General features: G+C 63.2%; 108 protein-coding genes and 1 tRNA gene (1 of these 109 running past the window's edge). 43 read left to right on the top strand and 66 right to left on the bottom strand.

The features are described from left to right. Positions 1-233 carry the 3' portion of a DUF6064 family protein gene (locus tag LMTR21_RS02380; RefSeq protein ID WP_065751726.1) on the top strand. The gene continues 451 nt to the left of window position 1, outside the view, so 233 of the gene's 684 nt are visible here — the last part of the coding sequence; its start codon lies beyond the left edge, outside the window; its stop codon occupies positions 231-233. A 240-nt stretch (positions 234-473) separates the two neighbouring features. After that, complete coding sequence (locus LMTR21_RS02375; protein ID WP_065751725.1) at positions 474-785, top strand: putative quinol monooxygenase; 312 nt, start codon at positions 474-476, stop codon at positions 783-785. A gap of 80 nt (positions 786-865) precedes the next feature. On the opposite strand, the gene LMTR21_RS02370 is transcribed toward LMTR21_RS02375, so the two are convergent. The 10 genes from LMTR21_RS02370 to LMTR21_RS02320 all read right to left on the bottom strand — a co-directional run bounded on the left by LMTR21_RS02370 (position 866) and on the right by LMTR21_RS02320 (position 11,525). Next, on the bottom strand, positions 866-2,524 hold the full coding sequence (locus LMTR21_RS02370; RefSeq protein WP_065751724.1) for a methyl-accepting chemotaxis protein: 1,659 nt from the start codon (positions 2,522-2,524) through the stop codon (positions 866-868). Positions 2,525-2,553: 29 nt separating this feature from the next. Next, positions 2,554-2,874 (bottom strand): cupredoxin domain-containing protein, encoded by a 321-nt coding sequence (locus LMTR21_RS02365; protein WP_065751723.1) that lies wholly within the window; start codon positions 2,872-2,874, stop codon positions 2,554-2,556. Between the two features lie 29 nt (positions 2,875-2,903). After that, complete coding sequence (locus tag LMTR21_RS02360; RefSeq protein WP_084030492.1) at positions 2,904-3,989, bottom strand: cytochrome-c peroxidase; 1,086 nt, start codon at positions 3,987-3,989, stop codon at positions 2,904-2,906. 222 nt (positions 3,990-4,211) lie between these two features. Continuing rightward, positions 4,212-5,489, bottom strand: a complete 1,278-nt coding sequence (locus LMTR21_RS02355; RefSeq protein WP_065751722.1) for an RNA polymerase sigma factor — start codon at positions 5,487-5,489, stop codon at positions 4,212-4,214. 31 nt (positions 5,490-5,520) lie between these two features. Continuing rightward, entirely contained in the window at positions 5,521-5,919 is a 399-nt protein-coding gene (locus LMTR21_RS02350) for a YciI family protein (RefSeq protein ID WP_065751721.1), read from the bottom strand. Between the two features lie 1,295 nt (positions 5,920-7,214). Beyond that, positions 7,215-7,865 carry a protease inhibitor Inh/omp19 family protein gene (locus LMTR21_RS02340; RefSeq protein ID WP_141688194.1) on the bottom strand — a complete coding sequence of 217 codons (651 nt, stop codon included), beginning with the start codon at positions 7,863-7,865 and terminating at the stop codon, positions 7,215-7,217. 47 nt (positions 7,866-7,912) lie between these two features. Next, the gene (locus tag LMTR21_RS02335; RefSeq protein WP_065751719.1) at positions 7,913-8,902 is read right to left on the bottom strand and encodes a 2-hydroxyacid dehydrogenase; all 990 of its coding nucleotides are present in this window, start codon (positions 8,900-8,902) and stop codon (positions 7,913-7,915) included. Then, positions 8,902-9,690: an ABC transporter permease gene (locus tag LMTR21_RS02330; protein ID WP_065751718.1), complete on the bottom strand. Its 789-nt coding sequence runs from the start codon at positions 9,688-9,690 to the stop codon at positions 8,902-8,904. Before LMTR21_RS02330 ends, LMTR21_RS02335 begins: the two co-directional genes overlap by 1 nt. After that, on the bottom strand, positions 9,687-10,484 hold the full coding sequence (locus LMTR21_RS02325; RefSeq protein WP_246175009.1) for an ABC transporter ATP-binding protein: 798 nt from the start codon (positions 10,482-10,484) through the stop codon (positions 9,687-9,689). The genes LMTR21_RS02330 and LMTR21_RS02325 overlap by 4 nt, the downstream gene beginning before the upstream one ends. A gap of 21 nt (positions 10,485-10,505) precedes the next feature. After that, positions 10,506-11,525 carry an ABC transporter substrate-binding protein gene (locus LMTR21_RS02320; RefSeq protein ID WP_065751716.1) on the bottom strand — a complete coding sequence of 340 codons (1,020 nt, stop codon included), beginning with the start codon at positions 11,523-11,525 and terminating at the stop codon, positions 10,506-10,508. A gap of 143 nt (positions 11,526-11,668) precedes the next feature. On the opposite strand from LMTR21_RS02320, the gene LMTR21_RS02315 reads away from it, so the two are divergent. The 3 genes from LMTR21_RS02315 (at position 11,669) to LMTR21_RS02305 (ending at position 15,428) form a co-directional block, all read left to right on the top strand. Next, complete coding sequence (locus LMTR21_RS02315) at positions 11,669-12,484, top strand: creatininase family protein (protein ID WP_065751715.1); 816 nt, start codon at positions 11,669-11,671, stop codon at positions 12,482-12,484. A 146-nt stretch (positions 12,485-12,630) separates the two neighbouring features. Then, entirely contained in the window at positions 12,631-12,888 is a 258-nt protein-coding gene (locus LMTR21_RS02310) for a hypothetical protein (RefSeq protein ID WP_065751714.1), read from the top strand. Positions 12,889-13,352: 464 nt separating this feature from the next. After that, the gene (locus tag LMTR21_RS02305) at positions 13,353-15,428 is read left to right on the top strand and encodes a carbohydrate porin (protein ID WP_246175008.1); all 2,076 of its coding nucleotides are present in this window, start codon (positions 13,353-13,355) and stop codon (positions 15,426-15,428) included. 881 nt (positions 15,429-16,309) lie between these two features. Here LMTR21_RS02305 and LMTR21_RS02300 read toward each other — a convergent pair. After that, entirely contained in the window at positions 16,310-16,888 is a 579-nt protein-coding gene (locus tag LMTR21_RS02300) for a hypothetical protein (protein WP_141688184.1), read from the bottom strand. A 280-nt stretch (positions 16,889-17,168) separates the two neighbouring features. Here LMTR21_RS02300 and LMTR21_RS02295 point away from each other — a divergent pair, with 280 nt between their 5' ends. Next, positions 17,169-17,348 carry a DUF2934 domain-containing protein gene (locus LMTR21_RS02295; protein ID WP_084030503.1) on the top strand — a complete coding sequence of 60 codons (180 nt, stop codon included), beginning with the start codon at positions 17,169-17,171 and terminating at the stop codon, positions 17,346-17,348. Between the two features lie 24 nt (positions 17,349-17,372). Here LMTR21_RS02295 and LMTR21_RS02290 read toward each other — a convergent pair whose 3' ends face one another. From LMTR21_RS02290 to LMTR21_RS02275, 4 genes are all read right to left on the bottom strand, one after another. Continuing rightward, complete coding sequence (locus tag LMTR21_RS02290; protein ID WP_065751711.1) at positions 17,373-18,680, bottom strand: hemolysin family protein; 1,308 nt, start codon at positions 18,678-18,680, stop codon at positions 17,373-17,375. A gap of 112 nt (positions 18,681-18,792) precedes the next feature. Continuing rightward, positions 18,793-20,424: an FMN-binding glutamate synthase family protein gene (locus tag LMTR21_RS02285; RefSeq protein ID WP_065751710.1), complete on the bottom strand. Its 1,632-nt coding sequence runs from the start codon at positions 20,422-20,424 to the stop codon at positions 18,793-18,795. 192 nt (positions 20,425-20,616) lie between these two features. Continuing rightward, positions 20,617-21,489: a patatin-like phospholipase family protein gene (locus tag LMTR21_RS02280; protein ID WP_065751709.1), complete on the bottom strand. Its 873-nt coding sequence runs from the start codon at positions 21,487-21,489 to the stop codon at positions 20,617-20,619. 206 nt (positions 21,490-21,695) lie between these two features. Further along, complete coding sequence (locus LMTR21_RS02275) at positions 21,696-22,469, bottom strand: ferredoxin--NADP reductase (protein ID WP_065751708.1); 774 nt, start codon at positions 22,467-22,469, stop codon at positions 21,696-21,698. A gap of 290 nt (positions 22,470-22,759) precedes the next feature. Between LMTR21_RS02275 and LMTR21_RS02270 the strand changes: the two genes are divergently transcribed. The 3 genes from LMTR21_RS02270 (at position 22,760) to LMTR21_RS02260 (ending at position 26,163) form a co-directional block, all read left to right on the top strand. Then, the gene (locus LMTR21_RS02270) at positions 22,760-23,758 is read left to right on the top strand and encodes a hypothetical protein (RefSeq protein ID WP_065751707.1); all 999 of its coding nucleotides are present in this window, start codon (positions 22,760-22,762) and stop codon (positions 23,756-23,758) included. Continuing rightward, positions 23,758-25,071, top strand: coding sequence for a bifunctional folylpolyglutamate synthase/dihydrofolate synthase (locus LMTR21_RS02265; RefSeq protein WP_065751706.1), 1,314 nt, complete (start codon positions 23,758-23,760; stop codon positions 25,069-25,071). Before LMTR21_RS02270 ends, LMTR21_RS02265 begins: the two co-directional genes overlap by 1 nt. Positions 25,072-25,161: 90 nt before the next feature. Further along, the gene (locus LMTR21_RS02260) at positions 25,162-26,163 is read left to right on the top strand and encodes an NADP-dependent oxidoreductase (protein ID WP_065751705.1); all 1,002 of its coding nucleotides are present in this window, start codon (positions 25,162-25,164) and stop codon (positions 26,161-26,163) included. Between the two features lie 442 nt (positions 26,164-26,605). Here LMTR21_RS02260 and LMTR21_RS02255 read toward each other — a convergent pair whose 3' ends face one another. The 3 genes from LMTR21_RS02255 to LMTR21_RS02245 all read right to left on the bottom strand — a co-directional run bounded on the left by LMTR21_RS02255 (position 26,606) and on the right by LMTR21_RS02245 (position 32,233). Continuing rightward, positions 26,606-27,766 (bottom strand): IS110 family RNA-guided transposase, encoded by a 1,161-nt coding sequence (locus tag LMTR21_RS02255; protein WP_148635926.1) that lies wholly within the window; start codon positions 27,764-27,766, stop codon positions 26,606-26,608. Positions 27,767-27,846: 80 nt separating this feature from the next. Continuing rightward, complete coding sequence (locus LMTR21_RS02250) at positions 27,847-31,017, bottom strand: efflux RND transporter permease subunit (RefSeq protein WP_065754630.1); 3,171 nt, start codon at positions 31,015-31,017, stop codon at positions 27,847-27,849. Positions 31,018-31,027: 10 nt separating this feature from the next. After that, positions 31,028-32,233 (bottom strand): efflux RND transporter periplasmic adaptor subunit, encoded by a 1,206-nt coding sequence (locus LMTR21_RS02245; protein ID WP_084030793.1) that lies wholly within the window; start codon positions 32,231-32,233, stop codon positions 31,028-31,030. Between the two features lie 203 nt (positions 32,234-32,436). On the opposite strand from LMTR21_RS02245, the gene LMTR21_RS02240 reads away from it, so the two are divergent. Beyond that, positions 32,437-33,279: a hypothetical protein gene (locus tag LMTR21_RS02240; RefSeq protein ID WP_065754629.1), complete on the top strand. Its 843-nt coding sequence runs from the start codon at positions 32,437-32,439 to the stop codon at positions 33,277-33,279. A 27-nt stretch (positions 33,280-33,306) separates the two neighbouring features. Here LMTR21_RS02240 and LMTR21_RS02235 read toward each other — a convergent pair whose 3' ends face one another. Beyond that, positions 33,307-33,666: a hypothetical protein gene (locus LMTR21_RS02235; RefSeq protein WP_065754628.1), complete on the bottom strand. Its 360-nt coding sequence runs from the start codon at positions 33,664-33,666 to the stop codon at positions 33,307-33,309. A 350-nt stretch (positions 33,667-34,016) separates the two neighbouring features. Between LMTR21_RS02235 and LMTR21_RS02230 the strand changes: the two genes are divergently transcribed. The 3 genes from LMTR21_RS02230 to LMTR21_RS02220 all read left to right on the top strand — a co-directional run bounded on the left by LMTR21_RS02230 (position 34,017) and on the right by LMTR21_RS02220 (position 37,186). Continuing rightward, positions 34,017-34,226 (top strand): hypothetical protein, encoded by a 210-nt coding sequence (locus LMTR21_RS02230; RefSeq protein ID WP_065754627.1) that lies wholly within the window; start codon positions 34,017-34,019, stop codon positions 34,224-34,226. 213 nt (positions 34,227-34,439) lie between these two features. Next, positions 34,440-35,579, top strand: a complete 1,140-nt coding sequence (locus tag LMTR21_RS02225; RefSeq protein ID WP_065754626.1) for an FAD-dependent monooxygenase — start codon at positions 34,440-34,442, stop codon at positions 35,577-35,579. Next, positions 35,576-37,186: a benzoate-CoA ligase family protein gene (locus LMTR21_RS02220; protein ID WP_065754625.1), complete on the top strand. Its 1,611-nt coding sequence runs from the start codon at positions 35,576-35,578 to the stop codon at positions 37,184-37,186. The genes LMTR21_RS02225 and LMTR21_RS02220 overlap by 4 nt, the downstream gene beginning before the upstream one ends. A 180-nt stretch (positions 37,187-37,366) precedes the next feature. Here the strand turns inward: LMTR21_RS02220 and LMTR21_RS02215 are convergent, their stop codons facing one another. From LMTR21_RS02215 to maiA, 3 genes are read right to left on the bottom strand one after another with little or no spacing between them, the layout of a single operon-like run. Continuing rightward, complete coding sequence (locus tag LMTR21_RS02215; protein ID WP_065754624.1) at positions 37,367-38,548, bottom strand: 3-hydroxybenzoate 6-monooxygenase; 1,182 nt, start codon at positions 38,546-38,548, stop codon at positions 37,367-37,369. Beyond that, a complete protein-coding gene (locus tag LMTR21_RS02210; RefSeq protein ID WP_065754637.1) occupies positions 38,548-39,057 on the bottom strand; it encodes a MarR family winged helix-turn-helix transcriptional regulator in 510 nt (169 codons plus the stop codon). Before LMTR21_RS02210 ends, LMTR21_RS02215 begins: the two co-directional genes overlap by 1 nt. Further along, the gene (gene maiA, locus LMTR21_RS02205; RefSeq protein WP_065754623.1) at positions 39,047-39,679 is read right to left on the bottom strand and encodes a maleylacetoacetate isomerase; all 633 of its coding nucleotides are present in this window, start codon (positions 39,677-39,679) and stop codon (positions 39,047-39,049) included. Before maiA ends, LMTR21_RS02210 begins: the two co-directional genes overlap by 11 nt. Before the next feature lie 112 nt (positions 39,680-39,791). Here maiA and gtdA point away from each other — a divergent pair, with 112 nt between their 5' ends. Next, positions 39,792-40,832, top strand: a complete 1,041-nt coding sequence (gene gtdA, locus LMTR21_RS02200) for a gentisate 1,2-dioxygenase (RefSeq protein ID WP_065754622.1) — start codon at positions 39,792-39,794, stop codon at positions 40,830-40,832. 118 nt (positions 40,833-40,950) lie between these two features. On the opposite strand, the gene LMTR21_RS02195 is transcribed toward gtdA, so the two are convergent. The 9 genes from LMTR21_RS02195 to LMTR21_RS02155 all read right to left on the bottom strand — a co-directional run bounded on the left by LMTR21_RS02195 (position 40,951) and on the right by LMTR21_RS02155 (position 48,507). Next, a complete protein-coding gene (locus LMTR21_RS02195) occupies positions 40,951-41,778 on the bottom strand; it encodes an ABC transporter permease (RefSeq protein ID WP_065754621.1) in 828 nt (275 codons plus the stop codon). Further along, positions 41,771-42,544, bottom strand: a complete 774-nt coding sequence (locus LMTR21_RS02190) for an ABC transporter ATP-binding protein (RefSeq protein WP_065754620.1) — start codon at positions 42,542-42,544, stop codon at positions 41,771-41,773. Before LMTR21_RS02190 ends, LMTR21_RS02195 begins: the two co-directional genes overlap by 8 nt. A gap of 109 nt (positions 42,545-42,653) precedes the next feature. Further along, positions 42,654-43,658, bottom strand: a complete 1,005-nt coding sequence (locus tag LMTR21_RS02185) for an ABC transporter substrate-binding protein (RefSeq protein WP_065754619.1) — start codon at positions 43,656-43,658, stop codon at positions 42,654-42,656. 21 nt (positions 43,659-43,679) lie between these two features. Next, positions 43,680-45,044 (bottom strand): FAD-dependent oxidoreductase, encoded by a 1,365-nt coding sequence (locus tag LMTR21_RS02180; RefSeq protein WP_065754618.1) that lies wholly within the window; start codon positions 45,042-45,044, stop codon positions 43,680-43,682. A 69-nt stretch (positions 45,045-45,113) separates the two neighbouring features. Beyond that, a complete protein-coding gene (locus LMTR21_RS02175) occupies positions 45,114-45,950 on the bottom strand; it encodes an aspartate dehydrogenase (RefSeq protein WP_065754617.1) in 837 nt (278 codons plus the stop codon). Beyond that, entirely contained in the window at positions 45,947-46,231 is a 285-nt protein-coding gene (locus LMTR21_RS02170; RefSeq protein ID WP_246175007.1) for a type II toxin-antitoxin system RelE/ParE family toxin, read from the bottom strand. Before LMTR21_RS02170 ends, LMTR21_RS02175 begins: the two co-directional genes overlap by 4 nt. A 2-nt stretch (positions 46,232-46,233) precedes the next feature. After that, positions 46,234-46,470 (bottom strand): hypothetical protein, encoded by a 237-nt coding sequence (locus LMTR21_RS02165; RefSeq protein WP_065754615.1) that lies wholly within the window; start codon positions 46,468-46,470, stop codon positions 46,234-46,236. 59 nt (positions 46,471-46,529) lie between these two features. Beyond that, positions 46,530-47,333: an enoyl-CoA hydratase-related protein gene (locus LMTR21_RS02160; RefSeq protein ID WP_065754614.1), complete on the bottom strand. Its 804-nt coding sequence runs from the start codon at positions 47,331-47,333 to the stop codon at positions 46,530-46,532. A gap of 76 nt (positions 47,334-47,409) precedes the next feature. Continuing rightward, positions 47,410-48,507 carry a Spy/CpxP family protein refolding chaperone gene (locus LMTR21_RS02155; RefSeq protein ID WP_246175006.1) on the bottom strand — a complete coding sequence of 366 codons (1,098 nt, stop codon included), beginning with the start codon at positions 48,505-48,507 and terminating at the stop codon, positions 47,410-47,412. 69 nt (positions 48,508-48,576) lie between these two features. Between LMTR21_RS02155 and LMTR21_RS40645 the strand changes: the two genes are divergently transcribed. The 3 genes from LMTR21_RS40645 (at position 48,577) to LMTR21_RS02145 (ending at position 50,860) form a co-directional block, all read left to right on the top strand. Further along, positions 48,577-48,771, top strand: coding sequence for a hypothetical protein (locus LMTR21_RS40645; protein ID WP_246175005.1), 195 nt, complete (start codon positions 48,577-48,579; stop codon positions 48,769-48,771). 206 nt (positions 48,772-48,977) lie between these two features. Then, on the top strand, positions 48,978-49,952 hold the full coding sequence (locus LMTR21_RS02150; RefSeq protein ID WP_065754612.1) for a ketopantoate reductase family protein: 975 nt from the start codon (positions 48,978-48,980) through the stop codon (positions 49,950-49,952). A 131-nt stretch (positions 49,953-50,083) separates the two neighbouring features. Beyond that, complete coding sequence (locus LMTR21_RS02145) at positions 50,084-50,860, top strand: SDR family oxidoreductase (protein ID WP_065754611.1); 777 nt, start codon at positions 50,084-50,086, stop codon at positions 50,858-50,860. Between the two features lie 56 nt (positions 50,861-50,916). Here LMTR21_RS02145 and LMTR21_RS02140 read toward each other — a convergent pair whose 3' ends face one another. From LMTR21_RS02140 to LMTR21_RS02120, 5 genes are all read right to left on the bottom strand, one after another. Next, entirely contained in the window at positions 50,917-51,675 is a 759-nt protein-coding gene (locus LMTR21_RS02140; protein ID WP_065754610.1) for an aspartate/glutamate racemase family protein, read from the bottom strand. A gap of 173 nt (positions 51,676-51,848) precedes the next feature. Further along, positions 51,849-52,532 carry an alpha/beta hydrolase family protein gene (locus LMTR21_RS02135; RefSeq protein ID WP_065754609.1) on the bottom strand — a complete coding sequence of 228 codons (684 nt, stop codon included), beginning with the start codon at positions 52,530-52,532 and terminating at the stop codon, positions 51,849-51,851. A gap of 110 nt (positions 52,533-52,642) precedes the next feature. After that, the gene (locus tag LMTR21_RS02130) at positions 52,643-53,326 is read right to left on the bottom strand and encodes a glutathione S-transferase family protein (protein ID WP_065754608.1); all 684 of its coding nucleotides are present in this window, start codon (positions 53,324-53,326) and stop codon (positions 52,643-52,645) included. A 107-nt stretch (positions 53,327-53,433) separates the two neighbouring features. Next, positions 53,434-54,270, bottom strand: coding sequence for a MerR family transcriptional regulator (locus tag LMTR21_RS02125; RefSeq protein WP_065754607.1), 837 nt, complete (start codon positions 54,268-54,270; stop codon positions 53,434-53,436). A 38-nt stretch (positions 54,271-54,308) separates the two neighbouring features. Then, positions 54,309-55,247 (bottom strand): alpha/beta fold hydrolase, encoded by a 939-nt coding sequence (locus LMTR21_RS02120; protein WP_084030792.1) that lies wholly within the window; start codon positions 55,245-55,247, stop codon positions 54,309-54,311. Positions 55,248-55,586: 339 nt separating this feature from the next. On the opposite strand from LMTR21_RS02120, the gene LMTR21_RS02115 reads away from it, so the two are divergent. Beyond that, on the top strand, positions 55,587-57,431 hold the full coding sequence (locus tag LMTR21_RS02115) for a di-heme-cytochrome C peroxidase (protein ID WP_065754606.1): 1,845 nt from the start codon (positions 55,587-55,589) through the stop codon (positions 57,429-57,431). Between the two features lie 79 nt (positions 57,432-57,510). Here the strand turns inward: LMTR21_RS02115 and LMTR21_RS02110 are convergent, their stop codons facing one another. Next, positions 57,511-57,753: a hypothetical protein gene (locus LMTR21_RS02110; RefSeq protein WP_065754605.1), complete on the bottom strand. Its 243-nt coding sequence runs from the start codon at positions 57,751-57,753 to the stop codon at positions 57,511-57,513. A gap of 238 nt (positions 57,754-57,991) precedes the next feature. On the opposite strand from LMTR21_RS02110, the gene LMTR21_RS02105 reads away from it, so the two are divergent. Next, a complete protein-coding gene (locus LMTR21_RS02105) occupies positions 57,992-58,960 on the top strand; it encodes an alpha/beta hydrolase (protein WP_065754604.1) in 969 nt (322 codons plus the stop codon). 72 nt (positions 58,961-59,032) lie between these two features. On the opposite strand, the gene LMTR21_RS02100 is transcribed toward LMTR21_RS02105, so the two are convergent. Then, positions 59,033-59,698, bottom strand: a complete 666-nt coding sequence (locus LMTR21_RS02100; RefSeq protein WP_065754603.1) for a DUF2569 family protein — start codon at positions 59,696-59,698, stop codon at positions 59,033-59,035. Positions 59,699-59,814: 116 nt separating this feature from the next. Beyond that, positions 59,815-59,891: transfer RNA gene (locus LMTR21_RS02095), tRNA-Arg, on the bottom strand. A gap of 427 nt (positions 59,892-60,318) precedes the next feature. On the opposite strand from LMTR21_RS02095, the gene LMTR21_RS02090 reads away from it, so the two are divergent. After that, on the top strand, positions 60,319-60,852 hold the full coding sequence (locus LMTR21_RS02090) for a PRC-barrel domain-containing protein (protein ID WP_065754602.1): 534 nt from the start codon (positions 60,319-60,321) through the stop codon (positions 60,850-60,852). A gap of 69 nt (positions 60,853-60,921) precedes the next feature. Here the strand turns inward: LMTR21_RS02090 and LMTR21_RS02085 are convergent, their stop codons facing one another. From LMTR21_RS02085 to LMTR21_RS02075, 3 genes are read right to left on the bottom strand one after another with little or no spacing between them, the layout of a single operon-like run. Next, the gene (locus tag LMTR21_RS02085; RefSeq protein ID WP_065754601.1) at positions 60,922-61,881 is read right to left on the bottom strand and encodes a Bug family tripartite tricarboxylate transporter substrate binding protein; all 960 of its coding nucleotides are present in this window, start codon (positions 61,879-61,881) and stop codon (positions 60,922-60,924) included. Between the two features lie 55 nt (positions 61,882-61,936). Further along, complete coding sequence (locus tag LMTR21_RS02080; RefSeq protein ID WP_065754600.1) at positions 61,937-62,305, bottom strand: cupin domain-containing protein; 369 nt, start codon at positions 62,303-62,305, stop codon at positions 61,937-61,939. A gap of 15 nt (positions 62,306-62,320) precedes the next feature. Beyond that, the gene (locus LMTR21_RS02075) at positions 62,321-62,959 is read right to left on the bottom strand and encodes an RraA family protein (RefSeq protein WP_065754599.1); all 639 of its coding nucleotides are present in this window, start codon (positions 62,957-62,959) and stop codon (positions 62,321-62,323) included. 333 nt (positions 62,960-63,292) lie between these two features. Here LMTR21_RS02075 and LMTR21_RS02070 point away from each other — a divergent pair, with 333 nt between their 5' ends. Then, positions 63,293-64,249: a helix-turn-helix domain-containing protein gene (locus tag LMTR21_RS02070; protein ID WP_065754598.1), complete on the top strand. Its 957-nt coding sequence runs from the start codon at positions 63,293-63,295 to the stop codon at positions 64,247-64,249. Between the two features lie 202 nt (positions 64,250-64,451). Further along, entirely contained in the window at positions 64,452-65,138 is a 687-nt protein-coding gene (locus tag LMTR21_RS02065; protein WP_065754635.1) for a hypothetical protein, read from the top strand. 140 nt (positions 65,139-65,278) lie between these two features. On the opposite strand, the gene LMTR21_RS02060 is transcribed toward LMTR21_RS02065, so the two are convergent. Together LMTR21_RS02060 and LMTR21_RS02055 are read right to left on the bottom strand one after the other, a co-directional pair. Beyond that, positions 65,279-65,479 (bottom strand): hypothetical protein, encoded by a 201-nt coding sequence (locus tag LMTR21_RS02060; protein ID WP_065754597.1) that lies wholly within the window; start codon positions 65,477-65,479, stop codon positions 65,279-65,281. Beyond that, entirely contained in the window at positions 65,476-66,510 is a 1,035-nt protein-coding gene (locus tag LMTR21_RS02055) for a 2-dehydropantoate 2-reductase (protein ID WP_065754596.1), read from the bottom strand. Before LMTR21_RS02055 ends, LMTR21_RS02060 begins: the two co-directional genes overlap by 4 nt. A gap of 135 nt (positions 66,511-66,645) precedes the next feature. On the opposite strand from LMTR21_RS02055, the gene LMTR21_RS02050 reads away from it, so the two are divergent. Continuing rightward, positions 66,646-67,239 carry a YidB family protein gene (locus LMTR21_RS02050; RefSeq protein ID WP_065754595.1) on the top strand — a complete coding sequence of 198 codons (594 nt, stop codon included), beginning with the start codon at positions 66,646-66,648 and terminating at the stop codon, positions 67,237-67,239. Between the two features lie 70 nt (positions 67,240-67,309). Beyond that, on the top strand, positions 67,310-67,588 hold the full coding sequence (locus LMTR21_RS02045; RefSeq protein ID WP_057833929.1) for a GlsB/YeaQ/YmgE family stress response membrane protein: 279 nt from the start codon (positions 67,310-67,312) through the stop codon (positions 67,586-67,588). Positions 67,589-67,733: 145 nt separating this feature from the next. On the opposite strand, the gene LMTR21_RS02040 is transcribed toward LMTR21_RS02045, so the two are convergent. Then, positions 67,734-68,516 carry an SDR family NAD(P)-dependent oxidoreductase gene (locus LMTR21_RS02040; RefSeq protein WP_065754594.1) on the bottom strand — a complete coding sequence of 261 codons (783 nt, stop codon included), beginning with the start codon at positions 68,514-68,516 and terminating at the stop codon, positions 67,734-67,736. Between the two features lie 280 nt (positions 68,517-68,796). On the opposite strand from LMTR21_RS02040, the gene LMTR21_RS02035 reads away from it, so the two are divergent. Genes LMTR21_RS02035 through LMTR21_RS02025 form a run of 3 tightly spaced genes read left to right on the top strand, consistent with a single transcriptional unit; the run spans position 68,797 to position 71,900 of the window. Continuing rightward, the gene (locus LMTR21_RS02035) at positions 68,797-69,864 is read left to right on the top strand and encodes an acyl-CoA dehydrogenase family protein (RefSeq protein ID WP_065754593.1); all 1,068 of its coding nucleotides are present in this window, start codon (positions 68,797-68,799) and stop codon (positions 69,862-69,864) included. A 34-nt stretch (positions 69,865-69,898) separates the two neighbouring features. Continuing rightward, positions 69,899-71,059, top strand: a complete 1,161-nt coding sequence (locus LMTR21_RS02030; protein ID WP_057833926.1) for an acyl-CoA dehydrogenase family protein — start codon at positions 69,899-69,901, stop codon at positions 71,057-71,059. 40 nt (positions 71,060-71,099) lie between these two features. After that, entirely contained in the window at positions 71,100-71,900 is an 801-nt protein-coding gene (locus LMTR21_RS02025; RefSeq protein ID WP_065754592.1) for an enoyl-CoA hydratase/isomerase family protein, read from the top strand. Positions 71,901-72,023: 123 nt separating this feature from the next. On the opposite strand, the gene LMTR21_RS02020 is transcribed toward LMTR21_RS02025, so the two are convergent. The 5 genes from LMTR21_RS02020 to LMTR21_RS02000 form a co-directional block, all read right to left on the bottom strand. After that, positions 72,024-72,788, bottom strand: coding sequence for a VOC family protein (locus LMTR21_RS02020; RefSeq protein ID WP_065754591.1), 765 nt, complete (start codon positions 72,786-72,788; stop codon positions 72,024-72,026). A gap of 1 nt (position 72,789) precedes the next feature. Beyond that, positions 72,790-73,584: an enoyl-CoA hydratase gene (locus tag LMTR21_RS02015; protein ID WP_065754590.1), complete on the bottom strand. Its 795-nt coding sequence runs from the start codon at positions 73,582-73,584 to the stop codon at positions 72,790-72,792. A 129-nt stretch (positions 73,585-73,713) separates the two neighbouring features. Continuing rightward, the gene (locus LMTR21_RS02010; protein ID WP_065754589.1) at positions 73,714-74,922 is read right to left on the bottom strand and encodes an ABC transporter substrate-binding protein; all 1,209 of its coding nucleotides are present in this window, start codon (positions 74,920-74,922) and stop codon (positions 73,714-73,716) included. Between the two features lie 139 nt (positions 74,923-75,061). Beyond that, positions 75,062-78,415: an adenylate/guanylate cyclase domain-containing protein gene (locus LMTR21_RS02005; RefSeq protein ID WP_065754634.1), complete on the bottom strand. Its 3,354-nt coding sequence runs from the start codon at positions 78,413-78,415 to the stop codon at positions 75,062-75,064. A gap of 344 nt (positions 78,416-78,759) precedes the next feature. Next, complete coding sequence (locus tag LMTR21_RS02000) at positions 78,760-79,173, bottom strand: VOC family protein (RefSeq protein WP_065754633.1); 414 nt, start codon at positions 79,171-79,173, stop codon at positions 78,760-78,762. A 153-nt stretch (positions 79,174-79,326) separates the two neighbouring features. Between LMTR21_RS02000 and LMTR21_RS01995 the strand changes: the two genes are divergently transcribed. The 5 genes from LMTR21_RS01995 (at position 79,327) to LMTR21_RS41710 (ending at position 83,268) form a co-directional block, all read left to right on the top strand. After that, positions 79,327-80,046, top strand: coding sequence for a thermonuclease family protein (locus LMTR21_RS01995; RefSeq protein ID WP_347339161.1), 720 nt, complete (start codon positions 79,327-79,329; stop codon positions 80,044-80,046). Positions 80,047-80,149: 103 nt separating this feature from the next. Beyond that, complete coding sequence (locus LMTR21_RS01990; RefSeq protein ID WP_084030794.1) at positions 80,150-81,637, top strand: M48 family metalloprotease; 1,488 nt, start codon at positions 80,150-80,152, stop codon at positions 81,635-81,637. 225 nt (positions 81,638-81,862) lie between these two features. Next, positions 81,863-82,009, top strand: a complete 147-nt coding sequence (locus LMTR21_RS39865) for a hypothetical protein (RefSeq protein ID WP_187399295.1) — start codon at positions 81,863-81,865, stop codon at positions 82,007-82,009. Positions 82,010-82,033: 24 nt separating this feature from the next. Beyond that, positions 82,034-82,921, top strand: coding sequence for an SDR family NAD(P)-dependent oxidoreductase (locus LMTR21_RS01985; protein WP_210250550.1), 888 nt, complete (start codon positions 82,034-82,036; stop codon positions 82,919-82,921). Between the two features lie 74 nt (positions 82,922-82,995). Further along, a complete protein-coding gene (locus LMTR21_RS41710) occupies positions 82,996-83,268 on the top strand; it encodes a transposase (RefSeq protein ID WP_084030383.1) in 273 nt (90 codons plus the stop codon). Between the two features lie 157 nt (positions 83,269-83,425). On the opposite strand, the gene LMTR21_RS41425 is transcribed toward LMTR21_RS41710, so the two are convergent. Next, positions 83,426-83,557 (bottom strand): hypothetical protein, encoded by a 132-nt coding sequence (locus tag LMTR21_RS41425; protein ID WP_283807210.1) that lies wholly within the window; start codon positions 83,555-83,557, stop codon positions 83,426-83,428. A gap of 239 nt (positions 83,558-83,796) precedes the next feature. Further along, on the bottom strand, positions 83,797-84,177 hold the full coding sequence (locus LMTR21_RS01970; protein WP_065750554.1) for a hypothetical protein: 381 nt from the start codon (positions 84,175-84,177) through the stop codon (positions 83,797-83,799). A 309-nt stretch (positions 84,178-84,486) separates the two neighbouring features. Between LMTR21_RS01970 and LMTR21_RS01965 the strand changes: the two genes are divergently transcribed. Next, a complete protein-coding gene (locus LMTR21_RS01965) occupies positions 84,487-84,675 on the top strand; it encodes a hypothetical protein (protein ID WP_141688066.1) in 189 nt (62 codons plus the stop codon). 386 nt (positions 84,676-85,061) lie between these two features. Here the strand turns inward: LMTR21_RS01965 and LMTR21_RS01960 are convergent, their stop codons facing one another. The 5 genes from LMTR21_RS01960 to LMTR21_RS01940 form a co-directional block, all read right to left on the bottom strand. Then, positions 85,062-85,853 (bottom strand): CarD family transcriptional regulator, encoded by a 792-nt coding sequence (locus LMTR21_RS01960; protein ID WP_084030382.1) that lies wholly within the window; start codon positions 85,851-85,853, stop codon positions 85,062-85,064. 413 nt (positions 85,854-86,266) lie between these two features. Continuing rightward, positions 86,267-86,605, bottom strand: a complete 339-nt coding sequence (gene fdxA, locus LMTR21_RS01955) for a ferredoxin FdxA (RefSeq protein ID WP_065750553.1) — start codon at positions 86,603-86,605, stop codon at positions 86,267-86,269. A 124-nt stretch (positions 86,606-86,729) separates the two neighbouring features. Beyond that, the gene (locus tag LMTR21_RS01950; protein ID WP_065750552.1) at positions 86,730-86,999 is read right to left on the bottom strand and encodes an RNA-binding S4 domain-containing protein; all 270 of its coding nucleotides are present in this window, start codon (positions 86,997-86,999) and stop codon (positions 86,730-86,732) included. 77 nt (positions 87,000-87,076) lie between these two features. Next, positions 87,077-90,520, bottom strand: coding sequence for a helicase-related protein (locus LMTR21_RS01945; RefSeq protein ID WP_148635925.1), 3,444 nt, complete (start codon positions 90,518-90,520; stop codon positions 87,077-87,079). 572 nt (positions 90,521-91,092) lie between these two features. Beyond that, positions 91,093-91,983, bottom strand: coding sequence for a DUF3108 domain-containing protein (locus tag LMTR21_RS01940; protein ID WP_065750550.1), 891 nt, complete (start codon positions 91,981-91,983; stop codon positions 91,093-91,095). Between the two features lie 333 nt (positions 91,984-92,316). Between LMTR21_RS01940 and rpmB the strand changes: the two genes are divergently transcribed. Further along, positions 92,317-92,625 (top strand): 50S ribosomal protein L28, encoded by a 309-nt coding sequence (gene rpmB / locus LMTR21_RS01935; RefSeq protein WP_065750549.1) that lies wholly within the window; start codon positions 92,317-92,319, stop codon positions 92,623-92,625. A gap of 141 nt (positions 92,626-92,766) precedes the next feature. Here the strand turns inward: rpmB and LMTR21_RS01930 are convergent, their stop codons facing one another. Next, a complete protein-coding gene (locus LMTR21_RS01930) occupies positions 92,767-93,006 on the bottom strand; it encodes a DUF1902 domain-containing protein (RefSeq protein ID WP_065750548.1) in 240 nt (79 codons plus the stop codon). Positions 93,007-93,199: 193 nt separating this feature from the next. On the opposite strand from LMTR21_RS01930, the gene LMTR21_RS01925 reads away from it, so the two are divergent. The 4 genes from LMTR21_RS01925 to LMTR21_RS01910 all read left to right on the top strand — a co-directional run bounded on the left by LMTR21_RS01925 (position 93,200) and on the right by LMTR21_RS01910 (position 99,786). Further along, entirely contained in the window at positions 93,200-93,937 is a 738-nt protein-coding gene (locus tag LMTR21_RS01925; protein WP_148635924.1) for a hypothetical protein, read from the top strand. 264 nt (positions 93,938-94,201) lie between these two features. Continuing rightward, complete coding sequence (locus LMTR21_RS01920) at positions 94,202-95,875, top strand: ATP-dependent nuclease (RefSeq protein WP_065750546.1); 1,674 nt, start codon at positions 94,202-94,204, stop codon at positions 95,873-95,875. 301 nt (positions 95,876-96,176) lie between these two features. Further along, complete coding sequence (locus LMTR21_RS01915) at positions 96,177-97,463, top strand: T6SS phospholipase effector Tle1-like catalytic domain-containing protein (RefSeq protein WP_065750545.1); 1,287 nt, start codon at positions 96,177-96,179, stop codon at positions 97,461-97,463. A 1,204-nt stretch (positions 97,464-98,667) separates the two neighbouring features. Next, entirely contained in the window at positions 98,668-99,786 is a 1,119-nt protein-coding gene (locus LMTR21_RS01910) for a DUF2336 domain-containing protein (protein WP_065750543.1), read from the top strand. A 167-nt stretch (positions 99,787-99,953) separates the two neighbouring features. Here LMTR21_RS01910 and LMTR21_RS01905 read toward each other — a convergent pair whose 3' ends face one another. The 6 genes from LMTR21_RS01905 to cobS all read right to left on the bottom strand — a co-directional run bounded on the left by LMTR21_RS01905 (position 99,954) and on the right by cobS (position 107,011). Beyond that, entirely contained in the window at positions 99,954-101,054 is a 1,101-nt protein-coding gene (locus LMTR21_RS01905; RefSeq protein ID WP_065750542.1) for an LLM class flavin-dependent oxidoreductase, read from the bottom strand. 369 nt (positions 101,055-101,423) lie between these two features. Beyond that, complete coding sequence (locus LMTR21_RS01900) at positions 101,424-102,536, bottom strand: NADH:flavin oxidoreductase/NADH oxidase (protein WP_065750541.1); 1,113 nt, start codon at positions 102,534-102,536, stop codon at positions 101,424-101,426. 83 nt (positions 102,537-102,619) lie between these two features. Beyond that, positions 102,620-103,690 carry an esterase-like activity of phytase family protein gene (locus LMTR21_RS01895; RefSeq protein WP_065750540.1) on the bottom strand — a complete coding sequence of 357 codons (1,071 nt, stop codon included), beginning with the start codon at positions 103,688-103,690 and terminating at the stop codon, positions 102,620-102,622. 4 nt (positions 103,691-103,694) lie between these two features. After that, on the bottom strand, positions 103,695-105,602 hold the full coding sequence (gene cobT / locus LMTR21_RS01890; protein ID WP_065750539.1) for a cobaltochelatase subunit CobT: 1,908 nt from the start codon (positions 105,600-105,602) through the stop codon (positions 103,695-103,697). Beyond that, complete coding sequence (locus LMTR21_RS01885) at positions 105,599-106,009, bottom strand: GNAT family N-acetyltransferase (RefSeq protein ID WP_065750538.1); 411 nt, start codon at positions 106,007-106,009, stop codon at positions 105,599-105,601. Before LMTR21_RS01885 ends, cobT begins: the two co-directional genes overlap by 4 nt. Positions 106,010-106,012: 3 nt before the next feature. After that, on the bottom strand, positions 106,013-107,011 hold the full coding sequence (gene cobS, locus LMTR21_RS01880) for a cobaltochelatase subunit CobS (RefSeq protein WP_057860572.1): 999 nt from the start codon (positions 107,009-107,011) through the stop codon (positions 106,013-106,015). A gap of 305 nt (positions 107,012-107,316) precedes the next feature. Between cobS and LMTR21_RS01875 the strand changes: the two genes are divergently transcribed. Further along, positions 107,317-107,976, top strand: coding sequence for a DedA family protein (locus LMTR21_RS01875; RefSeq protein ID WP_065750573.1), 660 nt, complete (start codon positions 107,317-107,319; stop codon positions 107,974-107,976). Here the strand turns inward: LMTR21_RS01875 and LMTR21_RS01870 are convergent. Further along, entirely contained in the window at positions 107,934-109,151 is a 1,218-nt protein-coding gene (locus LMTR21_RS01870) for a citrate synthase family protein (RefSeq protein ID WP_065750537.1), read from the bottom strand. The two genes, LMTR21_RS01875 and LMTR21_RS01870, sit on opposite strands and share 43 nt — an antisense overlap. 73 nt (positions 109,152-109,224) lie before the next feature. Here LMTR21_RS01870 and LMTR21_RS01865 point away from each other — a divergent pair, with 73 nt between their 5' ends. After that, entirely contained in the window at positions 109,225-110,316 is a 1,092-nt protein-coding gene (locus LMTR21_RS01865; RefSeq protein ID WP_065750572.1) for a citrate synthase/methylcitrate synthase, read from the top strand. 170 nt (positions 110,317-110,486) lie between these two features. Here the strand turns inward: LMTR21_RS01865 and LMTR21_RS01860 are convergent, their stop codons facing one another. Next, positions 110,487-111,134: a J domain-containing protein gene (locus tag LMTR21_RS01860; RefSeq protein ID WP_065750536.1), complete on the bottom strand. Its 648-nt coding sequence runs from the start codon at positions 111,132-111,134 to the stop codon at positions 110,487-110,489. Between the two features lie 109 nt (positions 111,135-111,243). Between LMTR21_RS01860 and LMTR21_RS01855 the strand changes: the two genes are divergently transcribed. The 3 genes from LMTR21_RS01855 to LMTR21_RS01845 all read left to right on the top strand — a co-directional run bounded on the left by LMTR21_RS01855 (position 111,244) and on the right by LMTR21_RS01845 (position 112,662). Continuing rightward, positions 111,244-111,519 carry a BolA family protein gene (locus tag LMTR21_RS01855; RefSeq protein WP_065750535.1) on the top strand — a complete coding sequence of 92 codons (276 nt, stop codon included), beginning with the start codon at positions 111,244-111,246 and terminating at the stop codon, positions 111,517-111,519. A 34-nt stretch (positions 111,520-111,553) separates the two neighbouring features. Further along, on the top strand, positions 111,554-112,069 hold the full coding sequence (locus LMTR21_RS01850; RefSeq protein ID WP_065750534.1) for a P-loop nucleotide/nucleoside kinase family protein: 516 nt from the start codon (positions 111,554-111,556) through the stop codon (positions 112,067-112,069). A 149-nt stretch (positions 112,070-112,218) separates the two neighbouring features. Further along, a complete protein-coding gene (locus LMTR21_RS01845; protein WP_065750533.1) occupies positions 112,219-112,662 on the top strand; it encodes a hypothetical protein in 444 nt (147 codons plus the stop codon). The last annotated feature ends 1 nt before the right edge of the window (position 112,663 follow it).

Raw genomic sequence — 112,663 nt, 5'->3', positions numbered from 1 at the left:
GCATCGCACCGGATCCAACGGTGATTGCGACGCTCGGCGTTCTGCTCCTCGCCCGCGGCAGGCTTTTGCCGTTGCTGCTGCCGATCCCCATACTCTGGTGTCTCCTGAGCGGCCTGACCCTCCAGACGATGGGAGAGCCGCAAGCCTGGGCGACGTATGCGGCGCTCGCGCTTGCCGCCATAGGCTGGATCTGGAGGATCGTTCGTCAGCGCGGACCGCTTCCAGTTGCGTGAATCGGGCCTGCTCGGCTCCTTCCGCACGACTTGAGCGCAGCCGCGCTCATGGCGAGATCCATCGCTGCACGGCGTCCGCCGTGTCGGCCGGCGTGGTGTTGAAGCAGATCCTGCTTTGCGGCGCAGCGAGCCGTAGATATCATAGTTCGTCTGATGTCGAAGCATCGTTGTCAGGAAATAGGTCATGATGATCTGGCGCGCCGGTTCAGAACCGAGCCGGCCGTTTCACAGGAGAACGCCATGGCTGCTACCAACAACGCAAACCAGAACCTGGTCGTCACCGCATTCTGGGAAGTCAATTCGGGCGAGGAAGCTGTCGTCGCCGGGCTTCTCAAGGATTTTCTGCCGCAGGCGCAACGCGAGCCCGGTGTCAGAGAGTTTCAAATTCATCAGAACATCGCAAAGCCGCAGGAATTCTTCTTCTACGAGGTGTTCGCTGGTGAAGCGGCCTTCGCCGAGCATCAGCAGACCGACCACTTCAAGAACATCATCCTGGGGCAGGCGATTCCGAAACTCGCCAAACGCGAGCGGTCGCAGTTCCGCTTCATCTGAAGTCGGGGCTCAACCCGAGTGCCGGCTCTGCGACGCGTCATTTCATGCCGCGCCGCGTCCGGGACGCGGATATAGGGGCACTACGCGGCCACGTTCGAGAGGAAACGATCGACGGACGCGCGCAGATCGGCCGCCTGGTCCGACAAATCACGCGCAGTCGCCAGCACGAGGTCGGCGGAACGATTGGTGTTCTCGGTCGCGGTGGCTGTTCCCGCAATGCTTCGGGCAACGCTTTCCGTTCCGGCGGCGGCGTGCCCGATGCTCCGCGATATTTCATTTGTCGCGGCATTCTGCTGGCTGACGGCGTCGGCAATCGCCGCGGTGAAGCGATCGATCTCGTCCATGATCGAAGCAATGGCGCCGACATTGTCGACCGCCTGCTTGGTCGCCGACTGCACCTCGGCGATCTGTGAGGAAATATCCTCGGTCGCCTTGGCGGTCTGGGTGGCGAGCGCCTTGACTTCCGAGGCGACCACGGCGAACCCGCGGCCTGCTTCGCCGGCGCGCGCGGCTTCGATCGTGGCGTTGAGCGCCAGCAGATTGGTCTGGCCGGCGATATTGCGGATGAAGCCCACGACCTCATCGATATGTTGCGTGGAGCTGGCCAGCGCCCGGATCGTATCGTTGGCCGTCCCGGCCATGCCGGAGGCGCGCTGCACGATCATGGTGGCGTCGTTGACCTGCGTCTTGATCGCCTGCACGGAATCGCCGAGTTGGCTCGCGGCCGTTGCCACCGTCTGAACGTTCGCCGAAGTCTGGCCGGCGGTTGAAGCCGTCTCGACCGATTGCTTGCCGGCGGCATGCGCGATCGAGGAAAGGGTTTGCGCGGTGTTCGTCAATTCGCCCGTCATCCGGTCGGTGTTGGCGAGAGCCGCGGTGAAGGTGGAGCGGAAGGCGTCGATCTCGGCCTCGATGCGCTGACGGCGGCTGACCTGCTGCGCATGCGTCTCGTCCTTCGATGACATCAGCGCGAGATCCTGATCGGCCCGGGCCTTCAGGCTCGCCTGCATCAGGGCAAGCGATTTCAGAAGCCGGCCCAGCTCGTCCCGCCGCCGGACCGCGATATCGTCGGCGAAATTGCCGGCTGCCACGCGTTCGGCAACGCGCACCGCAGCCGAGATCGGCTTGCTGAGCGAATAGGCAAAGGCCATGGCGATCAAGAATCCGACCAGCGCGGTCCCGACCGCGATGCCCAGCATGGCGCTGCGTGCCGCAGTGACCGACGCTTCCGCCTCGGTCCGGTAGTCGAAGCCATACGCTGCCACCAGTTCCACGAGGTCGTCGAGCGCGGCAACAGCCTCGTCACCCTGCTGCGTCAGCACGAAGATCGTGGGGATCTCGGTCAGACCGCCCGGCGCCGGCTTGAGGATCTTCAGTCCGGCATCCGACCAGCCGCGGAGGCTGGCTTCGGCCTTCTCGCGGGCAGCCCTGGCGTTTGCGCTGTGGACCCGGTCGCGGACCACATTGAGATCTTCGGAGATGTTGCGAACCAGCTTTTCGAAGCGGGCCACGGCTTCGCTCGTCGCCCCGTCGGTCAGGCTGCGCTGCATGATGAGACGCGCCTCGTTCAACCCTGCATGCGCCGAGCGCGCGTGGTTGATCCCCATCAGCGGGCCGTCATAAAGCCGCACCACCAGATCGCCCGCGGTGGAGATGCCTTGAATGCCGTAGAACGCGAGCCCGCAGGCGAGCAGGATGACAACGCTGAAGGCGCCGAAAATCTTGTAGCGGATCGACATCAAAAATCTCCGGCGCAGCGTTGGTGCGACTAATCCGTAACCTTCACCATCATCTTCATCCGCGGATGGATCGCGCAGATCACCTGAATGTCGCCAGCTTCCTTGAAGGTCACGTCCGTCGACGTGCCGGGCGCCTGCGAGCCGAGATTGAATTCGCTGCCCTTGGTGGCCGACATCAGGTTGTGGGGAATGCTGTCGTCGTTGACGAAGGTCAGCGCATCGCCCTTCTTGATAGAGACGCTCTCGGAAGAGAACACCCTTCCCTTCTGGTAGATCATCTGGTTGGCGGCGAGTGCGCCAGCCGAGAAGCCGGTGAGGACGACGAGAGCGAACGCGATGGTCTTGTGCATGGAAGATTCCTTGGAGCGGGTGACTGGGATCAGCGGGGCAGGACCGGCACGGCGGTCGGACTGAGGTTACTGGTGAGCGTCTTCATGAAGGCGACCAGATCGGCCTTTTCCTGAGCGGAGAGGCCCAGCGGTTTCATCAGGTCGGAGCGGCTGGGACGATCGACGCCGCCCTGGTCGTAATGCTCGACCACGGCTTCCAGCGTGTCGAGCGATCCGTCGTGCATATAGGGGCTGCGGCGCTCGATCTCGCGCAGGCCCGGCGTCTTGAAAGCATGCTGCATCTTGACCACGCCGGGCACAAACTCGCCGCGGCCGATATCCTTGCTCGGAAGGCCGATGTCCTGAAAGCCGTCGTTGGTGAAGTTCCAGCCTTCATGACACGCGGAGCACATCGCCTTGCCGTTGAAGACGGCGAAGCCGCGCTTGGCCTCTTCGGAAATCGCCTTCTCGTTGCCTTCGATCCAGGCGTCGAATGGCGCGCGTTCGGAAACGACCGTGCGTTCATAGGTCGCGATCGCCTTGGCAAGCGTCCTGGCGTTCATGCCTTCGCCGGGAAAGGCGGCGGCGAACAGCGGCTTGTACTCGTTGATCGACCCGAGCCGGCCCATCAACTTGTCGAGCGGCATGTTCATTTCACCGGCGGCCTCGATCGGGCCGAGCGCCTGCTCTTCGAGGGTGGCGAGCCTGCCGTCCCACATGAAGATGGCGCCCCATGCGGCGTTGACGATGGTCGGCGAGTGACGGCCGAGTTTCGCCATGCCGTGGCCGACACCGACGGCCAGACCGTCGCCCCAACCGAAACCCGGGCTGTGACAGCTCGCGCAGGATTGCGCCATCGAGACTGAGAGCCGCGTGTCGAAATACAGCTTCTTGCCGAGCGCAGCCTTTTCCGGCGTGTAGGGATTTTCCTTCGGGAACGGGATCGTTGCCGGCCGCTTGTACTGCGTCTTGATCGAATCGATCCCGGGCGCAGCCTTCGAGCCGAGATCGATGCGGCGCGTCTCGCCGACAACGACGGCGCCGAGGCCGATGCTGGCAAAGCCGACGGCACCGAGACTGGCGGCAACCACGACGGTCCCGAACAGGTTTGATCGACGAGGGAAAAGTCCCGGCATGCCGCGTCCTCGAAAGTACCGCCAAAGACCGCTCGAAGCGCGCGACCGAAAGGCGAATCCGAAAATCTAACAATGAGTCGCAGTGACGATAGTGCCGATTGGTTAATCACTGTGTTCGGAATCAGAACTCCGAAGCCCGTAGTACTACGAGCAGCGGGAGGGCTTTGTTTGCAGTGGATTCGACAATTCTAGCGTGCGCGAGATTCTTCGCTCATTCAGAAATCAGCGAATGATTGTCATCGCATCGCGCGCTTCATCTGCGCGCCGCATCAACAATTCCCGCTCGCGCTTGTTGCCGGCGAGTTTCACGGCAACCTCGAATGCTGCGTGCGCTTCGGCAAAGCGACCAAGCTTGTAGAGCAGATCGCCGCGGACACTGCCCAGCAGATGATAGTTCTTCAGCGCAGGCTCGTGCGCCAACTGATCGACGATGACAAGCGCGGTAGCCGGCCCCTCGGCCATGCCGATCGCCACCGCGCGGTTGAGCTCAATGACGGGCGAACGCACCAATGCGGCAAGTTCGGCATAGAGCTTTGCAACGCGCGGCCAGTCGGTATCGGCAGGCGTCTTGGCACGCGCGTGACAGGCGACGATCGCCGCCTGCAGCGTGTAGAAGCCCTGCCCACCACCGAGGTCATGCGCCCGGGCCAATGCCAGCAACCCGCGGCGAATCTGAAGTCGGTCCCACCGCGCGCGGTTCTGGTCCATCAACAGGATCGGATCGCCAGCTGCGTCCGTGCGTGCTGCGAGGCGCGAAGCATTCAGTTCCATCAGCGCGAGCAGGCCATGGGCTTCGGCTTCCTGCGGCGCGACCAGCGTCAGCACGCGGCCCATGCGCAGCGCGTCGTTGCAGAGCTGCGGCCGCAACCACTCGTCGCCGCGCGCGGCCGTATAGCCCTCGTTGAAGATGAGATAGACGACCTCCAGAACCGAGGCGAGCCGCTCAGAAAGCTCGGCGCCGCGTGGGGCTTCGTAAGTAAGCCCGGATTCCGACAGCGTGCGCTTGGCGCGCACGATCCGCTGGGCAATCGTCGCCTCCGGCTGCAGGAAGGCCCGCGCGATCTCTTCCGTCGTCAGACCGCAGATCATCCTGAGCGCCAGCGCCGCGCGGGCTTCGCGCGACAGTTTCGGATGGCAGGCGGTGAAGATCAGCCGCAGCAGCTCGTCGCCGATATCATCGTCGAGGGCGGCGTCCGGATCGGGCATCGCCTGTTGCTCCTGCTCCTGCTCGCGCGTCAGCATCTCGTGCTTGCGCGCGAGCATGCGGCGGCGGCGCAGATCGTCGAGCGCGCGGCGTTTGGCGGTCGCCATCAGCCACGCGCCGGGCTTGTCTGGAACGCCGGTGACGGGCCAATGCTCGAGCGCCGCCACCAGCGCTTCCTGCGTCAGGTCCTCGGCCAACGTGACGTCGCGCAACATCCGGGACAGGCCCGTAATCAGGCACGGCTGCTCGATGCGCCAGACCGCGAGGATGGTGCGGTTGACGTCGGCGGCCGTCATCGCCGCCGACTATGTCTGCCGATCTTCCCCATCACGCGTGTGCACGCGCGCCGACATCGCAGGCACCATCCACGCCCGGTGTCGCCATTACACGAACCTCGCAGGTGCCTTCCCAGCCCGGCATGTGTTCGAGGTGCAACTGCATGAACTCCCTTGCGCCCGCCATTGCCTCTTCCATGTCCCGGTGTTCGAAGATGGCGTAGCCGCCGATCAGTTCCTTGGTCTCGACGAACGGTCCGTCGATCACGCCGAGCTTGCCATCCGTTATCCGGACCTGTGCGCCGGCCATGGCAATCGGCATCAACCCGCCGGTGTCGAGCATGCGGCCGGCCTTGATTTCCCGGTCGGCGAGCTTGCCCATTGCCTCCATCAGGGCCGGGGTCGGCCCCCTGTCGGACTGCGGGGACGTGACGATGTACATGATGCGCATGAGGAACTCCCGTTGAGGCGAGTTGCGGCGGTGATCGCCCGCAAAACTGGCTCGCTATGGGAGACGACGAACGGGAAGGCGCCGGATCGACAGGGGGTTTGATAAAATTTGCCCGGCTCCCCGGAGTGCCCGCCCATATGATTGCAATGGAAGATATTCGCGCTGTAGGGTTCCCGGGATCGATGCATATCGGGGGTAACGTGAAATTGCGCGCCTTTCGGCCTGGATTTCTGGGTTCTTTGGCGATCACGGCCATATTCGCGCTCGCATCGGCGCCGGCCAGCGCCGCGACGGTCTGGCAAGAGCGAGAAAGGCGATCCACTGGAGCTAAACGTAATTTGGACGTCTGTTGAAGTTCGTGAGAATGGGCAATGGAAAATTCGTATGCTGACGTCGGTTCCTAAGCCGCCGCCCCCGCAACCGCAACAAGCAGCAAAGTAAACTTCAAGAAGACCAACGAATCGGCCGATGATAGCGGCGGTGCCAATAGCACCGCCGTTTTGCAACGAGACCTTGTGGAAACAGAGCGCGCGGGCCGGACGATGTCCGCCTTCGGGAGCAGAGCAGAAGTGCGCGCAAGTCTAGGCGATGTCGCATTTTGACCCGAAGCGAAAGTCTGCTTACGGGATGGTCGAATCCCCCATGGGTGCCTCCAACTCGACTGCCTTCGCGATTAGCTCGGTCAGGGTCCAGTTGCGAGTGAGCCATATCGTCAGCGCCGCACCGGACAAATGCCACATCCGTATTTTTTGATCTCCCAAGTGGTTTAGATTGTAGGATCTAGCGATACTCCACGCGAGCCGACCGCTGGATGTCGGGCGTGCTCCTTGAAGCACATACGTGTAGGGCGAAAGTATCTCGAGATGAACCGGTGGGGCTATCTTTAGCTTTTTAAACAGGCGGTCCGATTGTTCAGCTGTAGCGATATGAGTAGCTGCGGTCGGACGACCATCTATTTGTCGAAGTCCATACCAGTAGAGCAGCCATGGACCGGCCGCGGCAGCGCACAGCGCGGTCACTGTCAGTGCGACGATAATAAAGACTAGCCTGCGCAACATTGGGATGACCAAGGTCTAGTTCTCGTAACCCACCAACTACCTTATGAAAGACCGCATATGAAGGGGGTTACGGCCCTTTGCGACGTTCCCGCCTTTGAGCCGCTGGACCGCTTGTGGCCCTTCGGCGACGTCCGCTTTTGCGTTGCTGTCGAGCTATGAGCCGACATCAGGCGCGACCAAGAATAAGCACCTGATTTATGAGTAGACGTCCTGGTTCACGATCCGAGCCACTGGACGCTACTGTCCCCGCAGCATGATCAGGGGATCGGCGGTATCGGGCACGCGCCGCCACTGCGCATTGTCGTCTGCCTCAAATTGCCAGCTCTCGCCGGACTTCGACGTCAGGATCATCTGCCCACGATCCAGCCGCCACTCCGTCGGCGCGAAGGCCGCGACCGCGGGATCGCATTTCGGCTTCAAGAACACCTGGAAATTATCGCCGGTCGCTTCGGTGTTGGTCAGCGTCAGGCCGCAGATCGGACGGCCGTTGCCGCGGACCATCGACCAGTCGCCGATCATCTGGTCCATCGACTTGGCAAGCGAGCGCGCGGCGGCGAGGTTCTGCAGGATGTAGACGCCCTCGCCGGTCCGCAAGCCTTCGAAGATACCGCTTTCGACTTCGGTGAAATCGATCACCGGCTGGCCCGCAGCATCCTGCAGCCGTACGATATCCAGCCCCTTGATGTTCCAGGCGGTGATGTCCTTGGTGAACGGCAACGCCTTGGGACAGCCGGGCTCAAGCTCGAGCTTGAGCCCTTGCGCCGTCGTATCGCTCTTCAGCGTGACGACGCAGGTCTTGCTGCGCTCGGTGGTGGCAAGCTCCCACTGCCCGATCATTTCCTTCTTCAGGGTCGAGGCATCCTGCGCCGCTGCCTGCGACGCAAGCATAAGCAGCGCCGTCAGCGCAGCCGCGATGCCTGAACACCTGCGCGACATCAGCGTCCCTTTACAGGGGTTTCCGGAACTGGCGTCAACGGCGCCTTGCCGGCGAACCAGTTCTTCAGATTGTCGACGACGAGCTGATCCATGGCGTTACGCGTTACCACGGAAGCCGAGCCGATATGTGGCAGCAGCACGACATTTTGCATGGCCTTCAGCTCGTCCGGCACGTTCGGCTCATTGGCGAACACGTCGAGGCCGGCCGCGAGGATGGTGCCGGATTTCAGCGCAGCGACCAGCGCCGGCTCGTCGACGACGGAGCCACGCGCGACGTTGATCAGGACGCCATGCGGACCGAGCGCCTTGAGCACATCGGCATTGATCATCTTCGCGGTGGAGGCGCCGCCGGGCACGATCACGACCAGCGTGTCCACGTCCTTCGCCATTTCCAGGAGGTCAGGGTAATGCTTGTAGGAGACGGCCGAGGACGGATTGCGCGAGTGATAGCACACCGGCACCAGCGAGGCATCCAGCCGGCGTCCGATCGCCTGCCCGATACGACCCATGCCGACGATGCCGACCTTGCGGTCGCGCAGCGAGCCGGCGCTCAAGGGATAGTTCTGCGCCTGCCACAGGCCGGAGCGCAGATAGCGGTCAGCCTTGACGAACTCGCGCAAGGTCGAGATCAGGAGCCCCATCGCGACGTCGGCGACTTCTTCCGTCAGCACGTCGGGCGTGTTGGTGACGACGATATTGTGCTCGCGCGCATAAGCGGAGTCGACGTGGTCGTAGCCGACGCCGAAGCTCGCGACGATCTCGAGCTTGGGGAAATGCGACAGCGCCTTACCATCGGCCGGCACCATGTGATAGGTCACCGCCATGCCGCGGATCTTCGCGACCGCATCCGGCGTCAATCGCTCGAGGTCGGCACGGCTCTCCGCCATATGCAGGACGTACTGATCCGAAAAGCCGTTTTCCAGGATCGGCCTGATAGGGCCATAGATCAGGAGATCGATCTTCTCGGACGAAATATCAGCGGCAGCCATCAATTTTCCTTTCCAAGCGCGCTTTCATGCCAGCGCCGTAATACCAGGTGCGAAACTAGCGCCAGCAGCCCATAGATGACAATCCCGGCCACCGACAGCAACAGCAACGCCGCGAACATTCGGGGAATGTTGAGGCGATAGCCTGACTCGGCGATCCGGAACGCCAGGCCCGAGCCCGAGCCCGCGGAGCCCGCCGCGATTTCGGCGACCACTGCGCCGATCAGCGACAGGCCGCCCGCGATCCGCAAGCCGCCGAGGATATAGGGCAACGCCGCCGGCAGCTTCAGAAACCGCAGCGTCTGCAGCCGTGACGCGCCATAGAGATGAAACAGCCCCGCCAGATTGCGATCCACCGAATTCAGCCCGAGCGTGGTGTTGGACAGAACGGGGAAGAATCCCACGATCCAGGCGCAGACGATGACCGCGGTCTGCTGCGGCAGATAGATCAGCAATAGCGGCGCAATGGCGATCACGGGCGTGACCTGCAGGATGACAGCATAGGGAAACAGCGAATATTCCAGCCATTTCGACTGGTTGAACAAGAGCGCCAGCGCGATGCCGCCGACGGCGGCCGCGATAAAACCTTGCAGCGTGGTGAGCAGGGTTACGCCGAGCGATTCCGACAGCACCGGCCAGTCGCTGACCAGCGTCTGAAACACGACATAAGGGCTCGGCAGCACGTAGGGCTGGATGCCGTTGACGCGGACCACGAGCTCCCACAGCACGAGGCCCGCCGCTGATACGGCGATGGGCAGCAGCATGCGGCCGATGTTCTGCAGGGAACTCATGCGCTACGCTGCCCGGAATAGGAAGGCGCGAGCGCGCCTGAGACCTCGCGGCAGTGGGCAGCATACTCCGCCGAGGTGCGAAACTCCTCGCTGCGCGGCTCCGATGTCATGACGCGAAATTCGCGGGCAAGCCGGCCCGGCCGCGCCGTCATCACGATCACGCGCTGCGACAGATAGACCGACTCGAACACCGAATGGGTGACGAAGATGACGGTCTTGTGCAGCTTGCGCCACAGATCAAGCAGATCGTTGTTGAGGCGGAAGCGCGTGATCTCGTCGAGCGCCGCGAACGGCTCGTCCAGCAGCAGAATATCCGGGTCGGTCACGAGCGCGCGCGCCAGCGATACCCGCATCTTCATGCCGCCGGACAATTCGCGGGGATAGGCATCGGCAAATTCGGCCAGTCCCACCTGCGCCAGCGCTTCCTCGATCCGCCGGTCGGCCTCAGTCGCCGTCACGTGCGCCAGCTTCAGCGGCAGGCGCACGTTGTCGTGCACGTTCGCCCACGGCATCAAGGTGGGCTCCTGAAACACAAAGCCGATGGGATGCCGCCCATCGGCCTTGCTCGCGCGATGGGAAACGTCCACCGTGCCCGCGCTCGGCGCAGCGAGCCCCGCGATCAGCCGCAACGCGGTGGACTTTCCGCAGCCGGAAGGCCCGAGCAGAGAGACGAATTCGCCTTTTGCGATGTCGAGATCGAGCGGCCCCAGCGCGGTCACGCCGGTGTCATAGGTCTTGGTAACGGCACGCAGACGCACGGCAAGGCCCGCCGCGTCGATATCCGTCTCGGACAAAGCGGGCTCCGCCATCTCGCGTCAGTTCTTCGGCCGCAGGTCGAGACCGACGCCCTTGTTGACGAAGCGCAGCGTGTAGGCCTGGCGGTAGTCGATGTCGCGGCGAACCACGCCGGCCCGCACCATCTTGTCGAAGAAGCTCGCCACCCGCGCGTCGGTCATGGCGCCGATACCGTCGCGCAAGGTATCGCCGGAATCGACGATGCCGTACTCCTTCATCTTGTCGACGGAATAGCCGAGCAGTTCGTCGGTCATCTCTGGGTTCATCTGCTTGATCATCGCATTGCCGGCCGAATTGTCCCCGTAGAGATAATTGTACCAGCCGATCACGGAGGCATCGACAAAGCGCTGCACGAGGTCCGGCTTCCTGTCGACGATCTCGCGGCGGGTTTCGATCAGCGTCGAATAGGCGTTGAAGCCGTGATCGGCCAACAGGATCACGCCGGGCTTGAAGCCCGCCGTCTTCTCCACGGCATAGGGCTCCGAGGTGACATAGCCCTGCATCGCGCTCTGCTTGTTCACGATAAAGGGCTGCGGATTGAAGGTGTAGGGCTTTACCTTGCTCTCGTTGAATCCGTATTCGGACTTCAGCCACTGGAAGTAGCTCGCCACGCCTTCCTTGGACACCAGGAGCGTCAGCGGCTTGAGGTCTTCGAGTTTGGTGATCTTGGTTTCCGGATGGGTCAGGAAAACCTGCGGATCTTTCTGGAAGACCGCGGCGACCGCAATCAGCGGCACGTTGTTGGAGACGGCATCGAAGGATTGCAGCGTGTTCGCGCTCATGAAGAAGTCGAGCTTGCCGGCGGTCAGCAGGATGCGGTTGTTGGTGTTGGGCCCGCCGGGAACGATGGTGACGTCGAGGCCGTATTTCTTGTAGGTGCCGTCGGCGACCGCCTGGAAGAAGCCGCCATGCTCGGCCTCCGCGACCCAGTTGGTTCCAAATGACACCTTGTCGAGGTTTTGGGCGCGCGCGGGCATCAGGGCGGAAACCAGCGCCAGAAGACCTGCGGTTAACGCTCGCGGCAAAAAGGCCGGGTTCATGGTTGGACTCCGTCGATCGTTCTGGCCCATGATGGAGGCAGTGGACGTGGATATCGTCCCACGGCTGTATCCAGGGATTGGATCAATTCCCTGACTATCTAACAAACTACCCTGCAAATTCATCCAAAGAAACGCTTCGCTCGATGGCCACAACCGTTCCGCCCCATGACTGGACCGAGATCCACTGGCCTGAGGTCGCCAGGGCCGAGGCCGCGCGCTGGATCGCGGTGCTGCCGCTGGCGGCAACCGAGCAGCACGGCCCGCATCTGCCGCTGGAAACCGATGTCCTGATTGGGGAAGCCTATCTGACGCGGGTGCGCGAACTGGTGCCTGTGGCGCTTCCCGTCACCTTTCTGCCGCTGCAGCCGGTCGGCATTTCCACCGAGCATATCGACTATCCGGGAACGCAGACGCTGCCGACCGATGCCGCATTGAAGGCGTGGATGGCGATCGGCGAGCGCGTCGCGCAAGCTGGCATCCGCAAGCTGGTGATCGTCACCAGCCATGGCGGCAACAGCGCGGCGATGTCGCTGGTCGCGCAGGATCTGCGCGCGCATCACGGCCTGCTGGTGGTGACGACAAGCTGGTCGCGCTTCGGCGCGCCGGATGGATTGTTTTCCGCCGAAGAAATCCGTCACGGCATTCATGGCGGCGCGGTCGAGACCTCGATCATGCTGGCGCGCTATCCGCACACCGTGCGGAAAGAAGCGATCGCCAATTTTCAATCCTCCAGCATCGCGATGGAGAAAAAATTTCGCTGGCTCTCCGCGCATCGGCCGGTCCCGTTTGCATGGCAGGCGCAGGACCTTAACGAAAGCGGCGCGGTCGGCGACGCCACCAAGGCTTCCGCGGAGAAGGGTGAACAACTGCTCGATCACGGCGCGCGCGCATTCTGCGAATTGCTCGAGGATGTCGACACATTCGATCCGGAATTGTTTCTTCGGAAAATACGAAGCTGAGATCTCTTCAGCTAACTATCTGTAATTTCTAGGAAATAATTGACGAAACCATATTTCCGGCGGTCTTTTCGAACCGCTTTCGGGGGCGCTCCGTCCAACTGGGCATGCGGACCACACTGGCCGCTCAACACAGGATGGAGACTTCCATGTCGATCAAGACCAAGTTCGCCGCTATCGCTCTCGCTACCCTTGCCGTCACTGGCGCCATGGCTTCTTCGCAGGCGCAGGCCAAGCCGCTGCACTGGGGTGTTGGCGCCGGCCTCGTTGGCGCCGCCATCGTCGGCACCGCGATCGCCGCTTCCGGCCCCGGCTATTACTACGACGGCTATCGCCGCTGCGGCTGGGTTCGCCAGTACGACGCCTTCGGCAATTACATCGGCCGCGTCCGTACCTGCAGTTACTGATTTCTTCGGCTGACTTGGTTGCTGCTGAGAAGCGTCTTCTTTCGCAAGCGAACCACATCAGCCGCTGAACACGCTTCTCTTGTCTGACGCGTTTTCTTCACGCGAACCGGAAGGCCCACTTCGCTCGAAAACGCTTTGTCGTGGATTTGCGTCCGGCACGGGCGCCTCATCCACCCCCGTGCCGAACACGACCCGCCCGGCGTCCCACCGGGCGGGTCAACCTTTTGCGCGGACCGGCCGGCAACCAGCGACGGCGCGTCAGCCATGTGTCCGAACGGACGCCGCCTTCCCACCCGCGATATCGCAAGGCTGTTGCAGCAGCGTCACATAACGGTGCCATCGAACCGAAGCGGTCGCCTTCTTCTTGCTGTTGCGAATTGTTCGCAATAAGGATTGGGCGTGAACGGCGGTATTCCGGTCCGGCGCTGGCCGGGAGAACCGTAGGCATTGGGGCTGCAGGTTTGATGACTTCATTTGTTGGGTGGCGGCAGGCGTTCGAATCTGCGGTGATGGTGCGCGACAGCAAACGTCGCGCCTGGAACATCAGCATCGTGAACCGCAACCGCCGACCCCTGGAACATGCGCTGGCCGGCGCCGCGTTTGGTGCGCTGGCGCTCGGCAGCCCGGCGATCGCGGCCGACCTGCCGCTGAAGGCGTCCTATCTTCGCCCGGCATTCGACTGGAGCGGCTTCTATATCGGCGCGCACACCGGCTACAGCCGCGGGTCTTCGACCGCGGCGCTGTCAGATCCGCTGGCGGTCTCGACCAACAGCGTCTTCAGCGGCGCGACCGGCGGTGTCCAGGGCGGCTACAATGTTCAGCTGCCGTCCGGCGTGCTGCTCGGCGTCGAAGCCGACCTGACGTTTCCGAACTACTTCACCTCGAACAAGATCGTCTCCACGCTGACCGGCGCGCGTTCCGAGGTCGTCGAGGCGTTCGACTATGCCGGCACCGTGCGCGGCCGCATCGGCTACGCCAGCGGCCACTGGCTGTTTTACGCCACCGGGGGCTTCACCTTTGCCGGCGAGCGCTTCATCAATACGCCCGATGTCGGCACCGACCAGAAGATCATCAATGTCCGCCCCGGCTGGGCCGCCGGCGCCGGCGTGGAATACGCCTTCGCGCCGCACTGGAGCGTCAAGCTCGAATATCTCTACAGCCAGCTCGATCGCGCCAACATTCGTTTCCCCTCGGGCGCAGAGCACACTTCCACGCTCGATTTCCAGCAGATCCGTATCGGCCTCAACCGCAAGGTCGACTGGCCGGGATCGAACAGCCGCACGCCGAAGTCAGACCTCACCGATCCGGAATCCGATCGCTGGGAAATCCACGGCCAGACCACCTATCTCGGCCAGGGCTATCCGGCATTCCGCGCGCCCTATACCGGCACCAACAGCCTGACGCCGGCGCGACAGGCGCAGGCGACCTGGAGCAACAGCCTCTACCTCAACGCCCGGCTCTGGGAAGGCGGCGAGGTCTATTACAATCCCGAACTGCTGCAGGGCTTTGGCCTCAGCGACACCGTCGGCGTCGCCGGCTTTACCAGCGGCGAGGCGCAGAAGTCGAACTTCCCCTACCCGCACTACAACACCTCGCGGCTCTATGTGCGCCAGACCTTTGGATTTGGCGGCGAGCAGGAAGAGCTTGCCAGCGGGCAGCAGCAGCTTGCCGGCAAGGTCGACGTCAACCGCCTGACGCTGCAGGCCGGCAAGTTCTCGGTCGGCGATGTCTTTGACGGCAATTCCTACGCCAAGGACACCCGGCGCGACTTCATGAACTGGTCGATCTGGGCGCCCGGCGCCTTCGACTATGCCGCCGACAAGCTTGGATTGACCTACGGCTTCACCGCCGAGCTCAACCAGAAGCAATGGGCGTTGCGCGCCGGCTATTTCATGATGGGCGCGGTATCCAACTCCAACAATTTCGATACGCAGGTTTTCCGTCGCGGCCAGTATGTCGCCGAACTGGAGACGCGCTATTCGATCTTCAACCGTCCGGGCAAGCTGCGCACCATCGGCTGGGTGAGCAGCGCCAATTCCGGCAGCTATCGCGACACACTGAACGATCCGACGCTCAACATGGACATCGCGCTGACGCGTACGGGCCGGCTCAAATACGGCTACGTCTTCAACGTCGAACAGTCGGTCACCGACGACATCGGCCTGTTCGGCCGCTGGAGCTGGAACAACGGCAAGACCGAGATCATGTCGTTCACCGATATCGATGCCTCGCTCTCGCTCGGCACCTCGATCAAGGGCAGCAAATGGGGGCGGCCCGACGACACCATCGGCATCGCCGGCGCGATCAACGCGCTATCGCGCGATCATCGCGACTTCCTTGCCGCCGGCGGACTCGGCCCGCTGATCGGCGATGGCCAGCTCAACTACCGCAAGGAACGCATCCTCGAGACCTATTACGCTTACGCGCTTACCAAAGCGATCACGCTGACGGCGGACTACCAGTTCGTCACCAACCCCGCGTTTAATGCCGACCGCGGCCCGGTCCACGTGTTCTCCGGGCGGCTGCACGGAGAGTTCTAAGCGCGATGAGATTTGGTTAGATGAGTTGGCCGCAGACGCGTTTCACCTGCGCGTGCGGGGGAGGCGCAGGCCATTTTCGGTGGCCGTCATCCGAGACGCCGAGGGAAGTCGGTCCCGAAGCCTAGCGAGTCGCTGGGGTTGAGTTATCTCTAGACGCACCTTGCAGGGTTCTCTTCGTAATAGGTGAATGCACTAACCATTTGCAGTCTCAACCCTGGAATGCAGGGCGATCATCGACGTTCTCAGAAAGGGCAGCGCACAGCTCCTGGGAGCTGGAAGCCTTACAGGGGGCGCACACCCTTGTTCGTCGGGGATATCCTGACACACGCGGAGGCCAAGGTCAGGTACAACACGGAAAGATTCGATTGGTGGGATCTCGGGACAGGGCGATCGAATGGAAGAATGCGCGAGAAAGGCGTGGGTCGTAAGCATCGGCCGGCGCCAAAGAGGTGGTGTATTCTTTGAGTACTGCTTTTTCTACGTGGGGCATCCGACCAGGCAATCGGCAGTGGACGCAGTGCGCCGCAGCCTGAGTTCGCAAATCGATCTTCGGCGGGTGAAAGCAGAGCGGGAGTTGAGTTCAGACGAAATCGCCAAGGAAGGCTTGCGATACCGGCAAGTGAAGTATGCTGCGAAAGGCTCCGCCCCGCCGTGAAGACGCTTGGAGGATCGGTCCCTCTCCTCCGGCCGGAGCGGCCACGGTTCGTCGTTTAGCCCCTTGTGCGACAGCCGTGGTCGCGTCTGGTCGCAGCTCGGTGCAAGCGGGTCCTTGTGAATGGGGAAAGCGGCACTAAGGATAGTCGCCGCGCGGCACGTCAAGGGCGGCTTGCCGCTCGTATCACCTTTGACGTGGCGACGGGACGGAGCTGCCCCGGCAAGGATCACTCGGCCGAATTCACGCGGATTTCGGATTGGACGAGCCTGCATCCCTTAGCTTCGGCGCAGCGGTCCATCGGAACAACAAGCATCTCCCTCAACCTGCGTTGCTTCTCTGCTTGGGAAAATGGGGGCGCTAACTGGTCCGCTCTTCTCCGAATCTCACTTTCCAAAGCGGCTCGCTGGTCAGGAGTAAGAGCCTTTTCAGCAGTCATTAAAAGGAAACCAACCAGGTCATGCCGCCGTAAGTCCAAATCCAGAATGATGAGCCCGAAAGCACTATCGGGGATGCTCACCCGCTTGAAAATGCAATCATAGCTGTTCTGGCAAAGCGAATATTGCTTCAAGTTCACATACCGCATGCTGCATTCCGGAGGCGTTTCCAAACGAACGACGCAGACCGCCAGATCGGGCGGCGCATTTTTGTTGGGGATGGGAATGGCCGTCGGACCTCGTCCTCCGCCAAGGCCTGGAATGCCGTCCCAAGGCTGTCCGCTGGCCTTCGTATGGTCGGCCACCACGGTGATGCTGATGGGTTTCCCTTCACCGGCTAGGCAGTAGGCGGGGAATACAAAAATGAACAAAATGACCCACAAAGACCGCCGGCTTATGCGCGAATGCCAACTAGCGACCCAGTAAGACCGCCTGAACAAGCACAATTGGTGTATTTGCATATTGCGTATCCGACAGGTTTTTCCTGACACGGGCTCGCGCTTTCATTGATGATCGCTTTTGCGAGATCAACATATTCTGCCAAGCGGCGTACGGATGCGTCAACGCCCAAGCGACAAGCTCGATGGCAGAGCGCCTGAGAGGGGTATCCATATTTCGTTTCTCCGCGAGCGCTTCGGAAGGAGAGATAACATGGACGATAGCCAACTAATGAGGATTACACGGCGAGCTTACGAGTTGTGGCAGCAAGCAGGCGAGCCGAAAGGTAGAGACGAAGAGTTTTATCGTCAGGCCGCGCGAGAACTCAACGAAGATGCCAACAAATCCGATGAGGGCAACAATCCAGCTTCAGATTGTAAAGGGCGGCTATGACTTTTAGTCTCACCATCCGACGCGTCACGTGTCGTTCCTGGCCGAAGCATCGCCGATCTTCGTAGCGAGGATCTTGTCGATGCGCCGGCCGTCGAGGTCGACGATCTCAAAACGCCAACCATCCACCGCGACGTGATCGCCGATATCGGGAATCCGGCCGAATTGGCTGAGCAGAAACCCCGCAACCGTCTGGTAATGGCGAGACACCGGTAACTCGAACTTGAGCAGCGAAGCAAACTCGACGGCCGACATCCACCCCGAGATCAAGTACGAGCCGTCGTCGCGCCGGATGACGGCTGCTTCCGGCGGCCCCTCCTCGGTATGGAAACCGCCGACGATCGATTCCAGGATATCGGCGCTGCTCACCACGCCCTGGAACCCGCCATATTCGTCGTGAACCAGTCCCATGTGAACAGCGGAATCGCGCAGGATGGCGACGACGTCCCTCGCATCGAGAAACTCCGGAATGACCGGCGCGGTGCGAACCAGCCTGGCGATATCGGGCGTCTGCCCCGACAAATAGCAGTCCAGCATATCCCTGGCCTGGACGATGCCGACCGCGGCATCGGTGGCCGGATCGAACACCACAAAACGGGAATGGCTGCTGGCCGCGAGCGCGGCGCGAACGGCTTGCATATCGTCGGTCAGGTTGATCATGCTCACCTCGCGACGCGGCGTCATGACGGCACCGACGGGGAGATCGCCGAGGCGCATGACGCCAGCAATCATTTCCTTTTCCCCGGGTTCGAGCACCCCAGCGTTTTCGGCTTCGACGACCAGGGAGCGGATCTCGTCCTCGCTGACTTTCTCTCCAGCCGCACCACGGTGACCGAGCAGCCACAACAATGCCTTGCCGGAACGATCAAGAAGCCACACCGCAGGCAATGAGACCTTCGCAAGCAGCGTCATGTAAGGCGCCACGCGAATTGCCACCGATTCCGGATCGCGCAGGGCAATTTGCTTGGGCACCAACTCGCCGATGATGAGCGACGCGTAAGTAATAACCGTCACGACGGTCCCGACTCCGATAACGTCAGCCAGACCCTGCGACCATCCGGCTTCGACCAGCATGTTCGTCAGTCGCAGACCGAGCGTGGCGCCGGAAAATGCCCCGGACAGCACGCCGATCAGCGTAATACCGATCTGCACCGTCGAGAGAAATTTGCCCGGATCGGACGCCAGAGCCAGCGCGCGGCGGGAACCTTTGACGTTCTTTTCAACTAGTGCCGCCAGTCGTGCCGGCCGCGAAGAAACGATGGCCAGCTCTGACATTGCGAGCAAGCCGTTGGTGACAATCAGGACCGCAACGATCCCGAGATCGAGGTAGATCATTATCTCGTTTTCTTGTGGGTACCGGTTCCCACCTTCCCACCACGGAAGCAAATCTCTTACCAGAAATCCCATCCGGATGAGGTCAAAAGAGCGTGGGAAACCGCTGAGATTTCTACCCCACCGGCTGGAACGAATCCGCGCGTGCCATCGCCCAGGCATCGCGGAAGCGCGGATCCTGTGTGCCTTCGAGCAACTCGCCCGGACGCAGCGTCGGATAGAGTTTTGCGAACGACATCACCTCCGTGCTCGACGTGCGCTTCGAGAAATGGATTGGCCGCAGCTGCTTCGGGTGGTCGAGGCCGGCAGCGGCGAGAAGCTCTGACAGCGCGTGCAAGGTGGCATGGTGATACATGTAGACCCGCTCGGTCTTGAGCGGCACCACCAGCGCCCGGGCACGGATCGGATCCTGCGTCGACACGCCGGTCGGGCAGCGATCGGTGTGGCAGCTCAAGGACTGGATGCAGCCGAGAGCGAACATGAATCCGCGCGCGGAATTGCACCAGTCCGCGCCGATTGCCATGGCCCGCGCCATGTCGAAGGCGGTCGCGATCTTGCCGGCGCAACCGATCTTGATGCGGTCGCGCGCATTGATGCCGATCAGCGCGTTGTGGACGAAACTGACGCCCTCGCGCATCGGCATGCCCAGATGATCCATGAACTCCAGCGGAGCCGCGCCGGTGCCACCCTCATTGCCGTCGACGACGATGAAATCGGGATAGATGCCGGTTTCCAGCATCGCCTTGCAGATCGCCAGGAATTCCCAGGGGTGACCGATGCACATCTTGAACCCGGCGGGCTTGCCGCCCGACAGCCGGCGCATCTCGCCGATGAAAGCCATCATCTGCAGCGGCGTCGAAAACGCGCCGTGAGTGGCCGGCGAAATGCAATCCTCGCCCATCGCCACGCCCCTGATCCTGGAAATCTCCTCCGAGACCTTGGCGGCCGGCAGCACGCCGCCATGGCCGGGCTTGGCGCCCTGGCTGATTTTGAGCTCGACCATCTTGATCTGATCGTCGGCCGCGACGCGGGCGAATTCCTCCGGGTTGAACGAACCGTCGCGGTTGCGGCAACCGAAATAGCCGGAGCCGATCTCCCAGATCAGATCGCCGCCGTTTTCGCGATGATAGGGACTGACGCCGCCCTCGCCAGTATCATGCGCGAAGCCGCCTTTCCTGGCGCCGGTATTCAGCGCCCGCACGGAGTTCGGGCTGAGAGCGCCAAAGCTCATCGCCGAGATGTTGAAGACCGACGCCGAATACGGCTTGGTGCAATCGGGGCCGCCGATGGTGACGCGGAATTCCGCAGCCCCACGAGTCTTCGGCGCCACCGAATGATGCATCCATTCGTAACCCTCGCGATAGACATCTTCCTGGGTGCCGAACGGCCGCTTGTCGAGCTGCATCTTGGCGCGCTGATAGACGAGCGCGCGAGTATCGCGGGAGAACGGCATGCCGTCCTTCTCGCTCTCGAAGAAGTATTGCCGCATCTCCGGGCGAATTTCCTCGAGCAGGAAACGAATATGCGCCGAGATCGGATAATTGCGCAGGACGGCATGATTCTTCTGCAGGAGATCGCGAATGCCGAGCACCGTGAGCGCGCCGAAAATCACGATCGGGATCAGCAGGATTTCCCACACCTTCACGTTATGGTCGAAAATCCCGATACCGATCAGCAATGCCGTGACGACGGCGCAGACCGTCAGCACGATGTAGCGTGGCGAGAACGGAAGCAGCAGCGTTTCCATGGAACCCCTCAGCCGATTATCCTTGCCGGCCAGCAGCTTAGTCCAACCGCTGTGGCGCGCGCTACACGATATACGAAGCGGTCCTCACGGAAGTGACGGCGGCTTGAAAAAATAATGGACGGCCGGCCTCGCCCGGCCGAAATAAGCCTGCCGCCTTTTGCAGTGCAACGAAGCCACCTCCGCCGCCGCGGCTCAGTGGCTGTGTAGCCGCATCTCGTGCGGAATCCTGCCCTGCTGCAGGCCGTGCTGGACCAGCCAGGCGTCGGTGGAAAGAATGGCGCGGTCGATATGATCGGCGGTGCGCGAGAAATCGTAAGGCGAACCCACCAGCGGACATAGCGGCGGCACCACGAAATACTCGATGTCGGGCCCGAGCATTTCAAGCTCGTTGACCAGTTGGCGCGCGATCAGCAGCGTCAGCGCGTGCAGCGCATTGGCGACCGCGCCGACCGGCGGCGCCTGATTGGCGCACGCATGGCCGGTCGGCAGAACGATCAGCCGTTTCGCGCCCAGCTTCACCGCGACCTGCACCGGCGTGTTGCTGGAGATCGCGCCGTCGGCGAGATAGGTGTCCTTGTAGCGGATCGGCGAGAACGCGCCGGGGATCGCGGTGGACGCAACGATCGCCTCCGCCGCCGAACCTTCCGACAGCACCACGCTGTCGCCGGAGATGATGTCGGTCGCAACGATGTGCACCGGCAGCTTTGCTTCTTCGAGATTGCGATAGGGAATGTGATCGTCGATCAGCTTGCGGATGCCGTCATGGGGAATGAGGAAATCGCGGCGCCAAAGGAAGCTCAGCACCGTGCGCCAGCTCATCGGAAACACGTCGTGCCGCTGCAATCCGCGCCAGATCGTGGCCAACCGCTGCACGCCGTCGGGCGTGGGATCGCCGGCATAGAACGCGCCGTTCAGCGCGCCGACACTGCAGCCGACCACCATGTCCGCCGTGACGCCATAGGCGGCGAGCGACTGCAGCATGCCGACCTGGATCGCGCCGAAGCTGCCGCCGCCTGCGAAGACGAAGGCGGTCTTGGGCCGGCCGGTTGGCTCAAGTAGCGACAAGCACGAAACTCCCTCATCGTCGCATCGGATACGCCGCGCGACGTTGGGGAGTGGTTATAGCAGTGAGGGAACGGGGTGGGCTACATGGCCGGCTGTCATTCCGGGATGGTCCGAAGGACCAGACCTCAGGTGCGCAATTGCGCACCGGGGAATCTCGAGATCCCGGGTTCGCGTCTTCGACGCGCCCCGGGATGACCGGAAACTTATCAGCGCTCGACGAACGCCTTTTCGATCACGAAATGGCCGGGCTTGCTGCCGCTGCCTTCGATGAAGCCGCCGGATTCGAACATCTGCTTCAGCTCTTCCAGCATCGCCGGGCTGCCGCACATCATGATGCGGTCGGTGTCGATGTTGAGCGGCGACTGGTGGATGTCGTTGAACAACTGCTCGGACGAGATCAGGTCGGTGATGCGGCCGCGGTTGCGGAACGGCTCGCGGGTCACGGTCGGGTAATACAGCAGCCTCTCCGACAACAGCGGCCCGAACAGCTCGTCGTCACGCAGCGTGGCGACCAGATCCTCGCCATAGGCGAGTTCGGAAACCTGACGGCAGCCATGCACGAGCACGATGGTCTCGTAGCGCTCGTAGACATCAGGATCCTTGATCAGGCTCGCGAACGGCGCCAGCCCCGTGCCGGTCGACAGCAGCAGCAAGCGCTTGCCCGGAATCAGATTGTCGGTGATCAGTGTGCCGGTCGCCTTGCGGCCGACCAGAATCTCATCGCCCTCGCGGATCTTCTGCAGTTTCGAGGTCAGCGGACCGTTCGGAACCTTGATCGAGAAGAACTCGAGCTCTTCCTCGTGATTGGCGCTCGCCATACTGTAGGCGCGCAGCAGCGGCCGGCCCTCAACCTCGAGGCCGATCATCGCAAACTGGCCGTTCTGGAAGCGGAAGCCGGAATCGCGGGTGGCCCGGAAGCTGAAAAGCGTGTCGGTCCAGTGGCGAACAGCAAGAACTTTCTCTCGATAGAACGCGCTCATGTGTTTTCGTTTTTCCTGACGTCTCGGTGTAGAACGTTTCGGTCTTCGGGCCTCAAAGTGCCAAAAATCAGCGAAATCATCGGCGATTTGGCGCTTCATTTGCGCACGGCACACACATAGTCAATATGACCTACAGCACAATTGAGAACTCGGAATAGCTGTCGGTCTATTTTGCAAAAAGGTTCGATTGGCTTCGTTAATGCGGCCTTCACGCAATTAACTTGCTGAATTCAAGGCCCATCTGGCAATAAATGACTACGGCAAATTAAGAACGTTTCAAAAGAGATCGCATGCTGAGCCCAATAGCGTTTCGAAAGGGAAAACCGGGCTTCTATCCGGACCAGTCGGTCTATGCGGAATTTGCCTGTGCCGAATTTGGCCTCGTGTTTCGCGACCTCGACGGCGGCTCGGGACTGCTGTTCAGCGTCGCCTCGCGCGACAGGCTGCTTCATTTCGGCGCCGGCCGATGCTCCTGGTATCCGCAGAACAATGCCACCGCCTCGGCGCTGGCATCAGATAAATATTTCGCAAGCCGGATTCTGCGAGAGGCCGGCGTGCCGGCGCTTGGCGGCGAATACTTTTTCCTGCACGACCGCCACCGCGCACATCGCCCGGAGGGACATGAGCGCAGCGATACGATCGACTATTTCGGAAAGTTGGGCGGCGCAGCCTTCGTCAAGCCGCTCACAGGATCGCGCGGCGATTTTGCGCAGGCCGTTCACGGCGAAACGGCGCTGGTTCGCCATCTCGACGACGTGATGAAGTATTACGACGCGGTCCTGATCCAGCCGATCGTCGAAGGTGTCGAGTATCGCGTTTTCCTGCTCGACGATGACGCGCTCTACTGCGCGCGCAAATATCCGCCGTCCGTCTCAGGCGATGGCGTGCACAGCATTCGTGAATTACTTGCCGCCCATAACGACGCCCTGCGCGCCCGCGGCCTGTCGCCTGCTGCGCTGCCGGTCAACGATCCATCGCTCGATGCGGTGCCGGCAAAGGGCGAGCGCCACGAGATCCCCGGGCGAATGAACCTGAGCGCGGGCGGCACGATGGTGCTGGCACCAGCGCCTTCCGAAAAGGCGGTTACGCTGGCGCGGCAGTCTGCCCGCGCACTCGGGCTTCGTGTCGCGGCGGTGGACATGTTCGTCGATGTCGGCGGCAATCCGGAGACCATCGAGATCATCGAGGTGAACTCGAACCCCGCGATCCGCCTGCTGGAGGACTCCAATCGCGGCGACCTCATCCTGAAGATCTGGCATCACACCTTTTCCGCCATGGGATTGCTGTAGTGTTCGATCTGCCAAAATTTGGTGATGGCATCTGCCTGGCGCGCATGGCGGAACTGCTGGACGTGCTGGCTGTCGACCGCGCGCAGCTACGGCGCATCTCGGTCGTGGTAACCGGCTCGAATGGCAAGGGCAGCACGGCGGCGATGTGCGCTCGAATCGGCAGCGCCTATGGCCTGCGCACGGGTCTCTTCACTTCCCCGCATTTGTTTCGTTTCAACGAACGCATCCAGATCGATGGCGTCGAAATCAGTGACGACACGTTCGCCCGGCTGAAGCGGCAGGTCGAGGCCGCGATCGACGATGTCTCGAAGCGTCGCGGCGAACAAGTCGGTGCTTTCGAAGCGCTGTTCGCGCTCGCCTGCCTGCACTTCCAGAAGAGCGGATGTGATTTCGCCGTGTTCGAGGCCGGCATCGGCGGGCGCTACGATCCGGTCCGCCTGATCGGTGCCCGCGAAACCTGCGTCACTTCGATTGATTACGAGCATGTCGAACTGCTCGGCAACACGCTTGAACTGATCGTATCAGACAAGAGCGACGCCTGCGCCGCCGCCGGCACGATTGTCTATGGCGAAAACTGCGGCGGCCTGCGGCGGCACCTCGTCGAATATAATCGCTGGCGCGGCTGCACGTCGCTGTTCGTCCGCGACGAAATCGGCATCGACAATGAGGTTGCGGCGACATCGGGCCAGCATTTCGATTTCCATTTCGGCGACTACGATTTCCCCGGCATCGAGGTGAGCCTGCCCGGCGCGTTCCAGTTCAACAACGCTGCCATCGCCACGACGCTGTTTCTGCTTTGGCTGCAACGCCATCCGCGCAATGATCCCGAGCGGATCGAAGCGGCCATCCGATCAGGCCTGCGTGATGCGCGATGGCCCGGCCGCCTGGAGGTGATCCAGCAGCATCCGCTAACCTTGATCGACGTCGGCCACACGCCTGATGGCATCAGGCAATCCCTTGCGAGCCTCACGTCAGTCCATGGCGCGGACGGCTGGATTCTCGTCACCGGCGCTTCGCGCGACAAGAAGGCGGACGAGATCGTCGGCGCGCTGGCACCCTCCTTCGATACCATCATCTGCACCGCGGCGCATCACAAGGGAGCTGATGGGAAAGCCATCGCTGCTGCGGCCAGGCGCGGTAATCCCACAGCGAACATTCAGGTCGCTGCGACGATCGCGGAGGCCGCGCGCCTCTCGCAGGATATGGCCCGAGCACAAAAGCGAAAAGTGTATGTGGCCGGCGGATTATTCCTGGCGGTCGAGTACGCAACGGTCGTCAGGGGCGGCCGCGCGGAAGAGTTGGATTTTTTCTGAACGTGGCGCACAATCGGTGCGACCGAACGCCTGTCCGCGATCATGATCCGGAGAGAGCGTCAGAATACGACACCAAGGGGAGAGAACGTCATGAGCGACACCGTCAATCGTCAGATCCTGCTGGTCGAGAAGCCGACCGGCAAGCTCGGACCTGAGCATTTCAAGATGGTCAACGGCAGCGTTCCTGCGCCGAAGGACGGCGAGGTGCTGGTGCGGACGCGCTATATCTCGCTCGACGCCGCCAATCGCGCCTGGATGCACGGCGCCACCTACCGTGCGGCGGTCGAGGCCAACACCGTGATGGCGGGCGGCAGCATCGCGGAAGTCGTGTCCTCGCAGGCGCCGGGACTTGCACCGGGCGACATCGTGTTCGGCGACACCGGCTGGCAGGATTATGCCGCCGTGCCGGCAAAGCATCTGAACAAGATGCCGAAGATGGAACCGATGACGCATCTGCTCAGCGTCTACGGCGTCGCCGGCCTTACCGCCTATTTCGGCCTGTTGCATGTCGGCAAGCCGAAGGAAGGCGAGACCGTCGTGGTGTCGGCCGCCGCCGGCTCGGTCGGATCGATCGTCGGCCAGATCGCCAAGATCAAGGGCTGCAACGTCATCGGCATCGCCGGCGGCAAGGACAAGTGCCAGTGGCTGACATCAGAACTCGGCTTCGACGCCGCGGTCGACTATAAGGACGGCGCCACCTTCAAGGCGCTGCGTGCCGCCGCTCCCAAGGGCATCGACGTCTATTTCGACAATGTCGGCGGCGACATTCTCGAAGCCTGTCTTTCGCTGATGAACAACCGCGGCCGCATCGCCTGCTGCGGCGCGATCTCGCAATATGACGGCGTGCCGTCGGCGCACGGCCCCCGCGGCGTGCCCGGCCTGATCGTGGTGAAGCGCCTCGTCATGCAAGGCTTCATCGTGATGGATTACATGGACCAGAGCGCCGCGGCGTTGAAGGACCTGCAGTCCTGGGTCGCGTCAGGCAAGCTCAAGGTGCAGGAAGACGTGATCGACGGCATCGAAAACACGCCGCAAGCGCTGATCGGCCTGCTCGGCGGCGAGAACCGAGGCAAGCGGATGGTGAGGGTGTAGGGGCAATCTCTGTAGGGTGGGCAAAGGCGCAACGCGCCGTGCCCACCATCTAACAGCTCGCTCGGGAGATGGTGGGCACGCTTCGCTTTGCCCACCCTCATATGAGGCGTTTTGAGTCAAGCATCCCGGCGGGGCTTGGATGTGATTTTTACGTTCGGTGGAGCGGCGGCGCGCGGAGCCATGCGTAGCGCAGCGTGCCGCCGCGGTCGGTGCGCTCAGGGACTGGCTTCCGGCGATTTATGCAGTTGCTCACTGCATCACCTCATATCCGGTCGGACCGCTGTGATCCGCACCCACATTCCGCATGCATGCGGCGAGGAAGCCACGAGGATGAGACCCATCTACGAAACAGCCTGTTTGCTGGCCCAAGGGTGGCACGGTCACCATCCATCCCGCGCTGACCGCGGCAGATGCCGCGACGCTGACGCGTTCGTTGAAGTGGTTAGATCTTTACGGCCTTGAGCACCGCGCCTTCCGGCACGAGACCGGTCGTGAGGTAGCGCCACAGCGCCACCATCAGCTTGCGCGCCAGGGCGACGATGGCGACGCGCTTGATGCGCTTGCCGGCATCGAGCGTGCGCTTGCGGTACTCCAGGGTCAGCTTGCTGTCCGGCTGATGCCGCAGCCACAGCCAGGCCAGTTCGATCGCGGCACAGCGGGCGCGCGGATTGCCCGCCTTGCTGATGCCCTGGTCGCGGTCGATGCCGCCGCTCCGCCATGGACTGGGCGTCAGTCCGAAATAACTCCCGACCTCGCGGCGATTGCGGAAGTCCTTGTAGAACACCTCGCTGGTCAGCGTCGTCGCGAACGCCGGGCCGAGACATTTGAGCCGGCGCAGCAGTTCGCTGCGCCGGGTCATCTCGGCTTCCGCAGGCATTGGCTCCGCTGCGGCCGCCTCCTGCGCGAGCGCATCGAGCCGATCGCGCACCAGCATCAGCCGCGCGTGCTCGTGTCGGATCTCGCTCAGCATCCGCGGCGGCACCGCCTGGCCTTGCCAATCCCGCTGCGTTGCCAGCCAGCTCAGCCAGTCGCGCCGCCGCGGGTTCCCGACCGCCATGCCCCGCAGCCGCAGCAGTGCCTTGATCCGGTTGGTGTGAGCGGTTTGCTCCTTGATCAGCCGGTCGCGTTCGCGGCTGCCGCGGCGCGCGTCCTCCTGTTCGGCGGCAGGCACCCGGACGATCCGCACCACCCGCGGCTCGCCGCGCAGATACGCCATCAGCGTGCGCAGCATCCGCTCGCCATCGATCCGGTCGGTCTTCACCCGCCGCGCCCGCTGGTCCACCGCAATGCTGGCGGGATCAAACACGTAGTTCGTGATGCCGGCCGCCAGCAGCAGCCGGTGCAGCCAGAACCCGTCGTAGCCCGCCTCGTAGCAGCTCGCCACCGCCGGAACGCCTCCCAGCGCTCGAGCCGCCCGCTCCCGAACCCGACCCACCAACGCCAACAGCTCGGCATGATCGCCACCCTCCAGCTTGTGGTGCGATATCTTGTCCTTGTCCGGGCTGTGCAGCGCGACCCGCCAGCTCCGCTGGCTCAGTTCGATTGCAACGAAAATTGTGCCAATATGGCCGGCGGTGGGCGTGGCTACGGTGGATGCTTGCATCTGACTCTCCGAGGGGTTCGAGTGTGGAAACCCAAACCTTATCGGAAAGGCCACGCTCACCGCCTCATGGAATCTACGAGTTAGTGCGTAGCGGCGGGCGCTTGCGGCGCGGCCTGCACGCCGGCCTTCTTCGCCTTCCGCTCCTTCAGCCAGTTCTCGAACCGCTGGATCACGACAAAGAACGTCGGCACGAACAGCACGGCCAGACAGGTCGAGGCCAGCATGCCCGAGAAGGCGGTGATGCCGATCGATTTCCGGGCGTTGGCGCCGGCGCCGGTCGCGAGCACCAGCGGGATCATGCCGAAGATGAAGGCAAACGACGTCATCAGGATCGGCCGGAATCGCGCCCGCGCCGCTTCGACCGCGGATTCCAACAGCGGCTTGCGGTCGCGCACGTGAAGCTCGAGGGCCACCTCGACGATCAGGATGGCGTTCTTGGCCGACAGCGCGATCAACAGGATGATGCCGATCTGGGTATAGAGATTGTTCTCGATCCGGAGCCCGCTCAGCACGATCATCGGGCCGAGCAAGGATAGCGGCACCGCGAGAATGACCGAGATCGGCGCGTACCAGCTTTCATATTGTCCGGCCAGCACGAGATAGACCAGCAGCAGGGCCAGGCCGAACGCCCAGTAGATCTGCCCGCCGACCACCTTCTCCTGGTACGACATCGCCGTCCATTCGAAGCCCGTGCCCTGCGGCAGCGTCTTCGCGGCGATCTCTTCCATCAGCTTCATCGACTGTCCCGAGCTGTAGCCCGTGGCCGGCAGGCCGATGATGGTTGCGGAAGGATAGAGGTTGTACAGGCTGATCAGCGACGGCCCGACCGCCGGCGTGATCTTTGCCACCGTGCCGAGCGGGATCATGTCGCCATTGCTGTTGCGCACCATCATGTTCTGGATGTCACGCGGCGTCAGGCGGAATTGCGCGTCCGCCTGCGCATAGACCTGGAAGGTGCGGCCGAACTTGTTGAACTGGTTGACGAAGCTCGAACCCATGTAGGACGACAGCGTCGAGAAGATCTGGTCGGTCGTGACATGCAGGGTCTGGGTCTTGATCCGGTCCACCTCGATGTCGAACTGCGGCACCGTCGAGCGGAACGGCGAACTCACACGCTGCAGCGCGGTCTGTGACGACGCATTGGCGACGATCGCGCCAGTGACGGCTTGCAGCTTGCTGAAATCGGAACTGCCGTCACGCAACTGCACCTGCATCGCAAAGCCGGCGGCGTTGCCAATGCCCTGGATCGGCGGCGGCGGAACAACCAGGATCCGCGCCTCATCGATCACCGAGAGCTTCTCGTTCAATCCGACAAATAGCGATCGCAGATCCTCTCCCTCGCCCCGCGCGCTCCACTCCTTGAGGATCAGATAGGCCACCCCAGCATTGGCGAGGCTGGAGGAATTGTCGAGCGCGGAGATGCCGGCAATGGTGATCACCTGGTCGACGCCGGCCGCCTTGCCGGTGATTTCGCTGACCCGTGTCAGCACGCGCTGTGTTCGATCCAGCGATGCGCCGTCAGGAAGTTGCACGGCCACCAGCAGATAGCCCTGATCCTCGATCGGGATGAAACCGGTCGGCACCCGCGACAGGCCATAGCCGCCAATCGCGATCAGAATCAGGGCGCAAATCACCGAAATGTTGCTGTGCGCGACGAGACGGCCGATCAGCCGGCTATACCAGGCCTCCAAGCGGTTATAGACCGCGTTGAAGCCACGGTAGAAGAAGTTGCGCTGTTCCGGCGGCGCGGGCGGACGAAGCCACAAGGCGCACTGCGTCGGCTTCAGCGTCGCCGCATTGATGGCGCTGAGCAGCGCGGTTGCGGCAATGACCAGCGCGAACTGCGCATACATCTGCCCGGTCAATCCCGGCAGAAACGCCGAGGGCAGGAACACCGAGATCAGCACCAGCGTGATGCCGATGATCGGCGCGAACAGCGCGTTCATCGCGCTGATCGCGGCGTCATGGCCGGACATGCCCTTCTCGATATTGTGCGCAGCGCCTTCGACGACGACGATGGCGTCGTCCACCACGATGCCGATCGCGAGCACGATCGCAAACAGGGTCGAGATATTGATGGTGAAGCCGAGCGCCGCCATCGCCGCAAAGGCGCCGATGATCGTCACCGGCACCGTGGTCGCCGGCACCAGCATCGCGCGCCAGTCCTGCAGGAAGATCAGGATCACGACGAGGACGAGAAGGCCGGCCTCGATCAGCGTCTTGTAGACCTCATTGATCGATTCCGAGACGAATTTGGTGGTGTCGAATGGCGTGTCGTAGGTTACGTCCTGCGGAAACGCCTTCGCCAGCGCCTGCATCTTCTTCTCGACGGCCTGCTGGACCTCGAGCGCATTGGCGCCGGGCGACTGGAACACACCGATGCCGGTGGCCGGCCTGTTATTTAGCGAGAACACCTGGCTGTAGGTCTGGGCGCCAAGCTCGACCCAGCCGACGTCGCGCACGCGCGTGACATCGCCGCTACTGCCGGTCTTGACGATCACGTTCTCGAATTCGGTGGTGTCGTCGAGCCGCCCGGCGACGTTCAGCGTATATTGGAACGCCTGCCCTGCAGGTGCCGGCGGCGCGCCGACCTGGCCCGCCGTGACCTGCTGGCTCTGCTGCTGGATCGCGTTGATCACGTCCTGCGGCATCAGGTTGCGCGCATACAGCTTGTTCGGATCGAGCCACACCCGCATCGAATACTGGCCGGCGCCGAACACGGTAACATTGCCGACGCCGGGCAACCGCGACAGCTCGTCGCGGATATTGATGGTGGCGTAGTTGCTCAGGAACAGACTGTCATAGGTTGCTTTCGGCGAGGTCAGCGTCACGAACAACAGAATCGCTGTCGATCTTTTCTGTACCGTGACGCCCTGGTTCTGCACCGCTTGCGGCAGTTGCGCCAGCGCGCTCGACACCCGGTTTTGCACCAGCACCTGCGCGAAGTTGAGGTCGGTGCCGATCCTGAACGTAACCGTCAGCGTATAGGTGCCATCGGCGCCGCTGTAGGACTGCATGTAGAGCATGTCCTCGACGCCGTTGACCTGCTGCTCGATCGGCAGCGCCACCGTATCGATCACGGTCTTCGCGCTGGCGCCGGGATAGCGGGTGGTGACCTGCACCGTCGGCGGCACGACCTCAGGATACTGCGCGACAGCCAGCCGGAACAGGCAGACGCCGCCGATCAGGATCATCAGGATCGCGATGACGTTGGAAAGAACGGGCCTCTCGATGAAAAATTTCGAAATCATGGCCCGGCTCCTACTTGGCCGCAGTTGGCTGTGTTTCGATCTTCTTCAGTTGCGGATCGACCTTCTGGCCGGGAATCGCGCGCAACAGCCCGGCGGTGACGACGCGGTCGTCGGCCTTCAGGCCCTCCTCGATGACGCGCAGTCCGCCGTCCAGCGGACCGACCCGCACCTTGCGCTGTTCAACGATATTTTCGCCGTTCACGACCAGCAGATAGCGTCCTGCCTGGTCGGCGCCGAGGGCGACGTCAGGCACGAACAGCGCGTTCTGCACCTGATCCACCGGCACGCGAACCCGAACGAAAAATCCCGGCAACAGCGCACGGTCCGCATTGGCCAGCACGCCGCGCACCGGAAGCGTGCCCGTCGCCTGGTTGAGCGTCGCCGCGGCGTAGTCGAGATTGCCCTTGTGCGGAAAGCCGGTCTCGGTCTGTAGCCCAACCTCGACCGGCAACTGCCGGAGATCGTCAGCCGTCATGCCGCGCCGGCGGGCTTCCTCACGGATCCGCAGCACGTCCTGTTCGTTGACGTTGAAATTCACATAGATCGGATCGAGCGCCACGATGGTGGCGAGTTGCGTCGGCGGCGACGATGCCCCGACGAGTTCGCCGATGGAGACGAGATGCGCGCTGACGACGCCGTCGAACGGCGCGGCCACATTGGTATAACCGTAATTGACCGCCGCGATCTTGGTATTGACCTGGGCCTGCAGCAGGCTCGCCTGGGCGTTGTCGCGCGTCGAGGTCGACGTATCCAGCGTGGCCTGGGAAACGGCTTGCCGCTGGACCAATTCCTGCTGGCGCTTGAAATCCGCCTCGGCCTGCCTCAGCGTTGCCTGCGCGCCGGTCTCCGCGGCCTGCGCCTGTTCGAGCTTCAGCTTGTAGGTTTCAGGCTCGATTGTGAAGAGCGACGTGCCCTCCTTTACATAGGCGCCGTCTTTATAATTGATCGATTGCAGAAAGCCCTGCACGCGCGCGACCAGATCGACATTCTTGAAAGCTGCCGTATTGCCGGTCGCTTCCAGATAGCGCGTGAACGACCGCTGGACCGGCACCGCTACATCGACTTTCGCCGGCGGAGGCTGGACAAAAGTATTTTGTTCACAGCCACTTAAGACACAAATCGCGGCGATGGCGAACGCCGCGCGGCAGGCGGCGGCGCCTCCTTGTGCGGCGGTGCCGTATGATCTCAAGCGTGCAGGCGAACGCGCAGCCTTCATTTTCAGTGCCCCAATAGGTTCTGTTCCGGAAAAGGCATTATTCAAAAATCGGCTTTCGGCTACCCCATGAAAATAGCAACAATCCGCTTGCAGCGGAACCGGAAAGCGAAAATGATGCGGCCCGATTTTTTCTTCAGGCGGTTTCGAGATTATTACTTCGGTTGAAGCGGCGGGCTTCCGGCGACGACAAAAGGATTATTCAAATGATCAACACGTTGACGCGCGCGAGAATGCACGGGCCGTTGTTGGCGGCCGCGATAACAGCAATTGCAGCACCCGCGCTTGCGCAAGCGCCGACCCAGGCGCAACGCGACGCGATCAAGTCCCAGTGCCGTTCCGATTACATGGCGCATTGTTCCAGCGTGCCGCCGGGTGGCGAAGCATCGCTGCAATGCCTGCAGAAGAATATGTCGAGCCTGTCATCGAGCTGTCAGGGCGCGGTACGCGCCGTAGCGGCGCCGGCGGCGGCCAAGCCGGCCGATACTGCAGCGCCCAAGGCCGCTGCACCTGCCGCCACAGCGCCCGCGGCCGCGACAACCGCGCCGGCCAAATCCGCCGAGCCAAAGGCTGCAGCCGCCGCTCCCGCTGCCGGACAGCCCACCAACGCGCAGATTTCCGCCATTCGCGGCGCCTGCCGCTCCGACTATCCAAAGGTCTGCGCGGGCGTGCCAACCGGCGGCGCCCCGGCGCTGCAATGCCTGGAGAAGAACAAGGGCAAGCTATCGGCTGGCTGCGAGAAAGCCGTCGCCGCCGCGACCGGCGGAGCGACGGCAGCACCCGCCGCAGGCGCAGCTCCCGCGGCCGCAGCACCGGCAGCCGCCGGTGCAGCACCGGCCGCGGCAGCAGCGCCGACGGTCATCGTGCTGCGCCCGATGCGGCCGCGCGAAGAACTGTTCGTGCTGCGCTCGGCCTGCGGCGCCGACGTCCGCTCGATTTGCGGCACCGTGACGCCGGGCGGCGGCCGGATCGTGCAGTGCCTGGCGACCAACGCCGCGCAGCTTTCGCCGGCCTGCAAGGACGTGCTGTCCCAGTTCGCGGCGCGATAATCACGCGCCTGCCGCGGCGGTCCTCGGTCACTCACCGCCGCGAAAGGCGAGGATGAGCTGAATGAGCCGCACCGACAGCGAGACATAGACGATCGTCATCACGATTTGGTACGCAGTATGCCAATTGAGCCTGGCGAGCTTGTAGAGCCCGTCGACGAAGTTCAGGAACAGGAGGATGACGCCGAACAGCATGACGCCGCGGCCGATGAGACCGTGGCGCAGATAGCCGAACAGGACGATCGCAGGCTCGTTGCTCGAGACATGGGCGCCGGCGGAAACGATCAACGTCCCGATGATCATCTTCTCGACGTGCGAAAATATTTCCTTGGAGACCGGCTCGACATGTTCGGCATAGAACGCCAGCCATCTGGCTCTGACCTGCGCCATGAGTTTCCCTCGAACTTTCCTTGGGTTTTCCTGCAGCGATGAATGGGAGCTTCACTACAGCGGGTCCGCGATCAAGAAGCAAGAAGGCCGGCCACTCCGATCCGCGGATGCTCGACCCGCATCATCGCCTGCCTCGCCAAACAGAACGACAAGCTCACCCCGGCCTGCAAGAAGGTGCTCGCAGCCGCCGAGAAGAAATGACTGACGATGGCTGGCGCTCATGCCCGCCACCGTAACGGAATCGGCGCACGCCGAAGCCAGCGACCGCAGAACCTTCCAAAACTGCAGAGAAACTTTCGATCGGAAATTTTCGAGACCAAATGCCAACAATACGAGTCCGGGAGACCAACATGCGTTACTCGCTGATTATTGCATCCGCCCTCCTCGCCTTGGGCGCTACCATGACTTTTGAATCGACCGACGCCAATGCCGCAGTGTGCGCCGACGGCGTTGTCCGCGCCGGCTGCGCCGGGCCTCGCGGCGCGGTCGTTGTCAAAAAACCAGCCGTGGTTTGCAAGACCGTGTGGGTGAACGGCGTGAAGGTTCGCCGCTGCACCTGAGCCCAAGCACTTCGGCAAAGCCGGATCACCGCTGAGCGGACAACCGTTCGCGGACAGAACCGGCAGACGAAGCACGGCCAGTGGCGCCCGGTCCTGAGGCGGTCGGGACCGGACCCGCGCCTGATACCTTCTTCATTTTTCTGTAGCGCAAATTTCCGGCGCGGATTAGTCTCCCTCCAAATTAGTAAGTATACTGTCGATTGGGAGGAAGACGTGCGCATCGCCGTCATCGGCGGAGGCCCCGGCGGCCTCTACTTCGCCTATCTCTGGAAGCGGCGTCACCCGGACGCCCATATCGACCTGTTCGAGCAGAATCCCGAAGGCGCGACCTGGGGATTCGGCGTGGTGTTTTCCGAACAGGCGCTGGAATTCCTGCGCGCCGACGACCCCGAGACGGTCGACGCCATCACGCCGCGGATGGAGAGCTGGAAGAACATCACGCTCAATCTGCGCGATGAGACCGTCGAGATCGACGGCGTCGGCTTCTCCTCGATCGGCCGGCTCGAACTGTTGACCATCCTGCAGCAGCGCGTGCGTGCGGTTGGTGTGGCGGCACGATATGACACCACGATCCAGTCGCTGGACGAAGTTGCGGGATACGACCTGATCGTCGCCGCCGACGGGCTGAACTCGCTGGTGCGCCGCGGATTCGAGAAGGAGTTCGGCGCCTCGGTTTCGCACTCCACCAACAAGTTCGCCTGGTACGGCACCAGCAAGCGCTTTGCCACGCTGTCGCAGACCTTTGTGAAGACCGATCGCGGTTCGTTCAACGCCCATCACTATCGCTACTCACCCTCGATGAGCACGTTCCTGGTCGAATGCGATGCAGCGACCTGGCGGTCTTACGGCTTCGAGCACAAGACCATCGAGGAGTCGCAGGCGATCTGCGAGGAGATCTTCGCGGAGACGCTGGACGGCCACCCGCTGGTCTCCAACAAATCGGTGTGGCGCAATTTCCCCTGGATCTGGAACGAGAACTGGTCGTACGGCAACAGGGTGCTGATCGGCGACGCCCTGCATACCGCGCATTTCTCGATCGGCTCGGGCACGCGCCTTGCGATCGAGGACGCCATCGCGCTGACCAAGGCGCTGGAGGCGGAGACGGAAATTCCCGCCGGCCTCGCCCGCTACCAGGCCGAACGCAAGCCGATCGTGCAGAAGCTGGTGACCGCGGCGCGCACCAGCGCCGACTGGTACGAGCATTTTCCCGAACACATGAAGCTCGACCTGATGGACTTTGCCTACAGCTACATCACCCGTTCGGGGCGGATCGCCGACGCGCGGCTGCGCGCGATGTCGCCGGAATTCATGGCACGCTACGAAGCGGCGAAGAAGATCGGGAGCCAGGCATGACGACAATTTCTGATTTGGTCCCCCGCGACAATCCGGGCGCGCGCGAGATCGGCTTTGCGATCCCGGAGCGCTATAACGCCAGTCGAATCCTGTTCGACAACCTCGCCGCCCGCCGCGGCGGACGGCTGGCGCTGACCGGCCCCGGCGGCACGCGGACCTATGCAGAACTCTGCGCCGAGGCGGCGCAATGGGGTCACGGATTCCAGTCGCTGGGCCTGAAACGCGGCGACCGCATCCTGATGTTCCTCGACGACACGCCGGCCTATCCGGCGGCATTTTTCGGCGCGGTGCGCGCGGGCTTCGTGCCGCTCTTGATCAACACGTTGACACCACCGGACCTGTTGCAGTTCTATCTCTCGGACGCCGGCGCGATGGTCGCGGTCGCCGAGGCTGAGTTTACCTCGCGGTTCAACGCAGAGGCTTGCAAGGACACGCCACTGCAAACCCTGATCGTGGTCAATGGCGCAACTGGCGAACACGCGGTGCCGAAGGCCCTCGACGCAGCGCAATGGCTGCAGGGATTCCCGGCCGATCTGCCGGAGGCCGACACCGGGCGCGACGACATGGCGTTCTGGATGTATTCATCCGGCTCGACCGGCCGCCCAAAAGGCATCGTGCATCTGCAGCACGACATGGCCTATAGCGAGCAGGCGTTTGCGCGCCACGTGCTCAAGCTCGGGCCCGACGACATTTGCTTCTCGGTGCCGAAGATTTTCTTCGCCTACGGTTTTGGCAACGCCATCACCTTCCCGTTCTCGGTCGGCGCGGCGACGCTGCTGGTCCCCGGCCAGCCGAAGCCGGCAACGATCTTCGAGGCAATCGAAAAATACCGGCCATCCGTGTTCTACGGATTGCCGACGCTCTACACCTCGCTGACCAAGGCCGAGGGCGCGGCGGCTACAGACTTCTCCTCGCTCCGCATGGCGCTATCGGCCGCCGAAGTGCTGTCGGCGGAAGTGTTCAACGGCTGGAAGACGCTGACCGGCCTTGAGATCATCGAGGGGCTCGGCTCGACCGAAGTCCTGCACATCTATCTCTCCAACCGCCCTGAAAAGAAAAAGCTCGGTGCCGCCGGCCTGCGCGTGCCCGGCTACGAGATCCTGCTGAAGGACAAGGACGGCCGCGAGGTCGGCGACAACGAGGAAGGTATCTTGTGGGTGCGTGGCGATTCCAACACGCCGCTGTACTGGAACCGGCCCGACAAGTCGGCCGAGACGATTCGCGAGGGCGGCTGGATCTATACCGGCGACCGCTTCATGCGCGATGCCGACGGCTTCCACTTCTTCCGCGGCCGCGCCGACGATCTGATCAAGATTTCGGGACAGTGGGTCTACCCGCTCGAGGTCGAACTGTGTCTGGCCGAGCACCCCGACATCCGGGAATGCGCCGTGTTCGCCGCCGAACTGCCTGATCGGCGCATGACGCTGAAAGCGGTGGTCGTGATGAACAAGGGCGAGTTCGATACCAGGAGCGCGACCAAGACATTGCAGGATTACGTCAAGGCAAAACTGCTGCCCTACAAATACCCGCGCGAGATCACCTTCATCGCCGAATTGCCGAAGACCGGCACCGGCAAGATCGACCGCCAGGCGCTGATGAAGATGTAGGGGCGCCCGTCATTGCGAGCGAAGCGAAGCAATCCATTCCTCCACTTGCCGCACTATGGATTGCTTCGCTGCGCTCGCAATGACGATCTGACTCCGCCCCGTGGCCCGGATGAGCGAACCGGGAGCGGTGCCCGTGTGAATCCCGGATATCGCTTCGCTCATCCGGGCTACGATAACGCCCTATCCCGTCAACCCCGTCCCGCCATACAACCACGCCAGATCGCCGTACCACTCTTCCGACGTCTTCGCGCCCATGATCGCATTGCGCAGCCGGGCGTGTCCACCAGCGGGATGATAGATGTGCTCGCCGATGGCGCGGGACATCAGTTGCACCTTTGCGGTGCGCAGGAAACGCTGCACACGATAGGCTTCCAGCGCTGCCGCGTAATCATCATGGTTCGCCAGCATATGCGACAGGCACACCGCGTCCTCCATTGCCTGGCAGGCGCCCTGTGCGAAATATTGCAGCATCGGGTGTGCGGCGTCGCCGAGCAGCGCAACCCGGCCGTCGACCCAGCGCTCGACGGGATCGCGGTCGCACAGCACCCACAGCCGCCAGTTCTTGCCGTGACGGATGATCTCCTGGGCACGCTGATGGATATGTCCAAAGCCCTGCAGAACCTCTTCGTCGGTGACAGGCTTGCCCGCCACCGGCTCCGGTGCGTCGTTATGGTAGGTGACGACGAGGTTGAACACCTTCCAGCCCGATAGCGGGTAATGCACGATGTGGCATTTCGGACCGGCCCACAGCGTCGCCGCGTTCCAGCGCAAATCTTCCGGCATCTGCTCGGTCGGAATCACCGAGCGATACGTTGTATGCCCGGAGACCCGAGGCGCCCCATCCGCCACCACCTGCTTGCGAACGTTCGACCACAGCCCGTCGGCGCCGATCAACAGCCGCCCCGTGACGCGTTCGCCGTTCGAAAGCCGCGCCGTCACAGACGCGCCGTCCTGGTCGTAACCGGCCACCTCGCTGCTGACGCGCAATTCGATCAGCTCATGGTTTTGGCAGGCGCGCAGAAAAACGCCGTGCAGATCGCCGCGATGCACGACGGCGTAAGGGTTACGGAAGCGCGCGCGAAACGCATCACCGAGATCGACATGGGTGATCTCTTCGGCGGTGAGCGCATCCATCAGCCGGAGCTGATCGATATAGACCGCCATGCCACGCGCGGCTTCGCCGACGCCGAGATAGTCGAAGGCGTGGAAGGCGTTGGGTCCGAGCTGAATGCCGGCGCCGATTTCGCCGAGCGTCGATGCCTTTTCCAGCAAGATCGAGCGGATGCCCTTTTGCGCCAACCCGAGCGCTGCGGCGAGCCCGCCGATTCCGCCACCTGCGATGAGAACCGGCCCTGTATCCATCAGTTCGATTTCCCGAGATGTTCGAGCGCGTCTTCGGCGCGCAGCGGCACGCGCGAGGCCTCGTTGTTGAGATCGACGAGCTGCGTCAATAGCGTCAGCAACGCCCTGCGGTCGGCCGGCTTCAGCGGCTGCAGCATCCGCACCTGCGCGCGTTCCACCGACGGCATGATGTCGCGCAGCACGGTCGCGCCCGACTTCGAGAGGTAGAGCAGCTTGACGCGCTTGTCCTCCCGCGACGGCTTGCGCTCGATCAGCGCCTTGCTCTCCAGCCGCTCAATCACGCTGCCGAGCGTCGAGCGGTCGAACGCAATCACCGCCGAGAGTCGCGTGGCGTCGATGCCGGGATGGGTGTGAATCGCGACCAGCGCCGCATATTGCACCGGCGTCAGGTCGAACGCGCTGCATTCCTCGACGAAGATCGAGACCGCGATCTGCTGCATCCGGCGGAACAGATAGCCGGGCGCGGTGTAGACCGCATCCATGGTGATAGGCGGGGGCTTACTCGGCATCGGCTTGCTTGTCCGGCGCGGCATCCGCGAACGCCTTCATTTCCTTGGCCGCGGCCTCGGCCTTGAGCAGCCGCGGATAGGCCGAGACGTCGACACCGAAGCGCCGCGCATTCGCCAACTGGGGCACCAGGCAGAGATCGGCCATCGTAGGCTTGTCGCCAAAGCAGAACGGCCCCTGCTCGCCCTTGATCAGGGCTTCGCAGGCGGCAAGGCCTTCGCGGTTGATCCAGGCCGCCCACTCCGTCACCTTCTCCTCGGCCAGGCCAAGCTGGCGTAGCCGGGCAAGCACCTTCAGATTCTGTACGGGGTGAATGTCACAGGCAATCGCAAGCGCAAAGGCGCGCACCTTGGCGCGGCGCAGCGGATCCCCAGGCAATAGCGGCGGATTGGGATGCGTCTCGTCCAGCCATTCGATGATGGCGAGCGATTGGGTCAGCACGGTCCCGCCGTCGCCTTCCAGCGTCGGCACCAGCCCCTGCGGGTTGAGCACGAGATAGTCAGGCGCGGTCTGTTCGCCCTTGCGGAGATGATGCGGCAGGTGCTCTGCCGTAAGTCCCTTGAAGTTGAGCGCGATCCTGACCCGATACGCCGCGCTGCTGCGGAAATAGCCATGCAGCTTCATCGGAACCTCCCGGTCTATGTCATTACGCCCTGATCAGGCGGTCATTGACGCTACTCATATTGTAAGTATACTGTCAATCGGCAGAACCACAAAAATGACGGGAGGCTTGACCATGGAAGCCGTGCAGAAGACCCCGGAGCGCGAGGCGTTCTACAAGAAGATCGACGGCGAAAATCTTTCCGCGCTCTGGAACGTGCTCGGCGATCTCGTCACGCCGGAGCCGCGCAGCGCCTGCCGGCCTCACTTGTGGAAATTCGATTCCATCCGCGACTACATGAACGAAGCCGGCAAGCTCATCACCGCCAAGGAAGCCGAGCGGCGGGTGCTGGTGCTGGAGAATCCGGGCCTGCGCGGCCAGTCGAAGGTCACGACCTCGCTGTTTGCCGGCGTGCAGATGGTGGTGCCGGGCGATGTGGCCCCGGCTCACCGGCACAGCCAGTCGGCGCTGCGCTTCGTGCTCGAAGGCAAAGGCGCCCATACCACCGTCGACGGCGAACGCACCGCGATGGAGCCCGGCGATTTCATCATCACGCCCTCGATGACCTGGCACGACCATTCCAACGAAACCAAGGAGCCGATGTTCTGGCTCGACGGCCTCGATATCCCGATGGTGCAGTTCTTCGACGCCTCCTTTGCCGAAGGATCGAACGAGGACCAGCAGAAGCTCTCCAAGCCTGCCGGCGACAGTTTTGCGCGCTACGGCCACAATCTGCTGCCGGTCGACGAGAAGCGAAAGTCAAAGACCTCGCCGATCTTCAACTATCCCTACAGCTACACCCGCGAGGCGCTGGAGCAGGCCAAGACGCGCAACGAGTGGGACGCCTGCCACGGGCTGAAGCTGAAATTCTCCAATCCCGAAACCGGCGATTTCGCGATGCCGACTATCGGCACCTTCATTCAGCTGTTGCCGAAGGGCTTCAAGACCGCGCGCTACCGCGCGACCGACGCCACCGTGTTCGCCGCGATCGAAGGCAAGGGTCGTACAAGGATCGGCGACCAGATCTTCGAATGGAGCGCGCGCGACCTGTTCGTGGTGCCGAGCTGGCACTGGGTCACGCACGAGGCCGACACCGATGCGGTGCTGTTCTCGTTCTCCGACCGCCCGGTGCAGCAGAAGCTCGACCTGTTCCGCGAAGACCGCGGGAACGCGTGAGGAATTAGAACTGTAGGGTGGGCAAAGGAGCGAAGCGACGTGCCCACCATTCTTGCGAAGAGAAAAAGTTGGTGGGCACGCTTCGCTTTGCCCACCCTACGAATCCCGCGCTCGGCCCTCACCGCCAGTGCAGCAACCGCGCTTCCAGCACGTTGATCGCCTTCCCCACCGCCAGCCCGAACAGCGACAGGATCACGACCCCGGCGAGCAGCTGATCGGTCTGCATCAGATTGCCGGCCTGCAGCACGAACGCGCCGATGCCGAATTGCGCGCCGATCATTTCCGCGCTCACCACCAGCAGCAGCGCCACCGACGCCGTGATGCGGAAGCCCGCGAGGATCGAGGGCAGCGCGCCCGGCCAGACCACTCTGGCAACGATGGCAGGGAACGGCACGTTAAAACTCTGCGCCATACGGATCAAATTGCGCGGCACCGCGTCGACGCCGCTATAGACCGAGATCGCGGTGGAGAAGAACACGCCGAGCGCAATGGTCGCGATCTTCGGCTCCTCGCCGATCCCGAGCCAGAGGATCAACAGCGGCAGCAGCGCGATCTTCGGAATCGGAAACAACGCCGAGATGAAGGTGATGCCGACGCCACGCGCCAGCGTCGACAGCCCGATCGCAAAGCCTGTGATCACGCCCAGCACCGTGCCGATCAGCCAGCCGGAGCCGATGCGAACGACCGACGCCGAGACATGCTGCCATAGCGCGCCTGACACCGCGAGCTTGTAGATCGCGACCGCAATCGCGGACGGTGGCGGCAGGAATAGCGGATTGACCCAGCCCGCGCTGCCGGCGAGTTGCCAGAGCGCGAGCACCAGCGCCAGCGCGATCCATCCCGAGACGCGCCCGCCGCCGGGCATAAAACCCGCGCCGCGAAAGGCGACCGGCCGCAGTGCGCTCGTGTCGTGTTTTGTATCCTGTGACGGCGCGCGCTCAAGCATGCTGCACCTCGCGCTCCGCATCGATCGCCTCGTCGCGGATCAGCGACCACAACTGGTTCTGCAACGTCAGCAATTGGCCGCGGGCGTCGATGCCGCCGCGCTCGTCGCGCGTCATCGGGATCGTCACGACCTCGCGGACCCGGCCGGGCCGCCGTGACAGCACCACCACGCGGTCGGCGAGCCGCACCGCCTCTTCGAGATTGTGCGTGACATAGACCGCGCCCATCGCGCCGTCGGCAAGCAGGCGGATGAAATCCTCCATCAGCAATTCACGGGTCTGCGAATCCAGCGCAGACAACGGCTCGTCCATCAGCAGGATCGCCGGCCGCACCGCAAGCGCCCGCGCAATGCCGACGCGCTGGCGCATGCCACCGGATAGTTGCTTTGGATAGGCGCCGCGAAAATCCGATAGCCCGGTGCGGCGCAGCGCATCATCAACAACGCCGCGGCGCTCGGTTATGCCTAGGCCGGTATGGACCAGCGGAAACTCGACATTCGCTTCCACCGTGCACCACGGCAGCAGCGCAAAATCCTGGAAGACGAAGGTCAGCGGATTGAGGCTGTCAGCCGGCGGCGCGCCGCGCAGCTCCGCCCTCCCCTCGCTCGGCCGCAGCAGCCCACCGAGAATCGACAGCAGCGTGCTCTTGCCGCAGCCGGAGGGACCAACGATCGCGACCACCTCGCCGGAGGCGACGGTGAACGACACCTTGTCGAGCACATCGAGGGCGCCAAAGCGGTGGCTGATATGGTCGGCGATCAGGTCCATGTGGTTCCTGGTTCGATGCCAGACGCGTCATTGCGAGCGCAGCGAAGCAATCCATACCTCGGCATGGGGATAGATGGATTGCTTCGCTTCGCTCGCAATGACGTTCCCCTCAATCCGCCTTCACATATTCCTTGGCGATGATCGCATCCGCCGCGAACCCCTTGTCGACAAAACCCTGCTCCTGCAGCCACGCGATCTGGTTGTCGACGTTCTTCACATCCAGCTTGCCGTCGGGATCGATATAGGCGCAATTGCCGACCACCTGCTCGACCGGCAGGTTGGTGTACTTGGCGATGATCTCGAGCAGCGGCTTGGTCTTGTCGTTGATCTCGGCCTTTCCGTCCTTCACCGAGGCCAGGATCACGTCGTGATATTCGCGGTCGGCGCGCTTCAGCGCGGTCAGGAGCTTGGTCACCAGCGGCTTGTTGCCCAGCGTTTTGGGCGAGGCGAACACCGCGCCCAACTGCCACGGCGTCTCGTCGCCGACCCAGCCGAGGAATTTGGCGCCGCCGGAATCCACCAGCGCCCGCGCCGTGGAAATCGGCAGCAGCGCGGCATCGACGGTTTCGCCCTTCAGCGCGGCGGCCGCATTCGATAGCGACTGCAATGGCATTATTTTCACGTCCGCAAGCTTGAAGCCGTATTTGTCGGCGAGCAGGCCGAGCGAGTAGTGAAAGGAGGAGCCGACTTGCGTCATCGCGATGCGTTTGCCCGCCAGATCCTTCGGCGTCTTCAACCCGGCCGCATAGGCATTGTTGCTGGCGAAATAGCCGATCAGGGGATAGCCGGCCTTTTCTCGGCTCATGCCGCCGATCACCTTCAGCGTGCCCTTGCCGGCGAGGTTGTAGAGCCCGGCGGTGAAGGCCGTGATGCCGAAATCGACGTCGCCGGACGTGGTCGCGACCGCGATCGGCTGCGCGGCGTCGAAGAACTTTAGTTCGATGTCGAGCCCGGCTTCGCGGAAATAGCCCTTGTCCTGCGCGATGAACACCGGCGCCGACGACGACAGCCGGAGCACGCCGATTTTGGCTTTCAGCGCATCGTCGGCCCGCGCGATCCCGCCTGCCGCCACCGTGAGCAGACCCGCCAGCGCGAGCCGTGCAAATTTTGACATCCGGTTTCCTCCGCAACTCTTTTATAACCCTTCGGGCACGCTCTGGTCCCGCCCGATGAACGCGCCCTGTTGTTTCAACGTTTGTTGCAACTTTTCAACTGCAATGTGGCGCGGAATCGTATTTCCCGACAGCGCCTGCGCCGCCGCCAGACCCGCCGCCTCGCCCATCGCAAAGCAGGCGCCGGAGACCCGCGCCGCCGACTGGCCCTCATGGGTCATCGAGGCGCAGCGGCCGGCCATCAGAAGGTTGTCGATGCCCTCAGGCACCAGCATCCGATACGGCAATTCGTTGAAACCGCGCGATTCCGAGATCGGCGGGAACTTGAAGATCACATCGCCCGCGACATGCGCTTCGATCGGCCAGCCATTGACGCCGATGGAATCCTCAAACGAGGCGCAGCCGAGCACGTCCTCGCCCGACAGCATGTAGCCGCCGATCACGCGCCGCGTTTCGCGGATGCCGAGCTGCGGCGGCAGATCGACGATGTAGGATTTTTCGAAGCCCGGCACCGTGCGCAGGAATTCGAACGCCTGCACCGCCTGCCGCCGCCCCTCGATCTCGCCGCGCGTCATCTGGTCCGGATCGATCCCGCTGACCGCGCTGCCGTCCTCGCGCGCGAGTTGAGTAAAGTTCACCCGCCATTCGATGCCGGAACGCTGCGGCCGCACGATCGCGGATTTGCGCGGAAACCGATGCGTGCCCGCAGCCTCCGCCTTTTCCATCAGCGCCGGAATCGCCCGCCAGGCGTCACCCGCCTTTTCGGGATCGATGCCGTTGAGACGCAGCATCATCGATGGATAGAGCATGCTGCCGGCATTGTCGCCGACCTCGAACGGCGCGCCCGCCCAGGCCGCAAGATCGCCATCGCCGGAGCAATCGATGAAGATGCCGGCGCGCACCGCCTGCCGGCCCGCCTTGGTCTCCACCATCAGCGCATGGATGCGCCTGTCATCATCCATCACGACGCCGGCGCCGAGCGCGTGAAAGAGAATGTCGACCTTGTGCGCGGCCAAGAGGTCATCGGCCGCGATCTTGTAGGCCGCCGTGTCATAGGCCTGCGCAAAGATCTTGCCGAGGATCAGATGCGGCGTATTGAGCCCGTCGAGCCGGTCGATCCGCGCCAGCAGATCAGAGGCAATGCCCTGCACCACCCGGTGCATCGCGCCATGGACATTGGCATGCAGCCCGCAGAAATTGGTCACGCCCGCGGCCGTGCCCATGCCGCCAAGAAAGCCGTAGCGCTCGATCAGCAACGTCCGGCGGCCCGCGCGTGCGGAGGCGACAGCGGCAGCGATACCGGCAGGTCCGCCGCCAAGAATGGCAACTTCATATTCGCCATAGAGCGGGATCTGGCGGGCAGGTTCGGTGATGGTTTTGGCGGTCAAGTGCGACTTTCCGGATCAGGTGGATGGAGGATTACGCGCCATTTCAGCTATCGCAGCAAGTCAGGCGGCTCAGGTTCCGACCTGCAGCGGCGAGGTCAGCTTGCGCAGCGCCGCGATCACCGAGAGCGCGGTGATGCGGCCCGTCCTCGGATTTTCCGACGGCACGTTCTCGATCGACATCGTGAACGAGGCCGAGTCGGCGTCGACCTTGATCTGGTGACAGTTCCGCGTCACCGCCGGATCGGCCCAGATTTCGATCGTGGTCCGATCGGGACCGATGCCGGCGAGCGACAACGCCGCCACCACGTTCACATTGGCCGGAAAGGCCGCGGCCGCATCGCGCGCCGAGCCCTTGAAGACACATAGAGCAGACGTCAGCCCTTCTACGGAAATCCGGTTCTCGGTCAGGTAAGGCGCACCGGCAAGTCCGTTCGGCGGCTTGCGCGTGACCATCTGCACTGAGCTGATCGTGCCTTCGGCAGCCGCCGAAACCGCATCGAAGCCGATCAGTGCGCCGGTCGGCACGATGATCTGGCCGCCATGCGCCCGCGCCAGATCGACGAGATCGGGACGCGGCAGCAGCGCGCTGGCGCTCAGCACCATGACCTGCTTGCCAGCGGTGAGCATTGGCCGGCAGATCTGATCGAGAATCGCGGCCGGCGCGCACTCGACCACGAGGTCGGCATGGTCAGGCAAATCATCGAGCGCGACCAGCGGGTAGGCGACGCCTTCGCGATCGAGCCACGCCTGCGCTTTCGCCTGATCCCTTGTCGCGATGCCGGAGAGCACAAGGCCCGGCATCCCCTGAGCAAGTTTGCGCGCGACAGTCTTGCCGATCTCACCCAGTCCGGCAATGGCAATGCGTTTCGATGGCACGCCGTGACGCTCCTGTGATTGCGACTTCATTCTTGTTCTCGGTCTTGTGCCGCATGAAATACACCGAGGACCAGCACCTCGTCGGGATCGGCCAAACCGATTTCATAGACGATAATATAGGGCAAGCCGCGCACCACCCATTCATGGGTGCCCGGCACACGACCGACATGTCCCATGCGTGGAAATTCCGTCAATCGTTCGGCCGCCAGACGGATGCGTGCGACCACCTGCGTCGCCGCAATGGGATTGCGCTCTCGGATGTAGCTATAAATCGCGGCAATGTGTTCCCGCGCTTCCGCGGTGAAGCGCAACCTTACAGGCCGCATGACTTCCAAAGCGACGCCATCTGCTCGTCGGTTGCGAGCGCGCCCCTGCCCTCGCGAATATCGCGTTGGATACGAGCGACTTCCTGCGCCTGAGCATCGGTCAGGCGATAGCGGCTTTCGTCCTGCCGTTCCATTTCGAGCAAGACTTCCGCCGCGTCCTCCTGGCGCTCCTTGGGCCAGTGCCGAACGCGCTCTATGAGTGCCTCAAGATCTTTCGCTGTCATGGCTCCAATATAGCAAACTATTTCACGTTCGCCACTGCCGTACTGTGCCGCGAAAGATCCTACTTCCTCATAGCACCCCAATTCGCCGCCCGCTTCTCTGCAAACGACGCCAGGCCTTCCGACGCCTCGCTGGTCTGCCGCCGCGCGGAATGCATCTTCACCAGCCGTGCATAGGCCGCGTCGTCGACGCTCATGCCACCGAACGAGCTTTCCATCGCCAGCCGCTTGGTCTCGGCCAGCGCCTCGGGGCCGTTCGCCAGCAATTGCTCGACAAATTTGACCCCGGCCGCTTCGAGTTCGGCCAGCGGCACCACTTCATGCACCAGGCCGATGCGCCGCGCCTCCTCCGCGCCGAACCGTTCGCCGGTCAGTGCGTAGCGGCGGACCTGGCGGACGCCGATGGCATCGCAGAGTTGCGGGATGATGATGGCCGCCGTCAGTCCCCAGCGCACTTCGGTGATCGAGAACATCGCATTGTCGGCGGCGACCACGACGTCACAGGCCGAGATCACCCCGGTGCCGCCGCCGAAACAGCCGCCCTGCACCAGCGCCACCGTCGGGATCGGCAGCGTGTTCAGCCGCTGCACGGCTTCGAACGTCGCGCGCGAAACCGCCTCGTTCTCCTCGACCGATTTCGGCCGGACGCCGTTGATCCATTTCAGGTCGGCGCCGGCCTGGAAATGCTTGCCGTTGCCTTTCAGCACGACGAGGCGAAGGTTCGGCTTCCTGCCGAGTTCGTCCATTGCCGATAGCACGCCGTTGATGAGCCCGGCGTCATAGGCATTGTTCACCTCGGGGCGATTGAGCGTGACGGTGGCGACGCCGCGCGCGTCGAGATTCCACAAGACAGGATTGGCGGTCATTCGGCGGCCCCTTTGTTCGGCGTGTTGTTATGCCGAACCATAGGCCGGGATCGCCGCCGTTGTCACCGCCGCCGAACTAGCGGCGGCCGTACCGCCGCGTCATATCGGCGAACGAGGTCCGCCGCGGGCCGATTGCCTCGAACTGCGCCTTCTGCTCGTCGTTCAGGGTCGCATAGAAGTCGTCGAGCGCGGTGCGCACCTGCTTGACCGCCTGCAGCATGACCTCGAGCCGCTTGCCGGCGGCGGCGAGCCGGGCGGACGGGGTAGCAGCTTCCTCGGGCCGGCACGTTGTGCTCAGCATCTCGCTGGCCTTGGCGCTTGCATTCTGCAGGGCCTTCAGGCCGGTGCGCTGCACGTCGGTCGGCTGCAGCCTTGCATCGATTTCCTCGGTCGGCCATTGCAAGGCCGACGACTGCGCGACGTCGCAGGGCCGCGCCAACGACCTGCTACGGCGCCGCTCGGCCCTTCTTTCCTGCTCCTCGGCGACCGCGTTCAGTCGCGCCTTCTGTTCGTCGTTCAGAAGGCTGTAAAGCTTGTCCAGCGGCGCCTGCACGGTCGCGACGCCTGCGATCATTGCTTCGATGCGCTGCTGCATCGATGCAAGCCGGCCGGACGCCGTCAACGCGATCGACGTCGGGCAAGCCGCCTTGATCTTCTGTGCTGATGTCACCGACGCATTGGCGAGATCGTCGAGCGCTACGCGCTGCACCTCGGTCGGCTCAATGGTCTTCGCGATCAGGTCGATCGGCAGTCCGGCGATTTCGCGGCTGTCCTCGCCGCATAGCAGCGCCAGCCGGTCCGGCCCGGCGTCGGGAGAGCCGCGCGGCGGCAGGTAGCCGGTAAGGCCCTGATAGTCGTAGGGCCCGAACAGGCCGGCATAAATATCGTCATAACCGTAGTACCAGAACGGCGCGCCGACATTCGGTCCCCACAGCGTGTAGTCGTAGATGTCGTAATAGGCGAACGGCCAGAACAGCGGCCCGACCCAGCCGTACCCGCCATTGCCGTGCCGCCACCAGCCGCCGCCCCTGCCGCGGCCGTATTGCCAGCCCGCCAGCGCGGCGCCGGCGGTCACGCTGGCCCGCATGGCGGGACTATGCAGGGCGGCGGTGCGACGATAGCTGCGGGCGAGCGCGCGCGAGTTCAGCGCACGGCCGCCGCCGGCGAAGTTCATGCGATGCGCGGAGAATGAACGGTGTCCTGAGAATGATCGGCTATGCGCCCTGCCGTGAAAATGGCCGCCATGATGACGCCCGCCGAAATGATGGCCGTGACCATGACCGCCACCACGATGGCCGCCGCCATGATGACCACCACCATGACCGCCGCCGCGACCACCGCCGTGGCCGCCGCCATGACCACCTTTCGCGATCGCGAAGTCCGCCACGCACAGCGCCGTTGCAAAGACAACGGCGGCAATTCCCACTACGATCCTTGACATGGCACGTCCCCTCATCGTCGCACGTCCCATTGTCGCTATGCTGCAAGCTTGGCGGCATGTTGATGAACGCTGGCTGAATGCCAAAAGTTCCCGCCCGCCAAGGCTGCACGCGCCGCAAGCCGCTCTGTGCGGCGGGCCGGTTGCGCCCGATCAAGGCTTGTGAAAACTAGCAAGGACATTTTCCCCAGCAGGATTTCCCATCCATGCGGATTTGCATTTTCGGTGCGGGCGCCGTCGGCAGCCATTTTGCGGTGCGGCTCGCGCTGGCAGGACATGACGTTTCCTGCGTGATGCGCGGTCCACATCTGGATGCCGTAAACGCGAACGGCCTGACGCTGCGGGTCGGAGATGGCGACTTCAAGGCGAGGGTGCGCGCATCCAGCGATCCCGCCGCGCTGGGCCGGCAGGACGCCATCATCTGCACGCTGAAGGCGACGGGCCTCTCCAGCCTCGCTAACGCCCTGCAGCCGCTGCTCGGCGACGACACGGCGGTCGTCTTCGCGCAGAACGGTGTTCCCTGGTGGTACGATATCGGGCTCGCGCCAAGACATCCGCCGGTGCCGGATCTGGCTTTCCTCGATCCGGGCGGACGCCTGCGCGCGGCGATCCCGAAAGAGCGCATCGTCGGCGGCGTGGTGTTTTCATCGAATGAGGTCGTGGCGCCGGGCGTGGTCGCAAACCTGTCACCCGAGCGCAACCGGCTCCTGATCGGCGAGTGCGACGACCGCGCCAGCGAACGGGTCGCAAAGCTGCGCATGGCGCTAAATGACGCCGCGATCGACTCGCCCGAAGTCGCGCAGATCAGGGAGACGATCTGGTCAAAGCTCCTGACCAACATGTCGATGTCGGTGCTGTGCCTTCTGACCGGACAGACCGCGCGTGCCGTGCGCGACGACCCGGCGTTGGCCGACATCGTGCCGCGCCTGCTCGACGAGGCCAACAGCATAGCGCAAAGCTGTTTTCCCGAAGTCAGGCGCGTGACCCGCTCCGGCCCCGCGCCGGATCACAAGCCGTCGATCCTGCAGGATTACGAACTTGGCCGCGCCATGGAAATCGACGTATTGGTCCGCGCGCCCGCTGCGTTCGCCCGCGCCGCCGGACTTTCGACACCGATGCTCGACATGATGGGCGCGCTCGCCATCCGCCAGGCGCGCGACAAGGGGCTGTATCAAGGCTAGGCAATGCAGTCCGAGCCGTCATTGCGAGCGAAGCGAAGCAATCCACCTCTCCACATGCCGAGCCATGGATTGCTTCGTCGCTCCGCTCCTCGCAATGACGGCGGTTCAAATGAAGAAGGGGAAACCGCGTCATGCACGTCAAAGGCAAGGTCTGTGTCGTCACGGGAGCTGCGAGCGGCATCGGCGAAGCGGTAGCGCGCGCCTATGCTGAAGCCGGTGCACGCGGCGTCGTGGTCGCCGACCTCAAGACCTCGCGCGAGAAACTCGCCAAGGTCGCCGGCGACATCGACGGACTGCCGATCACGGCCGACGTCGGGCTGGAGGAAGACATCAAGGCGCTGATCGCCGCGGCCGAGGACAAATACGGCCCCGTCGATGTGTTCTTTTCCAACGCCGGCCTGTCGCGCAAGGGTCAGGAGACGGCATCGGATGCCGACTGGGACGTGAGCTGGCGCGTCCACGTCATGAGCCATGTGTTCGCGGCCCGCGCATTGGTGCCCGGCATGCTGGCGCGCGGCTCCGGTTATCTCCTTAACACCGCTTCCGCCGCGGGCCTCTTGGCGTCGCTGAACTCGATGCCTTACGGCGTCACCAAGAACGCCGCGGTGGCGCTCGCCGAACATCTCGCCATTCAATATGGCGACCGCGGTATCCGCGTCTCCGTACTGTGCCCGCAGTCGGTGCAAACAGCCATGACCACGCCCGGCCCCAGCGCGGCGCGGGTCGACGGCGTGCTGCAGCCGCCGGAGGTGGCGCGCATGGTGATCGAGGCGATGGCAGAAGAACGCTTTCTCATCCTGTCGCACCCGCAGGTCGCCGAATACATGCAGCGCAAGGCATCCAACCACGACCGCTGGCTATCAGGCATGCGGCGGCTGCGCGACAAGATCTACGGAGCGCCGGCCTAACAATGTCATTGCGAGGAGCGCAAGCGACGAAGCAATCCATCCGTCCGCTTGCGGCGCTATGGATTGCTTCGCTTCGCTCGCAATGACGGGTCTGATGGCGCGAACTTTTCCAGGAGTCCCGTATAGGCCTTCACGCCCGGTGACGCGTAAGAACCGCGCCGCGATGTCGTGAGTTTCAGGCCGGCCAGCGCCTCGGCCTGCTTCACCGCCGCGGCTACGCCATCGACGACGGGCACGCCGAATTTCCGTGACAGTTTTTGCGGGAGGTCGGCCATGCCCGCACAGCCCAGCACGATCGCTTCCGCACCCTTGTCGAGCGCGCGGGCAATCTCGGCTTCAAGCTTGGCTTCCGCGCCTGAGTCGGGCTTGTCGAGGTCGAGCACTGCGACATCGCAGGCAGTGACCTGCGCTCGCTCCGCAAAACCGTAACGGCGCACCAGTTCTTCCAGCGGCACGATCGAGCGTGGCAGCGTGGTGACGACGGCGATGCGCTTGGCGATCTGGCCGGCCGTCACCAGCGCCGCCTCGCAAATCCCGACCACCGGAAAGCGCGCGGCGGTGCGGGCGGCATCGAGCCCGGTGTCGTCGAAGCAGGCGACAATCGCCGCGTCAGCGTCCGGCGCGTTCATCAGCGCCTGGATCAGGCCGGGCACGGCAAACGCCTCGTCGTAATAGCCCTCGATCGAAACCGGCCCCATCGCCGAGGTGACGGCGATGATTTCGGTGCCGGATGCGGCGACGGCGCGCGCCGCGGCGCCGATCGTTTCGGTCATCGAGGCAGTGGTATTTGGATTGACGATCAGGATTCTTGTCATTGATACATCGTAGTCAGGATGGCGCACGGCGCAACTCTATCCACGTCGTCCCTGCGAACGCAGGGACCCATACGCCGCGGCCGGCGAAAGGGGCACAAGGTTAGACGGCTTTCTTCAACCACATACGTCTGTGGTTATGGGTCGCTGCGTTCGCAGGGACGACATCGGAGAGGCTAGCTCACGATACCATCCACCCACGTCGCAAACGCATCCAGCGCCTCATCCATCACCGCGCGATCGTTGCGTCCCGAACTTTTCAGCACGTGAAAGGAATGGTCCGCGCCATCGAGCAGATGCAGCGTCGCCCGCGATCCCAGGCCTTTGACCACAGGCTTGAGCAGGCTCAATTCCGCCAGCGCATCGCGTGTCCCCTGCAGGAACAGCATCGGAATGTTGACGTCGGCGAGATGCCCGGCCCGCTCGCTGGAAGGTTTTCCGGCCGGATGCAGGGGAAAGCCGAGGAACGCCAGCCCGCGAACGCCGGCCAAAGCTGATTTTGCCTGCGCCTGCGACGTCATCCGCCCGCCGAACGACCGGCCGCCCGCAATCAGCGGCAGCGCGGGAAAGTGCCGACCGGCCTCCGCCACCGCCGCGCGCACCGCAGCGTGCGCGACCGCAGGCGGATCGGGCCGCTTGCTGCCCTTCTCCATATAGGGAAACTGATAGCGCAGCGTCGCAATGCCGCGTTGGCCGAGACCCTCGGCAACCGTTGCCATCGACGCATGGGCCATGCCCGCGCCGGCACCGTGCGCGAACACGTAACAGGCGCGGCATTGCAATGGCTCGATCAGCAGCGCGGAAACCGTCTGATCGGAGCCCACCTCAATCCGGAGCGATTGCGCCTCGTCTGCCGTCATATGCTGTGACCGATATTCAACTGCATGATCGAGACTCTATACCCGAAAAGGGCAACATGCCGGCCGGAGCCGAAGCAGCCACGGCCGACACGCTGCCATACTGTTAAACGTCATGCCGCCGAAAGGAAGTCCCGCTTCAGCCCCATCTGGTCGACGAACGGTCTTTCGTCCGCCAGCGCCCGCTGGAACACGGCGGTCGCCGCGATCTCCCGCAGATATCTGGCAAGCTTCGGATAGCGGGAAGCGTCGATTTCAAAGCCGAGATATTGATAGACAATGAAGTTCGACACGATCGCGATATCGGCCAGTGTCATGGCATCGCCGACCAGATATCTGCCCGCGATCTGCGATTCGAGATAGGCGAGAATCTTTGGCTGCACGTTGGTGAGGACGTCGTCGACCACGGCCCTGTCCGTCGAGACATTGCGGATATTGGGGCCGACGACCGTCTGGACGAACAGCGGATGCACGACATGCCGGAAGATGGTGCCGCCGGCATAGGCATCGAACCACAGCACCCGGGCATAGTCCCTGATGTCTTCGGGAAAGATCGGCGGCGCGGGCTGCTTCCTGTCGAGGTAGAGGCAGATGGCGGTCGAATCAGCGAGCGTGGAGTCGCCATCCTGCAGGACGGGGATCAGCCCCGTCGGGCTGAGCGTGCTCCAGTTGGCCGGCGGATTGCCGGGAATGACCGGGATCACCACTTCGAATTTGTAATCGATGTTCTTCAGGATCGCGGTAACGATGGCCTTGCGGGTATGAACCGAAAGCGGAACGCCGTGGATCGTAAGCATGTTCACTCCTGTTGAGGTTTAACCGTCGGCCGGGTTCCGACACAGCGGTTCGCGTTGCCGGAACGCGCATGCGTCCGGATCGGGTGGTTCAAGGAAAGGAAGCGAAACTAGGCGGCCTGCCGGACCGGAAACTGGATTTCCACCAGCGCGCCCTCGAAGCCCGGCGGACCGGTGATCGGCTCGAGGAACACTTCGCGGCATGGTCCCGCGATCTGATAATGATTGGCCTCGATCCAGGTGCCGACCGCGCCGAACGAAGTGTGGCTCTCCATGTTGGTGCCCGGCCGCACGATGGTCGCCATCATCTCCACCGCCGGCAGTTCGCTGGCGCGCAACAGATGATCGCCGCGCAGGCGGACGGCGGCGTTCGAGGGCCGGGTCAACGAGAAACCGATCTCGAGATCGAGCTTCTCGTCATCATGGTCGTTACGCGCGACCACGATCAGTTTGTCCCGCAGCGCCGGCTTGATCTGCCGCGCACCGTCCTCGGCGACGAGGCTGATCATGCGGACCACCTCGTCCATGTCGGCGCACGCGCAATGCAGCGACAGGAACGGCGCCGGCTCGACCGATTTGAGGATGACGTCAAAACCCTCCGTCCGGCCATGCCGGTCGATTTGCGCGATGCGGGATTCGATATGGCGCAACTGCGCCTGCTGTTCGTGGAGCGAGCGCTCCACCTCCGCCCGTTTCAGGGTGCGCATGGCGCGAAGCTCTGCTGCCGAAATGCTGTCCTTCAATAGCGGGCCGATCTGTTCCAGCGTCAGGCCGAGTTCCTTCAGCGCAAGAATGCTGTTCAGCCGCGGCAATTGCCGGATGCTGTAGTAGCGATAGCCGGTCTCACGATCGATATGGGCCGGCTGCAGCAGCCCGAGCTGGTCGTAGAAGCGCAACTGCCTGCTCGAGACCTGCGCGATCTGGGCGAACTCACCGATACGAAACATCAGAGCGCTCCAATCTCGTGGCGATCCATCGGCGGATCTCAGCTTGCGATGAAGGCCTGCAGGTCGCGGGTCACACGGTCCCGTTCGGTCAGCACGATGCCGTGCGAGGCGTCAGGATATTCGATCAGCTTCGATCCGGCGATGCCGTCGGCCGTTGCCTTGCCGATCGCGAACGGCACCGGAATGTCCGATGTGCCGTGCAACACCAGCGTCGGCACCTTCACGGCGGCGAGTTCGGGCCGGAAGTCGGTTTTCGCGAAAGCATCGACGCAGGCCGCCGTTGCGGCGACGCTGGCCTGCATCGCCATGGCAAGCGTCGAATCGACCATCTCCTGCGTTACGGGATGGGCCGATGGCCGCCTGGCGTCGAGGAATACGTCGCGGAGCAGGCCCGTCAGATACGCCTTGCGGTCGCCCTGCACGCCTTGCTTGATGCCTTCGAACACCGCGCCGTCGATCCCGATCGGATTGTTCTCGGTCTTCATCAGATAATGCGCTGCAGCGCCGACAAGGCCGGCCTTTGCGACATGGCGCCCCCGATGGCGCGAGAAATAGCGCACCACCTCGCCGCCGCCCATGGAATAGCCGACGAGCGTCGCATCCCGTACGCTGGTTTGTTCAATCACATCAGCGAGATCGTCGGCGAACGTATCGAAATCATAGCCGCCGGCGGGCTTGTCCGAGCGGCCAAACCCGCGGCGATCGTAGGTGATGACGCGGAAGCCGGCCTTTGAAAGCTGCATGGCCTGATAGTCCCAGATATCGGCGTTCAACGGCCAGGCATGGGTCATCACGACAGCGCGGCCCGAGCCTCCGCTATCCCTGACGAATAGCCCGGTGCCATTCCGGGTCGCGACCTTGAACGTACGGGCTTGGCTTTGGGCGCGATGCGACGAAATGACCGCGGTGGCGGTTGCGGCAAGGGCGCCAAGGGAAAGCTCAAGGGAAAACTGAAGAAAGCTGCGGCGGGTGGACATGAGCGGGCTCCTCTGCTTCGAGGAACGCGTTATGCGGGTTTGACGCGACGTCAAAGTCAATCTGGTTTTTCATACATGCCTGCGTCGAAAAGCTGGCAGGGAATTCCTGGGAAGGCGGCACCCGAAATCGATCGAGGGATTTCGGGAGCGCCATAATATGCCGTGATCAGCATCAGATCTTGCGCCAGAGCTGAAGTGCTGATTCATGGACAGACTTATGATGCCACTATAGGATGGCGTCATATTCGATCGCACGCCGAGGATGATTCGCTTTCCGGCGCTTTTGATAGACAGACAGATATAGTGCGCGCGCGGCGCAGTTTTGAAGAGGGGCAGGCCATGCGGGGCAAGAGGATTGCGACAATCGTGATCGTGCTGGCGGTCGTCGGCATCGGTTACGCCTTCAAGGACGATATCGCCAAGACCTGGCAAGATCTTCACGTGAAAATCGTGGAGCATCCGACGCCGAAGAAGACCGTCTGGCTCGACCAGGGCATTCCCAAGGAAAAACTGAGCTGGTTCTATCACGCCGATCAGGGAACGCGGACCTTCGGCTTCCCCTATGAGTGGTTCATGGCGCTGGAGCAGCCAACGATTCCGTGGCTGTTGTTCACCTCCCCCGGCCTGTTCAGCGAGACCGCCTATCTCGATCGCTACGGTTTCATTGCCGATACCATCATCCCCGACAAGAAACCGCTTCCGATCGGTTTTGCGCAGGGCGGCCCGATGCTCGACTCGACAGGGGCGCCCTGGCGCAACCCGCGCAGCAGGCAGGACATGACCGGCATCGGCCTGACCTGTGCGGCCTGCCACACCGGCAGCTTCACCTACAAGGACACCGCCGTCGTCATCGACGGCGGACCGGCGCTCACCAATCTGTTCGCCATGAAGCAGGGCATGGGCATCTCGCTCCTGCTGACGCGCTACTGGCCCGGCCGGTTCGACCGCTTCGCCGAGCGCATCCTGGGACCGGACGCGACCGACGAGGACCGCGAGGCGCTGAAGAATCAGATCAGCCAGGTTCTCAAGCAGTACAAGCAGGTCAAGGACCTGGAAGAACGCGTCGCCCCCTGGAGCATTGTGGAAGGTTACGGACGGCTCGACGCCCTGAATCGAATCGGCAATCAGGTGTTTTCAATCGACCTCAAGAAGCCGGAAAACTACGCCGGCTCCTCCGCGCCGGTGCATTACCCGCGGATCTGGAACACGCCGTGGTTCGACTGGGTGCAGTATAACGGCTCCATCATGCAGCCGATGGTGCGCAACGCCGGCGAATCGCTCGGCGTATCGGCGGAGCTCAACCTGACCGATCCGTCAAAGGGCCTCTATAAATCGAGCGTCGACGTGAAGTCACTCGACGACATGGAGCAGATGATAAAGGGCGACAAGCCACCGAACGCGAAGGATAAATTCTCCGGCCTGCAATCTCCGAAATGGCCGGCCGACATCCTGCCGCCGATCGATCAGAAACTCGCCGACAAGGGCGCCGAACTCTACAAGACCCATTGTCAGGAATGTCATCGCCCGCCGGTGACGAGCGAGGCATTCTACAACTTCAGTAACCCGAAGTGGTGGACGAAGAACCAGGCCGGCGAGGCGATCGTCGTGGTCGAAAATATCCCGATCTCACATATCGGGACCGATCCCGCACAGGCGGAGGACATGGCGAACCGGACGGTCGCGCTTCCCGCCCACCTCGGCATCACTGACACCCGGTTCGGCTTCGCACTGAAAGACGTGGTCGAGAAAACCGTCAACTACATCTACGACCAGCGCAAGCCACCGCCGAGCAAGGAGGAGCGGCAGCGACTGGACGGAAACATGCCCAACGAAATCCAGGCAGAGCTCGCCTACAAGGTCCGTCCGCTGAACGGGGTCTGGGCGACGCCGCCCTATCTCCATAACGGCTCGGTGCCGACCATCGACGACCTGCTCGGCGACCCCACAAAACGGCCGAAGACATTCTATCTCGGCAGCCGCGAATACGACCCCGTGAAGCTCGGATACAAAACCGACCCGATCACCAACGGTTTCCTGTTCGATACGTCCATTCGCGGAAACTCGAACAGAGGCCACGAATTCCGGAAGGACTACGATAAAAACAAGGAAATCAAGGGCGTCATCGGGCCGGAGCTGTCGGAGGGCGATCGGAAGGCGCTGATCGAATACCTCAAGACGCTCTGAGCCATTCGCCTGATACCACGGCCGGTCTTCGCCCGGTCGTGGTTGTGCACGTGGACGTCGCCGCCGCCGAACGGCTGCATTACCTGCTGGCAACCAGCCGCAGCTGCGGCTTGATCGTCTCCGCCAGCTCGGCCTTGAGCTGGTGCACGCGCGGATCGCCCGAGCGCGCCGCACAAACCGAATATTGATTGACCGAGCACGCCAGCGCGTGCCGCTCCTCGGCGGTGCGCGTCACCTGCGGGCTGGACAGCCTCAGCACCATCCCGCCGAGTTGCACCAGCATTTCGTCGAGCACCCGATCCATTCCGCTAATTTGATCCATCACACACTCCCTCTGGCGGGAGTAATGAGCGGCGCGCCCAGCCGTTCCCCGTGTACGCTTGTTTAAGGATAACCAGAAGTAAACGGCGCTCCGATTCTGCCGACGCGCCCCGCGCGCCGGCTTGAAGGGAATCATTATCAATTGAAGGAAATCGGCGGGTCTGGGTGGCGCCCAGCGCAATTGCCGCAGCCATGCCCGTTACCTATTCTGGCATTCCACCGTTCCCTGCGAGGCACCCATGATTCCACCGCTCGATCCCGTCGTCGCCCAGATCATCCCGCTGCTGCCGTTGCGCGATCCCACGTCGATGACGCCGCTTAGCGCGCGCGAGGCACTGCGCGCATTGGCGGCCTCGCGCGCGGCGGTTCCGCCGCCACCGGTGATGAGCGCGGAGGACATCAAGGTGAAAGGCGCAGCCGGTTTCCTGGCCGCGCGGGTCTACCGGAACTCGAGCGACAAATCGCCGACGGTGGTGTTCTTCCATGGCGGCGGCTGGGTCGCCGGCGATCTCGAGACCCATGACCGGCAGGCGCGCTGGCTCGCGATCGAGACCGGCGCGGTCGTGGTCTCCGTCGATTATCGCCGCCCGCCCGAAGTGCGCTTTCCCGGCGCATTCGAGGATGCCTTCGCAGCGGTCAAGGACGTCGTCGCCCGTATCGCCGAATTCGGCGGCGATGCCGCGCGCGTCGGCGTTGCCGGCGACAGCGCGGGCGGCAATCTGGCGGCCACCACCGCCATCGCCTGCCGCGACGCCGGCATCAGGCTGGCAGCGCAGTTGCTGGTCTATCCCGTCACCGACGTCGCTGGAAATTTCGCCGATGCAAAAGAGAACGCGCGTTTTCCCTCCCGCGCCGAAAACGCGGACGGCTATTTCCTCACCCGCGCCACCATGGAATGGTTTTGCGGCCATTACCTCGAAGACAGCGCCCACGGCACCGACTGGCGCGTCTCGCCGCTGCGCGCCAAAAATCTCGCTAGTGTCGCGCCGGCCATCGTCTGCACCGCATGGTTCGATCCGCTCCGCGACGAGGGCAAGGCCTACGCGGACGCGCTAAAGGCCGCCGGCGTACCGACCAGCTATTACGACGGCCTCGGCCTGATCCACGGCTATTTCGGGCTTGGAGAAGCCTCGGAGACGGCGAAGCACGAGGCGCAACGCGCGCGGGCGGATTTCAAGGCGCTGCTGGAAAAGGGTGTGGCTGCCTAACTTTCGCAAGAGCGACAATGATGATGCCGCCGCAATGCGTCGGCATCTCCCAGCGCATGTGGAGAGGGCTCCTTACTTCGTGAACGTGTTTGCTACCCGCCGGGAGCGCAGCACGTAGGAAATCCAGATAAGCGAAACGATCGCGGTAACGAGTATTTTGCCGGCCTCAAGCGGCTCGACCGTCAGGAACTTACTCATCGGCTGGTCGAGCGAAACCGAAAAGATCGTCGCCACCCAAAAAAGGTCCACGATCGGAAAGAAGATTGCGCAGACCATTTGTGCAAGGAAGAAGCCTGGAAAGCGGCGCGAGTGATTAAACAGGAGCCAGGCCGTGTAGATCGATAGACCAATCAACGCGGCGTACATTGCCATTTCGCCCCACAACGCGATCGGAAAGCGTCTCCAAATATCGTCGCTGATCGTTTGAGGGTATTGGCCGACGGCCACGACCTGACGCAGAATGCCCATCACCTGACCAAACGCCAGCAGACCAAGCCAGCCGCTGATACCGGACAGCTCAGGCTCGATATTCTTTATCTCCGCACCTTCTGCGGCAACTGGCAGGTGCCGAGCGACCTCGCGTACTTCCCCGACCGGCTTCCAGTCGTCAAAGCCGTGCCGCCAAACCTTGACGTGCTGAGGATCGTCCATTTGCGAAAGGAGCGGGAGCAGTTCGGCCAGCGGCAAGGGACCGCACGGCACATCGCCGCCCTCAGTGTAGTACCAGACAGCCAGCATGCGAACGCCCCCAGTTTGGACCTTTGTAGCGGGAGCGCGGCGCACGTCACGATAGAAATCGCGCAGATGGGGCTAAAGGCAGATCGCCAGGCCGCCAGAGAGCGGCGGCGAATAGCTGGCGATCCCGGGAAGACTCGAACTTCCGACCTACGGTTTAGGAAACCGTCGCTCTATCCGGCTGAGCTACGGGACCGCGGACCTGCTGGAGCAGCAGGTGCTTGGGACGCTTCATAGCAAAGCAGGCCTGGCATCGCCAGCCCTCTTGGGCTAGCCGCCGGATGAAAGGGAGCGCTCACGCCGGGAACGGGTTAGATGTCAGCGCGTACCGATGCGTTGGTGTCGCAGCAAGAAATCGGCAAAATAACTGCGTCCATCATTCTCCGTTGCGGCCGGTTGCCACCCGGCATGAGCCGATATTTCAACGCAGACCGCCCACACATGTTTCCGAGCCGGGACACACAAGGCCCGCGGCCATGCGGCCTGCCTTGCGGGCCTGCTTCGCCGCATATCGCCGCGTCGCCTCCTTCAGACTTGTTCCGAAGCTTCGCGGAAAAACGCCTAGGAACATTCTCGCTAGCGTCCTGTTCTAGGAACATCGATCACTTCCGAGGAGGATAAAAATGAAGAAAGTTTTTGCTGCGGCTCTCTTGAGCGCCGCCGTGTTCAGTGTGCCCGCTTATGCACAGTCGCCCCAGCCCGCGGATAAGGCCGCGCCTGCCGCGACCAGCGCCGGCACGCAGGAAAAGATGATGCTCAAGGGCAATTGGCGCGCGTCCAAGCTCATGGGTCTCGACGTTTATAATGAAGCCAACGAGAAGCTCGGCGACATCAACGAGCTGATCGTGGACAAGAACGGCAAGGTCGCTGCCGTGGTCATCGGCGTCGGCGGCTTCCTCGGCATGGGCGAGCACGACATCGCCGTTTCCATGGACAAGCTCAAATTCATGGAGGAGCCGGTCCGCACCAGCTCGACGGCCCCGGCAACGACGACGCGCGAGACCACCAAGGAAACAACCACCGGCGCGGCCACGACCACCAGCACAACTGCGCGCACCGGCAGTGCGAACGACTGGACGCCGGATCACGCCGTGATGAGCGGCACCAAGGAGCAGCTCAAGGCGATGCCGCAATTCAAGTACTCAGACTATAACTAAAGCGTCCCACAGCTTCGGTTGGTCAAGGCCCCGCTCCGGCGGGGCCTTGATTATGAGCTCACCCCGCCGCTACGCCTTGATATTGTTCTCGCGCACCACCTGGCCCCAAATGCCGACCTGCTTGGCGAAGAACGTCGAGAACTCCTTGCCGTCGGCGAGCAGCAGCTTCATCTGCTGCGTTTCCTGCAGTTGCGTCGCCACCGCCGGCTCGCTCAAAATCTCCTTCACCGATTTCGCCATGGCGGCGATGACATCGGCCGGCGTGTCCTTGGGCGCAAAGATGCCCCACCAGGCCAGAGTCTCGAAATCGGGAAAGCCTGCCTCGATCGCGGTCTGGGTATCCTTGAGCACCGGCAACCGCTCGCGCCCCATCTGCAGGATGGGCCGCAGCATGTTGGTGCCGAGCTGCGCCGTGATCAGCGCCGCCGATCCCACGATCATGTCGACATGGCCGCCGAGCACGTCGTTCATCGCCGGACCGCCGCCGCGGTAGGGCACATGCGTGATCTCGACACCGGCCTTCTTGCCGAGCACCGTCATCGCCAGATGCCCCAGCGTGCCGATGCCGACGGAGGCATATTTCACAGCGCCTGGATTTTTCTTGCAGGCCGCGACCACGTCGGCAAAGTTCTTGTACGGCCGCTCGGCATTCGCGGCGACGACGTATGGCGCGGTGCCGACCAGAAACACCGGCACCAGATCCTTCTCGACATCCACCCCCGGCTTTTCCAGGATCGAGGGAATCACCGCGTGCGAATCGAAGGTCACCAGGAACGTCGCGCCGTCAGGCGCGCTCTTGGCGACCTGGATGGCACCGAGCGAGCCGGCTGCGCCCGACTTGTTCTCCACCAGCACGGTGCGGCCGAGCTTCGTCTGCAGATGAGACTGCAGCAGCCGCGCCAGCGCGTCGGTCGATCCTCCCGGCGGAAACGGCACCACCAGTGTCATGTTCTTGGCGCCTTGCGCGAGCGCGGGCGTCACCGCGAACGCGGCTGACGCCGCAAGCAAATTGCGTCGTGTAATCTTCACCGAACCTCTCCTCCCATTGTCGCCTGCGTTTTTGTTTTTGTTCGCAAGGCTTGTTTTAAGTGCCGAAGCCGGACCCGGCTTTCTTGTACTCGGGTCGCGGCGGGCTGAAGATGTCAAGCACGCGGGCGCCTTCCGGTCCAGCCCGCATCGTATGCGGCACATTTCCCGGCGTGCGCCAGAAATCGCCCTTCTTGACCGGAATTTCCTCCCCGCCCTGGACGCGAACCGCCGACCCATCGAGCAGCACGCCCCATTGCTCCTCGGGGTGGTGATGCAGGGTGCCTTGCGAATGCGGCGCCAGCGTCACCACCGACAGCATCGCGTGCTCGCCGGAGAAAATGCGCGTCGTGACGCCGGCGGCGAGCTCGCGAAACAGACCGTCGTCGGGTTTATCCAGATTGTGGAATTCGTCTTTCTGGCTCATCGTTCCTCCGTTCAATCAGGATTTGCCGTAACTGCCCTGATAGCGGCCTTCGCGAATCGAGACGAGGGTCTGCTCCTCGCGTGCGATCTGGGCGCGGACCGCCTCCAGCAGGCTGGCTGCGGTCGAAGCGGGAAACGAGACCACGCCATCCTCGTCGCCGACCACGATATCGCCGGGAGAAATCACCGAACCGCCGATCGATACCGGCACATTGATTTCGCCCGGACCGCTTTTGTACGGGCCGCGGTGGATGGCGCTCCGCGCAAAGCATGGAAAGTCGGATGCCGCGAACGCCGCGACATCGCGGATGGCACCGTCGATCACATAGCCCGCGGCGCCGCGGTACTCGGCGATTGTCTTCATGATTTCGCCGACCAGCGCCCGCGTCTCGTCGCCACCGCCATCAACCACGATCACGTCGCCGGGCCCGACCAGTTCCAGCGCCTTGTGAATCGCCAGATTGTCGCCCGGCCGCGTCCGCACGGTGAAGGCAACCCCCACCAGCCGCCCGCCGCGATGGAAGGGACGCAGACCCACGGCGCCCGGCAGGCGGGCGAGATTGTCTGAGATGATCGAGGTCGGCGCCTCCCGGAAGGCTTCGATCAGGTCGGCTGCGGGCTTCGGCACGCTGGTCATGGCCGTGGTGATAGTCATAAAAACTGTTCCCTCCTGCGGCTCCGGCACGCCCGGCACGAGGGCTCCAGACCAGCCGCCACATGATGACTTCGGTTGCGGCAAAACAATTAGCATTTGCCGCCACATGATGACTTCGGTTGCGGCAAAACAATTAGCATTCCGCTTGAGCAGGTATAATGGATTTGGATGGGTCAGCGCGGCCGGGCGGCCGGCCGGGAAAACGGACAGCCCCTGCTTTTTCTCTGCGACCGAAAGCCGCTTGCAATCCTCTCCCCGGCCACACTTCTTAATGCGACCTTAACCAGACCCGCCGACGCTGGCGGCAGAGATTCGCGCTGCCGGTGCCTCACGATGCAGTTCCAGAAGCTTGCCCCCTCGCCGGCGCTTTCGATCGTCCAGTTCTCAGACATCGATGCCTTCCGGCCGGTCGAATTTGTCGCGGACGCGCGCAGCGTCCCGCTCAGCCTTGCGAATTTTCGTACCGCGCGCGCGATGGTGCAGTTGCCGGGTTGCCAGATCGCCGTGCTCAGTTCTTTCCCCCGCATTGTCGATGTCAGCTACCGCGCGGCGCACGGCGTCGTCATCTTCCAGATCGAGAACGATTACGACGTCGCCGTCAACGGCATGTCCGTGGACCGTCCGGCCTTCATCGGCATGCGCGGCAATGTCGATTTGCAGTTCGTCGAACCCCGCGGATCGCTGCACGCGATCATCACGCTGGGCGCAGGCCTGCAGGATCGGGAATGGTTCGATACGCCGGACCTGCTCTGCCCGTTCACGGCTACCCTCGAGACTCTGACCAATGTCAGATCCATCACGACGGGTATCTTGCAGACGGCTTCGGCCAGGCCGGAGTTGCTGCTGGATCCGCACTCGGCGCTGGCCCTCCAGGAAGGTCTCCTGCTCGCCATCGACGAGATGTTCCGCCGCGGCAAAACGCCTGATGTGGCGGGCAGGATCGCAAGCAGGGGCTATTGCCGGCTCGTTCGCATGATCGACGAATATGTCGCGTTTCACGCCGCCTCGCCGATCTACAGCGCCGACCTCGCCGAACAATGCGGTGTATCGGTCAGGACACTCGGCACGGCGGTGGCGAGTGTTCGCGGCATGAGCCTGCATCGCTACTTGCGCCTCAAGCAGCTTTGGTCGGCCCGCGCGCAACTCGTGAAGGGTTCCGACGCGATCACCGTGACGTCGTGCGCGCGCGCCAACGGCTTCCACCACATGGGCGAGTTCGCGCGGCTCTATCGCGCCACGTTCCATGAGACGGCATCGAGCACGCTCGCCCGCGCGCGCGGCTCTGACTGAATCTTGCCACAATGTGGCGTGCTTATCCGCTCGCCGCGCTTAGAATCGCTGCAAGGTTGCGCGCGAAACTTTGCTTTGCTGTTGAATTTCTTCAAGATTTTTAATGGCCTAGCGCTGTGTTCCATCGGTCACATCCAGCAGATAGAGTCACAACGCCAGCGGGAACATCGTGCAATTTCGGCGTGACAGCGCTGCCAAAATGATGACAATCGACTCAATCAAAGTTCCCAAGAATTCGACTGGAGCAAAACCGTCCGTGATCGCCTCACGTGCACCGTCATTTGTCATTGCCGCAATCGGAGGCCTGCTCGTGCTCGCGCCGGCGCCTTCGAACGCGCAATGGTGGCGCAGCACGCCGGTGGATTTCGAATCATGCGCCGACGTGGCCGAGAAAGCGAGTACCAAGGAAGAAAAGACGGCGAAGCTCGCCGAATGCAACGCGAAGTTCGCCGGCCGCCGCAAGGCAGGCGGCGGTTACACCTATTACGATTTCATGCAGGACCGCACCTTCGACATCGCGGGCCCCAATCCGACGCCGGAAGAGCAGAAGAAGATCGACGAGCATTACACGGCCTATCTCGAGCGCGAGCGGCGCAACCACGCCGCCGCGGCGCAGGCGGCCAGGCAGCACCAGCCGGAGCCGCCGCCTGTACAGAGCATACAACAGGTTTCACTGCACGCGGAGCAGGCCCCTCCGCCGGTCGAGACCGAAAAAGTACCGATACCGGTGGCCAGTCCCGTCAAGCAGGCCGCTCGCATCCGGGCTGCCCATTGCGCCAAAAACCAATTCTCTTGCGAATGGCCGCGGCTCTCGGAGAGCATCAACGGACTGAAAAAGCTGCTCAACCCGCAGCAGCAACAGCAGCCGACCAAGCAGAAGAAGGGCTAGCTCCTTCTGTCGTCCCTGCGAGCGCAGGGACCCATACCGCGTGATCTATCCACTAAGGCGAAACGGCAGACGTCATCGCAGGACAACTGGGCTCGGTGGCTATGGGTCCCTGCGTTCGCAGGGACGACGTGACATCGGCATCAATGCGCCCGCGGCTTCTTGACCCGGCGCGGCTTGACGACCGGCGTTGTGGCCGCCCGTGCCGCTGCCCGCTGCTCCTGCAGGCGCGCGTCATAGCCCGGTGAGGGCGTGACCGTCGGCGGCACGGCCTGCGCGGGCGTGAGGTGCGCCCAGCCAGCCAGAACGGCGATCGCCAACAGCACAAGGCCCGTTCGTTTCATGTCGCTTCTCCCATCGGCTTTGCGATACGAACCTCGCGAACCTGCTCCGGCGTCAGGCCGGGCGAGCCCTTGGCGTCGCGCTCGGCCTGCCGGATCAATTCGACGATGCGGCGTGACAGCGGCGCATCCAGCCCGCGACGCTCGGCAATGTCGGTGATGACGCCCTGCAGGTAATCGACCTCGGTGCGGCGGCGGTGCTGCAAATCCTCCCACATCGACGACCGCGCCTCTGGATCGATCTTCATCGTGCGCCCCAGCAACGCTTCGAAGATGGGGTCCGGCAGACGCAGCAGCGACGGCATCCAGCCGAACGGGATCGGCGTCGGCGAGACCGGCTTGATGCCTTCGGCCCTGATTGCCGCCAGCCCCTCGACGACCTGGTCGGCGAACAGTCGCCGCCATTCTCGTTGCGCCAATTGCCGCCGCAGCGGCAGGTCGGCCAGCGCGTTGAGCGCGTTGTTGAGATTGAGCAGCAGCTTGCCCCACTGCACGCCCTCGATGTTACCGGTCGGCCGCACCTTCAATCCCGGCACCGACAGCGTCTCCGCCGTGCGCGCCTCGTCCTGCTGGATGACGATGTCGCCCGAGGTGGCGCGATGAAACCGCCCGTTGCCGAGCGCGATCACATTGAACGGCACCATGCCGCCGAGCACGCGCCGGCCCGGCAGGCGATTACGCAGCACGGCGGCGTTGCCGACGCCGTTCTGCAGGCTGACGACGACCACATCTGGTGGTGCGTGCCTTGCGATCACGTCGGCCATGGCAGTGGTATCCGCGCTCTTGACCGTGACCAGCACGACGCCGGCGTTCTCAAACACGCCAGGATTTTCCGACAATGCGAACCGATCGCGCGTGATGGTCTGGTCAAAGCCCTCAAAGCTGGTCGGCCGCAGGCCGCCAGATTCGATTTCAGCGATCACCCGTGGACGCGCCAGCAGCGCGACGCGGCGGCCGCCGGCCGCCAGCATGCCGCCGACGAAGCAGCCGATGCTGCCCGCCCCCGCGACACCGATCGTCTGGCCCGAAACCATTTGGCACCCATCGCGTTGCAACAAGCCTCGATAGCAGAACCGTCAGCCAGTGCCTATCGGGCGCCTCCGGCCGCGACTTGTAACCGTCATGGGCCGACTTTATGTTTCGCACGGGGCTACGCGGAGGAGACGACCATGGGTTTACTCGACGTACTCAACGGCATGCAGAACGGCCCGCGCGGCCCGAGCCGCCCCAGCGCAGAATCCGATAGCGGCGGCGGCATGTCACCGATGACAATGGCGATCCTGGCGCTATTGGCCTGGAAAGGCATCAAGCATTTCACCGGCAATCAGGCGGGCAGCGCGCCGCGACCGACACCCGCTCCCGCCCCTGCCCCTGCCCCCGGCAATGTGACCGCCGGCATGCCCGGCGGCGGCGCGGGCGGCATGAGCGACCTGCTCAAGGGCGGATTGGGCGGCCTGCTCGCGGGCGGCGCCGCCGGCACCATCCTGAGCGGCGGCCTCGGCGACCTCATGAAGCAGTTGCAACAGAACGGCCTTGGCGATCAGGCCGACTCCTGGGTCAGCAACGGCCCCAACAAGCAGGTCGAGCCCGGCGATCTCGCCAATGCGCTCGGCGCCGACCAGATCGAGTCCCTCGCCTCCCAAAGCGGCCTCTCGCGCAACGATTTGCTGCAGGGCCTCAGCCAGTTCTTGCCCGATGTCGTCAATCATTTGACGCCGGACGGGCGGCTGCCGAGCGAGAACGAATTGTCAGACCGAATCTGACGCCGCGCTGGCGCGGCGCGCGGTCCGCGCCGTGCCACTTCACCCATTGATATATTGGAAGGGGACAACCATGAGCGGCATTCTCTGGATCATCCTGGTCGGCTTCATCGCCGGCATCATCGCGCGGATTCTTTCACCCGGTCCGAACAACCCGAGCGGGTTCATCCTGACCACGGTGCTCGGCATCGCCGGCGCGTTTCTGGCGACCTGGATCGGCCAGGCGATCGGCCATTACAGCCCCGACCAGGGCGCCGGCTTCATCACCGCCACCATCGGCGCGCTGGTGGTGCTGTTCATCTGGAACCGGCTGGTGGCGAGACGCGTGATCCCGGATCCGGGGAATCGATGAGATCCGTAGGGTGGGCAAAGGCGCGCATGCGCCGTGCCCACCATCACTTGCTCAATCGACAATGGTGGGCACGCTTCCGCCTTCGCTCTTCGAGCTACGGCGGACAAGTCGCTTTGCCCACCCTACGCATCTACGATCGTAGCCCTCACAACACCAGATGCATGCCCGCGTCCATGCGCACGAACTCGCCGGTCATATTGCTCGACGCCGGCGACGCCAGGAAGCACACGAGCTGCGCGATATCTTCCGCGGTCGACGCCACCTTCAGCGGCACCTTCGCCACCACGGCGTCGCGCACCGCTTTCGCGCCGGCCTCGCCGCGGCCCTTGGTGAACCAGGGCGTATCGATATAGCCGGGGCACACCGTGTTGACGCGGATCAAGGGCGCCAGTGCGCGCGCCAGCGATTGCGTCATGGTGTTGAGCGCGCCCTTGCTCGCAGCGTAGGCGACCGACGAGCCGCCGCCGGAAATGCCGGCGACCGACGAGACGTTGACCACGGCGGAGGCCCGCCCCGACGCCTTCGCGCCGGCCTCGAGTTGCGCGCGCGCCGCGCGGATCATCTGGAATGGGCCGATCGTGTTCACCGCATAGATGCGCTGGAAGTCCTGAGCCGTCAGCCCGTCGAGATCGTGATGCGGCACGTGCTTGGTGGTGCCGGCATTGTTGACGAGCACATCGAGCCGCCCCCACGGCACCGCCGCGGCCGCGATCTTCTTGCAGTCCTCGTCGCGCGACACGTCGCCCTGCACGACGACGACTTCAGCGCCGGCGCTGCGGCAGAGATCGGCGGTGGCTTCCGCTTCCGCCTTGCTGTTGGAATAATTGACGACGATGCGCGCGCCGCCCTTTGCCAGAATGGCCGCGGTCGCCGCTCCCAGGCCGGAAGCTGAACCAGTGACAATCGCGCACAAACCATCCTTCGACATCCGCATTTCCTCTTGTTGCTTTTGGCTGGGTTTCGATCCGCCCGTGGAGAGGCTTCAGTGGCTACCATATCGCGCGGCAAACCGCGTGCAAATCCGAAGAAGTCCGTTGCGCGGAATTTATTCTTCGCCCGCGATCATCATGCCACCGCCTCATGCCGCCCTGCGGACAGCGCTTGTCACGGCTATGGCTTTTGCCCATCATTAAGCGCAAGAAAAGACCGCAGCCGAACCCGGCACAAACGTCGGGACTGGCATGCCAATCTCAACATCGGGGAACGCTGTGGCGGAGAGTGAGAACATCGTTGCCGAGACCGCGGAGAAAATCTTCGCCGATCTCGCCGACGCCCAAACCATCAATCACGACAAGAAGGGCGAGTGGAAGGCCCCGCTGTGGCAAGCGCTGACGGAGGCCGGCCTGCCGCTGGCCTGGGTGCCGGAAGATTGCGGCGGTTCGGGCGCATCGCTCGCCGAAGGCTTTAGCGTTCTCAGCGCCGCCGGGCGCTTTGCCGTCGCGGTCCCGCTCGCCGAGACCATGCTGGCCGGCTGGCTTCTGGCGCAGGCCAAGATCGCGTCGCCCGACGGCGAGATGACAGTGGTGCCCGCCAGCCCGAAAGACCGGATTACCGTCAATGCCGATGGCAGCCTGTCGGGCCGGGCGCGCGGCGTGCCGTTCGCCAAGGCCGCAAAGCATTTTGCCGTGCTCGCAAGCGATGCCAAGGGCCGTTTCTCCATCGCGCTGGTCGATGCCACCAAGTGCCGGATCGAAGCCGGCATCGGCCTCGGCGGCGACAACTCCGATACTGTGACGCTCGACAAGGTGCAGCCGGTCACGACCAAGGAAGCGCCAAAAGGTTTCGACCAGCCCCGGCTGATGCTGATGGGCGGCGTCGCGCGTGCCTTGCAGATCGCGGGCGCGCTGGAATCGATGCTGGAAATTTCCGTGCGCTATTCCAACGAGCGCGTCGCGTTCGAGAAGAAGATCTCGAAATTCCAGGCGGTGCAGCACAATCTGGCGCGGCTCGCCGGCGAATCGGCGGCGGCGCTGGCGGCAGCGACTTCGGCGGCGGACGCCATCGCCAACGCGGAAACCTTCAACGACGAAGTATTCCTCGAAGCGGTGGCGGCAAAGATCCGCTGCTCGGAGGCGGCGGAGAAAGGCGGCGCGATTGCCCATCAGGTGCACGGCGCGATCGGCTTCACCATCGAACACATCCTGCATCGCTACTCGCTGCGCGCGCTGGCCTGGCGCGACGATTTCGGCTCGGAGAGCTACTGGGCGGTCGAGCTCGGCAAGCTCGTCTGTATCAGAGGCGCCGATGAATTGTGGCCGCTGGTAGCCTCGCGCTGACGTCAACACCGATTTGCCTGCATAGAGATCAACAATGACCGCAGCCCTCCGTTTCGATCCGATCCGCCTGCCGCCGAAATGCGAACAATTGCGCAAGGAAGTGCGCGCCTTCCTCGCCGAAGAAATCGCCGCCGGCACTTTCGATCCGCACAAGCCGAACCGCGAAGACACCGACGTGCCGGAATTTTCCCGCAAGGTCGGCGAGCGCGGCTGGCTCGGCATGACTTGGCCGAAGAAATATGGCGGCCACGAGCGCTCGTTCCTCGAGCGCTATGTCGTGACCGAGGAAATGCGCGTGGCGAACGCGCCGACGCGACGTTTCTTCGTCGCCGACCGCCAGAGCGGCCCGGTGCTTTTGAAATACGCGCCCGAGCACATCAAGATGGAGATCCTGCCGCGCATCTGCAAAGGCGAGATCTGCTTTGCGATCGGCATGAGCGAGCCGAATTCCGGCTCCGACCTGTTTGCGGCGAAAACCCGCGCGACAAAGACCGACGGCGGCTATCTGATCAACGGCACCAAGATCTGGACTTCCTCGGCCCATATCGCCGACTACATGATCGCGATCTTCCGGACCTCGCCGCCGACCAAGGAAAACCGCCGCCACGGGCTGACGCAATTCCTGGTCAAGATGAAGCAGCCGGGCATCCAGGTGAACCCGATCGGCCAGATTACCGGACAGTATGAATTCAACGAAGTCGTGTTCACCGACTACTTCGTTCCCGACGACCACGTGCTCGGCGAAATCGACGGCGCCTGGAAACAGGCGACGAGCGAACTCGCCTATGAACGAAGCGGCCCCGAGCGCTTCCTCGAAACCTATTACGTGCTGACTGAACTGGTCCGCGCCGTCGGCAACAATCCCGATACCCGCAGCGCCGAAGGCATCGGCCGCCTAGTGGCGCAGGTGCACACCATGCGGCGCATGTCGGTGTCGGTGGCGGGCATGCTGCAGGCGGGCAAGGAGCCGGTGGTCGAGGCATCCATCGTGAAGGACATCGGCACCATCTGGGAGCAGCAACTGCCGCATCGCGTGCGCGAGCTATCAGCCTTTGTCGAGGAGACCGCCACCAATCGCGAGACGCTGGAAAAGCAGCTCGACTTCGCCATCAAGACCGCGCCGAAATTGACGATCCAGGGCGGCACCACCGAGGTGCTGCGCGGCATCATCGCCCGCGGGCTCGGTCTGCGCTAGCCGCGCGGGCTGGTCTGCGCTAATTCAACGAGGAAGCGTTATGAGCAAATACACTGATATCGGCGTCGAGAAGCACGGTCATGTCGGCCTGATCGAAATCCGCAAGCCGCCGCTGAACTTCTTCGACGTCTCGCTGATCAACCAGATCGCGGACGCGCTGGAGGAGTTCGACAACGACATCGAAATCCGCGCCTCGGTGCTCGCGGCCCAAGGCAAGGCGTTCTGCGCCGGCGCCGACTTCTCCGATCCGAAGCGGCAGGAGCAGGAAGAAAGCGCGAAGACGGACCCGGCGGCCAATTTGCCGATCAACCATCTCTACGTTCAGGCCGTGCGCATCTTCCGCAACAAGAAGCCGATCGTCGCCGCCGTCCATGGCGCTGCCATCGGCGGTGGCCTGGGCCTAGCCGTCTCCGCCGACTTCCGCGTCACCTGCCCCGAGGCGCGCTTTGCGGCGAACTTCACCAAGCTCGGCTTCCATCCCGGCTTCGGCCTGACGGCTACGCTTCCCGAACTGGTCGGCAAGAACAATGCGGAGCTGATCTTCTACACCAGCCGCCGCGTCACCGGCGAGGAAGCCACAAGGATGGGCCTCGCCAATGTCTGCGTGCCGCAGGATCAGGTGCGGGCCGAGGCGATGAAGCTCGCCCAGGAAATCGCCGAATGCTCCCCGCTCGGCCTGATCTCAACCCGCGCCACCATGCGCGCCGGCCTCGCCGACCGCGTGCTCGCCGCGACCAATCACGAACTCGTCGAGCAAACGAAACTCCGCGCGACCGAGGATTTCAAGGAAGGCGTGAAAGCCACCGCCGAGCGTAGGGTGGCGAATTTCAAGGGGCGATAGGATCGCGCCGAACGTCACTTCGTAGGGTGGGCAAAGCGCAGCGTGCCCACCATCTGATTCAAGATTTGAGATATATGGTGGGCACGGCGCAAGCGCGCCTTTGCCCACCCTACGAATTCTCGCTCACGCCACCAGGCTGAACGTCACGCCACACAGATCGAACGTATCGCCCGACAACTTGCATCCTTTCGCTTTCGCTGCATCGCGCACCTTGGCAACATCGGCCACGCGAAACGTCAACCCGCTCATCAGATCGCTTCCACCTTTCACAACGCGCAAGCGCGCATTGGGCAACTTCAATTCCGGCTCGCCGCCCGCACTCTTGCTGACAGGCACTTCCAGAATCTTCCCCCAATGCTCCGCCAAGCCCTGCGGGTCCGGGCTCTGCATCTGAACTTCCGTTAGCGCCAGCGTCACGTCCTTGCGGATCGCCTTCTGCCAGTCCGGCCCGGCCGGCGGATAGGGCCCGAGTACATCGTCGCTGCCGTCAGTGTGATTGAACTCGATGAACGCGGCGCGGCAGTCGCGCGGGTGCAGTTGCACGCCGTGATAGGGCGCATGCGTGATCACGTTCGCCGTGCGCACGCCGATCGCATTGGCGTGCCTGCCGCGCGCGTCGGGATCGTCGCAGCAGAAGATCGCCATGTAGCCGCCGCGGCCGCCGGTCTTGTCGAGGAAGCGTCCCGCCGCGGTGCCGGGCTGGGTCGGCGCCACCACTTCGAGCAGGATCGTGTCGACCGGCAGCAGCGCGTTCTCCAGGCCGTACTTGGCGACGTTGCCGTCGCGATAGCAGACATTGAGACCCATGATCGCGGCAATGTCCGAGATCACCGGCTCGAGATGCGGCGCCACCAGGCAGATCTGCCGCAGCCTGAGATATTCGGCCATCTCACTGTCCCTGAAATGCGGGCTTGCGCTTCTCGACGAAAGCCTTTGCCGCTTCCTTGTGGTCGGCGGTGTCGCCGGCGCGCGTGTGATGGATCGCCTCGCCATCGAAGCAAGCCTCCAGCGACATCGTCTCGGCATTATTGATATTGCGCTTGATAAAGCCGAGCGCGATCGAGGGCCCTGTCGCCAGCGACATCGCAAGGTCGCGCGCCTCCGCGTCAATGTCGGCGTCCGGCACGACCTTTGTCACCATGCCGAGGTTATAGGCCTCGGTCGCACTCAGGACCGGCGACAGCAGATAGAGCTCGCGCGCCTTCGCGCTGCCGAGCAACTGGGTGAGAAAATAAGTGCCGCCGTAATCGCCGGAGAAGCCCACCTTGGCGAAGGCGGTGGTGATCTTGCAGGAGGCGCTGGCAACGCGCAGGTCGCAGGACAGCGCGATCGAAAGGCCGGCGCCGGCGGCCGCGCCGTCGAGCTGCGCCACCACGGGCTTCGGCATCTGGTGCAGGATGCGCGAGACTTCCATGCCGCGGCGCAAGTTCGCCATCTTGGCCTCGAAGGGAAGCGGCGCCCTGCCCTCCGCCATCGACTTGACGTCGCCGCCGACGCAGAACGTGCCGCCCGCGCCCTTGATCAGCACCGCCCGCACCTCGTGATCCTCCTGCGCGCGGCGCGCCGCCTCCACCAGCCCGCGCGTCATGTCCGGATTGAGCGCGTTGCGCCGGTCGGGGCGGTTCATGGTGATGGTGAGCAAGCCCTGCTCGAGATTCTGGAGGACCATTTCGTTTGCGCTCATGTGTCGTGCTTTCGTTGTTGGTTGTGATTGAATTCGTAGGGTGGGCAAAGGTGCGCTAGCGCCGTGCCCACCAACTTTGCCGCTGGAATGGTGGGCACGCTGCGCTTTGCCCACCCTACGAAGATGGGTCTATTTCTTCACCAGCGGGCAGCGTGAGGATTCCAGCGGCTGGAACGCCTCGCTGCCGGGGACCGTCGCCAGCAGCTTGTAATAGTCCCAGCGTCCTTTCGACTCCGACGGCTTCTTGACCTCGAACAGATACATGTCGTGCACCATGCGGCCGTCGTCGCGGATCTTGCCGTTCCTGGCGAACATGTCGTTCACCGGCGTTTCCTTCATCAGCTTCATGACGGCGGCCGCATCCGTGGTGTTCGCGGCCTTCACGGCTTTCAGATAGTGCAGGACGGAAGAATAGACGCTGGCCTGCGCCGCGGTCGGCGGCCGCTTGACGCGCTCCATGAAGCGTTTTGAGAACGCGCGGGTGTCGTCGTTGAGGTCCCAATAAAAAGCTTCCGCAAGCAGCAGGCCCTGCGCGGTCTGCAGCCCGACGCTGTCGATATCAGTCACGAAGGCGAGCAGCGGCGAGAGTTTCTGGCCGCCGCTCCGGGTCAGGCCGAATTCCGCCGCCTGCTTGATCGCATTGATGGTGTCGCCACCGGCGTTCGCAAGACCGACGACCTTCGCCTTCGAACTCTGCGCCTGCAGCAGGAATGATGAAAAATCCGACGTATTGAGCGGGTGCTTGACGCTGCCGAGCACCTTGCCGCCAGACTTCACCACCACGTTGGTCGTGTCCTTTTCCAGGTCCTGGCCGAAGGCATAATCGGCGGTGAGGAAGAACCACGTCTCGAAACCGCTCTTGACGGTGGCGAGCCCGGTGACGTTGGCCTGTCCAAACGTGTCGTAGGAATAATGCACGGTGTAGGGACCGCAGGCCTCGTTGCTGAGGCGGATCGAGGCCGGGCCGCTATACATCACGATCTTGTTGCGCGTTTTCGCAATTTCGCCGGCGGCAAGCGCCGTCGCGGACGCCGCCACGTCGTACAGCATCTCGACACCCTGGTTGTCAAACATGTCGCGCGCGATGCTGGCGGCAAGATCGGCCTTGTTGAGATGATCGGCCGCGAGGATCTCGACCTTGCGTCCCAGCACCTCGCCGCCGAAATCCTCCACCGCCATCTTAGCCGCAGTCTCCGATCCCGGCCCGGTGATATCGGCGTAGAGTCCCGACATATCGAGAATGCCGCCAAGCTTGAGCGGCGGCTTGCTTTGCGCCAATGCCGCACTCGCCGAGACGGCCAGCGTGGCGGCAATCATGCCTGTTATTGCTCTTTTCATGGAAGGCCTCCCTTGTCGGCGCGCCGCATTGATTTGCGGCTTTGAATTTTGGTCGGCGCGATCATGCCGCATGGTGTCAGCAGCGGCAAGGCGCTGACGTTTTCCGTTGAACGGAATGCCTGCGGGGATGACGCGACGCTCAACCCATCCTGCGCACGGGCTCGAAAGGAGCGGCTTGCCGGAGCAGGATTTCGGCCTGCTCGATCTCGGGAAGATCTTGCCGCGCGCCGAAATCAACGAGGATCGGCGCGAGCAGCTCGAATATCGAATCAACCCGGCCATTTGCGCTGTAGAGCCGCGCAAGTCCAACGGCGCTGCGCAGCTCGAACGTTTTCGTCCGTTGAGCGCGGGCGATTTCCAGGGCTTTGCGGAAAGCGTCTTCGGCCATCGATATGTCAGGCGGGTCAAGACGCAACAGAAGCTCACCCTGGCTGCGATGGAGTTCGGCATCGAGCCAATGCTGGCCGGATCGTTCCGTCCAGGAGATCAGCTCCCGCAGGATTTCCAGCCCGGCATCAACGTCCCCGGCCTCCGCATTCGCCACCGCAATCTGCATCCCCCAGAATGGTTCACAGAGGTAGCAGTCATTCTCATGAAGCAACGTCCAGCCCCGGCACATTTCCGCAAGCCCGCCGGTTCGGTCGCCGGCGCGCCACTGTGCCAGGCCGTTCAGGTAGCTGCCGGCTGCGACATACAACGGCATCGTATGCTCGCGGGCCAGCGCAAGCGCCAGGATCGTCTCCGTCTCCTGCAACATGCCGCCGCACAGTCCGTCGAAGACCGCCTTGTGGACGAGCGCGTTGGCTTGAGAAAGCGCCCGCTTTTCTCCCGCGGCACATACTGCCTCGGTGGCGAGCCGTCGCGATCGGTCAATCATGCCAAGCGGCCAAAGCACCAGCGCAAGGAACCTCATGATGACGAACGGCAGGTCCAGCGCCGACGCCTTGAAGGTCGCCGGATCAGGCTCGGCCTCATAGATTTCAAGCGCGCGCCCAAGATGCAGTCGTGCGTTGAGGTAATCGCCGCCGAACCAGGAGGTGACTCCGGTCGTCCAGTGCGCGACGACGGCGGCCACCGGCGATTCCGGTCGCTGCCCGGCGGCGGTCATGATGGCCTCGGCCAGCTCCCGCATCGGCGCGATCTCGCCATGGGTCAGGCAGGCATTGAACAGGCCCGAATGGATCGGCGCCAGTTCAACGGGATCATTGATGTCGGCTGCGAATTGGCGCGCGCGCTTCCATGCCGCCACCGTTTCGGGGGCGCTGTGCCCGAGGTTGCTCCGCAGCGCGCGGCCATAGGCGATTTGAAGCTGCAGCCGGTTCATGATCCGGCCCGGCCCAACGGGCAGTTTATCTGCGATGGCAACCGCCTTGCCGAGATGCGCAATCGCCTCGGTATAGGCCGAGCGTCTCAGGGCTTGCTGGCCGGCCTTGCGCCACCAGTCGAGGGCTGTTGCGCTCAACCCCGCTTCAGTGAAGTGATGTGCAAGAACTTCCGGCTCGGTCTCGGCGATGATGGGGAACTTGTCGCGCAAGACATCGCCGATATGCTGGTGAAGCAGTTGCCGCCGGCTCTTGAGCAGGCTCTCGTAAGCCGCTTCCTGAACGAGTGCATGCTTGAAGCTGTAGGTCGCCTCCGGCGGCGCGCCGCAGCATACCAGCAGTTCGGCTTCCTCGAGTTGCGCCAGCGCAGCGCTCAGCGTCAGGTCATCGCGCCCCGCCACTGATCGCAGCAGCGTGTAAGAGAACTCGCGGCCGATGGCAGCGCCGATCTGCGCCACCTCCTTGACCGGCGCCAGCCGGTCGAGCCGCGCCATCAGCGAGTCCTGCAATGTAGCGGGAATCGCGAGCGGCGGCAGCGGACTATCGAGACGGTAGCGCCCGGCGTCTTCGACGAGCAGCCCCGACTCCAGCATCATCTTGGTCAATTCTTCCACGAACAGCGGGATGCCATCGGTCTTGTCGATGATCTGCCGCATCATCTCGCCCGGCAGCTTTCGTCCGATGGTCACCTGCTCGACCAGTTCGCGCGTCTCCTGCCGGTCAAGTCGATCGAGCCGCAGCAGGCTGACATTGGCCAGCCCCTCCCAGGGCGGCTCGAACTCGGGCCGGAATGTCGCGAGCGCAAGCACCGGCAAGCCCCTGATCCGATCGACCGCGAGATCGAACAGTTCGAGCGTCGTGGCGTCGGCCCAATGCATGTCTTCGCAAATGATCAGCAGCGGTTGCTGCCGTGCCAGGCCTTCGAACTGGTCGAGCAGGACGGCGAAGGTCTGGCGCCGCTGCTGCACCGGACTTAAACCCAGCGGTGGATAGCGCTCACCGGTCGGGATCGAAAGCAGCGCGGCAATCAGCGGCACCGCCTTGGCCACCTGCTGCGTTCCGAGCGCCAGCATAACCTCGAGCTTGTCGAGTTTTTGCTCAGGGCTATCCTGCAGCCCGATGCCGGCGGCGCGCTCGAGCTGTGCGATAAAGGGATGAAGCGCGGTGTTCGAGTGGTAGGGCGAGCACTGATATCGCAGCCGGCGGGGCGCCCCCAACGCAGGAGTCTCGGAGAGCATCGCCACAAGGCGAGACTTGCCGATCCCGGCCTCGCCTGAAATCAGCACCACCTGCCCTTCACCCTGATACGCCAGTTGCTCGCGCGCGCGCACGAGCTCGATCTCCGCCTTGCGGCCGACAAAGCCGATGGATCGCGCGGTACGCACCGCCTCGAAGCGGCTTTCCGACGCGGCTCCGCCTTCGACCGCCCAGAGCGCGATCGGTTCGGAGATGCCCTTGACCTCGCGGTGTCCGAGGTCCTGAAAGTTGAAGAGATCACCGAGCAGCCGGCGCGTCGAATCCGCAACGACAACCGCCCCCGGCTCCGCCAGCGCTTGCAGCCGGGCAGCAAGGTTTGGCGTGTCGCCGACCATGGCCTGTTGCTCCGATACGCTGCCGCTGGTGAGGTCGCCCACCACGACAAGTCCGGTCGCGATGGCGACGCGCACCTCGACCCGCTCCTGTGTACGCATGTCGAGCCGCCTCACGGCAGGGATGATATCGAGGCCGGCGCGAACGGCGCGCTCCGCATCGTCCTCGTGTGCGCGGGGATAGCCGAAATAGGCGAGGATGCCGTCGCCCACAAACCTGGCGATCACGCCGTCATAGGCGGCGACGACCGTCGCACAGGCAGCGCGATAGGCACGGATCACTTCCCACATGTCCTCGGGATCGAGGCTCGCCGAGAGCGCCGTCGAGCCGACGAGGTCGCAGAACATGACGGTGAGGTGGCGTCGCTCGGCATCATGCCGGCGAGGCGCAATCAATTCGGCCTGATTGAGGTCGGCGATGGCGCGCAGCATCTTGCGGCGATGGCCGAGCAGAACCCCGAGCCTGTCGAAGTCCTCGTCCTTTAATTCGGGAAGAACACTGACATCGATTCCATTTTCGACAAAACGCTTCGCGTACTGTCCAATGCCGAGATTCTCGAGCCAGTCTGAAATCTGCTGCATGGGATCCACCGGATGCGTGGTTGACAGCAGGCCGAATGTTGGGGCCACGGCGAGGAAAAACTTATCCCAAGATCTCCGCCATGGCACGCGCTGATGCGACAATTTGGCTGCGGTTCGCGCTCTATTTCCGGCAAAAACGGTGCTCCGCTACAGTGCTCGCTACCGAGCAGCGCATGATATGATGACGACAACTCAATTGTGGTGCGCGCACATTCGCCAGCAAGCAGCGTTGCACAACCGACGCGCAGGATGGGCAGAGCGAAGCGAAACCCATCAGAGTCCCCGCGCGGAAAGATGATTGGTTTCGCTTCGCTCTACCCATCCTGCGAAGTGCAACGCGCGATCTATCCCAACAGCCCCTTCCCCGGCACATGATTGAGTTCGAGCCTGATCCCATCCGGATCCTCGAACAGGATCGAATAATATCCCGGCGCCCATTGGTCCTCGCGCGGGGCGCGGATGATCTTGGCGCCGAGCGTCTGCAGAAAGGCATGCAGTTCGTCGATATCGGCGCGCTCGCGGGCGCGGAAGCAGAGGTGATGCAGGCCGACACGCTTCTGCTCGAAGGCGGCGCCTTCATGCTCCGCTGACGGCGCGCTGATGCCGACGGCAGTGCGACCGCCGACGCAGTAACAGGTCGTCTCGGTCTCGACGACCGGCTTCAGGCCGAGGAACGGCAGCAACGCTCGATAGAAATTTCGGGAGCGCTCGAAATTCGAGGCGGTGAGGAAAATATGGGCGATGCCGTTGACTTCCATTGTCTCCTCCGTCATGGCAATCTAAGGTAGCAATGCGGTTACTGATCGAGCATACAGGAACATTTGGGGACCGAGAGCAGCGTCAAGATGTGTCAGCAATCGCGTTGCAGCGCTGCGCTGCCGGCATATGCCGCGTCCTTTCTCGCGTTGGCCGTGATCGGACGCGCCGAGGCGGCCGATTGCGCGCTCGAGCCGCAAGGCGAAGGCCGCGTCACCGCCGTGATCGATGCGCGTAGCCTTCGCCTCGAGGACGGCCGCGAGATCCGCCTCGCCGGCATCGAGCGAGCCGGAACCGATCAGGCCCGAATCAGAGCCGCATTGTCGGCAATCGTCGGCGGCCGCGACGTGACGCTGCGCGGCGAGGACGATTCGCCAGACCGCTATGGCCGCCAGTCGGCCTTCGTGTTCGTCGAAGGCTCGGAACGCTCGGTGCAAATCGAGCTGTTGCGCCGCGGCGAAGCGCTGGTTTCGAGCGATATATCCGAGAAAAATTGCGCTGCAGCACTGGCATCGGCCGAGACCAGCGCGCGGCAGGCCAAATTGGGCATCTGGGCTGAAACCACGGCCATAAAAAACACCGAAAGTCCGGGCGATATTCTGGCAGCGGTTGGGCACTTTACGGTGGTCGAGGGCAGAGTATTGTCCGTTCGGCAGGCGGGGGCGATTACCTACCTGAACTTCGGGCGGAACTGGACACAGGACTTTGCCGCGACTATTTCAAGGCACATCATACCGGCGTTCGAGAACGCCGGCCTTGGACCTAAGTCGTTCGAAAATCGAAGGATTCGTGTCCGCGGCATTGTCTCGTCGCGGGGAGGGCCACGGATTGAGGTACGCCGGGTGGAGCAGATTGAGGTGCTGGGCGGGAAATAGCGCTTGATCCGAAGACTGGGCACCGGTTTTCATTTGGATCACACGCGAAAGAACAAGGGATGAGATCGGCGATTCCAGTTGGATCGTGATCTTAGTGGCTGATTTGACGCATCGTGCACGACGGCGCGGAGGAAACACGGGCTGCCGCCTTCTGGCTGCGCCTGCGCTGTTGTGCGCCGCGCTGACACTTTCTTCCTGTGGAAATCTGGGAAAACTCGAGACCGCCGCGCCGGTGGTTCCCCAGCCGAAGCCGAGCCGCATCGTCGCACAGACGCCGGCGAGCGAGCGCGAGCATGAGCGGATTCTGGCCTCCTATGGCGGCGCCTATGACGATCCGAGACTCGCAACCCTGATCGGCAAGACGGTTGACCGGCTGGTCGCGGCCTCCGACCGCCCCGACCAAGCCTATCGGGTGACCATCCTCAATTCCGGCGCGGTGAACGCCTTCGCGCTGCCGACCGGCCAGCTGTATGTGACGCGCGGCCTGGTCGCGCTCGCCAGCGACACGTCGGAACTATCCTCGGTGCTGAGCCACGAAATGGCGCATGTCATCGCAAAACACGCCTCGATCCGGGAAGACCAGGCGCGGCAGGCGGCGGTGGTGACCCGTGTCGTCACCGACATGAGCAACGATCCCGATCTGACGGCGCTGGCGCTGGCCAAGACAAAACTGACGATGGCGAGCTTCTCGCGCGCGCAGGAATTCGAGGCCGACGGCATCGGCGTTGGCATTTCGGCCCGCGCCCGTTTCGATCCCTATGGCGCCTCGCGGTTCCTTGCCGCGATGGAACGCAACGCGGCGCTGAAGGCCGGCAAGACCTCGCTCGATCCGCGCGCGCAGGATTTCCTGTCCTCGCACCCGGCGACCCCCGAGCGGGTGCAGAACGCGCAGGCCAGCGCCCGGCAATACACCTCGCCGCAGAGCGGCGAGCGCGACCGCGAGACCTATCTCGCCGCAATCGACAACATTGTCTATGGCGAAGATCCCAGCGAAGGCTTTGTGCGCGGCCGTCGCTTCCTGCACCCCAAGCTCGGCTTCACCTTCCAGGCCCCCGAGACGTTCACGCTCGACAATACCGCGCAGGCCGTGATCGGCGTACGCGATGGCGGCACGCAGGCGATGCGCTTCGACGTGGTGCGCGTGCCGGCCGAACAATCGCTGGCCGACTACCTCAATTCCGGCTGGATGGAAGGCGTCGACAAGGGCTCGACCGAAGACCTCATGATCAACGGTTTCCCGGTCGCCGCGGCGAACGCGAACGGCGATCAGTGGCAGTTCAAGGTGTTTGCGCTGCGCTACGGCAGCGACGTCTATCGCTTCATCTTCGCCGCCAAGCAGCGCAACACCGAAAGCGAGCGCAATGCGCGCGAAACCGTGAACTCGTTCCGCCGCCTGACGATGGAAGAAATCCAGGCCGCGCGCCCGCTGCGCATCAAGGTCATCACCGCGCAGCCCGGCGATACCGTGGAATCGCTCTCCCACCGCATGTCCGGCGTCGACCGCCCGGCCGAGCGCTTTCGCATCCTCAACGGCCTTGACCAGCACGCGCAGGTCAAGCCCCGGGATCGCGTCAAGATCGTGGTGGATTGACAACGGCTACAGCCGTCATTGCGAGCGCCGCGACTTGTCCGCCGTAGCTCGAAGAGCGAAGGCGGAAGCAATCCACCTCTCCGCGAGCCGAGAGATGGATTGCTTCGTCGCTTAGTAAGCACCCGGCGAGGGCCGCCTTGCGAGGCCCCCCAGATGCCATCACATTATGGGGAACGGACGGGGACGTTCCTTCCGTATATCCGTTGTGTGCTCACGGTTCGGCGGATGCAGCGGGATCAGACCAATCGCTATGCGGTAACGGTGACCGTCTTTGTGGACGCGACCAGCGAAGGCGATGCGTCGCTGATCCTTGAGCGCGAATGCGCCGGCAAATTCGACAGTGAGTTGATCTCAGTTACGGAGGGGCGTTGAATCTTGTCGGAAGAGGACCGCGAGATGACTGAACGAATTTCGTTGGACGGGAAGGTCGCGGTTGTGACTGGGGCAGGCCGCGGGCTGGGGCGGGCATACGTCGAACTTCTCGCCGAACGCGGTGCCCGGGTCGCGGTGAACGACCTGGGGACCGACGTATCGGGGTTCGGGAAGGACTCCACGATAGCGGAACAGGTGGCCGACCTCATTCGGTCACGTGGAGGCGAGGCAATCGCGAATGACAGCGACGTTTCCACCCCTGAAGGTGGCAGTGACCTGATCGCGACGACCATCGAGCATTTCGGGAGAATAGACCTTCTCGTGAACAACGCTGGTATCTGCGGAAGCCAGCTATTCGAGGATGCCACCCTTGACGATTTCGATCACTATTGGCGCGTGCACCTTGGCGGGCCGGTTAACACGGTGAAGGCGGCCTGGCCGCATATGGTCGCTCAGCGCTACGGGAAGATCGTCCTCACGACGTCAGTCAGCGGCCTGTTCGGACTGCGTGGCCAAGCCACCTATGCGGCGGCGAAGTGCGCAGTAGTTGGACTGATGCGCATTCTTGCAATTGAAGGTGCTGAGCACGGGATTCTCGTGAATACCATTTCCCCAGTCGGGTACACGAGGATGCACCCGGCTGCAGGATCCCGCTTGTCTGAGGCAGATGGAAAAACCACCATGCCGGTTGAGGCTGTTGCGCCAGCGATCGTCTGGCTGGCAAGCGATAGTTGTTCGGAGACGAACAACATCTACAACGTGGGAGCCGGAGCAATCCAACGTATCGCGATCGTTATGGGACCTGGCTTCTACGACGCACATCTGACACCCGAGAGCATCGCTGAGAACTACGCAAAGGTCGAATTGATCGAGGGCTCCTCGGAACCGGGTCCGTTCGAGCCCAGTACGTAGATACAGATACCTGGAACTGACTGAGCTCCTATGTCGAAGGTATCGCGGCTTGAGGTGATCGAGACCGGGGCGCGGTGGTCGGCGGAGGGAGCGAGAGCGGGCCACGGCAGGTATCGGCGACGGCGCGACGACATGGCTTGCGGCCGGGCCAGCTGTTCACTTGGCGGCGCCTGATACGCGAAGGACGACTGAGCGGGAACGAGGGCACCGTTACGTTTGCACAGGCGATGATCACTCATACCCGGCCTGTTGCTGCGTCATCGTCGAGTCGAATGAAGATCGTTCTGGCGGACGAGTTCCTGCCCTGGAATTGGAAACGCGACCGCTCGCAAAAGGCCGCTGCCTGACAGGCGCCAAGCACAACCGAAGTCGCGCGGTCAACGACCGTTTCAGCGGTCTTCACCGGATGCGTACGTCGCTTTGCTCCTCGCCATGACAACAACAGCCGCCGTGGCATTCAGCGGCGAGTTATTCGCCGCTGAATCACTTCCGCCAATCACTCAATCATGAATTGCTGGCTGCCGCCTCGCGGGCGAGACGCTCTGCCTTCAGCCGCTCGAAATTGGCCCGGAAGGCGTCATCGGCCTTCCTGCGCTCGTCGAGGGCCTTCTCGGCATCCTCACGGCGCTTTTCCATCAATGCCGCTCGCTCCTCGCGAGAGCGCGGGGGTGTCGTTCGGTTTTCATAGGTCATGCATTTCAACGCATTAGTGCGCAGAAAGTTCCCGCCGACACCCGAAAGTTCCCGTTCGGGGAACACCCGGCCGCGGCCTTGCGGCAAGCCTTCCGGCGCGACGTCCCGGCAACTCAACGCCGGCAACAACGGTTCAACTCATGCCGCCGAGACGATTCTTGCGCTGCGGCGGCTCGTCGGCCCTACCTCGAAACGACGCGCAATTGCCACCGCGATTCGAAGCTATCGGCATCGTCAGTCATCTGCGCCTGCGCCTCCATGGGATCGCTGCGCTTCTCCGCGGCGGCGCTGACGGTGACCTTTGGTGCCGTTTCGGCCTTGGCCTGCACCGGTGCCGGCGCCGCAGCGGGCCAGCGCAAAGCTGACCGCGGGATCACGGCCTTGCCGGAGTACCAGCATTTACGGCCGTCGATCATGCGCCAGGACCAATGCCCTTTCGCCGATTTGGGCACGGCGGCGCTGCACTGCCTGACCTGCGCGGCCGGCGCGCTCAGTGGAACAAGCATGGCCAGGAAAGCCGCGATGAGAACGGCGACGCAGATGGACTGTAGCTGCCCTTTCATCGAATCCCCCTTGCGGTAAATCTGGAAGTAGCAGCCGGGACAATCTCCCGCGATTCGGGTCACAAGAGGTCGAAAACTGGCCGTTTCCGCGCCAAGGAATGGAACCGGAACCGTCGCGTCCTTGCTGCGCCTGCAGCGCGCTCGAGATCTTCCGTTCGCGCAAGCACCAAACAGCAAGCGCCAATCGGGATAGGGGGGAGTCTCGCGACTCCTCCCCTCCCACACCACCGTACATACGGGTTCGTATACGGCGGTTCGCCGGATTAAGCACAGACGGTTTGTTTTGCGTCCGTGCCAGAGGCTCTGGTAGTGGACTTCTACGTGCTGGCTTCGGTCCCTTTGAACGGCGCCGTCCGGGCTTCACCCTTTCCCGCTGCTCCGAAGGCCAGTGACCTGGATTTTCTGCCGCATGGCAAGCCCGAGATTTCCACATCCAAGCGTCTTTCCAGCGTTCAGGCCTTCAGCGAAACTCGTTCCACCTACTACGCCGTCTGCTGACTTCTCCGCCGCGATCACGAGCCTTGCGACCCGCTCAGTCCGGTGTCCCGGACACGACGGAGATCTCCCGAGGTAAGATCGACCGCCTTCCCTGCACGTCCGCCGGATTTACCACCCCAGCCCTTGATGACTATGGACTTCGCGATCAGTTGCCCGCTCGTCCGGCTGGGTAGGCCTCGTTATCCGGTTTTTGTCCATCCGGCCGCAGATTTGCTCCACGCTTCCTTCAGACCCCACCTCACGATGACGCCCTTGCGCTTCGCTAATCCTTCGCCGTCATCAGGCTGGATAGAGGACTTTCACCTCCAAGCTGCCGATCATGCTCGGCGCACAACAAAAAGCCCGGTCTTGCGACCGGGCTTTTCGTTTCAGTCCTCGCGATTCTTTCAGGCGGCTTCGTCCGCCACCGCAGCATCGTCGCCATCGGCGTCGACATCCGCCTCGTCGGCTTCGCCGTCAGCCTCGGTCGCCTCGGCCTTGGCGCCGCGGCGCGGGCTCTTGGCGAGCTGGCTTTCGATTTCCTTGACCGCTTCGGTCTCGGTCGAATGCTGGACGACCGCGATTTCGCGCGACAGGCGGTCGAGCGCCGCTTCATAGAGCTGGCGTTCGGAGTAGGACTGCTCGGGCTGCGATTCCGAACGGTAGAGGTCGCGGACCACTTCGGCGATCGCGACGATGTCGCCCGAATTGATCTTCGCTTCGTATTCCTGCGCCCGGCGCGACCACATGGTGCGCTTGACGCGCGCGCGGCCCTTCAGCGTCTCCAGCGCCTTCTTGACCAGCGCCGGCTCGGACAGCTTGCGCATGCCGACATTGGCGACCTTGGCGGTCGGCACGCGGAGCGTCATCTTGTCCTTCATGAAATTGATCACGAACAGCTCGAGCTTGGCGCCCGCGATCTCCTGCTCCTCGATGGCCAGGATCTGGCCGACGCCGTGAGCCGGATAGACCACGAATTCATTGGCCTTGAAGCCCTGACGCTGGGTCACGACCTTCTTCGGTTCCTCGACGCGCGGCGCGGCCGCAGCGGCCGGCTTGTGGGCGGCAGCCTTCGGCGCAACGGCAGCCTTCGGAGGCGCGGCCTTCACAGGGGTCTTTGCGGGAGCCTTGGCAGCAACTTTCGGGGCATTGGTCTTCGACGTCGCTTTCGCGGCGGTCTTGGCAGTCTTTTCTGGCATCGCGCTTCTTTTCTTTGAGGACTTTGTGGCCGCAACCTTCCTGGCATCCTTCACGGACGCCTTGGCACGGCCCTTGGTTGCGCTGCGGCTGGCCGGAGCGGCTTTTTTAACGTTCTTGGAAGCACTCTTTTTACGCGTTTTCTGTGACACAGCCTGCGCGCGGAACTGCCACGCCCCTGTTCGATGTTTTTACGGAACCCACCGGGGCCACAGGATACGCATGGCCAGGATCGGCTTATAATGTGCCCAATATAGCACATTTTCCGCAAAAATCAATGATTTACGCCGGGTTCCGGGGCTTTATGGGCCCGTTCCCGCCATAAGTCCGCGAACAGGGTTAAATCAAACAAGCGCGTCCGGTACAGATTGGGATCCGAATCAGGCCCAATGAGCCCTTAACTTATCCACAGGCTTTAATCGCCGGAGCCCGGCTCCTTGGAAAAATATTTCTCGAACTTGCCCTCCACACCCTCCATTTCTTTCGCGTCGGGCGGAGCTTCTTTCTTCTGCGTGATGTTGGGCCAGGTCTTGGCGTACTCGGTATTGACCTCGAGCCACTTCTCCAGGCCCGGCTCGGTGTCCGGCTTGATGGCGTCGGCGGGGCACTCGGGTTCGCAGACGCCACAGTCGATGCATTCGTCGGGATGGATGACCAGCATGTTCTCGCCCTCGTAGAAGCAGTCGACGGGGCAGACCTCAACGCAGTCGGTATATTTGCACTTGATGCAGGCTTCTGTGACGACGTAAGTCATCCAACGCTCCGAAACGGATCAGTTTTCCGGGGTTTGCGTAGCGCATGCGGTGCGCTGCCGCAAGGGAAGCAGCGAGCCTCTGGCGGCCCAATTTCAGGCATCCCTGCAAGCCTCTTGCAGATAGTTACTGCTTGCCACTGTGCAATTCATCATAGAGCACCCGCGCGGCCGTGGCGTCGCCGCGCCGCTCGGAAAATCCCACCACTTTCAGGACGCGCACGCCGTGATCGAGCGCGATCGTGACCACGTCGCCGATCTTCACCGAATGGCCCGGCGACTTTTCGCGCACGCCGTTGATGCGGACGTGACCGGCCTCGACGAGGGCGGCAGCGGAGGTGCGGGCCTTCACCACCCGCGCGTGCCACAGCCATTTGTCGAGACGCTGCCGCTCCAACGACCTGCCCGTAGTCTATTTTTCTGACGCGTTTTCTTGACGCGAACCGGTACCCACTTCGCTTGAAAACGCTATGCCTAATCTTTCCGGTTACCCGCGAGTTGTTCCTTCAGCGCCGCCAGTTTGGCGAACGGTGAATTCGGATCGGCCGCGCGGTCGCGCTCGCGCGGGTTCGCGCTGGTCGCCCATTGACGGTGCGAGGGGCCGGAGTCGCGCTTGTCGCGACCGCCCTTGTCGCGGCCGCCGAAATCACGGCCGCCACGTTCGCGGTCCTTGTCGCGGCCGCCCTTGCGCTCGCCCTTGTTGCGATCGAATTTGTCGCGGCGGTCCTCGCGATCGCGGCCCTTGCCTTCGAAACGCTCGCGCGGCGGGCGGTCCTGACGCGCCTCTGTCGCCGGCGCGCCCTCTGCGCTCGGCGCCGCTGCAGCATCGGCCGGCGCGCCCTCGCGCGGCTTTCTGAATTCGTTGTGACGACGGCCGCGGCGGTGGCGCTGCTCGCGCTGGGCGCCCTCTCCACCTTCGCCACCAGCCGCCTGCGCGCTTTCGCCCGCGCGATGATGGCGCTGGCGGTTGCGGTCGTGATGCGGACGGCGCTCGTCGGAACGTCCGCCCGGCCGCCAGACTTCGACGAGCTGCGGCTCGGCCGGCGCCTCGGATTTCGCCTCCGCCGTGGTTTCCGTTTCAGGCTTGATTTGCGCTTCAGGCTTGGCCTCAGCGGATTCAGCCGGCGCTTCGGCTTCTGCGGGCGCTTCGCTCGCGGTAGCGGGCTCCGCGGCTGCTTCCGCCGCGCTGACGACTTCCGCGGTCTCCTGTTCCGGCGGCGCATCGAGGATCGCGGCTTCCGCCGGCGTTACCTCGGCGGACGCAGGCTCTTGCGCCGCGAACGGCGTCACATCCGGCAGCAGCGAAGCCGACGACACCGGCTCGCTCATCACAGGCACTTCCGCCGCGACTTCTTCTGCCGGCGTCTCTGCCGTCACTTCGGCGCTCGCCTCAACGGGCGGCGTCTCGGCGGCGACCGTCTCGACGACGACCTCGGGCGCCGGCTTCGGCGGCAGCGGCGGACGCTTATCCATGCGATAGCCGAGCGCGCGCAGGATCGAGGCGAAATCTTCGCCCGCCGATCCCGTGAGCGAGGTCATCGCCTGCGTCACCACAAAGCCACGGCCGTCGAACGCGCCGGCGGGTTTTTCACCGGGTGACGTCTCGCGCCACGCCAGCGCGGGACGAATGATATCGGCGAGACGTTCCAAAATGTCGACGCGCACCGCGCGCTCGCCGCACTGGCGATAGCCGAGCACGCGGTAGGCATCGCGCGGCAGCGCCTTGTCGACCGGGAACGAGGTGCGGCCCGAGCTCGCCAGATGCTGCGCGCCCGAGAGCGCGGACATGTCGACATTGTCCTGCTTCTCGGCCCACAGCAGCGACGCCAGCGCGCGCGCCGCGGGCTTGAGCAGCGCCGGGAAATAGATGTGGTAAGCGCCGAAGCGCACCCCGTATTTGCGCAGCGTCGCGCGCGAAGCCTGGTCGAGATCCTTCATCTCGGAAGAGATCTTCGATCGCTCCAATACGCCGAGCGCCTCGACGAGCTGGAACGCGATGCCGCGACCGATGCCGGTGATATCCTCGGCCTTCGACAGGCCGAACAGCGGACCCAGCAGCTTTTCGATATGCGTCTTCAGCCACAGATCGAGCCGCGTCTGCACGGCCTCGCGCGGCGCGCCTGAGAGGCGCTCGTCGGAAATGATGCGGATGCGCGGATGCAGCGCATCGTCGGCCGCGACGAGCTTTGCGACCGCGTCGCCGGTCCAGCGGATGGTACCGTCCGAGGTCAGCACGAACTGATCGTCGGGCGCGGCGCTAAGCTTCGTGGCGCGCGCGTCGATCTCGCTGGCCAGCACCTGTTGCGCTGCGGCCTGCAACGCCTTGGCGTCCGAGCCGGCTTCCGCCGCATCGGGTGCAAAGGTAAATCCATCGAGCCGGCCGATCGCATGGCCTTCCACAATAACTTCGCCGGTCTTGCCAATTTCCGTATTCAAAACACTGTTCTCCCGCAGGCGGCGCATCAATACACTGGTCCGCCGGTCAACGAAACGCTCCGTTAGACGTTCATGCAGCGCATCGGATAATTTATTTTCCACCTCCCGGGTGATCCCCTGCCAGTGGTCGGGGTCGGACAGCCAGTCCGGGCGGTTGGCGACGAAGGTCCAGGTGCGGATTTGCGCGATCCGGCCCGACAGCGTGTCGATATCGCCGGTGACGCGGTCGGCCTGGTCGACCTGGGCGGCGAACCATGCGTCAGGGATCCGGCCCTTTTTCATCAGGAATGCATAAAGCGTAGTCACGAGCTCGGCGTGGGCAGCCGGCGCGATCTTGCGGTAATCCGGGATCGCGCAGGCGTCCCACAGCCGTTCCACGGCGCCTGCGCCGTGGGCCATGTCCCTCACCTCGCCGTCGCGGGCGGCGTGATCGAGCACGCGCTGGTCCTCGGCGATCGGCGCGCGGGTCAGAACCTCGTGCCCCGGCGGCAGCGCCAGCGAGACCTGCAAGCTCCCGAGCGAGGAGAAATCCAGTTTCGAATTGCGCCACTGCAGCATTTTGACGCTGTCGAACGTGTGGTTCTGCAGCGCGTTTACGAGCTCCGGCTCGAACGGCGCGCAGCGTCCCGTCGTACCAAATGTGCCGTTGCGGGTGGCGCGCCCGGCGCGGCCCGCGATCTGCGCGAACTCGGCGGGCGTGAGGCGTCGGAACTGATAGCCGTCATACTTGCGATCCGAGGCGAAGGCGACGTGATCGACGTCGAGGTTCAGCCCCATGCCGACCGCGTCGGTGGCGACGAGGTAATCGACGTCGCCGTTCTGGAACATCGCGACCTGCGCATTGCGCGTGCGGGGCGAGAGCGAGCCGAGCACAACAGCAGCGCCGCCATGCTGGCGCCGGATCAACTCCGCGATCGCGTAAACTTCATCGGCCGAGAACGCGACGATGGCCGTTCTGCGCGGCTGCCGCGTGATCTTGCGATCGCCGGCGAATTCGAGCTGCGACAGCCGCGGACGCGTGATGATCGACGCGCCGGGCAGCAGCCGCTCGATGATCGGGCGCATCGTCGCAGCGCCCAGCAGCAGCGTCTCATCGCGGCCGCGGCGATGCAGGATGCGGTCGGTGAAGACATGCCCGCGCTCGAGATCGGCGGCGATCTGGATTTCGTCGACGGCGAGAAACGACACGTCGAGATCCCTCGGCATCGCTTCGACCGTCGAGACCCAGTAGCGTGGATTCTTCGGCTTGATCTTCTCCTCGCCGGTGACGAGCGCGACGCTCTCAACGCCCGCGCGATCGGCGATCTTGTTGTAGACCTCGCGCGCGAGCAGGCGCAGCGGCAGGCCGATCACGCCGGACGAATGCGCCAGCATGCGCTCGATGGCGAGATGGGTCTTGCCGGTATTGGTCGGCCCGAGCACGGCAGTAACGCCCGCGCCGGGCGCGCGTTCGGTTGCGAACGTGGAAGGAGAGAAAGCCATCGATGCAGGTGTTTCTATTAAGCGCTGGCGTTCAAGCCGTCATTGCGAGGAGCGAAGCGACGAAGCAATCCATTGTTCCTTTGCCGCGCCATGGATTGCTTCGCTACGCTCGCAATGACGGAAGCCTTTCTGGTCGCTCGGCGTCAATTCGGCCGATTCTGTTTCACTTTGCGACGGCGATGCGGTCGCGGCTTAAGCTCTGGAACGAGTCTGGAACGAATCCAGTCCGAATCGCTGACTCCTCCCGAGACCCGATACGTTCACCGCAACATCTCGCGCTGACACGCCAGGGGCGGCACTAGATCAAGTTTACGCGGGCTCCACAAGCGACGGTTTCGGGACCAAATTCTTAAAGAGTGGAGTCGAATCAGAAGTGGGTAAGAGTCAAGGCGGATTCAGCAAACTCCCGCCGCGCCGTCGTCCCTGCGAACGCAGGGACCCATAACCACAGGCGCTCATTGGTTGGCGCCGGCAGTAACTCCGAGTCCCTCAATCCGCACGGCCGCGGCGTATGGGTCCCTGCTTTCGCAGGGACGACGGCGGAGCGTGGATTGCGAGCGCCGACCGAACCCTCAATTCGTCTTCGCTACCCTCGGCGGCGTCGCCGTCGTGACAAACGACGTCGCTTCCAGCATCGCCAGGCCAAACGGCGTCGGGATGGTCATGCGGAAGGGAACCAGGACCCGGGTTCCCGTGATCGGCACCAGCGTGACTTCCATCTTCCGCTCGGTGGCGAGGTATTTGATCACGGGCCGATCGGGGATGTAGCCCGCAACCGGCGTAAAATAGATCGCGCAGACGATCGCCGGCCCGTGATAGCCGCGCTCCGCCTTGACCGTTTCCATCCGCTTGTAATCGAGCTTGAGGTCGTAGCGCATGCGCCCGTCGAAAATGCCGGTGCCGGTGCGGCAGGCATCCGGCGTCATCACCTCGCCATTCCCTGGCACCCGCACCATCGAGCCGGTCATGGGATCGAGCACGCCCTTGCGGTGTGCCTCGGTGACGACAACGCGGTCCGGATCGACCGGCGGCGCCGGGTCGATCGAAAATTCCTTCACACCGCCGCCCACCAGCGACAGGCGGATGGTTTCGGATTTCTTCTGCGTGGTGGTGGTCGCGGTATAGGAGCTGGGGACCATTGCGCCATTGACGATCCGGCCGACGCTGGCGCCGGAGCCGCTGCCGCCGGAAAACGCCTTCAAAAGCCCGGCGGTGCCGCCCTTGGCGGTGGCGGCAAACATGTCGTCGCCGACTTCGATGGTCCAGGTGCCCTTGCCGACGGGAATCCCCGCCAGCGTCGCCTCATATTGCGCATCCAGCCGGCCCTGCGCCGAAGCGCCTTGCGGCGCCAGCCAGAGGCACGCGGCGGCGCCGAGGCCGAGCGCGAGCCTGGCGAGGGGTGGAGGGGTTTTGCGGCTGGTCAATTCCTGCAGGTCCCGGGATCGGCGCGAGCTATTGTTCATTTAGGCAGAAATATCCCGCAAACAACGCGTGTTGACGCGAAAACACGCTTCACTTGACCCGGTATTGGCGCCACATCCTGCGGCCGAGGGGTCTTAATCGCGAAACCCATGATGTCGGCGCGGATTGCGCCCTTTATAAGGAAGGCTTAAGCCGCTGGAACTCCCTATTATTTCGGCCCCATTCCGCGCCGCCCGGCGGGCCAAAGAACCTTGACCCCGCAGCCGTCTCCCCCTATACGTCCGCGGTTCCTGGAAATGGACGCGATTTTGGACCCCCGCGGCGCCCGCGAGATGCGGCTTGGCTTTAGGCGGGGATGGAAGAGGATTTGCAAGATGTCCCGGCGCTGCGAACTGACGGCCAAGGGCCCCCAGGTGGGCCACAAGGTGAGCCACTCGAACATCAAGACCAAGCGGCGCTTCCTGCCGAACCTGACCAACGTCACCTTCATCTCGGACGCGCTCGGCCGCAACGTGCGCCTGCGCGTCTCGACAAACGCGCTCAAGAGCGTCGACCACAATGGCGGCCTCGACGCCTACCTCCTCAAGGCCAAGGTCGACGTCCTCTCCCCCCGCGCGCTCGACCTGAAGCGCGCCATCGAGAAGAAGATCGGCAAGCCCGCGTTCGTGAAGAAGGCGAGCTGAGCCAAGCGAAATCGGCGGATCGGAGTTCGGAGCGGCCGGGTCGGAAGACCCGGCCGTTTTTGTTTTTGGGGACGCGGGCTCCGCTCTTTCCGTCATGGCCGGGCTTGTCCCGGCCATCCACGTCTTACTTGCCGTGCCGGCTCAAAACGCCTTCGGCAGTCCTGCCTGACGCAGCGCGGTGATCTGGAATGACATCGACGCAGGATCAACGTCCGGATGATTGTCGGGCAGCAGGTCGAACGCCATCGCCGATATCTTCGCCAGCAACTCGTCGAGCGTGGCTGCGTCGGCCGCGGCCGGAATGTCGTCGCAATGCCCGCTCCAGACCGAAGCGTCATCGTCCCACGTCGCGGAAATGGCAAAAATGACCGGCTTCGACATATCGGCTTTGTCTCACCCTTGCCGCGCCGCGCACGAAGGCGCGCCCTCGTGGCTATATAGCACGCCGCGGCCCTTCACCGCGTCACGATCACCGTAATTTCACGGACGAGACATCCTCCACAAGTTTCGCGCACTCGACCTTGTCTGCGCCTTCCGGTTGCGCTTGTATGACGACGGGTCTGGGGGTCTTGTCATGCGTAATCTGGGAATCGTGGCGCTTTGCGCCGCGTTGGGCGGCTGTGTTTCGAACGGCGAAACCATTGCGTTTCGCGCTTCCAATCCACAACAACAGGCGATGATGCGCGACGGGCAACCGGCGCTGGTTTCACGCCAGAAGAGCTCGCTGGTGCTGGTGCGACCAGCCTCGCGCCAATTGCAGGCGAACGGACGGCCGGTGTTTGTCGTCGGCATCAACAACGTCGGCAAACAACCCACCGAATTCCGCGTCGCCCAAGTGGAAGCCGTCCAGCACGTCGGCGGCTCCGACTTTGGAATGCAGATCGTCACCTTCGAGATGCTGCAGCAGGAAGAGAAAAACCGGCAGGTAGCCCGCGCCGTGCTTGCTGGCGTTGCTGGTGCTGCGAACGCCTATAGCGCCTCGCAGGCCGGCCATGGGACCTACACGACACCAAGCGGTCGCACAGGCACCTTCTATAGCCCGACAGCCGCCGTAATCGCACAGAACAACGCCGCCATTCAGAACGAGGCCATGTTCGCCGCTGTCGTCGAAACGGGACAGCGCAACATGGCCACGCTTGAGCAGACGGTCATCAAGGACAACACGCTCATGCCCGGTGAATGGTACGGCGGCCAGTTGCATCTTGCGCCGCCGACGGATCAGGCTGGTGGGAAGAAGAGCTATACGATTGTGATTACTGTCGGGCAGGACCGGCACGTGGTGGATGTCAATCAGGGGCCTGCGGGAACGTAAGCCGATGCGTGTAGCATCGGGTGTTCGATCTAATCATGACAATTCCGCGCGCCGGTCGCGAAGGCGAACTGAGGGGGAATTGGCGAGTTAAACGAAGAGGGTCGTTGCGTTTGGACGGATCGACCGCTTTGTTTCGAAGGCTGACCTGACCACGCCGAAATCCTTACGTTTACAATGAACTTGCTGTGCGCGGATCGTTCACGCTTAGGTTTATTGCGCTTAGTGTCTGCTCAACTTGGGTCTCCATTAGGCCGAAAGTAAAACATGATCAGCGAAATGCTTTTGAAGTTTGGAAGCGCTCCCGGCGTACCTGCGTTAGCAACGTCAGTGGCTCCTGTGACGCTCTTCGTCGGGCCAAACAACTCAGGAAAAAGTAAGGTTCTGACGGAAATCGAGCGCTTCTCGACTCAAGGACTGGCGAGCACGGCTGACGTGATACTTGATAGGCTTACCTTTCAACCATTGCTAGCCGACGAAGCTCAAATGGCCGTAGCCGACATCACGGTCAGTCCAAATCAGAACGAGACACTGACCCCAGGTCATATTTTTCTAGAAAGCGTTCGAGGGGGTCGGGTGCATGTTGAAACCAATCAACTGCTTCAAACCCTTCAGAACCCATCCTCTAGTACGAATATCTTCGCTGCTTGGTTCCTCCGGCACTTCATCCTAAAGCTCGATGGGCCGGGCCGAGTGGGGCTCATCGGACAACAGAACGCGGGCGATTTACAAGCGCGACCTCAGAACGCCTTACAATCGTTATTTAAGGACGAAGTGAAGAGGAAAGAGGTCCGCCGCATCGTCCACGAGGCCTTTGGCTCATACTTTGTAATTGATCCAACGAACCTCGGGCAGCTCCGCATCCGACTATCGCCGCGGCCGCCTGTGAACGACATAGAAGAGCGGAATATTCACGCTGAAGGCGTAGCTTTCCATTCGTTAGCAACTTCGATTGACGTCGCTAGTGACGGCGTCAAGGCGTTTATTGGTATTGTAATGGCATTGATCGCCGGTGATCCGCGCGTTCTGCTCATCGATGAGCCGGAAGCTTTTCTCCATCCTTCACTTGCTACGAAGCTCGGCTATGAAATCTCACGCGCAGCCGTGGACTCAAATAAACGCATCTTTGCGTCTACGCACAGTCCACAGTTTGTCATGGGGTGCATTCAATCGGGAGCGCCAATAAACATAGTGCGGCTCACCTATCGTGCTGGCGTGCCCACAGCTCGAGTTTTACCCAGTGCAGAAATTTTGGAGCTAATGCGAAACCCTCTGCTGCGGTCAACAGGTGTCTTGAATGGTCTTTTCTATGAGCATGTCATTGTCACGGAATCTGATGCTGACCGCGCGTTCTATCAGGAGATCAACGAACGTCTGCTGCGTTTTAGACCAGAGTGGGGTGTCCCAAATTGCCTTTTCTTGAACTCGCAGGGCAAACACACGTTACAGACCATCATGCGCCCCCTTCGCAAGCTGGGCATTCCGGCTGCCGGTATAGTTGATGTCGATGTATTGAAGGACACCGGGGCGCAATGGTCTGGCGTATTGGATGGAGCAAATATTCCTCAGACTTCGAGACAATCGTTTGCCGCTCTCCGAACTGCGATTAAGACAGCAATCGATGCAACCAGCTTAAATATGAAAAGGGATGGAGGAATCGCTGTTTTAGCCGGCGACCCCCGCGAGGCCGCTGAAAGTCTTTTTAGGCAAATGGCCGAATATGGACTGTTTGTTGTGCCTCGGGGCGAGTTGGAATCATGGCTTAAGGAATTGGGGGCCAAGGGTCACGGACCACCGTGGCTGATAGATATTTTCACTCGGATGGGCGAGGAACCTACCGCGCCCCAGTATGTGCGGCCTACTGAGGGCGACGTTTGGGAGTTCATCGGAAGGGTAAAGTCTTGGCTCTTTGATCAAAGCCGAAGAGGGATTCCGGCATAGGCCGAATGACCTTGAACCGGATACAATTCAAAGCCCGCTACAGACAACAAAGGACGCGCTAGAAAATTGCTTATTCTTTTCATGCTCTTCGGGTGGGCGCTCCGTCCTATCCAACTCGACCTCGAACTCCCGGTGATTTCGAGATTTAGGCTAGTTTCTTTGCATTTTGGCGGATATCCGTCCTGTGCCCGCCGAATCGTTCCGATCTGATAACCCTAGGCATTTGTTGGTAATCGTCGAGCGCATAGGCCATTTCTCCTAGAATCCCCTATACTCGCTGAGGTAGCATTGGGGAGACACCATGCGCAACATCATCATCTGCTGCGACGGCACCGGCAACGAGATTTCCGAGAACATCTCCAACGTGCTCAAGCTCTATCGCTGCCTGCGCAAGACGGAGAAGACCGAGCCGCGGCAGCTGGTGTTTTACGATCCGGGGGTCGGCACGCTGGAGCGCCCGGACCCGTGGCACAAGCTGAAGCAGGATTTCAACGCCATCCTGGGGCTCGCCACCGGCTATGGGCTCGATGACAACGTGCTCGCGGCCTATTCCTTCCTGGTCCACAATTATCAGGCCGGCGACCAGATCTACCTGTTCGGCTTTTCCCGCGGCGCCTATACCGTGCGGGTGCTGGCGGGGCTGGTGCATAAAATCGGGCTGATCACGCCGGAGCAGGTCAATCTCGCAGGAAGCGGCCTGATCGCCTACAAGCAGTTCTCCTCCGACGTGGCGCCGAAGCTTCGGGCGCAGTTCACGTCGGCCATCGAGGCGATCGCCGCGGAAGACACGCTGCCGCCGAACGCCTTCGACAACGCCGCGCAATTCGCGCGCATCACCTCGACGCGCTGGCCCACCATCCGCTTCGTCGGCGTCTGGGATACGGTGGCGAGCGTGATCGTGCCGCGGGCCGACCGCTTCTATTGGCCGAGCCTGGAGGAGCTGGCGTTCACCATCGTGAACCCGAGCGTGCAGACGTTCCGGCAGGCGATCTCGATCGACGAGCGGCGCTGCATGTTCCGCCTGAAAAAGTGGGACGCCCCGCAAACCTACAAGCACAACCGCTTCAACGACGCCCATGCCGAGCCGCAGGATATCCTGCAGGTGTGGTTCGCCGGCGTGCATGCCGATATCGGCGGCGGCTATCCGGAAAAGGAAAGCGGGCTTTCCAAATATCCGCTGCTCTGGATGATCGACGAGGCAACCAAATGCGGGCTCACGGTGAACCAGGCCACGGTGAACCAGCTCGCCTGGGGCGTCCAGCGCAAGGGCAGTCCGTTCTCCTATGTCGTGCCCGATATCAGGGGCGACCTGCACATTTCGCTGAAGGGCGCGTGGTGGCTGCTCGAATATCTGCCGAAGCGCGCGACCTACAAGGAATGGCCGGCGCGAAGGGCGCATTTCGGCTATTACATTCCCGATGGCGAGCCGCGCTTCATTCCCGACGGCGCCGTGATCCACGAATCCGCGCTGCAGCGCATGGACGCGCTGCCGAGCTACCGCCCGGTGAATTTGCCGCGGAGTTACGAGAAATTCCCGATGCCCGTGCCGCCGGCGCATGCGAGCGCGGAGGAGGTTGGAGCGGAGTGAGGCTAGTTTCGTAGGGTGGGCAAAGCGAAGCGTGCCCACCATCTATCCTCACCCGCGTCACGAATGGTGGGCACGCTTCGCTTTGCCCACCCTACGGCCTCGTCGCAATGACGGAGAAAGCGAGCGAAACTGTCTCTCAGCCGTCATTGCGAGCGAAGCGAAGCAATCCATGCCTCAGCAAGCGGAAGTGTGGATTGCTTCGTCGCTTCGCTCCTCGCAATGACGCGGAAAGAGCGGAGTGCCCCCTTCCCTTCTCAGGGAGAAGGCAAAAACCCGCTGCGCGAATAATCTAATTTCATCAGCCGATTCAACGTGATTTGCGCCGTCCAGATCGCCCGGCAAAAATATTCCGCTTCCCTTTCAACGCAAATCACCCTCCTTTGCGCGCTATCCCGCCTCATCGAAGAGGGGCGTACGCGTCGTCACGATACGTGGAGTGCGGGGAGCGGTGGACGTGAAAGCGCACGCGCGCGCGAGGCATTGCAGGGCGGCCCTTTGGCCGTGAGCAACAATTCCGCGCAGGACGAGCGGCGCAATCGCGTACGGCAAAACCGTGTGGTCCTGGCGCCCGTGGCTGGCGTTAAGCCGGCGGAGGATTTGCAAAAGCCCGACCGGGCTTTTCAAAACCTTCAATCCGCCGGCGATGGAGGCAAAAGGAATTCGTCTCCAGGGAGAGCACGGCATAAGCCGTAAAACCACTGCGCAGGGAATGCCGGCGTGCCCCGGCTTCACCTGTATGCTCGTGTGCGCTTCTCTCTACACATTGCACACGAGACCGCGGGTGGCAGCCGTCACCCGGCATTCCCAGCGCCCTCTCGATTTTGGGGGGTGAACGAAATGGAAAAACTCGGGCGAACCACGCTGCGAGAACGCGGCGGTGCGCCTCCCCCTCTCCTGCTTGCGGGGGAGGGTCGGGGTGGGGGTGCCTCCGCATAATGACTCGTCGAATGGAACGACATCTGCACAGAGATTGATGGGGATCGTAATGATGAGCGCGTTATCCGGAGAGACCCCCACCCCGGCCCTCCCCCGCAAGCGGGAGAGGGGGAACTCCGCACTATTCGGCCATTGGCCCATCGCCTCCGCTACCCTCCGGCCCCATTCCCGCCGCCGCACGACCCAAATGGTTTACGAATCGTTCAACACTGCCCCCTATTCTCACCCATCTGGGGCCAGAACCGGCTTGAAACGCTCAGGACGAGCGATGCTGACACGATCGATCGCCGACGAAGTCGAGGCGGCCATCCAGGCCGGTTCGGCGGAAAAACATCTGGACGCGCTGAGGCAGGTCACGGACCTGTTTCTGTCCGCCGACGGCTATTCCGGCGAACAGATCGAGCTGTTCGGCGACGTGCTGGAACGGCTGATCCGCACCATCGAGCTGCGCGCGCTGGCCGATGTCTCCGCGCGCATTGCGCTCGCCGAAATGAGCACGCAGCTCGCCTCCATCAAGCAGGCGCCGAAGGCGGTGATCCGCAGGCTCGCGAATAATGACGAGATCACGATCGCGCGTCCCGTGCTGACCGAATCGGCGCGGCTTTCCGCCGAGGATTTGATCGAACTCGCCGAGACCAAGAGCGAGCAGCATCTGCTCGCGATCTCCGGGCGCTGGTGGCTGACCGAGATCGTCACGGACGCGCTGCTGAAGCGGCATTATCCCTCCGTCAGCCGGCGGCTGGTGAGCAATCCCGGCGCGCGGATGTCAGCGTCCGGCTATGCCATCGTGCTGAAGCAGGCGGAAAGCGATCCGGATCTCGCGGTCGAGACCGGCATTCGCGTCGACCTGCCGGTCGAGCAGCGCCGGCAATTGCTGCAGAGCGCGACCGAGGCCGTGCGCACCCGGCTGTTGTCGCGCGCACCGCCGCATCTGTTCGAGGAAATCCGCAGCGCGATCGCGGCCGCCTCCGTCGGCGCCAGCCGCGAAATGTCGCGCACCCGCGATTTTTCCGCCGCCCGCCGCTTCGTCGCGGCACTTAGCAAACACGGCAAGCTCAACGAGCCGGCGCTGCTGGCGTTCGCGAAGGAGCGCAAATACGCCGAGACCGTCGCAGCACTCGCCGAACTGTCGGCGTCGAGCATCGAGGTGATCCGCCCGGTCATGCAGAGCCTGCGCGACGACGGCGTGCTGATCCCCTGCCGCGTCGCCGGATTAAACTGGGAAACGGTGGCCGCCATCCTCGACAGCCGCTTTGCCGCCGGCAGCATGGGCCGCCATGAACTGGCGAAAGCGAGAGAGCAATACGCCAGGCTGACGGTGGAGAACGCGCGGCGTTTGTTGAAATTCTGGCAAGTCCGCGCCGCGGATGCCGCAAAGACGAAGTGAGGAATGAGGCGACGCTCCATCCACCGTCATTGCGAGGAGCGCTAGCGACGAAGCAATCCACCTCTCGGCATAAAGAAAGAATGGATTGCTTCGCTTCGCTCGCAATGACGTGGAAGGAGCGGCGAACTCAGTTGCCCTCCTCCCCTTGCGGAAGAAGGGAAGATCCGTCACGCCGCCTTTGTCAGCCCAGCGTCGAGATGCTTCAGCCGCGGCATCACTTCGTGCCGCAGCAGGCGCAGCGAATTGTACCACGCTTCCGGCTTGTGCTTGTAGTCGAAGCCGAACACCAGCAGCGTGCCGAAGCCGCCGACCTCGTGATAGATTTTCTCGATCTTCTCGGTGACCGTCGCAGGCGAGCCCACGATCCAGTTGTTGCGCGCGCAATATTCGGCGGTGACGTCGCTGTCGGCGATATCGGGCGTGGCCTTGAGATAGTCCTTGAAGCCGAAATGGCCGAGCAACGGCAGGAAATATTCGGTCATCATCCGGCCCATCATGTCGCCGACCGAAAGCCGCCACGCCTCCTCGTCGGTATCGGCGATGAAGACCTCGCGCACCAGCCGCCAGTCGCTGCGCTTCGGCTTGCGTCCGGTTTTCGCAGCACCGACCTCGACGGATTCCCAGTGGCTGCCGACGTAAGCGGGATTGAGGTTGAGGCTCATCGGAATGTAGCCGCGCTCGCCCGCGAGCTTGAGCGTGTCCGAGCCCTTGGAAAGGCCCGCGACGCCGATCGGCGGATGCGGCGCCTGCAGCGGCTTGAGGTGGGGCTTGAGGAAGTCGAACATCGTGTCCGGCTTGTTCACGGTCCAGAACTTGCCGGTGTAGTTCCAGGGCGCGTCCTCGGTCCACATTTTGAGGATGATCTCCAGCGCCTCCCGCGTCATGTCGCGGTTCTGGCCGGACATGCCGTCGACATTGAACATCGCCCAGTCGCTCGGCAGGCCCGAGGCCGCGACGCCGAAGTTGAGACGTCCGCCGGAGAGGTGATCGAGCATCGCGACGCGGTTCGCCAGTTCCGCCGGGTGGTGATAGGGCAGCAGGAAGCCGCCGGGGCCGAGACGGATATTCTTGGTCTGCAAGAACGCCTGCGCGAGGACGAGATCGGGCGAGGGATGCGGTTCCCAGGGCGCGGTGTGGTGCTCGCCGATCCAGGCTTCCTGATAGCCGAGTTCATCGAGCCAGCGCAGCGTCTGCAGGTCCCAGTCGTGACCCTCTTTCAATCCGCACTCCGGCGGATGGGACGGCATCGTGAAATATCCGATTTCCATAGGGCGTCCTCGCTGTATGTTGTTATTGAAAACGCGTCTGTCGCGCGCAAGCGAGAGCATAGCACGCCCGGCGTGCGGCCGAGTTATGACGAAACGGATGGGCAGAGGTCAGGTTTCGAGATCGTCATTGCGAGCGAAGCGAAGCAATCCATCTCACCGCACAAAGAAAGAATGGATTGCTTCGCTGCGCTCGCAAGGACGGGGAAAGAGCGGAGCGCTCCCTTCCCTTCTCCCCTTGTGGGAGAAGGTGGCTCGCTGACGCGCAGCGGCAGCGAGACGGATGAGGGGTCTGTCTCCGCGGAGAGAACCCCTCATCCGGCGCTTCGCGCCACCTTCTCCCACAGGGGGAGAAGGAAAGAAAGCAACGCGCTACCTCGTCCCGAACGTGGTCGCGCCGAACAGCGCCTTCTGTGTCGAGGGCTGCGAGCGCCAGTATTGCGGCGGCGCGAACACCTCGCCACCGAGTTCGGCGGCCGCGTGCCAGCCCCAGCGCGGATCGTAGAGCATGGCGCGGGCGAGCGCGACCATGTCGGCCTTGCCGCTCGCCACGATCTCCTCGGCCTGCTTCGGCTCCGTGATCAGGCCGACAGCGATGGTGATGAGCCCCGTCGCCTCGCGGATCGCCTGCGCGAACGGCACCTGATAGCCGGGGCCGAGCGGAATCTTCTGCAGCGGCGACACGCCGCCCGAGGACGCGTCGATCCAGTCGACGCCGTGCTTCTTCAGTTCATGCGCGAATTCGATGGTCTGCGCCAGATCCCAGCCGCCCTCGACCCAGTCGGTGCAGGAGACGCGCAATCCGACCGGCTTGTCGTGCGCAAACGCCGCGCGCACCGCGTCGAACACTTCGAGCGGAAAGCGCATGCGGTTCGCAAGCGAGCCGCCATATTGATCGGTGCGCTGGTTTGATATCGGCGACAGGAACTGGTGCAAGAGATAGCCGTGCGCCGAATGCACCTCGATGGCGTCGATGCCGAGCCGCTCGGCGCGCTTCGTCGCCGCTACGAACGCCTCGCGCACGCGGGCAAGGCCGGCGGCGTCGAACGCAACCGGCGGCGTCTCGCCCTGCTTGTGCGGGATCGCCGACGGCCCCTCCGCCCGCCAGCCGCCTTCGCTGACGGGGATCAGTTGTCCGCCGTCCCACGGCGTATGGCTCGACGCCTTGCGGCCGGCATGGGCGAGCTGCATCATCACCGCTGCCTTCGAGCGCTTCCGCACCGAGGCGAGGATCGGCTTCAGCGCGGCTTCGGTGGCGTCGTTGTAGAGGCCGAGGCAGCCCGGCGTGATGCGGCCAGACGCCTCCACCGCCGTCGCCTCGATGCAGAAGATCGCGGCGCCCGACAGCGCCAGCGAATTGATGTGGGTGAAGTGCCAGTCATTGGCCTCGCCATCGACGGACGAGTACTGGCACATCGGCGCCACCATGATGCGGTTGGCAAGGTTGAGGCCGCGCAGCTTGATCGGGGTAAACAGAGCGCTCATGACAGGGGGATCCGGAAGGAAAGCGGGCCTCAATGCTAGCGAGCCGCTCTCCTCTCCTCAACCCGTGCCGCTGCAACCCTCCCCTACTCCACCAGCGTGAATTGCAGCAGCAGATTGCGCTGGATCATCGAGAAATTGTCGTCGGAGACGAGCGTCAGCACCGTCTCGCCCTCGGCCGTCACATGGGCGTCAATGCCTTCCATGTTGTCGATCTCGTTGCCGAGATCGGCCTCGAATATCGCGGGACCGTCGATCACCGCCCCGGGGACGATGGAGGCGAGCGCGATGCGGCGGATGCGGATGCCGACCCCACCGAGCCAGGAGAATTTGCGTTCCAGCAGCAACAGCCCGCCGGAGGGCAGCAGCACCGCGTCGCTGACGTCGAAATTGTCGGTGCGGCGGATGCTGAACAGCCCCAGCGACTTGCCGCCGATCAGGAAGGCTGTGATGTTGCCCTGCGCGTCGAGCCCGCGTTCGGAGATCGCGATCAGCGTTCCCGCCAGGGCCAAGCCCTTCGGCACCACCACCAGCGCCTCGATGCCCTTGTTGTAGGGCAGCTTGCGCACGCCCAGCGGCAGTTGAATCAACTCGCCGTGTGCGCGCGTGAATCCCCTGGCAAAGTCGAAGCGCAGTATCTGGTTGACGCGCTCGAGCCCGACATAGACCAGCGAACCGTCGAGCGCGAGCGCCTCGGTGTCGAACCAGCCGCGCGAGGTGATCGGCTTGCCGTCGGGGCCGATCATCGGCGAGGCCTCGACATCGTCGAGCCCGGCCATTTCGCGGCCCTTGTAGACGATGCGGCCGGTGAACCAGCCGCCCTTGTCGCTGATGGCGATGAAGCGCTCGCCCTTGGCGTCCAGCCGCAGCCCCGACAATCCGCCGAAGCCGCGAAAGCGCGAAGTGAGAATGAGGCCGCTGCGATATTCGAGTTCGCCGAACCGCACCCGCGACCGGTCGCGGGTATCGAACGAGGGTAGCGGCCGGGCGTTGACGTCGATCGAAACCGGGGTGCTGACGGTGAACTCGTCAGGAGTCGCCTGCTTCGGCGGCCGCTGGACGGCCGTTTGCGCAGCCGCGATGGCCGGCATGGCCGTTAACGAAAGCCCCGCCGCTGCATATTTCAAAAGGCGGCGGCGGCCTATGGGTGGGGGCATGCGCTCACGAATGCAGGCGGCGCGGCCGGTGGTGGCCGGAGACGGGCGCGGCGCCGTGAGTCTCGCTGAACAGTTCGGCGAGTTTTTCGGTGATGGCGCCGCCGAGCTCCTCGGCATCGACGATGGTGACCGCACGGCGGTAGTAGCGCGTGACATCGTGACCGATGCCGATCGCGATCAGTTCGACCGGCGAACGGGTCTCGATCTCCTCGATGATGTGGCGCAGGTGCCGCTCGAGGTAGTTGCCGGGATTGACCGACAGCGTGGAGTCATCCACCGGCGCGCCGTCCGAGATCATCATCAGGATCTTGCGCTGTTCGGGCCGGCCGAGCAGGCGCTTGTGCGCCCAATCCAGCGCCTCGCCGTCGATGTTCTCCTTCAAGAGGCCCTCGCGCATCATCAGGCCGAGATTCTTGCGCGAGCGCCGCCAGGGCGCGTCCGCAGACTTGTAGATAATGTGCCGCAGGTCGTTCAGCCTGCCCGGATTGGCCGGCTTGCCGGCGGCAAGCCACGCCTCGCGCGACTGCCCGCCCTTCCAGGCGCGGGTGGTGAAGCCCAGAATCTCGACCTTGACGCCGCAACGCTCCAGCGTGCGCGCGAGAATATCGGCGCAGGTCGCCGCCACCGTGATCGGGCGGCCGCGCATCGAACCGGAATTGTCGAGCAGCAGCGTCACGACCGTATCGCGGAAGGTCGCCTCCTTCTCATGCATGAAGGACAGCGGATGATAGGGATCGGTAACCACGCGCGACAGTCGCGCCGGATCGAGGATGCCCTCCTCGAGATCGAACTCCCAGGCCCGGTTCTGCTGCGCCATCAGCCGACGCTGCAGCCGGTTGGCGAGCCGCGCGACGATACCCTGCAGATGCGCGAGCTGCTTGTCGAGATAGGAGCGCAGCCGCTCCAGCTCGTCATGGTCGCAGAGATCTTCGGCGGCGATGACCTCGTCGAATTTCGGCGCAAAGGCGTGATATTCCGGCCCGCGCGGCTCGTTGGCGCCGCGCGTGTTCGGCCGTGTCGCCTCGCCCGGTGTCTCGTCGTCGCCGAGTTCGCCGTCGTCGAACGTATCCGACGTGGAAGCCTGCGCGCTCTCCATAGCGCTCTCAGACATTTCGTCGGTGGACGCCTGCGCCTGGTCAGCGCTCATTTCCTGCGCGGCATCGCTGTCGGGCGAGCCCTCGGCCCCGGACTGATCGTTCTCGCCGTCCTGGTTCTCGTCGTCGTTCTCGTCGTCATCGGCATCCGCGTCGCGGTCGTCGCCGAGGTCGAGCGCCGACAGCAGGTCATGCACGAGGTCGCCGAACTTGGCCTGGTCCTCGGTGACGCGGCTGAGCTTGTCGAGCCGGGCGCCGATCTTGTCTTCGAGCACCGGCCGCCAGAGATCGACCATCTTCTTGGCAGCCGTCGGCGGCGCAAGGCCGGTCAACCGCTCGCGCACCAGCATCGCCAGCGCATCCGACAGCGGCGCATCGGCGCGGTCGGTGATCTCGTCATACTTGCCGCGATGGAAATGATCATCGAGCATTGCGGTGAGATTTTTTGCAACACCTGACATCCGGCGCGAGCCGATCGCTTCGACGCGGGCCTGCTCCACCGCCTCGAACACGCCGCGCGCCTGCGGATTTCCCGGCATCAGCTTGCGGTGCACCTTGGGATCGTGACAGGCGAGCTTCAGCGCGATCGAATCGGCGTGGCCACGCACGATCGCAGCGTCCCGCTTGGTCATCTTGCGGGCGGGCTCGGGCAGCCGCGCCTTGCCCGGCGCGAGACCGGGACGTTCGGCCGCGAACGTCACGTCCAGTTCCGGCGCTTTGGCAATCGCCTTCAGGCATGAGGTCACCGCGCGCTTGAACGGCTCGGTCGGCGCTTCCTTGGATCCGGTACGGAATTTGGAGTTGGATGATGTGCTCATAGCGCTTTCGTAAACCAGTGCCGCGTGACGCCGCCGGGATAGCCTTCGATCGAACCGAATTCCTCGTAACCGCAAGCGCGGTAGAAACCCGGCGCCTGAAAACTCATCGTGTCCAGATAGGACCGCGTGGCCCCAAACCTTCTCGCTTCGTCCTCAATCGCCTTTATCAGCCTCGTTCCATAGTCCTTGCCGCGAAGCTTCTGCTCCATCCAGAACAGCTGAATGAACAGCACCGTGGTCCAGACTTCGCCGACGATCCCGCCGACGATCTTGTCCTCTTCACGCAGCGCGATGGCGAGGCGCTTGTATTTCTGCTTCCCCATCTTCTCGGCGTTGAAGCCGAGAAGTCCGCCGAGCACCGCCTTCTTGGTCTTTCCAATGGTGCGCTCGACGGAAATTTTCGCCATGGGCTAGCTGAGCGCCACGTTGACCGCCGATTCCGGCAGCTCCGCGTTGAAGCAGCGCTGATAGAACTCGGCCACCAGCGGCCGTTCCAGCTCGTCGCACTTGTTGAGGAAGGTGACGCGGAACGCAAAGCCGATGTCGCCGAAGATTTCGGAGTTCTCGGCCCAGGTGATCACGGTACGCGGGCTCATCACCGTCGACAGGTCGCCATTGGCGAAGGCGTTGCGGGTGAGGTCGGCGAGCCGCACCATCTTGTTGACGATGTCGCGGCCTTCCTGCGTGCGATAGTGATGCGCCTTGGAAAGCACGATCTCGACTTCCTCGTCATGCGCCAGATAATTCAGCGTGGTGACGATTGACCAGCGGTCCATCTGGCCCTGGTTGATCTGCTGGGTGCCGTGATAAAGACCCGAGGTATCGCCGAGGCCGACCGTGTTGGCGGTCGAGAACAGGCGGAACGCCGGGTGCGGCTTGATCACCTTGTTCTGGTCCAAGAGCGTCAGGCGGCCGGAGACTTCCAGCACGCGCTGGATCACGAACATTACGTCGGGGCGGCCGGCGTCATATTCGTCGAACACCAGCGCGATGTTGTGCTGCAGCGCCCAAGGCAGGATGCCGTCGCGGAATTCGGTGACCTGCTTGCCGTCCTTGATGACGATCGAGTCCTTGCCGACCAGGTCGATACGGCTGATGTGGCTGTCGAGGTTGACGCGCACGCACGGCCAGTTCAGGCGCGCCGCAACCTGCTCGATGTGGGTCGATTTGCCGGTGCCGTGATAGCCGGTGACCATGACGCGGCGGTTCTTGGCGAAACCGGCGAGAATCGCGAGCGTGGTGGCGCGGTCGAAGCGGTAATCCGAATCGACCTCCGGCACGTGCGGGTCGACTTCGGAATAGGCCGGCACTTCGAGGTCGCTATCGATACCGAAGACCTGCCGGACCGACACCTTCATGTCGGGCATACCGGCGGGCTCCGAAACTTTGCTCATGGCGGCGGTCGTCATCAATCCTCCGAGAGGTCCCGGGCGTTCCCGAAACCAGATCTGTTAAATGGCTGCGGATGGGGGCTGTTACCAACCTAGCAGAGAGCAAGGGCCGGCAGAAGCCCGCGGCGCAATCAAAGTTCCGTTGCCTTATCATTGAGATAGGCTGTGTATCGACTTTTTGGAGGGCTGCCCTGCGAATCACGCCGCACTTTTGCCGGTTTGCGCCCTGCCCACGCCCAAACCGGAGGGCGGCGGCACTTTCAGGCCTCATCCGGGCTTGGTAGCTCTGAATGCAGGCGGCCCACCCAGAGGACGGCAAGGTTGTGACTTCATTCCTCGATCCCGTGATCGCATTCGTTTCGGCCCACCCGTGGCTGGCTTATCTGACGCTATTTCTCGCAGCCCTCCTGGAGGCGATCCCGGTCGCAGGCGCGCTGGTGCCGGGATCGACCATCATCCTGGCCCTGAGCGCGCTGGTGCCCGGCGGCGAACTGAATCTGTGGGGCGTGCTGGCGGCCGCGATCGCGGGCGCCCTGCTCGGCGACGGTTCGGCCTTCTGGGCCGGCCATCGCTCGCAACGCGAGATTCTCGGCGCCTGGCCGATGTCGAAATATCCCGCCGTGATGGCCCAGAGCGAGACGTTCTTCCAGCGTTGGGGAGCGCTCGCCGTGCTGTTCGCGCGCTTTGTGCCGCCGATTCGCGCCTTCGTACCGATCACTGCGGGCGCGCTCGGGATGTCGCCGGCGAGGTTCTACAGCGTCAATATTGCTGCCGTCCTTGCATGGGCTTCGGCGCATGTGCTGCCGGGCGTATTCGCGGTCTCGGCGCTGCACCACTATGCTGGCCTGCCGCATCACCAACACATCGGCAAACATCTCTGGATTTTGGGCGTGTTCGCAACGGCGATCATCGCGCTCGGCGTCTGGACGCTGCGCCGCCGTCAGGCGCGGCCGGGGCTTCGTCCCGGCGCCGGACCGACATAGCGCGCGCGGGGCCGGATCAGGCGGCCGTGCTGCAATTGCTCGCAGGCATGCGCGATCCATCCGACCGTGCGCGCCATCGAAAACAGCACCAGTTCATGACCCGGCGGCAGGCCGAGCGTGTGCACGAGCACCGCAAGCGCATAGTCGATATTGACGAACTCACCGGTTGCTTCGGCAATCCGTTCAGGAATTTCGTGGGTGAGCTTGCGGTCGGCGCCCGAGCGCGCCAGCGCTTCCAGCAGCGCCCGTGCGCGGGGATCGCCGTGCTTGTAGACCCCATGGCCAAAGCCTGCGAAACGTTCGCCGAGCGCGACGCGCTCGCGGATGACGGGGGCAACCTCGCCATTGGCAAGCGTCTTCAGAAGCTGCGCCGCCAGCACGCCGGCGCCGCCATGCTTCGGCCCCTTCAGCGCGACGAGGCCGGCGATAACCGCATCATAGAGGTTCAAGCCGGTTGACGCCGCGCAGCGCACGGTGAAGGTCGACGCGTTCAGTTCATGGTCGGCCAGCAGCACCAGCGCACGGCGGATCAGATCGGGCGCGTGCTTGTTGTCCGGCGCCCAGGCGCGGGCAATCTGGGAATGCAGCGGTTTTGCCGATGATTTTGCATTCAGCATGGTCGCAACCACCAGCCGCACGATGCGGCCGCCGACCATCGCGCGCCCGTCGGGCGCCCGGGTGAAGGCGCGCGGGTCCGCGGCGGCCGCCAGCGCCAGTACGGCGATGGCGCGATCGATCGCATTGGCTTTGCGCGTGGCCTCGGCGACGGCGCGCATTTCGTCTGAAATGATCGGGCAATTGTCCTGATCGAACGGGTCGACGCCGGTCACGTCCCACAGCAGCGTCGCGGCATGTTCGAGCGTGTCGCGCTCTGCGAGATCGATGCAGTTGACGCCACGATAGATCGCACCCTCCTCGGTAATGGTCCCGACGGTCGAATCCATCACCGGCAGATCGGCGTCGAAGCTGCGCAGGCCACGCGGCTCCGGCGACGGCGTACGCCGCTCCTTCAGCGTGCGGACGTCTTCGGCCCGGTAGCGATGGCTGCGGGAATCCTCCGACGGCTCCGAGCGGATCAGGCCACGGCTGACATAGGCATAAAGGGTGGCCTGCGAGATCGCGAGTTCGGCGGAGGCCTCGCGGGCCGAGAGGTAAAGGCCGGCAGATTTTTTCATATTGATTTACATAATCAAGATTGATCAATCTGTCGAGAGGCCCGACCTTTGGCAGCAGGCAAAGGAGAGCCCCATGAACATGCAGATTTCGAAGACCCCGATCGGCCTCGACGGCATTCCGGCCGCCGAAACCGTGCTCAGCCATGTCGATGGCGAGCGCGGGGAACTGATCATCGCCGGCGAGCGGGTCGGCGACCTCGCCCGCAAGACCGGTTTTGAGGGCGTGACCGCCCGGTTATGGAGCGGCGGCACCGGCCAGCCGATCGGCGAAGCCGCGGTTCGTGCAGCGCTCGGCGCGGGGCGTGAACGCGCCTTCGCCCGGTTGCCGGATCTTCTCGGCATTACGCGCGGCCTGTCGATCATCGACGGTTTTCGGGCGGCGATCGCCGGGCTGCGCGCGGAAGCAGGCCTCGCGCATGAGGCCACGATCGTCGGCGCCTTTCCGGTGATTGCCGGCGCACTGGTGCAGCGGGTGAAGGGCAATGATCCCGTCGCACCCGATCCGACGGCAAGCCATGCCGCCGACACGCTGTCGATGATGCTCGGCCGCAAGCCTGACGCGCGGGAAGCCGCCGCGCTCGACGCCTATTTCGTCACGGTCTGCGACCACGGCATGAACGCGTCGACGTTTGCGACGCGCGTGGTCGCCTCGACGCAGGCGGATTTGTTCGCGGCTGTCACCGCCGGCTATTGCGCGCTGACGGGTCCGCTGCATGGCGGCGCACCCGAGCCGGTGCTGGAAATGCTGGATGCGATCGGCTCGACCGAGCGCATCAAGCCGTGGGTCGATAGTGCGCTCGCCCGCGGCGAGCGGCTGATGGGATTCGGCCACCGCGTCTACCGCGTCCGCGACCCGCGCGCCGATGTTCTCAAGGGCGCGATCGAGCGGCTCGCCGGTGAAGGCACCGACCTGCCGTTTGCGGGCGAGGTCGAGGCCTATATCCGCAGCGCGTTGCGGATCAAGAATCCGGACCGGCCGCTCGACACCAATGTGGAGTTCTTCACCGCGATCCTGCTCGACGCGCTCAAAATCCCGCGGCAGGCGTTTACGCCGATCTTCGCGGTAGCCCGTGCGGCGGGCTGGACGGCGCATGCCCGCGAGCAGCAGCGCGGCGGACGGCTGATCCGGCCGAGTTCGGCGTATATCGGGCCCATGCCGGGGTAAGCGAGCAAAAGTGTTTGGAAGGCAACAACGGAGCTATCATCTCCGCTGTCGTCCCTGCGAAAGCAGGGACCCATAACCACAAATGCGTGATGTTGCGCGAAAGCCGTCAACCAGTGGAATTAAATCTAGAAGCCACGGCGTATGGGCCCCTGCTTTCGCAGGGGCGACGATCAGGCGCGTACCACGGTCTTTAAATAATTATACGCCTTGATGATCTCGATCAGGCGGTCCTCGGTGGAGCGGTCGCCGCCATTGGCGTCGGGATGGTGCTGCTTGACCAGCGCCTTGTACTTGGCCTTGACGTCATCCAGCGTTGCTTCGGCGGAAAGCCCCATCACCTGCAGCGCCTTGCGTTCGGCGTTCATCACCTTGCGGGTTTCGGCCTTGGCCTCCGCGCCGGGTCCGGGCCGCCAACGGCCGCGGCCGTTGAGCTCGGAGAACATGCTGAAGGGATCGGCGGCGCCATCAAAGTCCTCGGCGCTGGGCTGCTTGCCCTTCTTGCCGCCGGTGTTGGCGCCCATCTTCCAGGTCGGACGATGGCCGGTCAGCGCATCCTTCTGGTAGCGCGCGACGGCATCGGCATTCATGCCCTGGAAGAAATTGTAGTTCTGGTTGTACTCGCGGACGTGGTTGAGGCAGAAGTGAAAGTACTCGCGGGAATTCTCGCGGCCCTTGGGCGCGCGATGCGGGCCCTTGTTCTGGCAGCCCGCCCATTCGCACATGGCGGATTCTTCATTCGCACGCGCCTGCGCCTTCGCGCTGACCTTGTTGGGCTTGATGCGAATGGAATCGAAGAACTTGGATGAATCAATCGGCATAGCTGACTTTGACTACGCAATGCGCAAGGCTTCAAGTCTTGACATTGCGAATACCTCCGTTCGGATACAACATTGACGAAAAGCAGACACGGAATTATCTGCCACCACCATGAGCACCAGGGATATTATCATAAACAAGTTGCGTGAAGCTTTCTTGCCGGAAAGCCTCGACGTCGCGGACGAATCTCATCTGCATGAGGGCCATGCCGGCCACAGACCGGGCGGCGAGACGCACTTCAGAGTGTATATCGTGTCTCCGGCCTTCGAAGGGAAGAGCCGGATCGAGCGCCACCGCATGGTAAATGCGACGCTTGAGGCGGAACTCAGGGGATCCGTCCATGCGCTCGCCATCAGGGCGCAGGCGCCGGGAGAAGCCGCCCGGTAATCCGGCAAACCCGGCGCAAGAATGTGAGCATCCGATGGTGTCGCAGAGGCTCATTGTTTTGGCCGGCCTTCCCGGTTCCGGAAAGAGCACGCTGGCCGAAGGCCTTTCCCACCATTTTTCGCTGCCGCTGTTTTCCGTCGACCCGATCGAGGCGGCGATGTGGCGCGGCGGGCTGTCCCGGGATCATACGGGAATCGCGGCCTACGTGGTCGCGGAAGCCTTGGCCGAGGAGCATCTACGACTGGGGCGATCCGTCGTGATCGACGCGGTCAATCCGGTCGAGGCGCCGCGCGCGGCGTGGCGAAAGCTCGCCGCAAAATATCGCGCGGATTTGAAGGTCATCGAATGCGTCTGCGTCGACCAGGCGACGCATCGCCGGCGGATCGAAACGCGAATCCGCGGCATCGAGGGCATGGCCGAGGTCACCTGGGAAAGGGTCGAGAAGCGGCGCGCGGAATATGAAGCCTGGACCGATGCGAGGCTGACGCTGGATACGTCGGCGCACCCGCCCGAACGGTTGCTCGCCGAAGCCATCGGCTACCTGACATGAGGCTATCAGCCAGCTTTCTGTGAAGATCGGCGGAGACGGTAGAACGATTTTCGCAAACGTGAGACAATCACTGAGGCGATGCATCAAGTTCCGTTCGGATGCGGGGTCGGGCTGACCCAGATGCCATCGCAGCTCGATGGGGTCGTCCGATGCGATATTGGACACGCTTCAGATGGACCGCCGCCGTGGCGTTGACGATTGCGGCACCTTCCGTGCGGGCGCAGGCGCTTGATATGCCGAGCCCCTTTGTCCAGGAAGTGCTGGTCAAGAGCATTCTGGTGACGCTCAACGATGCGGTGGTGTCGGATAATTTCACGGTCCTGCACGCCAAGATCTCAAAGCCGTTCCGCGATCAGTTTCCGCCCGAGAAGCTCCGGATCATCTTCAAGGACCTGGTCGAGAAGCACGCCGTGTTTGACGCGATCGTCGCCAGCCCGGTCATTTCAGAGGAAGACGCGAAAATCGACGACAAGGGCGTGCTGCGCCTCAAAGGTCGCTTCGATACCACGCCGAAGAAGGTGAAGTACCAGCTCGGCTTCATTCCCTCCGACGGCCAGTGGAAACTATCTGGCGTCGCGATCGATATCGAATAGC

Origin of the sequence: Bradyrhizobium paxllaeri, assembly GCF_001693515.2 — a bacterium.
GTDB lineage: Bacteria > Pseudomonadota > Alphaproteobacteria > Rhizobiales > Xanthobacteraceae > Bradyrhizobium > Bradyrhizobium paxllaeri.
The sequence above is the reverse complement of the archived record's forward strand: the minus strand, read 5'-3'. Positions and strand labels throughout refer to the sequence as shown.

Bases quoted from the DNA above. Each gene is read 5' to 3' on its own strand.
- LMTR21_RS02185 (WP_065754619.1), bottom strand. From the start codon at position 43,658: ATGTCAAAATTTGCACGGCTCGCGCTGGCGGGTCTGCTCACGGTGGCG.
- LMTR21_RS02105 (WP_065754604.1), top strand. From the start codon at position 57,992: ATGATTCCACCGCTCGATCCCGTCGTCGCCCAGATCATCCCGCTGCTG.
- LMTR21_RS02165 (WP_065754615.1), bottom strand. From the start codon at position 46,470: ATGACAGCGAAAGATCTTGAGGCACTCATAGAGCGCGTTCGGCACTGG.
- LMTR21_RS41425 (WP_283807210.1), bottom strand. From the start codon at position 83,557: ATGGAAAAGCGCCGTGAGGATGCCGAGAAGGCCCTCGACGAGCGCAGG.
- LMTR21_RS01870 (WP_065750537.1), bottom strand. From the start codon at position 109,151: ATGAAAAAATCTGCCGGCCTTTACCTCTCGGCCCGCGAGGCCTCCGCC.
- LMTR21_RS01920 (WP_065750546.1), top strand. From the start codon at position 94,202: ATGATCAGCGAAATGCTTTTGAAGTTTGGAAGCGCTCCCGGCGTACCT.
- LMTR21_RS01850 (WP_065750534.1), top strand. From the start codon at position 111,554: ATGGTGTCGCAGAGGCTCATTGTTTTGGCCGGCCTTCCCGGTTCCGGA.
- LMTR21_RS02125 (WP_065754607.1), bottom strand. From the start codon at position 54,270: ATGTTTCGTATCGGTGAGTTCGCCCAGATCGCGCAGGTCTCGAGCAGG.
- LMTR21_RS02135 (WP_065754609.1), bottom strand. From the start codon at position 52,532: ATGACGGCAGACGAGGCGCAATCGCTCCGGATTGAGGTGGGCTCCGAT.
- cobT (WP_065750539.1), bottom strand. From the start codon at position 105,602: ATGAGCACATCATCCAACTCCAAATTCCGTACCGGATCCAAGGAAGCG.
- LMTR21_RS02070 (WP_065754598.1), top strand. From the start codon at position 63,293: ATGCAGTTCCAGAAGCTTGCCCCCTCGCCGGCGCTTTCGATCGTCCAG.
- LMTR21_RS01970 (WP_065750554.1), bottom strand. From the start codon at position 84,177: ATGAAAGGGCAGCTACAGTCCATCTGCGTCGCCGTTCTCATCGCGGCT.
- LMTR21_RS02330 (WP_065751718.1), bottom strand. From the start codon at position 9,690: ATGAGTTCCCTGCAGAACATCGGCCGCATGCTGCTGCCCATCGCCGTA.
- LMTR21_RS02075 (WP_065754599.1), bottom strand. From the start codon at position 62,959: ATGACTATCACCACGGCCATGACCAGCGTGCCGAAGCCCGCAGCCGAC.
- LMTR21_RS01960 (WP_084030382.1), bottom strand. From the start codon at position 85,853: ATGCCAGAAAAGACTGCCAAGACCGCCGCGAAAGCGACGTCGAAGACC.
- LMTR21_RS02350 (WP_065751721.1), bottom strand. From the start codon at position 5,919: ATGCGCATCATGTACATCGTCACGTCCCCGCAGTCCGACAGGGGGCCG.
- LMTR21_RS01925 (WP_148635924.1), top strand. From the start codon at position 93,200: ATGCGTAATCTGGGAATCGTGGCGCTTTGCGCCGCGTTGGGCGGCTGT.
- LMTR21_RS02120 (WP_084030792.1), bottom strand. From the start codon at position 55,247: ATGTCCACCCGCCGCAGCTTTCTTCAGTTTTCCCTTGAGCTTTCCCTT.
- LMTR21_RS02285 (WP_065751710.1), bottom strand. From the start codon at position 20,424: ATGGAAACGCTGCTGCTTCCGTTCTCGCCACGCTACATCGTGCTGACG.
- LMTR21_RS02240 (WP_065754629.1), top strand. From the start codon at position 32,437: ATGATCAACACGTTGACGCGCGCGAGAATGCACGGGCCGTTGTTGGCG.
- rpmB (WP_065750549.1), top strand. From the start codon at position 92,317: ATGTCCCGGCGCTGCGAACTGACGGCCAAGGGCCCCCAGGTGGGCCAC.
- LMTR21_RS02140 (WP_065754610.1), bottom strand. From the start codon at position 51,675: ATGACAAGAATCCTGATCGTCAATCCAAATACCACTGCCTCGATGACC.
- LMTR21_RS02110 (WP_065754605.1), bottom strand. From the start codon at position 57,753: ATGGATCAAATTAGCGGAATGGATCGGGTGCTCGACGAAATGCTGGTG.
- LMTR21_RS02060 (WP_065754597.1), bottom strand. From the start codon at position 65,479: ATGAAACGAACGGGCCTTGTGCTGTTGGCGATCGCCGTTCTGGCTGGC.
- LMTR21_RS02340 (WP_141688194.1), bottom strand. From the start codon at position 7,865: ATGCTTGCGTCGCAGGCAGCGGCGCAGGATGCCTCGACCCTGAAGAAG.
- LMTR21_RS02260 (WP_065751705.1), top strand. From the start codon at position 25,162: ATGAGCGACACCGTCAATCGTCAGATCCTGCTGGTCGAGAAGCCGACC.
- LMTR21_RS39865 (WP_187399295.1), top strand. From the start codon at position 81,863: ATGCAGCGGGATCAGACCAATCGCTATGCGGTAACGGTGACCGTCTTT.
- LMTR21_RS02090 (WP_065754602.1), top strand. From the start codon at position 60,319: ATGAAGAAAGTTTTTGCTGCGGCTCTCTTGAGCGCCGCCGTGTTCAGT.
- LMTR21_RS01915 (WP_065750545.1), top strand. From the start codon at position 96,177: ATGCGCAACATCATCATCTGCTGCGACGGCACCGGCAACGAGATTTCC.
- LMTR21_RS02295 (WP_084030503.1), top strand. From the start codon at position 17,169: ATGGACGATAGCCAACTAATGAGGATTACACGGCGAGCTTACGAGTTG.
- LMTR21_RS02145 (WP_065754611.1), top strand. From the start codon at position 50,084: ATGCACGTCAAAGGCAAGGTCTGTGTCGTCACGGGAGCTGCGAGCGGC.
- LMTR21_RS02020 (WP_065754591.1), bottom strand. From the start codon at position 72,788: ATGGCCGAATATCTCAGGCTGCGGCAGATCTGCCTGGTGGCGCCGCAT.
- LMTR21_RS02255 (WP_148635926.1), bottom strand. From the start codon at position 27,766: ATGCAAGCATCCACCGTAGCCACGCCCACCGCCGGCCATATTGGCACA.
- LMTR21_RS02015 (WP_065754590.1), bottom strand. From the start codon at position 73,584: ATGAGCGCAAACGAAATGGTCCTCCAGAATCTCGAGCAGGGCTTGCTC.
- LMTR21_RS02050 (WP_065754595.1), top strand. From the start codon at position 66,646: ATGGGTTTACTCGACGTACTCAACGGCATGCAGAACGGCCCGCGCGGC.
- LMTR21_RS02245 (WP_084030793.1), bottom strand. From the start codon at position 32,233: ATGAAGGCTGCGCGTTCGCCTGCACGCTTGAGATCATACGGCACCGCC.
- LMTR21_RS01895 (WP_065750540.1), bottom strand. From the start codon at position 103,690: ATGCCCCCACCCATAGGCCGCCGCCGCCTTTTGAAATATGCAGCGGCG.
- LMTR21_RS02080 (WP_065754600.1), bottom strand. From the start codon at position 62,305: ATGAGCCAGAAAGACGAATTCCACAATCTGGATAAACCCGACGACGGT.
- LMTR21_RS02375 (WP_065751725.1), top strand. From the start codon at position 474: ATGGCTGCTACCAACAACGCAAACCAGAACCTGGTCGTCACCGCATTC.
- LMTR21_RS02005 (WP_065754634.1), bottom strand. From the start codon at position 78,415: ATGCAGCAGATTTCAGACTGGCTCGAGAATCTCGGCATTGGACAGTAC.
- LMTR21_RS02365 (WP_065751723.1), bottom strand. From the start codon at position 2,874: ATGCACAAGACCATCGCGTTCGCTCTCGTCGTCCTCACCGGCTTCTCG.
- LMTR21_RS02270 (WP_065751707.1), top strand. From the start codon at position 22,760: ATGCTGAGCCCAATAGCGTTTCGAAAGGGAAAACCGGGCTTCTATCCG.
- LMTR21_RS02235 (WP_065754628.1), bottom strand. From the start codon at position 33,666: ATGGCGCAGGTCAGAGCCAGATGGCTGGCGTTCTATGCCGAACATGTC.
- LMTR21_RS02010 (WP_065754589.1), bottom strand. From the start codon at position 74,922: ATGAAAAGAGCAATAACAGGCATGATTGCCGCCACGCTGGCCGTCTCG.
- LMTR21_RS02130 (WP_065754608.1), bottom strand. From the start codon at position 53,326: ATGCTTACGATCCACGGCGTTCCGCTTTCGGTTCATACCCGCAAGGCC.
- LMTR21_RS02310 (WP_065751714.1), top strand. From the start codon at position 12,631: ATGTCGATCAAGACCAAGTTCGCCGCTATCGCTCTCGCTACCCTTGCC.
- LMTR21_RS01905 (WP_065750542.1), bottom strand. From the start codon at position 101,054: ATGGAAATCGGATATTTCACGATGCCGTCCCATCCGCCGGAGTGCGGA.
- cobS (WP_057860572.1), bottom strand. From the start codon at position 107,011: ATGACGACCGCCGCCATGAGCAAAGTTTCGGAGCCCGCCGGTATGCCC.
- LMTR21_RS01940 (WP_065750550.1), bottom strand. From the start codon at position 91,983: ATGAACAATAGCTCGCGCCGATCCCGGGACCTGCAGGAATTGACCAGC.
- LMTR21_RS02335 (WP_065751719.1), bottom strand. From the start codon at position 8,902: ATGGCTGCCGCTGATATTTCGTCCGAGAAGATCGATCTCCTGATCTAT.
- LMTR21_RS02320 (WP_065751716.1), bottom strand. From the start codon at position 11,525: ATGAACCCGGCCTTTTTGCCGCGAGCGTTAACCGCAGGTCTTCTGGCG.
- LMTR21_RS01910 (WP_065750543.1), top strand. From the start codon at position 98,668: ATGCTGACACGATCGATCGCCGACGAAGTCGAGGCGGCCATCCAGGCC.
- LMTR21_RS40645 (WP_246175005.1), top strand. From the start codon at position 48,577: ATGATGACGCCCGCCGAAATGATGGCCGTGACCATGACCGCCACCACG.
- LMTR21_RS02275 (WP_065751708.1), bottom strand. From the start codon at position 22,469: ATGAGCGCGTTCTATCGAGAGAAAGTTCTTGCTGTTCGCCACTGGACC.
- LMTR21_RS02115 (WP_065754606.1), top strand. From the start codon at position 55,587: ATGCGGGGCAAGAGGATTGCGACAATCGTGATCGTGCTGGCGGTCGTC.
- LMTR21_RS01900 (WP_065750541.1), bottom strand. From the start codon at position 102,536: ATGAGCGCTCTGTTTACCCCGATCAAGCTGCGCGGCCTCAACCTTGCC.
- LMTR21_RS02215 (WP_065754624.1), bottom strand. From the start codon at position 38,548: ATGGATACAGGGCCGGTTCTCATCGCAGGTGGCGGAATCGGCGGGCTC.
- LMTR21_RS02230 (WP_065754627.1), top strand. From the start codon at position 34,017: ATGCGTTACTCGCTGATTATTGCATCCGCCCTCCTCGCCTTGGGCGCT.
- LMTR21_RS02160 (WP_065754614.1), bottom strand. From the start codon at position 47,333: ATGACCGCCAATCCTGTCTTGTGGAATCTCGACGCGCGCGGCGTCGCC.
- LMTR21_RS02175 (WP_065754617.1), bottom strand. From the start codon at position 45,950: ATGAAGTCGCAATCACAGGAGCGTCACGGCGTGCCATCGAAACGCATT.
- LMTR21_RS01845 (WP_065750533.1), top strand. From the start codon at position 112,219: ATGCGATATTGGACACGCTTCAGATGGACCGCCGCCGTGGCGTTGACG.
- LMTR21_RS02210 (WP_065754637.1), bottom strand. From the start codon at position 39,057: ATGCCGAGTAAGCCCCCGCCTATCACCATGGATGCGGTCTACACCGCG.
- LMTR21_RS02055 (WP_065754596.1), bottom strand. From the start codon at position 66,510: ATGGTTTCGGGCCAGACGATCGGTGTCGCGGGGGCGGGCAGCATCGGC.
- LMTR21_RS02360 (WP_084030492.1), bottom strand. From the start codon at position 3,989: ATGCCGGGACTTTTCCCTCGTCGATCAAACCTGTTCGGGACCGTCGTG.
- LMTR21_RS02100 (WP_065754603.1), bottom strand. From the start codon at position 59,698: ATGCTGGCTGTCTGGTACTACACTGAGGGCGGCGATGTGCCGTGCGGT.
- LMTR21_RS02220 (WP_065754625.1), top strand. From the start codon at position 35,576: ATGACGACAATTTCTGATTTGGTCCCCCGCGACAATCCGGGCGCGCGC.
- LMTR21_RS02190 (WP_065754620.1), bottom strand. From the start codon at position 42,544: ATGGACCTGATCGCCGACCATATCAGCCACCGCTTTGGCGCCCTCGAT.
- gtdA (WP_065754622.1), top strand. From the start codon at position 39,792: ATGGAAGCCGTGCAGAAGACCCCGGAGCGCGAGGCGTTCTACAAGAAG.
- LMTR21_RS02045 (WP_057833929.1), top strand. From the start codon at position 67,310: ATGAGCGGCATTCTCTGGATCATCCTGGTCGGCTTCATCGCCGGCATC.
- LMTR21_RS02355 (WP_065751722.1), bottom strand. From the start codon at position 5,489: ATGACGGCCGCCGACGTCAACCGCACCATCCTCGCGGTCTGGCGCATC.
- LMTR21_RS02250 (WP_065754630.1), bottom strand. From the start codon at position 31,017: ATGATTTCGAAATTTTTCATCGAGAGGCCCGTTCTTTCCAACGTCATC.
- LMTR21_RS02195 (WP_065754621.1), bottom strand. From the start codon at position 41,778: ATGCTTGAGCGCGCGCCGTCACAGGATACAAAACACGACACGAGCGCA.
- LMTR21_RS02370 (WP_065751724.1), bottom strand. From the start codon at position 2,524: ATGTCGATCCGCTACAAGATTTTCGGCGCCTTCAGCGTTGTCATCCTG.
- LMTR21_RS02065 (WP_065754635.1), top strand. From the start codon at position 64,452: ATGACAATCGACTCAATCAAAGTTCCCAAGAATTCGACTGGAGCAAAA.
- LMTR21_RS01930 (WP_065750548.1), bottom strand. From the start codon at position 93,006: ATGTCGAAGCCGGTCATTTTTGCCATTTCCGCGACGTGGGACGATGAC.
- LMTR21_RS02030 (WP_057833926.1), top strand. From the start codon at position 69,899: ATGACCGCAGCCCTCCGTTTCGATCCGATCCGCCTGCCGCCGAAATGC.
- LMTR21_RS02290 (WP_065751711.1), bottom strand. From the start codon at position 18,680: ATGATCTACCTCGATCTCGGGATCGTTGCGGTCCTGATTGTCACCAAC.
- LMTR21_RS01885 (WP_065750538.1), bottom strand. From the start codon at position 106,009: ATGGCGAAAATTTCCGTCGAGCGCACCATTGGAAAGACCAAGAAGGCG.
- LMTR21_RS01985 (WP_210250550.1), top strand. From the start codon at position 82,034: ATGACTGAACGAATTTCGTTGGACGGGAAGGTCGCGGTTGTGACTGGG.
- LMTR21_RS02040 (WP_065754594.1), bottom strand. From the start codon at position 68,516: ATGTCGAAGGATGGTTTGTGCGCGATTGTCACTGGTTCAGCTTCCGGC.
- LMTR21_RS02150 (WP_065754612.1), top strand. From the start codon at position 48,978: ATGCGGATTTGCATTTTCGGTGCGGGCGCCGTCGGCAGCCATTTTGCG.
- maiA (WP_065754623.1), bottom strand. From the start codon at position 39,679: ATGAAGCTGCATGGCTATTTCCGCAGCAGCGCGGCGTATCGGGTCAGG.
- LMTR21_RS01945 (WP_148635925.1), bottom strand. From the start codon at position 90,520: ATGGCTTTCTCTCCTTCCACGTTCGCAACCGAACGCGCGCCCGGCGCG.
- LMTR21_RS02000 (WP_065754633.1), bottom strand. From the start codon at position 79,173: ATGGAAGTCAACGGCATCGCCCATATTTTCCTCACCGCCTCGAATTTC.
- LMTR21_RS02305 (WP_246175008.1), top strand. From the start codon at position 13,353: ATGACTTCATTTGTTGGGTGGCGGCAGGCGTTCGAATCTGCGGTGATG.
- LMTR21_RS02155 (WP_246175006.1), bottom strand. From the start codon at position 48,507: ATGAACTTCGCCGGCGGCGGCCGTGCGCTGAACTCGCGCGCGCTCGCC.
- fdxA (WP_065750553.1), bottom strand. From the start codon at position 86,605: ATGACTTACGTCGTCACAGAAGCCTGCATCAAGTGCAAATATACCGAC.
- LMTR21_RS01860 (WP_065750536.1), bottom strand. From the start codon at position 111,134: ATGCCGATTGATTCATCCAAGTTCTTCGATTCCATTCGCATCAAGCCC.
- LMTR21_RS01855 (WP_065750535.1), top strand. From the start codon at position 111,244: ATGAGCACCAGGGATATTATCATAAACAAGTTGCGTGAAGCTTTCTTG.
- LMTR21_RS01865 (WP_065750572.1), top strand. From the start codon at position 109,225: ATGAACATGCAGATTTCGAAGACCCCGATCGGCCTCGACGGCATTCCG.
- LMTR21_RS02025 (WP_065754592.1), top strand. From the start codon at position 71,100: ATGAGCAAATACACTGATATCGGCGTCGAGAAGCACGGTCATGTCGGC.
- LMTR21_RS02315 (WP_065751715.1), top strand. From the start codon at position 11,669: ATGGCCACAACCGTTCCGCCCCATGACTGGACCGAGATCCACTGGCCT.